The organism is Pseudooceanicola aestuariicola, assembly GCF_045763785.1.
GTDB lineage: Bacteria > Pseudomonadota > Alphaproteobacteria > Rhodobacterales > Rhodobacteraceae > Pseudooceanicola.
The window spans coordinates 164028-276655 of sequence record NZ_JBJGSF010000003.1; the positions used below are offsets into that span (position 1 = coordinate 164028).

At 62.2% G+C, this 112628-nt stretch carries 110 protein-coding genes and 1 riboswitch (2 of these 111 cut by a window edge); of the genes, 59 read left to right on the top strand and 51 right to left on the bottom strand.

The genetic code is table 11. The features are described from left to right. Nucleotides 1-187: the start of a TIGR01459 family HAD-type hydrolase gene (locus ACI3GR_RS13235; protein ID WP_407495167.1), read on the bottom strand. The gene continues 689 nt to the left of window position 1, outside the view; the window shows 187 of its 876 coding nt (coding positions 1-187); its start codon is at nt 185-187; the stop codon falls past the left edge of the window. Between the two features lie 273 nt (nt 188-460). Continuing rightward, nucleotides 461-1381, bottom strand: coding sequence for a manganese-dependent inorganic pyrophosphatase (locus tag ACI3GR_RS13240; RefSeq protein WP_407495168.1), 921 nt, complete (start codon nt 1379-1381; stop codon nt 461-463). Nucleotides 1382-1625: 244 nt separating this feature from the next. Between ACI3GR_RS13240 and ACI3GR_RS13245 the strand changes: the two genes are divergently transcribed. Continuing rightward, a complete protein-coding gene (locus tag ACI3GR_RS13245; protein WP_407495169.1) occupies nt 1626-2063 on the top strand; it encodes a winged helix-turn-helix transcriptional regulator in 438 nt (145 codons plus the stop codon). Between the two features lie 2 nt (nt 2064-2065). On the opposite strand, the gene ACI3GR_RS13250 is transcribed toward ACI3GR_RS13245, so the two are convergent. After that, on the bottom strand, nt 2066-2764 hold the full coding sequence (locus ACI3GR_RS13250) for a ZIP family metal transporter (protein WP_407495170.1): 699 nt from the start codon (nt 2762-2764) through the stop codon (nt 2066-2068). A gap of 97 nt (nt 2765-2861) precedes the next feature. Here ACI3GR_RS13250 and ACI3GR_RS13255 point away from each other — a divergent pair, with 97 nt between their 5' ends. From ACI3GR_RS13255 to ACI3GR_RS13285, 7 genes are all read left to right on the top strand, one after another. After that, complete coding sequence (locus ACI3GR_RS13255) at nt 2862-3569, top strand: DUF2161 domain-containing phosphodiesterase (protein ID WP_407495580.1); 708 nt, start codon at nt 2862-2864, stop codon at nt 3567-3569. Nucleotides 3570-3712: 143 nt separating this feature from the next. Beyond that, nucleotides 3713-4000: a co-chaperone GroES gene (gene groES, locus ACI3GR_RS13260; RefSeq protein ID WP_407495171.1), complete on the top strand. Its 288-nt coding sequence runs from the start codon at nt 3713-3715 to the stop codon at nt 3998-4000. A 60-nt stretch (nt 4001-4060) separates the two neighbouring features. Continuing rightward, nucleotides 4061-5707: a chaperonin GroEL gene (gene groL / locus ACI3GR_RS13265; protein ID WP_407495172.1), complete on the top strand. Its 1647-nt coding sequence runs from the start codon at nt 4061-4063 to the stop codon at nt 5705-5707. 301 nt (nt 5708-6008) lie between these two features. Next, nucleotides 6009-7154, top strand: a complete 1146-nt coding sequence (locus ACI3GR_RS13270) for an alpha-D-ribose 1-methylphosphonate 5-triphosphate diphosphatase (protein ID WP_407495173.1) — start codon at nt 6009-6011, stop codon at nt 7152-7154. Between the two features lie 97 nt (nt 7155-7251). Continuing rightward, nucleotides 7252-9033 (top strand): aspartate--tRNA ligase, encoded by a 1782-nt coding sequence (gene aspS, locus ACI3GR_RS13275; RefSeq protein ID WP_407495174.1) that lies wholly within the window; start codon nt 7252-7254, stop codon nt 9031-9033. Nucleotides 9034-9193: 160 nt separating this feature from the next. Continuing rightward, entirely contained in the window at nt 9194-9475 is a 282-nt protein-coding gene (locus ACI3GR_RS13280; RefSeq protein WP_407495175.1) for a hypothetical protein, read from the top strand. Nucleotides 9476-9500: 25 nt separating this feature from the next. Then, nucleotides 9501-9947 (top strand): thermonuclease family protein, encoded by a 447-nt coding sequence (locus tag ACI3GR_RS13285; RefSeq protein ID WP_407495176.1) that lies wholly within the window; start codon nt 9501-9503, stop codon nt 9945-9947. Between the two features lie 6 nt (nt 9948-9953). On the opposite strand, the gene ACI3GR_RS13290 is transcribed toward ACI3GR_RS13285, so the two are convergent. After that, entirely contained in the window at nt 9954-10505 is a 552-nt protein-coding gene (locus tag ACI3GR_RS13290) for a CHAP domain-containing protein (protein ID WP_407495177.1), read from the bottom strand. A gap of 155 nt (nt 10506-10660) precedes the next feature. Between ACI3GR_RS13290 and ACI3GR_RS13295 the strand changes: the two genes are divergently transcribed. The 3 genes from ACI3GR_RS13295 (at nt 10661) to ACI3GR_RS13305 (ending at nt 16071) form a co-directional block, all read left to right on the top strand. After that, nucleotides 10661-11458: a BglII/BstYI family type II restriction endonuclease gene (locus tag ACI3GR_RS13295; protein WP_407495178.1), complete on the top strand. Its 798-nt coding sequence runs from the start codon at nt 10661-10663 to the stop codon at nt 11456-11458. A gap of 258 nt (nt 11459-11716) precedes the next feature. Next, nucleotides 11717-12925, top strand: coding sequence for an efflux RND transporter periplasmic adaptor subunit (locus tag ACI3GR_RS13300; protein ID WP_407495179.1), 1209 nt, complete (start codon nt 11717-11719; stop codon nt 12923-12925). Nucleotides 12926-12936: 11 nt separating this feature from the next. After that, complete coding sequence (locus ACI3GR_RS13305) at nt 12937-16071, top strand: efflux RND transporter permease subunit (RefSeq protein ID WP_407495581.1); 3135 nt, start codon at nt 12937-12939, stop codon at nt 16069-16071. 154 nt (nt 16072-16225) lie between these two features. On the opposite strand, the gene ACI3GR_RS13310 is transcribed toward ACI3GR_RS13305, so the two are convergent. After that, the gene (locus ACI3GR_RS13310; RefSeq protein WP_407495180.1) at nt 16226-16858 is read right to left on the bottom strand and encodes an MT-A70 family methyltransferase; all 633 of its coding nucleotides are present in this window, start codon (nt 16856-16858) and stop codon (nt 16226-16228) included. Between the two features lie 124 nt (nt 16859-16982). On the opposite strand from ACI3GR_RS13310, the gene ACI3GR_RS13315 reads away from it, so the two are divergent. Beyond that, nucleotides 16983-17525, top strand: coding sequence for a hypothetical protein (locus tag ACI3GR_RS13315; RefSeq protein ID WP_407495181.1), 543 nt, complete (start codon nt 16983-16985; stop codon nt 17523-17525). Between the two features lie 38 nt (nt 17526-17563). Here ACI3GR_RS13315 and ACI3GR_RS13320 read toward each other — a convergent pair whose 3' ends face one another. Further along, nucleotides 17564-18040, bottom strand: a complete 477-nt coding sequence (locus tag ACI3GR_RS13320; RefSeq protein WP_407495182.1) for a hemerythrin domain-containing protein — start codon at nt 18038-18040, stop codon at nt 17564-17566. Nucleotides 18041-18221: 181 nt separating this feature from the next. Between ACI3GR_RS13320 and ACI3GR_RS13325 the strand changes: the two genes are divergently transcribed. The 3 genes from ACI3GR_RS13325 (at nt 18222) to ACI3GR_RS13335 (ending at nt 21621) form a co-directional block, all read left to right on the top strand. After that, on the top strand, nt 18222-19568 hold the full coding sequence (locus tag ACI3GR_RS13325) for a DUF1800 domain-containing protein (protein WP_407495183.1): 1347 nt from the start codon (nt 18222-18224) through the stop codon (nt 19566-19568). Nucleotides 19569-19571: 3 nt separating this feature from the next. Beyond that, on the top strand, nt 19572-20825 hold the full coding sequence (locus ACI3GR_RS13330) for a DUF1501 domain-containing protein (RefSeq protein WP_407495184.1): 1254 nt from the start codon (nt 19572-19574) through the stop codon (nt 20823-20825). A 79-nt stretch (nt 20826-20904) separates the two neighbouring features. After that, nucleotides 20905-21621, top strand: a complete 717-nt coding sequence (locus tag ACI3GR_RS13335) for a GNAT family N-acetyltransferase (protein WP_407495185.1) — start codon at nt 20905-20907, stop codon at nt 21619-21621. Between the two features lie 246 nt (nt 21622-21867). Here the strand turns inward: ACI3GR_RS13335 and ACI3GR_RS13340 are convergent, their stop codons facing one another. The 5 genes from ACI3GR_RS13340 to trpS all read right to left on the bottom strand — a co-directional run bounded on the left by ACI3GR_RS13340 (nt 21868) and on the right by trpS (nt 26894). Next, nucleotides 21868-22737, bottom strand: coding sequence for a branched-chain amino acid aminotransferase (locus tag ACI3GR_RS13340; protein ID WP_407495186.1), 870 nt, complete (start codon nt 22735-22737; stop codon nt 21868-21870). Between the two features lie 251 nt (nt 22738-22988). Then, nucleotides 22989-23474, bottom strand: a complete 486-nt coding sequence (locus ACI3GR_RS13345; protein WP_407495188.1) for a VOC family protein — start codon at nt 23472-23474, stop codon at nt 22989-22991. A gap of 213 nt (nt 23475-23687) precedes the next feature. Then, nucleotides 23688-23987, bottom strand: a complete 300-nt coding sequence (locus tag ACI3GR_RS13350; protein WP_407495189.1) for a hypothetical protein — start codon at nt 23985-23987, stop codon at nt 23688-23690. A 130-nt stretch (nt 23988-24117) separates the two neighbouring features. Further along, nucleotides 24118-25464, bottom strand: a complete 1347-nt coding sequence (locus ACI3GR_RS13355) for a DEAD/DEAH box helicase (protein WP_407495190.1) — start codon at nt 25462-25464, stop codon at nt 24118-24120. A gap of 386 nt (nt 25465-25850) precedes the next feature. After that, nucleotides 25851-26894 (bottom strand): tryptophan--tRNA ligase, encoded by a 1044-nt coding sequence (gene trpS / locus ACI3GR_RS13360; RefSeq protein ID WP_407495191.1) that lies wholly within the window; start codon nt 26892-26894, stop codon nt 25851-25853. A 144-nt stretch (nt 26895-27038) separates the two neighbouring features. Here trpS and ACI3GR_RS13365 point away from each other — a divergent pair, with 144 nt between their 5' ends. Further along, a complete protein-coding gene (locus ACI3GR_RS13365; protein WP_407495192.1) occupies nt 27039-27728 on the top strand; it encodes a rhomboid family intramembrane serine protease in 690 nt (229 codons plus the stop codon). Between the two features lie 9 nt (nt 27729-27737). On the opposite strand, the gene ACI3GR_RS13370 is transcribed toward ACI3GR_RS13365, so the two are convergent. The 4 genes from ACI3GR_RS13370 to ACI3GR_RS13385 form a co-directional block, all read right to left on the bottom strand. Then, the gene (locus ACI3GR_RS13370; RefSeq protein WP_407495193.1) at nt 27738-29285 is read right to left on the bottom strand and encodes a phospholipase D-like domain-containing protein; all 1548 of its coding nucleotides are present in this window, start codon (nt 29283-29285) and stop codon (nt 27738-27740) included. Nucleotides 29286-29409: 124 nt separating this feature from the next. After that, the gene (gene murJ / locus ACI3GR_RS13375; protein ID WP_407495194.1) at nt 29410-30945 is read right to left on the bottom strand and encodes a murein biosynthesis integral membrane protein MurJ; all 1536 of its coding nucleotides are present in this window, start codon (nt 30943-30945) and stop codon (nt 29410-29412) included. Next, nucleotides 30942-33701 (bottom strand): [protein-PII] uridylyltransferase, encoded by a 2760-nt coding sequence (locus ACI3GR_RS13380; protein ID WP_407495195.1) that lies wholly within the window; start codon nt 33699-33701, stop codon nt 30942-30944. The genes murJ and ACI3GR_RS13380 overlap by 4 nt, the downstream gene beginning before the upstream one ends. A gap of 287 nt (nt 33702-33988) precedes the next feature. Beyond that, nucleotides 33989-35188, bottom strand: coding sequence for a penicillin-binding protein activator (locus ACI3GR_RS13385; protein WP_407495196.1), 1200 nt, complete (start codon nt 35186-35188; stop codon nt 33989-33991). Between the two features lie 95 nt (nt 35189-35283). Between ACI3GR_RS13385 and rsmI the strand changes: the two genes are divergently transcribed. The 4 genes from rsmI to ACI3GR_RS13405 all read left to right on the top strand — a co-directional run bounded on the left by rsmI (nt 35284) and on the right by ACI3GR_RS13405 (nt 39186). Continuing rightward, the gene (gene rsmI / locus ACI3GR_RS13390; RefSeq protein WP_407495197.1) at nt 35284-36165 is read left to right on the top strand and encodes a 16S rRNA (cytidine(1402)-2'-O)-methyltransferase; all 882 of its coding nucleotides are present in this window, start codon (nt 35284-35286) and stop codon (nt 36163-36165) included. 1 nt (nt 36166) lies between these two features. After that, the gene (locus ACI3GR_RS13395; protein ID WP_407495198.1) at nt 36167-36595 is read left to right on the top strand and encodes a YraN family protein; all 429 of its coding nucleotides are present in this window, start codon (nt 36167-36169) and stop codon (nt 36593-36595) included. A 66-nt stretch (nt 36596-36661) separates the two neighbouring features. After that, nucleotides 36662-37600, top strand: coding sequence for a glutathione synthase (gshB, locus tag ACI3GR_RS13400; protein ID WP_407495199.1), 939 nt, complete (start codon nt 36662-36664; stop codon nt 37598-37600). Nucleotides 37601-37677: 77 nt separating this feature from the next. After that, nucleotides 37678-39186: a YifB family Mg chelatase-like AAA ATPase gene (locus tag ACI3GR_RS13405; protein WP_407495200.1), complete on the top strand. Its 1509-nt coding sequence runs from the start codon at nt 37678-37680 to the stop codon at nt 39184-39186. 8 nt (nt 39187-39194) lie between these two features. Here ACI3GR_RS13405 and ACI3GR_RS13410 read toward each other — a convergent pair whose 3' ends face one another. From ACI3GR_RS13410 to cobU, 3 genes are all read right to left on the bottom strand, one after another. Then, complete coding sequence (locus ACI3GR_RS13410) at nt 39195-39875, bottom strand: glutathione S-transferase (RefSeq protein WP_407495202.1); 681 nt, start codon at nt 39873-39875, stop codon at nt 39195-39197. 79 nt (nt 39876-39954) lie between these two features. Beyond that, the gene (locus ACI3GR_RS13415) at nt 39955-40533 is read right to left on the bottom strand and encodes a histidine phosphatase family protein (RefSeq protein WP_407495203.1); all 579 of its coding nucleotides are present in this window, start codon (nt 40531-40533) and stop codon (nt 39955-39957) included. Then, nucleotides 40530-41048 carry a bifunctional adenosylcobinamide kinase/adenosylcobinamide-phosphate guanylyltransferase gene (gene cobU / locus ACI3GR_RS13420; protein WP_407495204.1) on the bottom strand — a complete coding sequence of 173 codons (519 nt, stop codon included), beginning with the start codon at nt 41046-41048 and terminating at the stop codon, nt 40530-40532. Before cobU ends, ACI3GR_RS13415 begins: the two co-directional genes overlap by 4 nt. Before the next feature lie 130 nt (nt 41049-41178). Here cobU and ACI3GR_RS13425 point away from each other — a divergent pair, with 130 nt between their 5' ends. Next, on the top strand, nt 41179-42057 hold the full coding sequence (locus ACI3GR_RS13425) for an RNA polymerase factor sigma-32 (RefSeq protein WP_407495205.1): 879 nt from the start codon (nt 41179-41181) through the stop codon (nt 42055-42057). 425 nt (nt 42058-42482) lie between these two features. Here ACI3GR_RS13425 and ACI3GR_RS13430 read toward each other — a convergent pair whose 3' ends face one another. Continuing rightward, nucleotides 42483-43217 (bottom strand): IclR family transcriptional regulator, encoded by a 735-nt coding sequence (locus tag ACI3GR_RS13430; protein ID WP_407495207.1) that lies wholly within the window; start codon nt 43215-43217, stop codon nt 42483-42485. Between the two features lie 153 nt (nt 43218-43370). Between ACI3GR_RS13430 and ACI3GR_RS13435 the strand changes: the two genes are divergently transcribed. From ACI3GR_RS13435 to ACI3GR_RS13470, 8 genes are all read left to right on the top strand, one after another. After that, nucleotides 43371-44921: a 4-hydroxyphenylacetate 3-hydroxylase N-terminal domain-containing protein gene (locus ACI3GR_RS13435; RefSeq protein WP_407495208.1), complete on the top strand. Its 1551-nt coding sequence runs from the start codon at nt 43371-43373 to the stop codon at nt 44919-44921. Nucleotides 44922-44976: 55 nt separating this feature from the next. Continuing rightward, nucleotides 44977-45603: an FAD synthetase gene (locus ACI3GR_RS13440; RefSeq protein WP_407495210.1), complete on the top strand. Its 627-nt coding sequence runs from the start codon at nt 44977-44979 to the stop codon at nt 45601-45603. After that, complete coding sequence (locus tag ACI3GR_RS13445) at nt 45600-46085, top strand: flavin reductase family protein (RefSeq protein WP_407495211.1); 486 nt, start codon at nt 45600-45602, stop codon at nt 46083-46085. The genes ACI3GR_RS13440 and ACI3GR_RS13445 overlap by 4 nt, the downstream gene beginning before the upstream one ends. 358 nt (nt 46086-46443) lie before the next feature. Then, a complete protein-coding gene (gene coaBC, locus ACI3GR_RS13450; protein WP_407495212.1) occupies nt 46444-47637 on the top strand; it encodes a bifunctional phosphopantothenoylcysteine decarboxylase/phosphopantothenate--cysteine ligase CoaBC in 1194 nt (397 codons plus the stop codon). Nucleotides 47638-47665: 28 nt separating this feature from the next. Next, complete coding sequence (gene dut, locus ACI3GR_RS13455; protein WP_407495213.1) at nt 47666-48127, top strand: dUTP diphosphatase; 462 nt, start codon at nt 47666-47668, stop codon at nt 48125-48127. Between the two features lie 14 nt (nt 48128-48141). Next, nucleotides 48142-49227, top strand: coding sequence for a HesA/MoeB/ThiF family protein (locus ACI3GR_RS13460; RefSeq protein ID WP_407495214.1), 1086 nt, complete (start codon nt 48142-48144; stop codon nt 49225-49227). 23 nt (nt 49228-49250) lie between these two features. Further along, nucleotides 49251-51272 (top strand): M3 family metallopeptidase, encoded by a 2022-nt coding sequence (locus ACI3GR_RS13465; protein WP_407495215.1) that lies wholly within the window; start codon nt 49251-49253, stop codon nt 51270-51272. Between the two features lie 4 nt (nt 51273-51276). Then, a complete protein-coding gene (locus ACI3GR_RS13470) occupies nt 51277-51975 on the top strand; it encodes a CDP-alcohol phosphatidyltransferase family protein (RefSeq protein ID WP_407495216.1) in 699 nt (232 codons plus the stop codon). Between the two features lie 194 nt (nt 51976-52169). Here the strand turns inward: ACI3GR_RS13470 and ACI3GR_RS13475 are convergent, their stop codons facing one another. Then, on the bottom strand, nt 52170-52853 hold the full coding sequence (locus ACI3GR_RS13475) for a metal-dependent hydrolase (RefSeq protein WP_407495217.1): 684 nt from the start codon (nt 52851-52853) through the stop codon (nt 52170-52172). 62 nt (nt 52854-52915) lie between these two features. Between ACI3GR_RS13475 and ACI3GR_RS13480 the strand changes: the two genes are divergently transcribed. The 5 genes from ACI3GR_RS13480 to ACI3GR_RS13500 all read left to right on the top strand — a co-directional run bounded on the left by ACI3GR_RS13480 (nt 52916) and on the right by ACI3GR_RS13500 (nt 57006). Further along, nucleotides 52916-53569 carry a hypothetical protein gene (locus ACI3GR_RS13480; protein ID WP_407495218.1) on the top strand — a complete coding sequence of 218 codons (654 nt, stop codon included), beginning with the start codon at nt 52916-52918 and terminating at the stop codon, nt 53567-53569. Nucleotides 53570-53604: 35 nt separating this feature from the next. Further along, nucleotides 53605-53892, top strand: a complete 288-nt coding sequence (gene gatC, locus ACI3GR_RS13485; protein ID WP_407495219.1) for an Asp-tRNA(Asn)/Glu-tRNA(Gln) amidotransferase subunit GatC — start codon at nt 53605-53607, stop codon at nt 53890-53892. Nucleotides 53893-53897: 5 nt separating this feature from the next. Beyond that, on the top strand, nt 53898-55385 hold the full coding sequence (gatA, locus tag ACI3GR_RS13490; protein WP_407495220.1) for an Asp-tRNA(Asn)/Glu-tRNA(Gln) amidotransferase subunit GatA: 1488 nt from the start codon (nt 53898-53900) through the stop codon (nt 55383-55385). A gap of 65 nt (nt 55386-55450) precedes the next feature. After that, nucleotides 55451-56239: a hypothetical protein gene (locus tag ACI3GR_RS13495; RefSeq protein WP_407495221.1), complete on the top strand. Its 789-nt coding sequence runs from the start codon at nt 55451-55453 to the stop codon at nt 56237-56239. A 5-nt stretch (nt 56240-56244) separates the two neighbouring features. After that, nucleotides 56245-57006, top strand: a complete 762-nt coding sequence (locus ACI3GR_RS13500; protein WP_497204830.1) for an N-acetylmuramoyl-L-alanine amidase — start codon at nt 56245-56247, stop codon at nt 57004-57006. Nucleotides 57007-57183: 177 nt separating this feature from the next. Here ACI3GR_RS13500 and ACI3GR_RS13505 read toward each other — a convergent pair whose 3' ends face one another. The 6 genes from ACI3GR_RS13505 to ACI3GR_RS13530 are packed head-to-tail and all read right to left on the bottom strand — an operon-like array spanning nt 57184 to nt 63761. Further along, on the bottom strand, nt 57184-58116 hold the full coding sequence (locus ACI3GR_RS13505; RefSeq protein WP_407495223.1) for a 2-hydroxyacid dehydrogenase: 933 nt from the start codon (nt 58114-58116) through the stop codon (nt 57184-57186). Nucleotides 58117-58130: 14 nt separating this feature from the next. After that, entirely contained in the window at nt 58131-59270 is a 1140-nt protein-coding gene (gene rodA / locus ACI3GR_RS13510; protein WP_407495224.1) for a rod shape-determining protein RodA, read from the bottom strand. Beyond that, nucleotides 59267-61210 carry a penicillin-binding protein 2 gene (gene mrdA / locus ACI3GR_RS13515; RefSeq protein ID WP_407495225.1) on the bottom strand — a complete coding sequence of 648 codons (1944 nt, stop codon included), beginning with the start codon at nt 61208-61210 and terminating at the stop codon, nt 59267-59269. The genes rodA and mrdA overlap by 4 nt, the downstream gene beginning before the upstream one ends. Then, the gene (locus ACI3GR_RS13520; protein ID WP_407495226.1) at nt 61207-61755 is read right to left on the bottom strand and encodes a rod shape-determining protein MreD; all 549 of its coding nucleotides are present in this window, start codon (nt 61753-61755) and stop codon (nt 61207-61209) included. The genes mrdA and ACI3GR_RS13520 overlap by 4 nt, the downstream gene beginning before the upstream one ends. Beyond that, a complete protein-coding gene (mreC, locus tag ACI3GR_RS13525; RefSeq protein WP_407495227.1) occupies nt 61748-62665 on the bottom strand; it encodes a rod shape-determining protein MreC in 918 nt (305 codons plus the stop codon). The genes ACI3GR_RS13520 and mreC overlap by 8 nt, the downstream gene beginning before the upstream one ends. 49 nt (nt 62666-62714) lie before the next feature. Continuing rightward, a complete protein-coding gene (locus ACI3GR_RS13530; RefSeq protein ID WP_407495228.1) occupies nt 62715-63761 on the bottom strand; it encodes a rod shape-determining protein in 1047 nt (348 codons plus the stop codon). A gap of 182 nt (nt 63762-63943) precedes the next feature. On the opposite strand from ACI3GR_RS13530, the gene ACI3GR_RS13535 reads away from it, so the two are divergent. After that, nucleotides 63944-64741 carry a 23S rRNA (adenine(2030)-N(6))-methyltransferase RlmJ gene (locus tag ACI3GR_RS13535; protein WP_407495229.1) on the top strand — a complete coding sequence of 266 codons (798 nt, stop codon included), beginning with the start codon at nt 63944-63946 and terminating at the stop codon, nt 64739-64741. A gap of 86 nt (nt 64742-64827) precedes the next feature. Here ACI3GR_RS13535 and ACI3GR_RS13540 read toward each other — a convergent pair whose 3' ends face one another. Further along, nucleotides 64828-65424 (bottom strand): class I SAM-dependent methyltransferase, encoded by a 597-nt coding sequence (locus ACI3GR_RS13540; RefSeq protein WP_407495230.1) that lies wholly within the window; start codon nt 65422-65424, stop codon nt 64828-64830. Nucleotides 65425-65547: 123 nt separating this feature from the next. After that, on the bottom strand, nt 65548-66429 hold the full coding sequence (locus ACI3GR_RS13545; protein ID WP_407495231.1) for a mechanosensitive ion channel family protein: 882 nt from the start codon (nt 66427-66429) through the stop codon (nt 65548-65550). A 199-nt stretch (nt 66430-66628) separates the two neighbouring features. On the opposite strand from ACI3GR_RS13545, the gene ACI3GR_RS13550 reads away from it, so the two are divergent. After that, complete coding sequence (locus ACI3GR_RS13550) at nt 66629-67444, top strand: alpha/beta fold hydrolase (protein ID WP_407495232.1); 816 nt, start codon at nt 66629-66631, stop codon at nt 67442-67444. Between the two features lie 78 nt (nt 67445-67522). On the opposite strand, the gene ACI3GR_RS13555 is transcribed toward ACI3GR_RS13550, so the two are convergent. Continuing rightward, nucleotides 67523-69094 (bottom strand): 2-isopropylmalate synthase, encoded by a 1572-nt coding sequence (locus ACI3GR_RS13555; RefSeq protein ID WP_407495233.1) that lies wholly within the window; start codon nt 69092-69094, stop codon nt 67523-67525. A 297-nt stretch (nt 69095-69391) separates the two neighbouring features. On the opposite strand from ACI3GR_RS13555, the gene ACI3GR_RS13560 reads away from it, so the two are divergent. Together ACI3GR_RS13560 and ACI3GR_RS13565 are read left to right on the top strand one after the other, a co-directional pair. Continuing rightward, on the top strand, nt 69392-70054 hold the full coding sequence (locus ACI3GR_RS13560) for an SDR family NAD(P)-dependent oxidoreductase (RefSeq protein WP_407495234.1): 663 nt from the start codon (nt 69392-69394) through the stop codon (nt 70052-70054). Further along, nucleotides 70048-71544, top strand: a complete 1497-nt coding sequence (locus ACI3GR_RS13565) for a cryptochrome/photolyase family protein (protein WP_407495235.1) — start codon at nt 70048-70050, stop codon at nt 71542-71544. Before ACI3GR_RS13560 ends, ACI3GR_RS13565 begins: the two co-directional genes overlap by 7 nt. On the opposite strand, the gene ACI3GR_RS13570 is transcribed toward ACI3GR_RS13565, so the two are convergent. The 7 genes from ACI3GR_RS13570 to ACI3GR_RS13600 all read right to left on the bottom strand — a co-directional run bounded on the left by ACI3GR_RS13570 (nt 71531) and on the right by ACI3GR_RS13600 (nt 75459). Then, on the bottom strand, nt 71531-72430 hold the full coding sequence (locus tag ACI3GR_RS13570) for a hypothetical protein (RefSeq protein WP_407495236.1): 900 nt from the start codon (nt 72428-72430) through the stop codon (nt 71531-71533). The two genes, ACI3GR_RS13565 and ACI3GR_RS13570, sit on opposite strands and share 14 nt — an antisense overlap. Before the next feature lie 103 nt (nt 72431-72533). Beyond that, nucleotides 72534-72686, bottom strand: coding sequence for a hypothetical protein (locus tag ACI3GR_RS13575; protein ID WP_407495237.1), 153 nt, complete (start codon nt 72684-72686; stop codon nt 72534-72536). Between the two features lie 83 nt (nt 72687-72769). Then, nucleotides 72770-73027 (bottom strand): hypothetical protein, encoded by a 258-nt coding sequence (locus ACI3GR_RS13580; RefSeq protein ID WP_407495238.1) that lies wholly within the window; start codon nt 73025-73027, stop codon nt 72770-72772. Beyond that, entirely contained in the window at nt 73024-73230 is a 207-nt protein-coding gene (locus ACI3GR_RS13585; protein ID WP_407495239.1) for a cold-shock protein, read from the bottom strand. The genes ACI3GR_RS13580 and ACI3GR_RS13585 overlap by 4 nt, the downstream gene beginning before the upstream one ends. Before the next feature lie 167 nt (nt 73231-73397). Further along, nucleotides 73398-74465, bottom strand: a complete 1068-nt coding sequence (locus ACI3GR_RS13590; protein ID WP_407495240.1) for a 5-(carboxyamino)imidazole ribonucleotide synthase — start codon at nt 74463-74465, stop codon at nt 73398-73400. Further along, nucleotides 74458-74946 carry a 5-(carboxyamino)imidazole ribonucleotide mutase gene (purE, locus tag ACI3GR_RS13595; protein ID WP_407495241.1) on the bottom strand — a complete coding sequence of 163 codons (489 nt, stop codon included), beginning with the start codon at nt 74944-74946 and terminating at the stop codon, nt 74458-74460. The genes ACI3GR_RS13590 and purE overlap by 8 nt, the downstream gene beginning before the upstream one ends. 288 nt (nt 74947-75234) lie before the next feature. After that, a complete protein-coding gene (locus ACI3GR_RS13600; RefSeq protein WP_407495242.1) occupies nt 75235-75459 on the bottom strand; it encodes a YdcH family protein in 225 nt (74 codons plus the stop codon). A gap of 159 nt (nt 75460-75618) precedes the next feature. Between ACI3GR_RS13600 and ACI3GR_RS13605 the strand changes: the two genes are divergently transcribed. The 4 genes from ACI3GR_RS13605 (at nt 75619) to ACI3GR_RS13620 (ending at nt 78328) form a co-directional block, all read left to right on the top strand. Next, entirely contained in the window at nt 75619-76032 is a 414-nt protein-coding gene (locus tag ACI3GR_RS13605) for an Hsp20 family protein (RefSeq protein WP_407495243.1), read from the top strand. Nucleotides 76033-76035: 3 nt separating this feature from the next. Beyond that, a complete protein-coding gene (locus ACI3GR_RS13610; RefSeq protein ID WP_407495244.1) occupies nt 76036-76260 on the top strand; it encodes a DUF1150 family protein in 225 nt (74 codons plus the stop codon). 103 nt (nt 76261-76363) lie between these two features. Then, the gene (locus ACI3GR_RS13615) at nt 76364-77080 is read left to right on the top strand and encodes a glycosyltransferase family 10 domain-containing protein (protein WP_407495245.1); all 717 of its coding nucleotides are present in this window, start codon (nt 76364-76366) and stop codon (nt 77078-77080) included. 210 nt (nt 77081-77290) lie between these two features. After that, entirely contained in the window at nt 77291-78328 is a 1038-nt protein-coding gene (locus ACI3GR_RS13620; protein WP_407495246.1) for a succinylglutamate desuccinylase/aspartoacylase family protein, read from the top strand. Nucleotides 78329-78403: 75 nt separating this feature from the next. On the opposite strand, the gene ACI3GR_RS13625 is transcribed toward ACI3GR_RS13620, so the two are convergent. The 4 genes from ACI3GR_RS13625 to trxB form a co-directional block, all read right to left on the bottom strand. Continuing rightward, nucleotides 78404-79690: a hypothetical protein gene (locus ACI3GR_RS13625; RefSeq protein ID WP_407495248.1), complete on the bottom strand. Its 1287-nt coding sequence runs from the start codon at nt 79688-79690 to the stop codon at nt 78404-78406. 232 nt (nt 79691-79922) lie between these two features. Then, on the bottom strand, nt 79923-82001 hold the full coding sequence (locus tag ACI3GR_RS13630; RefSeq protein ID WP_407495249.1) for a bifunctional sulfate adenylyltransferase/adenylylsulfate kinase: 2079 nt from the start codon (nt 81999-82001) through the stop codon (nt 79923-79925). A 232-nt stretch (nt 82002-82233) separates the two neighbouring features. Beyond that, the gene (locus ACI3GR_RS13635; RefSeq protein ID WP_407495250.1) at nt 82234-83583 is read right to left on the bottom strand and encodes an autotransporter domain-containing protein; all 1350 of its coding nucleotides are present in this window, start codon (nt 83581-83583) and stop codon (nt 82234-82236) included. A gap of 227 nt (nt 83584-83810) precedes the next feature. Then, a complete protein-coding gene (gene trxB / locus ACI3GR_RS13640; protein ID WP_407495251.1) occupies nt 83811-84827 on the bottom strand; it encodes a thioredoxin-disulfide reductase in 1017 nt (338 codons plus the stop codon). A 202-nt stretch (nt 84828-85029) separates the two neighbouring features. Here trxB and ACI3GR_RS13645 point away from each other — a divergent pair, with 202 nt between their 5' ends. After that, on the top strand, nt 85030-85530 hold the full coding sequence (locus tag ACI3GR_RS13645) for an Lrp/AsnC family transcriptional regulator (RefSeq protein ID WP_407495252.1): 501 nt from the start codon (nt 85030-85032) through the stop codon (nt 85528-85530). A 229-nt stretch (nt 85531-85759) separates the two neighbouring features. Here ACI3GR_RS13645 and ACI3GR_RS13650 read toward each other — a convergent pair whose 3' ends face one another. The 5 genes from ACI3GR_RS13650 to lgt all read right to left on the bottom strand — a co-directional run bounded on the left by ACI3GR_RS13650 (nt 85760) and on the right by lgt (nt 90012). Beyond that, nucleotides 85760-86512, bottom strand: coding sequence for a Hint domain-containing protein (locus ACI3GR_RS13650; RefSeq protein WP_407495253.1), 753 nt, complete (start codon nt 86510-86512; stop codon nt 85760-85762). Between the two features lie 394 nt (nt 86513-86906). Then, complete coding sequence (locus ACI3GR_RS13655; protein WP_407495254.1) at nt 86907-87047, bottom strand: hypothetical protein; 141 nt, start codon at nt 87045-87047, stop codon at nt 86907-86909. A gap of 252 nt (nt 87048-87299) precedes the next feature. Beyond that, nucleotides 87300-88055 carry a peptidoglycan editing factor PgeF gene (pgeF, locus tag ACI3GR_RS13660; RefSeq protein ID WP_407495255.1) on the bottom strand — a complete coding sequence of 252 codons (756 nt, stop codon included), beginning with the start codon at nt 88053-88055 and terminating at the stop codon, nt 87300-87302. After that, nucleotides 88052-89140: a class I SAM-dependent methyltransferase gene (locus ACI3GR_RS13665; protein WP_407495256.1), complete on the bottom strand. Its 1089-nt coding sequence runs from the start codon at nt 89138-89140 to the stop codon at nt 88052-88054. Before ACI3GR_RS13665 ends, pgeF begins: the two co-directional genes overlap by 4 nt. Further along, nucleotides 89131-90012, bottom strand: a complete 882-nt coding sequence (lgt, locus tag ACI3GR_RS13670) for a prolipoprotein diacylglyceryl transferase (RefSeq protein ID WP_407495582.1) — start codon at nt 90010-90012, stop codon at nt 89131-89133. The genes ACI3GR_RS13665 and lgt overlap by 10 nt, the downstream gene beginning before the upstream one ends. A 107-nt stretch (nt 90013-90119) precedes the next feature. On the opposite strand from lgt, the gene ACI3GR_RS13675 reads away from it, so the two are divergent. From ACI3GR_RS13675 to ACI3GR_RS13695, 5 genes are all read left to right on the top strand, one after another. Further along, a complete protein-coding gene (locus ACI3GR_RS13675; RefSeq protein ID WP_407495257.1) occupies nt 90120-90362 on the top strand; it encodes an accessory factor UbiK family protein in 243 nt (80 codons plus the stop codon). Nucleotides 90363-90783: 421 nt separating this feature from the next. Beyond that, nucleotides 90784-91284, top strand: a complete 501-nt coding sequence (locus ACI3GR_RS13680) for a type III secretion system chaperone family protein (RefSeq protein ID WP_407495258.1) — start codon at nt 90784-90786, stop codon at nt 91282-91284. 57 nt (nt 91285-91341) lie between these two features. After that, a complete protein-coding gene (proC, locus tag ACI3GR_RS13685) occupies nt 91342-92157 on the top strand; it encodes a pyrroline-5-carboxylate reductase (RefSeq protein ID WP_407495259.1) in 816 nt (271 codons plus the stop codon). Next, complete coding sequence (locus ACI3GR_RS13690) at nt 92147-92488, top strand: tRNA-binding protein (RefSeq protein WP_407495260.1); 342 nt, start codon at nt 92147-92149, stop codon at nt 92486-92488. The genes proC and ACI3GR_RS13690 overlap by 11 nt, the downstream gene beginning before the upstream one ends. Next, nucleotides 92485-93438: a 2-hydroxyacid dehydrogenase gene (locus ACI3GR_RS13695; protein ID WP_407495261.1), complete on the top strand. Its 954-nt coding sequence runs from the start codon at nt 92485-92487 to the stop codon at nt 93436-93438. Before ACI3GR_RS13690 ends, ACI3GR_RS13695 begins: the two co-directional genes overlap by 4 nt. Nucleotides 93439-93456: 18 nt before the next feature. Here the strand turns inward: ACI3GR_RS13695 and ACI3GR_RS13700 are convergent, their stop codons facing one another. The 5 genes from ACI3GR_RS13700 to ACI3GR_RS13720 all read right to left on the bottom strand — a co-directional run bounded on the left by ACI3GR_RS13700 (nt 93457) and on the right by ACI3GR_RS13720 (nt 101963). Beyond that, nucleotides 93457-94335: a transglutaminase family protein gene (locus tag ACI3GR_RS13700; RefSeq protein WP_407495262.1), complete on the bottom strand. Its 879-nt coding sequence runs from the start codon at nt 94333-94335 to the stop codon at nt 93457-93459. Between the two features lie 2 nt (nt 94336-94337). Beyond that, complete coding sequence (locus ACI3GR_RS13705) at nt 94338-96749, bottom strand: circularly permuted type 2 ATP-grasp protein (protein WP_407495263.1); 2412 nt, start codon at nt 96747-96749, stop codon at nt 94338-94340. 18 nt (nt 96750-96767) lie between these two features. After that, nucleotides 96768-100202 carry a transglutaminase family protein gene (locus tag ACI3GR_RS13710; RefSeq protein ID WP_407495264.1) on the bottom strand — a complete coding sequence of 1145 codons (3435 nt, stop codon included), beginning with the start codon at nt 100200-100202 and terminating at the stop codon, nt 96768-96770. Nucleotides 100203-100323: 121 nt separating this feature from the next. Continuing rightward, on the bottom strand, nt 100324-101289 hold the full coding sequence (locus ACI3GR_RS13715; protein ID WP_407495265.1) for a zinc-binding metallopeptidase family protein: 966 nt from the start codon (nt 101287-101289) through the stop codon (nt 100324-100326). An 83-nt stretch (nt 101290-101372) separates the two neighbouring features. Beyond that, nucleotides 101373-101963, bottom strand: coding sequence for a thymidine kinase (locus tag ACI3GR_RS13720; RefSeq protein WP_407495266.1), 591 nt, complete (start codon nt 101961-101963; stop codon nt 101373-101375). Between the two features lie 107 nt (nt 101964-102070). Between ACI3GR_RS13720 and arsH the strand changes: the two genes are divergently transcribed. Next, nucleotides 102071-102787, top strand: a complete 717-nt coding sequence (gene arsH / locus ACI3GR_RS13725) for an arsenical resistance protein ArsH (RefSeq protein ID WP_407495267.1) — start codon at nt 102071-102073, stop codon at nt 102785-102787. Between the two features lie 321 nt (nt 102788-103108). Here arsH and carB read toward each other — a convergent pair whose 3' ends face one another. Then, nucleotides 103109-106384: a carbamoyl-phosphate synthase large subunit gene (carB, locus tag ACI3GR_RS13730; RefSeq protein ID WP_407495268.1), complete on the bottom strand. Its 3276-nt coding sequence runs from the start codon at nt 106382-106384 to the stop codon at nt 103109-103111. Nucleotides 106385-106644: 260 nt separating this feature from the next. Here carB and ACI3GR_RS13735 point away from each other — a divergent pair, with 260 nt between their 5' ends. The 10 genes from ACI3GR_RS13735 to ureC all read left to right on the top strand — a co-directional run. Further along, entirely contained in the window at nt 106645-107235 is a 591-nt protein-coding gene (locus tag ACI3GR_RS13735) for a GcrA family cell cycle regulator (RefSeq protein ID WP_407495270.1), read from the top strand. A gap of 156 nt (nt 107236-107391) precedes the next feature. Continuing rightward, nucleotides 107392-107468: riboswitch (SAM riboswitch) on the top strand. Nucleotides 107469-107540: 72 nt separating this feature from the next. After that, complete coding sequence (locus ACI3GR_RS13740; protein ID WP_407495271.1) at nt 107541-108719, top strand: trans-sulfuration enzyme family protein; 1179 nt, start codon at nt 107541-107543, stop codon at nt 108717-108719. A 114-nt stretch (nt 108720-108833) separates the two neighbouring features. Next, the gene (gene folE2 / locus ACI3GR_RS13745) at nt 108834-109925 is read left to right on the top strand and encodes a GTP cyclohydrolase FolE2 (protein ID WP_407495272.1); all 1092 of its coding nucleotides are present in this window, start codon (nt 108834-108836) and stop codon (nt 109923-109925) included. Between the two features lie 191 nt (nt 109926-110116). Continuing rightward, complete coding sequence (locus ACI3GR_RS13750; protein WP_407495273.1) at nt 110117-110938, top strand: urease accessory protein UreD; 822 nt, start codon at nt 110117-110119, stop codon at nt 110936-110938. A 1-nt stretch (nt 110939) separates the two neighbouring features. Beyond that, nucleotides 110940-111242: an urease subunit gamma gene (locus tag ACI3GR_RS13755; protein WP_407495274.1), complete on the top strand. Its 303-nt coding sequence runs from the start codon at nt 110940-110942 to the stop codon at nt 111240-111242. A gap of 17 nt (nt 111243-111259) precedes the next feature. Further along, the gene (locus tag ACI3GR_RS13760; protein ID WP_407495275.1) at nt 111260-111349 is read left to right on the top strand and encodes a PA1414 family protein; all 90 of its coding nucleotides are present in this window, start codon (nt 111260-111262) and stop codon (nt 111347-111349) included. Next, nucleotides 111346-111651, top strand: coding sequence for an urease subunit beta (locus ACI3GR_RS13765; protein ID WP_407495277.1), 306 nt, complete (start codon nt 111346-111348; stop codon nt 111649-111651). Before ACI3GR_RS13760 ends, ACI3GR_RS13765 begins: the two co-directional genes overlap by 4 nt. Continuing rightward, complete coding sequence (locus ACI3GR_RS13770; RefSeq protein WP_407495278.1) at nt 111648-112028, top strand: lysozyme inhibitor LprI family protein; 381 nt, start codon at nt 111648-111650, stop codon at nt 112026-112028. Before ACI3GR_RS13765 ends, ACI3GR_RS13770 begins: the two co-directional genes overlap by 4 nt. A 129-nt stretch (nt 112029-112157) precedes the next feature. Then, complete coding sequence (locus ACI3GR_RS13775; protein ID WP_407495279.1) at nt 112158-112451, top strand: antifreeze protein; 294 nt, start codon at nt 112158-112160, stop codon at nt 112449-112451. A gap of 70 nt (nt 112452-112521) precedes the next feature. Then, a protein-coding gene (gene ureC / locus ACI3GR_RS13780) for an urease subunit alpha (protein ID WP_407495281.1) crosses the window boundary here: on the top strand, nt 112522-112628 show its 5' end (the start). Its footprint extends 1603 nt past the window's final position; only the first 107 of its 1710 coding nucleotides appear in the window; the start codon lies at nt 112522-112524; its stop codon lies off the right edge, out of view.

Below are 112628 nucleotides of genomic sequence, written 5' to 3' on the forward strand. Positions count from 1 at the left end.
CCGATCCGCGCGGGCGGGGGGAGTTGGTGACCAAGATCACCGTGCCGCCTCGCTGGCGATAGGCGATCAATGCATCGCAGGCGTCCGGGAAAGCTTTGACCCCGTTGTGAACGCAGCCCCAGAGATCGACGAATAACGCGTCGTAGCGGTCAGAGATATCGGCGAGCGATGAGATGATCTGGGTCATGATAGGTCCGGTGCTGAAGGGCTTGGTGGGAAGCTAGGCTTGGAGGCAAAGGAAGGCCAGTGCGGAATGGACGAATGGTGGTTTCCGGGGTGATTTTGATCGGGATGAGATTACATATTTGAGAGTCTTTTTAAGCAGTTATCCACAATCTCCTGCCACACAGTTCCAGAATCCCGACTTTTTACCCCCCACCGTCGTTGCAGGACAATTTGCAGCCCGACGAACAAAAAAAGGCGCCCGAAGGCGCCCTTTCCAATACGATTTCCCGGGGCCTCAGACCTTGAGGTTCGGGATGATCTGCTTTTTGCGCGACATGATGCCGGGCAGTACGACGGTGTCACCGCTGACCTCTGCGCCAAAGCTTTTTTCCGCCACGCCCTTGATCAGGTCGTTCGGGACGAAGAGCGTCGCTTCTTCATTCAGAATGTCGACGACGAACAATAGAACCTCGTCCACGCCGTCTTCTGCGGCGACGTCCTTGAACGACGCCATCAGGCTGTCCTTGCGGTCCAACACGATCTTGGGCGCGGTGGTTTCCAGAACCGATACGCGGAACTTGGTGCCGCCGACCTCGTATTCCTTGCTGTCCATGCGGATCAGTTCGGCGTCGGAAAAGGCCGAGACGTCGGATTTTGCTTCAAACATTTCAGAGGCATAGGCCGACAGGTCGATATTCAGCTCTTTCGCCAGCTGGATCGCCAAGTCCTTGTCCTGATCGGTCGTGGTGGGCGACCGGAATTCCAGCGTGTCGGACAGGATGCAGGACAGCATCGCGCCTTTGATGTTATCGGGCATCTTGTCGGCGTTGTCGCCCATCAGGTTGTGCATGATGGTCGCGGTGCAGGCCAGCGGCTTGATCGTGATATCGATCGGGGCCTTGGTTTCCAGACCGCCGGTCAGTTTATGGTGGTCGATGATCTGGATGATGTCCGCGTCATTGATATTGTCGGGCAGTTCCGCCGGGTTGTTGGTGTCTACGATGACGACCTGTTCGCCTGTCGCAACGCCGCTGATGATCTCGGGCTTATCAAAACCCCACTTTTCCGCGACGAAGGCCGCTTCGGTATTGGGCTCGCCCAGCAGGGCGGGGGTGGCGGGGGTGCCGCGCACTTCGGACAGGTACCACGCCCAGATGATGGGGGACCCGGTGGAATCCGTGTCAGGGGATTTATGGCCGAAAACCTTGATCGTCATCTTTCGTGAACCTCGTATCGATGGGCGATTTTGCGCCCTTATAGGAGCCTTCGGACCCCTTGTCACCCGGGCGAAATGCCCGGCGGTTGCATGCAGCGATGAAAGCAAAAAGATCGAAAATTCTGGCTGAAACTTCGGTTTCCAGAAATCTGGAATCCATTCTGAATCCATTGCTTGCGAATCCAGAGCTTTAATGCTGTTTTAATACTTGCAGAATGAAAGCATAAGAAAATAAGGGGTTTGGATGCCGAAGCGAGGGTCTGATCTGTGGCATGGATGTCCGGTGCGGTTCGGCGCGACCGTGCTTGGCGATCCTTGGACTTTGCTGATCCTGCGCGACCTGATGTTTCGCGACGCGCGGCATTACGGCGATTTCGCGCGGGCGGGCGAACGTATCTCGACCAACATTCTGGCGGACCGTCTGCAGTGGCTTGAGGGCGAGGGGATACTTGTCAAAACCCGAGATCCGGACTGGGCGGTGCGGGTGATATATCGGCTGACGGAAAAGGGCCGGGGCCTTGTGCCGGTGATCCTGTCGATCATCGATTGGTCAGAGGCATGGGATGACAAGACAGAGGTGCCCGCCGATTTCATCGCGGCCTATCGGGCCGATCCGGCGGGCTTTGCAGCGTCTATTCAGGAAAGCCTAAGGCAGGACGCCGCACGCGACGGCGCGGCCTAGGCTCAGGCCAGTTGGGTCAGCGCGAAAGCGGTCAGCAGTCCGATCGCGACGGCAATCCCGGTGGTCTTGTGGTCTTCTTTATAGGCCTGCGGAAAGACCTCGGTTGCCAGCGATGCGGTTACGGCCCCGGCGGCAAAGGCGCGGATGGCGGCCAAGGGGCCTTGGCCCACGCCCTGAAGCGCCAGGTTCCCGATCACCGCTGCCGCCGCCAACAGTCCTGCTGTCGCCGTCCAAAGCACCAGCGTGCGCCGTTTCGACATGCCGTTGCTGGCCATCTGCTGCGCACCGCCCGCGGCTTCGGGCAGGTTCGACAGCAGGATGGACCCGGCCAAGGCAGCGACCTCCATCGGTCCTGCGCCAATCAGCGCGACGCCAAGCGCAAGGTTTTCCGGCACGCCGTCAAAGGTAATGGCCAATAACAGGCCCTTACCTTCCGACCCTTCGGTCTTTTTCTCCAGCACTGTGTCTGCCGTCGTGAAGGCGATCGCCCCGGTGGCGACCGACAGGCTTAACAGCCACAGGGGCAGGTGGTCCGACGCAGGCTGGATCAATTCCAGCATCACCGACACGATCAGCGCCCCGCCCGCAAGCGCGACCATGAAACCTTCGACCTTGGTGGGTAAAGGGCCGTAAAGCCCCCAGACCGCCCCGACGATCAGGGCCGCAGAGACGACGGCAACAACTAGGATCAATGTCAGCATGGGGTGTGTCCCGCAGTTGCAACAGGGCTATCCCCTTCAGATCAAACCTATGGCGGGCGGGCTTGTTCCCAAGCCGCTGATCCTTCAGGATTCCACGATGGCCAAAATCCGCGAAACCGACCTTTATCCCCCGGTCAAATCCTTCCTCGAAGCGCAGGGGTACGAGGTCAAGGCCGAAGTCACCGGCGTCGACGTGGTCGCCATGCGCGACGACGATCCCGATCCGGTGATTGTCGAGCTGAAGGTGGGGATGAACCTGACGCTGGTCCAGCAAGGCGTGGCGCGGCAGGCGATGACCGACTGGGTCTACCTTGCGGTGCCGACGATGCGCGGGCGCAAGGCGCTGGCGGGCCATATCGCTTTGTGTCGCCGGTTGGGATTGGGATTTATGACGGTGCGCCCGCGGGATGGTCACGTGGACGTGCACTGCGACCCCGGGCCTTTCGCGCCGCGTCAGTCAAAGCCTCGCAAAGGCCGTCTGCTACGTGAGTTCCAACGGCGGGTCGGAGATCCGAATGCTGGCGGATCGGTGGGCGTCAAGCTGGTCACCGCCTATCGTCAGGATGCGCTGCGCTGTGCTGCATTTCTATCAGAGCATGGCCCGACCCGCGGCGCCGAGGTGGCCAAGTCCGTCGGCGTGCCAAATGCGACGACGATCATGCGTGACGATCATTACGGATGGTTTGAAAAGGTTGAGCGGGGCGTATATGTGCTGACCCCCAAGGGCCGCGATGAAACGTGCGCGTTTCCCGCGCCGCTGCCCAATGACGAGGCCGTTCCTCAGCCCTCCGTCGCGAAGATTTAATCCCACCTGACGCTTGACAGGCCTGCTCCCGCTCCTTATCTCCGCGCCGTTAGCACTCACGATGGGTGAGTGATAACGCCTCCGGGTCGTCGTTAACGAGGCCGGGGGGCAAGGGAGAAACTTTGAGCCAAGGAGCCTCAGAGATGGCATTCAAACCGCTTCACGACCGTGTGCTGGTCAAGCGCGTAGAGAGCGAAGAAAAAACCGCAGGCGGGCTGATCATCCCCGACAGCGCCAAGGAAAAGCCGGCGGAAGGCGAAGTTGTTGCTGTGGGCGAAGGCGCCCGTAAAGACAGCGGCGAGCTGATCGAGATGGCTGTAAAAGCCGGCGACAAGATCCTCTTCGGCAAATGGTCCGGCACCGAGATCACGCTGGACGGCCAAGAGCTGCTGATCATGAAAGAAAGCGACATCCTCGGCGTGATCGCCTGAGGAACGACGGGCTATGGCCCTCGCTCGCTTTAACATCAACGACTAGTCAGGAGAGACAACATGTCTGCTAAGGACGTCAAGTTTGACACCGAAGCCCGCAATAAAATGCTTAAGGGCGTCAACATCCTCGCCGATGCGGTGAAGGTGACCCTCGGCCCGAAAGGCCGTAACGTTGTGCTGGAGAAATCCTTCGGCGCGCCCCGTATCACCAAGGACGGTGTGTCCGTTGCCAAAGAGATCGAACTGGAAGACAAGTTCGAGAACATGGGCGCACAGATGGTGAAAGAAGTTGCTTCGCGCACCAACGACGAAGCAGGTGACGGCACCACGACCGCGACCGTTCTGGCGCAAGCCATCGTCAAAGAAGGCATGAAGCAGGTTGCTGCTGGCCTGAACCCGATGGACCTGAAGCGCGGCATCGATCTGGCGACCTCCAAGGTTGTCGAAGCGATCAAAGCAGCTGCCCGTGACGTGACCGACAGCGACGAAGTTGCTCAGGTTGGCACCATTTCCGCCAACGGCGAAGCCAACATCGGCCGCATGATCGCAGACGCGATGCAGAAAGTCGGCAACGAAGGTGTTATCACCGTCGAAGAAAACAAAGGCATGGAAACCGAAGTGGATGTCGTCGAAGGCATGCAGTTCGACCGCGGCTACCTGTCGCCCTACTTTGTCACCAACCCCGACAAGATGCTGACCGAGCTTGAGGACTGTATGATCCTCCTGCACGAGAAGAAACTGTCCTCGCTGCAGCCGATGGTTCCGCTGCTCGAGCAGGTGATCCAGTCGCAGAAACCCCTGCTGATCATCGCAGAAGACGTCGAAGGCGAGGCTCTGGCCACGCTGGTCGTCAACAAACTGCGCGGCGGTCTGAAAATCGCGGCTGTCAAAGCACCGGGCTTCGGCGATCGCCGCAAGGCCATGCTGCAGGACATCGCGATCCTGACCGGTGGCCAGGTCATCTCCGAAGACCTGGGCATGAAGCTGGAATCCGTGACCATGGACATGCTTGGCACCGCCAAGAAGGTTTCGATCACCAAAGACGAAACCACCATCGTTGACGGCAACGGCGACAAGGCAGAGATCGAAGCACGTGTTGCCCAGATCAACACCCAGATCGCTGACACCACGTCCGACTACGACCGTGAGAAGCTGCAGGAACGCGTTGCCAAACTGGCAGGCGGTGTTGCTGTCATCCGCGTCGGCGGCATGACCGAGGTTGAAGTGAAAGAGCGTAAGGACCGTGTGGACGATGCTCTGAACGCGACGCGCGCTGCTGTGCAGGAAGGCGTCATTGTCGGTGGTGGTGTTGCTCTGGTTCAGGGCGGCAAGGCACTGGAAGGTCTGGAAGGCGCGAACGCTGACCAGAACGCCGGTATCGCCATCGTGCGCCGTGCTCTGGAAGCTCCGCTGCGTCAGATCGCTGAAAACGCAGGCGTCGACGGTGCCGTCGTCGCTGGCAAAATCCGCGAATCCGACGACGTTAAGTTCGGCTTCAACGCTCAGACCGAAGAATATGGTGACATGTTCAAATTCGGTGTGATCGACCCGGCCAAAGTGACCCGGACCGCTCTGGAAGATGCGGCCTCGATCGCTGGTCTGCTGATCACCACCGAAGCCATGGTTGCCGACAAGCCCGCCAAAGAAGGCGCAGGCGGCGGCATGCCCGACATGGGCGGCATGGGCGGCATGGGCGGCATGATGTAATTCATGCCGGTCCCGGCCCGAGTGCTGGACTGCCAAGATTAGGGAAGGGGCGTCGCTTGCGGCGCCCCTTTTCTTTTGTGGGTTATGATTATGTCGTCCTGGGCGCGATGACCTTTGACCGTTGAAATCTGGTTGACGAAAATGGTCATTGGCCCGCCCGGCGTGTACGCCGGGCAGCGCCGACCCGCCCCCATGGGCGGCGCTTTCGCGCCACCCCGGGTCGGTCGCTGCCCTCAGTAAACTGAACGGACGTTAGGTATCTCCCCTTGATCCTCCCGCCGCGCCGCGCCAAACCGCTCCCATGACCCTGCCCGAATTCCATATCGCCGGCGCGCTGATCCATCGGCCCAACGGCCTGTCAGGTGCGCCGCTGGCCATTGCGGACGGCAAAATCGCCGATCAGCCCTCGGGCCGTGCTGTGCACTTGCCGGGCTGGACCATTCGCCCCGGAATGATCGACGTGCACGGTGATGGGTTCGAACGTCACTTGGCCCCACGGCGCGGCGCGTTAAAGGACCTGTCCCTAGGGTTCGGATCGCTGGACACAGAGCTTGCTGCAAATGGCATCACCACCGCCTACCTTGCGCAGTTCTACAGCTGGGAAGGCGGGATGCGCGGCCCGGATTTTGCGGAACGGATGCTAGAGGCGCTGGTCAACGCTCGGCAGCACGCCGTCACCGATCTACAGGTGCAACTGCGGGTCGAGATGTCGTTGATCGACGACTTTGACCGGATCGCCGGGCTGATCGACCGCTTTATGATCCCATACGTCGTCTTTAACGACCACATCCCCCATGACGCGCTGGACAAGGGCAAGCGCCCGCCGCGCCTGACCGGGCAGGCGTTGAAATCCGGCCGATCTCCCGAGGCGCATCTGGAGTTGTTGCAATCGCTGCACGCCCGTCGTGACGATGTGCCAGAGGCCGTCACCAAGATGGCCAATAGCCTGACAGGACAGGGCGTTCTGACCGGCAGCCATGATGACGGCGATGCCGAGGCCCGCCAGTCGTCGCGCGCCATGGGGCTGAAAGTGTCCGAATTTCCGGAAAGCCATGACGCCGCGCTGGACGCCGCCGCACATCACGACCCGATCGTCATGGGCGCGCCGAACGTTGTCCGGGGCGGGTCGCATCAGAACAAGGTTTCTGCAACCGATCTGATCCGCGAAGGGCTCTGCACGGCTTTGGCGTCCGATTACCATTACCCTGCGCTTTATCAGGCGGTCACCAGCCTGACGCCAGTGATAGGCGAAGATGCCGCTTGGGCGCTGGTGACCACCGGGCCCGCGCAGATGCTGGGCCTGACGGATCGGGGGGCACTGTCCACGGGCATGCGCGCCGATCTGGTGGCGATCAACCCGGCCACGCGGCGGATCGGCCTGACCATCACCGGCGGGCGCATCGCCTATGCCGATCCGCTGGCCGCGCAGGCGTTGCTGGACGCCTAAGGCCCGCGCCGCGCCCCGTTCTGCTTGACTTCCGGGCGCTGACCATGTGTATCGGCCCAAGCCGGATTTGATGTCCCGAGACATAAGGAAATTGCCCATGCACCCGTATCGCAGCCACACCTGCGCCGACCTTACCGCCGCCAATGTGGGCGACACCGTCCGCCTGTCGGGCTGGGTGCATCGGGTGCGCGATCACGGCGGTGTTCTGTTCATCGACCTGCGCGACCATTACGGCGTGACGCAGGTTCTGTGTGACCCCGACAGCCCGGTGTTTGCCGAGGTCGAAAAGGTTCGGTCCGAATGGTGTATCCGGATCGACGGCAACGTGAAGGCGCGCGATGCGTCTTTGGTGAACGCCAAGATCCCCACGGGCGAGATCGAGGTTTTCATCCGCGATATGGAAGTGCTGGGCGCGTCCAAGGAACTGCCGCTGATGGTTTTCGGCGATCAGGAATACCCCGAAGAAACCCGCCTGCGGTACCGTTACCTTGACCTGCGCCGCGACGTGATGCAGCGCAATATGACGCTGCGGTCAGACGTTGTCGCGTCGATGCGGAAACGTATGTGGGACAAGGGCTTCCGTGAATACCAGACGCCGATCATCACGGCATCCTCGCCCGAAGGCGCGCGCGACTTCCTTGTGCCGTCGCGTCTGCATCCGGGCAAGTTCTACGCCCTGCCGCAGGCCCCGCAGCAGTTCAAACAGCTGCTGATGGTGTCGGGCTTTGACAAGTATTTCCAGATCGCGCCCTGCTTCCGCGACGAAGACCCGCGCGCTGACCGGTCGCCCACCGATTTCTACCAGCTCGACATGGAGATGTCGTTCGTCACGCAGCAAGACGTTTTCGACACGATCGCGCCTGTTCTGGGTGGTGTGTTCGAAGAATTCGGCGGCGGTAAGAAGGTCGACGCCCCGGCAGAGTGGCCGCAGATCTCCTACGCTGATGCGGCGCTGAAGTACGGCAGCGACAAGCCCGACCTTCGCAACCCGATCGAAATGCAGGTTGTGTCCGAGCATTTCGCAGGTTCCGGCTTTGCGATCTTTGCCAAGCTGCTGGAACAGGACGGCACCGAAATCCGTGCCATCCCCGCGCCGACGGGCGGCAGCCGCAAATTCTGTGACCGGATGAATGCCTTTGCGCAGAAAGAAGGCCTGCCGGGTATGGGCTATATCTTCTGGCGCGATCAGGGCGACGGCATGGAAGCCGCAGGCCCGCTGGCCAAGAACATCGGCCCCGAGCGGACCGAAGCGATCCGCCAGCAGCTGGGACTTGGTGTCGGCGACGCGGCGTTCTTCTTGGGTGGCAAGCCCAAGTCGTTCGAGGCCGTCGCAGGCCGCGCCCGCAACGTCATCGGCGAAGAACTGGGCCTGACCGACAAGGATCGCTATGCCTTTGCGTGGATCGTGGATTTCCCGATCTACGAACAGGACGAAGAAACCGGCAAGATCGATTTCGAACACAACCCGTTTTCCATGCCGCAGGGTGGGTTGGAAGCGCTGGAATCGGACCCGCTGTCCGTCAAAGGCTTCCAGTACGATCTGGCGTGCAACGGCTATGAAATCGTGTCCGGCGCGATCCGGAATCACAAGCCCGAGATCATGTTCAAAGCCTTTGAAATCGCAGGCTATCCCAAGGAAGAAGTCACCAAACGCTTTGGCGGTATGGTCAACGCGTTCCAATACGGCGCACCGCCCCACGGTGGCTGCGCGGCGGGTGTGGACCGGATCGTCATGCTGCTGGCAGACGAAGACAACCTGCGCGATGTGATGCTGTTCCCGATGAACCAGCGCGCCGAAGACTTGATGATGGGCGCGCCGTCGGAACCGACCTCCGACCAGCTGATGGAGCTGTCTTTGCGGGTCATCCCGCAGGAGTAAACTGCGACACCTATCAAACATTGAAAGGCGGGGTTTCCCCGCCTTTTCTTTGTCTGCCGCATCGTGGCATCGGATTTCGCTGGCGCTGATCATCGCATTGGATGATTGAATGCGAAGGGGCAGGGCATCTGCCCGTGTCATGTCTTAGGCAGGCGAAATGATGGATCACGACAGATCGCAGACTAACCCGGACGACCCCATCGTCATGATCTTCACTCCGGCGCTGGTCGCGGTGCTGTTGGTGGCCGAAGAAGACAAGGGCGCCCCCTTGACCAAGGATGAAGTTATCGCCATCCGCGACACAGCGGCCTGTATGACGATGAAACGGTCAGAGGCACAGCAGATGGTTGCGCATCGGGGCTATTCCGATGTCGATCCGGACTACGTCTGGGAAGACTTCCAAGCCGTGCGCGCAGCGCGCAATCGACCGCCAAATTCCTGACCAAATCACGGGCTAAGGCGTAGGGATGAGCAATATCATCCCCATCTCGTCCCGCCCCAGGAAAAGTAGACGCCGGGGCCGGCAGGGCACCCCCGGGTATGTCTGGCTGGTGGTCTTCGCTGTGTTCTTCCTGGCATGGAAGCAAGACGGGATTCTCAAGGAACTCCATAGCCTTATCGCCCCTGATAAGGCGCTGTCCGGCCCTGTGACGCACGTCCGCGATGGCGACACGATCGAGGTTGCGGGTGTGCCCGTCCGGCTGGCCAAGCTGGATTGCGCAGAACGCGGGACCAGCGATGGGCGGCGCGCGTCGGATCACATGCGCAAGCTGGTGCGCGGCCAGCAGATGACCTGCACGCTGGAAGGGCGCAAATCCTATGACCGGGAGGTCGGGGAATGCGCGCTTGGCGACGGTCGCGATGTCGGAGAGGTCATGATCAGCGAGGGCTATTGCCCCCGCTGGAGGTGGTGACCCGGATCAAACGTCCGAGTTTGGCAGGATGAACCCGTTGATCGGATAAACCTTGCCGTATTGGCCGGGGTTGGTTTCAACGCGCACGCGGGACCAATCGTTTTTCTCGCTCACGTCGATGACGCCCATACCCAAGGACACCTTGTTGCGGTGCCAGTTGGCGTGGTCGATGCGGATCGTGCGGTCGTCAATCTTTTGCGACACGACGGCGACATGGCCCATCGGCATGCCAGAGGTCGCGGCAAAGGCCATCACGGCCCCGACATGCGGTTTCTTGGAGCGTTCGAACTGACCAGCAGCCTGACCCCACCACGTGTTCGCATTGCCGCGGATTTCGACGCCACTGGCGGTCCGGGCGAAAGGCACACACCAAACACGCACACCACGGGCGTTTTTGGAGTTGGCCTCGGCAATTGCCATCTCGCGAAGTTCCATGTTCAGAACGGCGCGGTCGGCGGCCTCCTGCGGCGAATGATGGGCACAGGCGGCCCCCAGCAACAACAGGGCACCTGCGGCCAGCCGCAATTTACCCATAGTCCAAGCGCGTTTTACGCTCATGTGTCCCTCAAATATCTGCCAAAACTTGCTTCACTCTTCACGGGAAGCTCACGGCACCATCGCGATCTCTAAAAATTTCTCAAGTTTTTTTGTGTCGCTGCGCGGGAAATCGCCACTCTGGCTCTTGTTTCCGGCACGCGCGTACAGGATCTTTGGTGGCAGGCATCGGGGGTGGCATGTTCGAACAGTTGCAAGATCACGGGTTTGACGTTGCCGTGACCAACCACGCGGGCGCGATCCTGACCCATGATTTCGCGTCAGAGGCTGCGGCCTTGGCCGAGCGGCTGTCGGGGTTCAGCGTCTCGATGGCCGAGCTGATCGGCGGCGGCGGCGGCGAAAGCGGCCAGACCCAACGTCTGCGTCACGCGCTGCATGATGCTGGTTGGCGCAAGCATCGGTTCCATGTCCAAACCATCGTCGACGGCATCGAACGCGAGGGCATCAGCCACGAGGTCGACCATGTGCGGTTCTGCGATCCCGGTGCGCTGGCGCTAGAGGTCGAATGGAACAACAAGGATCCGTTTTTCGACCGGGATCTTGAGAATTTTCAGCGGCTGCACGCGCTGTCGGCCATTTCGGTCGGCATCATCGTCACGCGCGGGGCGTCGTTTCAGGACGGTATCCGCACCCGCATCACCGATTGGCTGCACGACAATGCGCTGACGTCCGAAGATGATCTGGAACGCCTTGGCATCGGCGACCGCACAGCGCGGCAGAAATCCCGCGTCGCCGCGCAGGTGAGCCGCGGCACCCCGTTCCACGAAGCCTTCGCCGGTGCCTTCACGGCGGACAAGTTCGGCCCCTCGACGACGCACTGGGCCAAGCTGGAGGACCGCATCCGGCGCGGCGTTGGCAATCCCTGTCCGCTGGTGTTGATCGGGCTGCCGCTTGGCATCATCTCGGACGCCGCACCAGAGGTGGAGGCCGCAGCGCCGGGGCTGTTCGATACGTAATCTGTCGCGCCGTGTAGGGTGAACGTCAGCTTTGATCCAGCCGCCTGACAGGCACCCGGGGCGCTGCGGTCTTACTCACCAAACCTCGGCGCTTAGATCGCCGTCACGTTTTAACCAGTACAATTTTCTTTGATCGCGCATCCCGGCTGAACCCGGCGCATTTCATTGTGCGGCGACAAGACTTGCTGGTACGCTTCGCGCATTCTGCGACCTGGGAGCGGCTGTATTTGGCTTCCTGATTGATAGGGACAACGTCTAATGCGGCTTTCGTGGCTCAAGGCCTTTCTTAGCCAGATCCTACTGGCGGCTATCGTGATCGGGGCTTTTGTCGCCTTGTGGGTGACACAGGTGCCGTCTGCGCGGCCTTGGCTTGAGAAATATGGTGTGACGGAATTGCTTGGATTGCCTCCGGCGCAGGCATCGGAAAGCGGGTCGTCCGCGCGCAGGTTCGGGCCGGGCGGGCCGACTATGGTGGTAACCGCAGCCGTCGGCACCGGGGCGCTGAATGATCGGATCACCGCGATTGGCGACGGGCGTGCGCTGCGGTCGGTCAATGTCAGGGCCGAAGCCAGCGGGCGGATCACCGAAATCGGGTTCCGGCCCGGCGAAAAGGTCGAAGATGACACCGTCATTTTCCGTCTGAACGACGAGGCCGAGCGCATCGCGCTGGAACGTGCGCGTCTGGTGCTGGCGGATGCGCAGGAAGACGCGCGGCGGTTGGAGCAACTGCGTCAGGCGGGATCAGCGACCGCCGTTGCCCTGCGGCAGGCGGAACTGGCGCTGCGCAACGCTGAACTTGGCGTGCGGCAGGCAGAGTTCGATCTGGAGCAGCGTCTTGTCCTTGCGCCCATCTCGGGCTGGATGGGGCTGTTGGAATACGAGGTCGGCGACCGTGTCAGCACGGCCGACGAATTGGCGGTGGTGTCAGACCGTAGCGAAATTCAGGTTGAGTTCCGTGTGCCGGAACGGGCGTTGGCGCAATTGCAGCCGGGGATGACGATCCAAGCGCAACCGCTCGCCTTGCCGGGGGTGGAGCTAAGCGGGGAATTGGTCGCCATCGACAACATGGTCGATCGGAACAGCCGTACGGTCCGCGTGCTGGCCCAACTGTCGAACGAAGGTGACCGTCTGCGCGATGGCATGTCGCTGTCGGTTAACCTGTCCTTCGAAGGCGATGCCTACCCGACGGTCGATCCTCTGGCGGTGCAATGGTCCAGCAACGGCGCCTTCGTCTGGGCGGTCCGTGATGGCGTTGCGACGCGTGTTCCGGTCGACATCCGCCAACGTAATGCCGACGCGGTGCTAGTCGCAGCCGATCTGGAGGCAGGAGAGCCGGTGGTAATCGAAGGGGTTCAGACACTTCGCCCCGGGGCAGAGGTCAACGTGGCGCAACAGCTACCCGCACCCGGAAGTGACGCCGCGGCCTGTGCCGCCAACTCCGGGGGCAGCGAATGTCAGACCCAGTGACCCAAGACAAGATGAGCCAAGAACCAGAGACCGCTGCCAAAACGCCATCATCGCCAAAAGAGGCCGGCGGTGGCATCGGGCTGTTTGTGCGCCGTCCGATCCTTGCTTATGTCCTGTCTTCTCTGATCGTTATCGCAGGCCTTGCCGGGCTGGCGGGCGTCGAAATCAGGGAACTTCCCGACGTGGACCGCCCGGTTGTCACGGTCACGACCAGCTTTCCCGGTGCGTCCCCCGAAACGGTGGATCAAGAAATCACCGCCCGCGTCGAGGGGGCGGTCGGGCGCGTGTCTGGCATCCGGTCTTTGTCGTCGAATTCCCGCTATGGCCGCAGCCGCGTGACGCTGGAGTTCGGGGATGACGTCGATCTTGATGTGGCGGCAACGGATACCCGCGATGCCATGGCGCGCATCGTCAGCCAACTGCCCGACGGGGCCGAGGATCCGCGGATCGTCAAAGCCGATGCCAATGCTCAGCCCGTGCTGCGCCTAGCCGTCACCTCGCGCACGAGGTCCCCGCAAGAGCTGACGCAGATCGTGGCGGACCGGGTAGAGGATCGCCTGATCTCGACCACTGGGGTGGCCGACCTGCAGATTTACGGCGACCGGGAACCGATCTTTCGCGTCGATATCGATCAACGCAAGCTGGCGGCGCGGGGGCTGACCTTAGCCAACCTGCGAAACGCGCTTGGCACCGTCGCCTTTGACGTGCCTGCTGGCGATTTGACTGGCGAACGGCAACGGATCAACGTGCGGACAACCGCGCTGATCTCAACGGCCGAGGCGTTTGAGGAACTTGAAGTCGCCGACAATGTGCTACTGGGGGATGTGGCCAGCGTGTCGCTTGGGCCTGCGCCGAACGAAACCGTGCTTAGGGCCAATGGCGAAACCGGGATCGGGATCGGTGTGATCCGGCAGGCCACGTCCAACACGCTTGAGATCTCGAAAAACGTGCGCCGTGTGGTCGATGAATTGTCCGGCAGCCTGCCTGAAGACGTGGATATTTTCATCACCTCGGACGACGCCAATTTCATCAACGGTTCAATCGAAGAGGTGCTGAAAACGCTCGGCCTTGCCGTGGCGATCGTCATTGGCATCATCTTCCTGTTTCTGCGCGATATTCGCGCCACGCTGATCCCCGCGCTAAGTATGCCCGTCGCGCTGATCGGCACCCTTGCGGCGCTGTATCTTGTCGGGTTCTCGGTCAACATCCTGACGCTTCTGGCGCTGGTTCTGGCCACGGGCATGGTCGTCGATGATGCCATCGTCGTGCTTGAAAACATCGAGCGCCACAGGTCCATGGGCACCGGACCGCGCGCCGCCGCTGTCATCGGAACCAAAGAGGTATTTTTTGCCGTGGTCACGACGACCGCGACGCTGGCGGCGGTTTTCGTGCCCCTGTCGTTCCTGCCCGGACAGGTCGGCGGTCTGTTCCGCGAATTCGGCTTTACGCTCGCTATCGCGGTGCTGCTGTCGTCGATCGTGGCGCTGTCGTTGTGTCCGGTGCTGGCCAGCCGTCTTTTGACCAAGCCGGTCAAGGAAAACCCCCGCGGGCCGGTTATGTGGCTGGGCGGCGTTCTGGCGCGGTTCTACCGCGGCACGCTGGTGTTCGCGCTGAAGATGCCCTTCGTGGTCCTTCTGATCGCAGGCCTGTTTGCTATGACAGCGTGGTTCATGTCCGGCGGTATCCGAAACGAACTGACCCCGCGCGAAGACCGCGCCGTGGTGCTGTTGTCGATCACTGCACCCCAGGGCGTGGCGCTCAGCTACACCACTGGCAAGATGGCCGAAATCGAAGAAGGCATTCAGCCGCTGCGCGATAGCGGAGAGATCACCAACGTCTTTTCGATCACCGGCTGGGGCGGAAATACGTCGCGCGGGTTCATGGTGATGACCCTGTCGCCGTGGGATCAGCGCAGCCGCAGTCAGGACGAAATCGCCAGCGATATCAACGCGGCGCAGCGCAAAGTCATCGGCCTGCGCGCCTTTGTGATCCAGCCGAACTCTTTGGGGATCCGGGGCGCGGGGCGTGGATTGTCCTTTGCGATTACCGGCAACAACTATAACCAGCTTGCCGAAGTGGCGGAAACGCTGGTGGCCCGAATGTCGGAGAATCCAGACTTCGGGGCGGCCCGGTTGGAGTTTGAGACGACCATGCCGCAGCTTTTCATCGAAATCGATCGCCGTCGGGCGTCTGACCTTGGTGTCGATATCTCGGGGCTGGGCGAAGCGCTGCGGGCGGTGCTGGACGGACGCTCTGTCGGGGAGTTGTTCATCGACGACACCTCCTTCGACATCCAGATGGTGTCGACGTCCAACCCGGTGGACGATCCGTCCGATCTGGAAAATGTCTTTGTCCGGGCAGGTGACGGGCAGATGATCCCCATGTCGACCTTCGTGCAGCTGTCTGAACGGGCGGTGGCGCCCGAGTTGAACCGCGAAGGCCAGAACCGATCCGTCGAAATCTCGGCCAGCCTGACGCCGCAGATGTCCCTTGGCGCCGCCATGGCCGAGGTCGAGCGTATCGGTGAAGACATCCTTGCCGAAGAAAATCGCATCGTTCCCTTGGCCGAAGCCGCCACGCTGGATCAGACCTCGTCGGGGATGTTCATGACCTTCGGCTTTGCCATCGTCGTCGTGTTTCTGGTTCTGTCGGCCCAATTCGAAAGCTTCGTATCGGCGGTGGTCGTGATGTCGACCGTGCCGCTTGGCCTTGCCTGTGCGGCGATTGCGATGGTGCTGTCGGGCATGTCGCTGAACGTCTATTCGCAGATCGGATTGGTGATGCTGATAGGGATCATGGCCAAGAACGGGATTCTGATCGTGGAATTCGCCAACCAGTTAAGAGACCGGGGCAGAGATATTCACACGGCGATCCTAGAGGCTTCGACAATCCGCTTGCGCCCTGTGATGATGACCATGACCTCGACCGTTCTGGGGGGCGTTCCGCTGATCCTGTCGGCCGGTGCGGGGGCCGAAGCGCGTGAAGCGCTTGGCTGGGTCATTGTCGGTGGGCTTGGTCTTGCGACTGTGTCGACGCTGTACCTGACGCCGGTGGTCTACCTGCTGTTGGCCCGTTTCACCAAGCCGAAGGTCGAAGAGGAGCGGCGGTTGATGAACGAACTCGCTGCGGCCGCTGAAACGGCGTGACGCTTGCCCCACGGGTGCGGGTCTAGCGGAGGTTTCGGGTATCGAATGGTTTGCGTCTGAACAGCGACGACTGGATGCCCTGCGCGTCGATCTATTCCCGCGCGTAGTCGCAATAACCGCCTAACCGAAAGCTACAGCGCCCCGGTGCTGCCAATCATTCTGCGGCGACGCCAGAGTTATAGGCGTAGGTTTTCCAGCCGGGCTTGTAATCTGCATCCGCCTGATTGCCCCAGACGGTCCAGCCTTCGCGCACGCCCCGGCCGAACATCTCAAGATATGGACCCCAAGAACAATCCTCGATCAGCTTGTACTGCTCATCAGGTTTGCGGGAATGTTCACGCTTACGCGTCTGCATCATGTTCACCTGGCTGCGACCCGGATCCAGCGTGCGGGCGTTCTTGCCCTTGGTGCCGAACAGCAGGATTTCGGTCACGTTGCGAAAGTAGAACCCCACGCCGCGGCCGTCCGATCCGCCGTCTTTGCGGATCTTGTGCCAGATGATGTTGGATTTGTATTCGAATCCCCAAGACGACAGCACCTGCAGCCCTTCGGGCAGCAGCGCGTTGGGCACCCAAAGGTAGCAATGCGCGCGATCTTCCAGATGATCGGCAACGGGCAGCGCGCAGATATCTTCAAGCGTCATCGTAGGATAGCGCGACAGACGCTTGTGTTCCGGCGCGACCTTTCCGGTGCGATTGGCAAAGCGCCACGGCGGGTCGGCCATGACAGTGCCGAATTTGTCGCCGTTCAGAAACTGCGCAAAATCTAGGGAAGGATCGCTGCTCATGTCCAACATATTGCATGGTTCCGGGTTTGGGGTCACCTAGAACATTATAGGAACATAAGGTCTGAAACAAGCGTTAAGGCAGAGTTGAGTTGACGCGAAACCTGCCGTCGGCAATGTCGGTGGCATGGATGTGAGATCACTGAAACGTCGCGGATTTCTGCTGTTGGCAGCGGGTGGCCTTGCGGGCTGCATGGCGCCGCCTGTCGTGCAAGGACCAGTAGACAAGATTGCGGCGTTGACGCAGGCGATTGCCGCCCTCGGCCCCGTCGATGCGGCCGAGGCGGCGACGGCGGCGCAGATCGCGGTGCTTTATTCGCTAGAGTTGAAACGGCAGTACGGCGTCACCGATCCGCCGCTGGTGCATAATACCAAGGTCAACATGGGGCTGCGACCGCGCGGGCTCTGTTGGCATTGGGCGGATGATCTGCAGGCCCGGCTGGCGCAAGAGCAATTTCAGACGCTGGACCTGCACCGGGCGATTGCCAATGCGACGAGCGTTCTGATCGATCATTCCACCGTCGTCATCTCGGCCAAGGGCGCCACGATGGAGCAGGGTATCGTCCTCGACCCTTGGCGGCATTCCGGTGATCTGTTCTGGGCCCGGGTGCCGGACGATCCCCGCTACACGTGGGAACGCCGCGCCCGAGTTATGGCGCGGCGTCGGTAGAGTTTGCAAAGCGCATATCGGCGTTTTGCAAAGATGGATCAGTCTTCCAGCGCGTCTTCGCGCTTTTCCTCAATCAGGCCCAATTCCTTGGACTTGCGGGTCTGGAATTTCTCACCATAGGCGTCGTTCTCTTCTTCGCCGATCACCTCTTTGGCACGGTTGAAAACTTCGTTTTCTTCCTCTTCCATATGGTGTTCGTAATCGTGCTTCAGCGTTTTGAACCGCGTCAGCCAGCCCGGCGACGACATGTCCATTTCACGTAGCTCTTCCAGAATTTCGTCCATTTCCGCGTGTTCGTGCACCGAATGGCGTGCCGCGTCCTGACCCCAGGTCTGTTGGATCAGCTTGGAATAAAAGGTCTCTTCTTCGGCGGCGGAATGGCTTTTGACGTCCCGGTAAAATTCTTCCCAAGCCTCGCGGCGGTCTTTGCTGTCGCCTTCGGTTTCGGCGATACGATCCAGCAGCTCGCGGTGGCGGGCGTGGTCCTGTTTGATGGCGTCATAAATGGATGGCATTCGGCTCTCCTGTCGAAAGGTGGGTTGATCAAATAACCTTTGGAGCGCCCCGGGGTTCCCTATGGTGTGGCAGTCGAAACGTTTTGTTGACCACGAAACCCGACACGCCGTGGTGCAGGACGGGCCGGTCGGTGGTATGCTGTGACCAATGGGGCGGTGACCCCAAAGCGGCAGGAGCGTCATGTCCTTCGAACCGAAACTGGCCGATGTCCGATTTGGCTGCGGGCTGCACCCGCGCATCGCGCCACCCGCGACGGCGGATGATGTGCTGGCGCGACTGACGGGGCCGGATCAGGCGGCACAGGCCTATCCCATTGACCGCTACGCTGATTTTCAGCAGCGCGTGGTCCTAGAGCGGCAATTGGCACAGGCGCGAAACGAAAGCCGTACCGCGCAGCGTGACATGCGCGATCTGCAGCGCGAGGCGCGATTGGACGAACGGCGCTGGCTGGCGCAGACGCTGCTGCGGCGCGTGGTCACGACCGATGGGTTCCGCGAACGTCTGACGGCCTTCTGGGCCGATCACTTTACGGTCGTCGGCAAAGGCGGGTTGCTGCGGTTTGGCGCGGCCCCTTATGTCGAGGACACGATCCGCCCCTATGTTGCCGGGTCCTTCCCCGAAATGCTGCGCGCCGTGGCGCGGGCGCCGATGATGTTGCTGTACCTTGATCAGGTGCGCAGCGTCGGCCCGAATTCCAAAGGCGGGCGGGGGCGCGGGGTGAACGAAAACCTTGCCCGAGAGATGTTGGAACTGCACACCCTTGGCACTGGCGGCCCTTACACGCAGCAGGATGTGCGCGACTTTGCCCTGCTTTTGACGGGGCTGTCCTATCACCCGGATCAGGGGTTCGTCTTTCGTGACAATATGGCTGAACCGGGGCCCGAGACGGTGCTGGGCGTGTCCTACGGCGGGGACAAGGCGAGCTTGGATGACATCGACGCCGCCTTGCAGGATTTGGCGCTGCATCCCGCGACGGCGCTGCATCTGGCGCACAAGCTGGCCGTGCATTTCGTAGGCGATGATCCGCAGGCGGAGTTGGTTGTTGCCATGGCCAATGCCTATACCGCGGCCAAGGGCGATCTGGTCCCAATGTATGCGGCGATGCTGGACCACCCGATGGCGTGGGACGGGCAGGGCAACGTTAAGCAGCCGCTGGATTTCATCGGCTCTGCCCTGCGGGTGCTGGATATCCGTGACCTTCCCCTGCGCCAAAGCGACAAGCTGGGCTTGCTGTTGCAGCAGCCGCTGGCGCTGATGGGGCAGCCTTGGACGCGGCCCGAAGGCCCGGATGGCTGGCCCGAGGCGGATGAGGATTGGATCACCCCGCAGCGTCTGGCAGGCCGGTTGCAATGGGCACTGAACGTTCCGCGGGTGCTGACGCGCACTCTGCCGGACCCGCGCGATTTATTGCCCGCCGCCTTGGCCCGCCCTGCGCCAGAGGCGCTGAGTTTCGCCGCCCGCGCCGCCCAGACGCGGGCCGAGGGCGTGGCGCTGATCCTGTCGTCGCCTGCGTTTCAAAGGATGTGATGGATGTCTGAGTTTTCCCGCCGCGACTTCCTGACCCGCACGCTGGCCGTGGGCTGTTCCGCCGCGGCCAGCCCGCTGGTCACGCCGGTTGCCATCGCATCCGATCCCGGAAATGTACTGGGGAACAACCGTTTGGTCGTGATCATCCTACGCGGGGGGATGGACGGGCTGGGCGTTGTGCAGCCTTGGGGCGATCCGGATTTCGCCGCCCTGCGGGGGCAGGGTACGCGCCCCGGTGATCCGCGCGGGCCGATTGCCCTGACGGATTATTACGCCGTGCATCAGGCGCTGGAGCCGTTGATGCCCCTATGGCAGGCCGGAGAGTTGGGGTTCGTCAACGCCGTCTCGACCCCCTATCGCAACCGTCGCAGCCATTTCGACGGGCAGGATCTGTTAGAGGCCGGGGTGACCGAAGGCACCGCCATCCGCGATGGCTGGCTGAACCGGATGTTGCAGACCGTGCCGGGGCTACACGCGGAAACCGCTTATACCATCGGCGCGTCGGGTATGTTGCTGACCAAAGGCGCGGCGCGGGTGTCGGAATGGTCGCCTCAGTCCGTGCTGGCCATGACGCCGCAATCGCGCCGCCTGATGGAAGAGGTGATGCACGACGATCCCTTGTTCCGCGACGTGCTGACCCGCGCGTTCGACCTGTCGGAAAGCAGCGGTGGCATGGCGATGATGCAGTCGGATCGGACCGAGGAGATGTTGGAAGGCATGGCCGCCGTCCGGCAGGGTGCGCAACTGGCCAAGGATAATGCGGGGGCCGAACATGTGGCACGTTTTGCGGCGAGGCGTCTGAAGGGCGACGCGCGGATCGCGGCGTTTTCGGTCAACGGCTGGGATACCCACGCGCGGCAAGATGCGGCGCTGCGGGGGCCCTTGTCGGAACTGGCGCAGATGATCCTGACCCTGATGTCTGAACTGGGCCCGGTCTGGGGCCAGACCGGCGTGATCGCCATGACCGAATTTGGCCGTACTGCGCGCCTGAACGGGACTGACGGGACGGATCACGGCACGGGCGGCACCATGGTTCTGGCGGGCGGGGCATTGCGCGGGGGGCAGGTGCATGGCCGCTGGCCCGGTCTGGCCGAGGCGGACCTCTATGACCGGCGCGACCTGATGCCGACGTCGGATGTGCGCGCGCAGGCGGCATGGGTAATGCGCGGGCTGTTCGGCCTGTCGCGGGATGTGTTGGAAGGCACGGTCTTTCCCGGCCTCGATCTGGGCAGCGATCCGGGCCTGATCCGCGTCTGAGCCTCTAGGGCCTTCATATCGCTTGGCAATCCTGATGGCGCTGCCTAGGGTCGGCCTGAACAGACGCTCAAGGTATCCCATGACAGACCCGCGGCCCGTTGGCCCCATCATCGATGGCTGGAAGGCCCCGCCGTTTCCGACCGTTCAGCTGGTTCTGGAGGGTGATCATGTGCGGTTGGAGCACCTGAAAGCACAAGACCACGCCGCGCTGTTGTTCCGAGAGATCGAGGGCGAAGACTGGCTGTGGGATTACATGCCCGTTGGGCCGTTCCAAGGTGCGGCGCAGTTTCATCGGTTCGTCGCAGAAAGCGAAAAAAGCCGCGATCCCCTGTTCTTTGCCATCCTCGCCAAGGGGGAAAAACGGGTGCTGGGCTTTGCATCCTTTCTGCGGATCACGCCGGATGCCGGGTCGATCGAAGTCGGCTTCATCATGATGTCGCCTGCGTTACAACAGACCCCCGCCGCGACCGAGGCGATGTTCCTGATGATGCAATGGGCCTTTGACGCGGGCTATCGCCGTTACGAATGGAAATGCGACGCGCTGAACCGCCCGTCACGCCGCGCGGCGCAGCGGTATGGGTTCAGCTATGAAGGAGTGTTCCGTCAGGCCGCGGTGGTGAAGGGGCGCAACCGGGATACGGCTTGGTTCGCAGTGATTGACAAGGATTGGCCCGCGTTGAAAGAGGCGTTTCAGGTCTGGCTGTCGCGGTCAAATTTCGATGGCGCGGGGCGGCAGAAGGAAAGCCTTAAGGACCTGACGCGGTTGGTGCGCGTGTCGTCTGATCCGGAGGTGTGAAGCGGGGCGCAGCACCTGTCCGCTTTGCGTTCGCTTCTATCGTCCGAGGTCGGACTCCAAGGCACGGAATTAAGGCCGCAGGCCGCCGTGCCAGCGCATGCCCGTCCCGGCGGGCTGGCGCTGTGTCGACGTTGGCGCGACGATTGATCCGTGAATGTGCTTGGCCGGAATAAGGTGGCGACCCCGCAGGTTGTTGGCGCCACCCCACGGGCATGTGCTGGCACGGCTCACCGCCTGGTCCCGAACTTACAGCTTGGTCGCCGTCGCGGCCCAATCCCAATAGGTTTCCCGCGCACGTTTGGTCAAAGGCCCCGGCTGGTACTGCCGATCTTCGATCGCTGTCACCGGCGTCACCTTGGACATATTGCCGGTCAGGAAAACCTCGTCCGCGTCTTTGAAATCGTCAAAGCTCAGCACCGTTTCATGCACTTTCACGCCATCAGCCCGCAGGTTGTCGATGTGGCGGGCGCGGGTGATGCCCGCCAGAAAGGTGCCGTTGGCGATGGGGGTGAACAGCTCTCCGTCGCGGGCCATGAAAACGTTGGCGGTGGCGCTTTCGGCGACGTTGCCAAGCGCATCGGCAACCAAAGCATTGCCAAAGCCGCGGGCGCGCACCTCTAGGATCATGCGCGAGTTGTTGGGATAGAGGCACCCGGCCTTGGCATTCACCACCGACGACGCCATGATCGGGCGCTGGAACGACGTATATCCCAAGGTGGTCGAGGCATCCGGCGCAGCCATCGGGATTTCTTCCAGACAGATGGCAAAGCCTGTGGCGTCGGGTTTCGGGTCGACGCCCAGTGGTCCGCCGTCCAGCGCCCAGTACATCGGGCGGATGTAGACAGGCGTGCCCGCAGGGTATAGCGCCAGACCTTCGCGCACGATCTGCACCATGTCTTCGGTGCTGACGGTGGGCGTGATCAGCAGCGCCTTGGCGGACCGGTTCACGCGGGCGCAATGCGCCTCAAGATCGGGGATCAGGCCGTTTACCATGCGCGCGCCGTCGAACACCGTGCTGCCCAGCCAAGATCCGTGGTCGGCGGCGCGCATGATGGCGACGTCACCGTCGTGCCATTTGCCTTCAAAGTAGGTGCGGATGTTCGTTCCGGTGGCCATGGGCGTGCCTCGTCTTTTGGAAGTTACGGCTTTTGCGATGTTATGGCAGCGCGCGGGCGCAAGGGGAAGGCGAGGGCACGAAAAACCCCGGCCACGATGGGCCGGGGCGGAACTTGGTGATGAAATGGCCTTCGGGAATGTCGTCCTTGGGGATGAGGGATAATTCCCATGCCCCGAACCTCAGGTCAGTAATGCAAAGGTTCTGCGACACTTTGATCCCGGTTTAACCCCCTTGTTCAGGGGGGCAGATCTTATGCGGCCTCGTCCAGCAGTTTCTGCAGGTCGAGCGGTGCGTTTACCATTTCCAGATCGCCATCGGCGTTGCGGGGCCAATCGGCTTCGGGGCGGTCGCGGTACAGTTCGACCCCGTTGCCATCGGGATCGCGCAGGTAGATCGCCTCGCTCACCCCATGGTCGGCCGCGCCGTCCAACTGGATGCCCGCCTGAACGATCCGGCGCAACGCATCGCCAAGGCTGGCGCGATCGGGATAGAGGAACGCCGTGTGATACAGGCCTGTGTGCCCCGGAGGGGGCGGGGTGCCATTGCGGCTTTCCCAGGTGTTCAGGCCGATATGGTGGTGATAGCCGCCTGCCGACAAAAAGGCCGCCTGCGTGCCGTATTTCTGTTGCAGCTCAAAGCCGAGCACGCCGGAATAAAAGGCAATCGCCCGGTCAAGATCGGCCACTTTCAGGTGGACGTGACCGATGCGGGTCTCTGGATGGACTGGATTGGTCATAGGTGTCTCCTTCGCTTTGATCAGAAGGTAGGCTGTGTGTCTGTGCAATGCTACTGGCGCAGCTGCTCAGATTCTGTGCGGGGATGCAGGGGGATGGCTGGGGCGATGATTGATGGGTCGGATTGGTGAAACAGGCTCTGACAGTTATAAGGCTGCCATCATATTCTGTAACGACGTGGAACCGGGCGCGATCTGCGGGCCGTCAGGCCTCAGTCATTCGTAAACTTTACCCAGCAAAATGATCTCAGCCGCTTGGCGCCATGGGTTTGTGTCGGCGAGGTATCCGCCCGGTTCGCCAACTTTGTTATCTCTGGCACCGGCGATGGCGGCCTCTAGAAATGTGCCGATAGTGACATTTTCCCATCCGTCGAGCGTAGCATTAGGATTTGTCGCCGTAGGTTTGGCTCCCGCGCTTGCGATCTGCCAATCCTGAAATAAGCAGTCCAGAAATACGAGGAACGACGCAAGATCATGCACCTGATCGGCAGCTTCACGGGATGCGTCGGTGTGCATTGCTGTCTCCTTAAATCGTCCTTTGGCCGAGGAAACCAAGACCCTTTGGAGATGTCTGTTAGCCCCGTAAGACCGGCGTCTTCTTAGGTAATGCCAAAGAAAAAGGGGCGGTGTAACCCGCCCCTTCAGATCAAGCTGCTGACTGCTGTCCGCCGGACTTGCGGCGACGCTGGCGGTTGCCCTTGGGCTTGGCCGTTTGCTGACCCTGCGGTTTGCCCTGTTTGGCGGGGTTGCCGCCGCGGTTGCCGCCTTTGCCCCGACCTTGACCGTTGTTCTGGCCAGCGCCCTGAGGACGACCTGGCCCATTCCGGCCACGACGCCCGGTGGGTTTGCGGTGATGACCGCCGCCAGTGGGACGTTCACCCGACAGGGTTTTGATTTCCTGACCGATCACCTTCTCGATGTCACGCAGTTCGCCCATATCCTCGGGCGCGCAGAAGCTGACAGCGCGGCCATCGCGGCCCGCGCGGGCGGTACGGCCGATGCGATGGACATAGTTGTCGGGCACGTTCGGCAGGTCAAAGTTGTAGACATGGCGCACGTCCGGAATGTCGATCCCACGCGCAGCGACGTCGGTGGCCACAAGGATGCGAATCGTGCCGTCCTTGAATTCCTGCAGGGCACGGTTGCGTTGGCCTTGGGATTTGTTGCCGTGGATCGCACCGGCGGCAAAGCCTGCCTGATCCAGCTTTTTCATCAGCTTATCCGCGCCGTGCTTGGTGCGGGTAAAGACCAGCGCCAGTTCATCACGATGCTGATCCAGCAGATCGACCAGCGCGTCCTGCTTGGAGGCCGTGGAGACAAAGACGATGGACTGGTCAATCTTGTCGGCGGTCTTGCCCGGAGGCGAGACCTGAACCCGGACCGGATCGTTCAGGAACGCGCCTGCGATTTCTTCCATCAGCTTGGGCATGGTGGCGGAAAACAGCAGGGTCTGACGGTTCTCGGGGACGACCTTTGCGATTTTGCGCAGGTCGTGGATAAAGCCGAGGTCCAGCATCTGGTCGGCTTCGTCCAGCACCAGATAGCGGGTCTTCGACAGGTCAATCGCGCGACGGTTCATCAGGTCAATCAGGCGACCGGGCGTGGCGACAAGGATGTGCATCCCACGTTCCATCCGCTGGGCCTGCGCGTTGATCGACGCGCCGCCCACAACCAGACCGACACGCAGATGCGCGTTCTGCAGGATGGCCTTGAGGTTGTCGGCGATCTGTTTCGCCAGTTCGCGCGTCGGCGCAAGGATCAGCGCGCGGGCGGATTTCGGGTCGGCCTTTTCGGCGCTTGCCAGCAACGCGTCAGCGATGGGCAGGCCAAAGGCCAGAGTTTTGCCGGTGCCGGTCTGGGCAAGGCCCATGACGTCACGGCCTTCCATCGCCAGCGGGATCGCTTGGGTCTGGATCGGGGTGGGCGTGGTCAGCTCTGCCTCTGCAAGACGAGAGAGCAGGGCAGGGCGCAGGCCCAGCGTATCGAATGTCATTCGGAAATATCCTTTCGCGGACCCGTTGGGCCCGCTGTGGTGTGCCATATGGCTAAGGGGTTAAGTCGTGGTGCGACAGACCGTACCGGGCCGGATTGCCCGTGGGGTCGTAATCGCAAGTGTCCCTATGCGTGCCTTTTTCCGGGGCGCGCGGGGCCAAAGCCAGAGCTTCGGATCCTTTAGGGGCCAACGACTACTGTGGGGCAGATGGCGGTTTTGGGATGAAAAGTCAATGGGGAATGCTGCGGGTGCGAAAATGGTGGGGTGGTGTGGTGGGTTGGAAACCCACCCTACGGGGGGCAGCGCCACGCCTGATGTTGCCGCGTGAGAGGCCCGGGCTGCGTCATCCCGCGGTCTGACGCAGCCCTCTGTCTATGCTCGCTGACTTACCGGATCATCCCAACGATGTCGTAGGCCTTCTTCAACACCGGCGCGGCGATCTCGCGCGCTTGATCCGCGCCTTTGCGCAGGATGGCGTCGATCTCGTCCGGGGTTTCCATCAGGCGAGCCATTTCGCCGGAAATCGGCGACAGTTTTGCCACCGCCAGATCGGCCAGCATCGGCTTGAACTCGGAAAACTGCTTGCCGCCGACATCCGCCAGCACTTGGTCGACCGTCTGATCCGACAGGGCCGCGTAGATGTTCACAAGGTTGCGCGCCTCGGGACGTTCGGCCAGACCGTCCACCTCAGAGGGCAGGGCATCCGGGTCGGTGCGGGCCTTGCGGATCTTGCTGGCAATCGCCTCGGCATCGTCGGTCATGTTGATCCGGCTCATGTCAGAAGGATCGGACTTGGACATCTTTTTGGACCCGTCGCGCAGGGACATGACGCGTGTGGCTGCGCCTTCGATCACCGGCTCGGTCATCGGGAAGAAATCCACACCGAAGTCGTGGTTGAACTTGGCCGCGATATCGCGCGTCAGCTCGACGTGCTGCTTCTGGTCCTCGCCCACGGGCACATGCGTCGCGTGGTACACCAGAATGTCCGCCGCCATCAGCGCGGGATAGGCAAACAGACCCAGCGATGCGTTCTGCTGGTTCTTGCCCGCCTTGTCCTTCCACTGGGTCATCCGCTGCATCCAGCCCATGCGGGCGACGCAGTTGAACAACCAGCCCAGCTGCGCATGCTCGGCCACCTGCGACTGGTTGAACAGGATCGACTTGGCTGGATCCAGACCGGACGCGATATACCCCGCCGCCAGTTCGCGCGTGTTACGGGTCAGGTCCGCGGGGTTCTGCCAGACGGTGATCGCGTGCTGATCGACCATGCAATAGATGGTTTCGATCCCGCTGTCCTGATTGGCGTTCTGCATATCCACGAAGCGCCGGATCGCGCCCAGATAATTGCCAAGGGTCAACCCGCCCGACGGCTGGATGCCCGAAAAGACGCGGGGGCTGAACTGGGTGCCCGTAGGCGCGGCGTCGGTCATGGTCTTGGGTATCCTCTGGCTGGATTTCCGTGCCGCGCTGGCTTACCCATGGGTCCGGGTGCCGTCAAGGTAAAGGCCCCGCGCAAAGGCCTTAAGTCAAGGCAGCCGCGCAACGGCGACGTGCAGAACAAAGGATCAGGCAACATGGCATTCAATCCAGATGAACGGGCCCTGAACCCCATTCCGCCGCTGATCCTGGCGCTTTTCGTCGTTTCCATGGCGATCGAGGCGATCTTGCAACTGGGCACCCGTGGCATCATCGGTGGCCCGTCCGCCATCGGCTGGCGGCAGGCGGCCCTGACCGACTATGCCTTTCAGGGGCAGTTCGCGACCTTCATGGTGGAAACCGGCCAGTTCCGGCCCGAGTTTCTGATCCGGTTTCTGTCCTATCCCTTCATCCACGGGTCCTTCACGCAGGCGCTGATTGCGGGCGTGATGCTGCTGGCCCTTGGCAAATTCGTAGGAGAGATCATGGCCGCCACCTCGGTCTTTATCCTCTACGTCATATCGACCATCGGCGGCGCGCTGGTGATGTGGGCCGTGGGCGGCGACACTGCGTGGCTCTTTGGTGGGTTTCCCCCGGTCTACGGGCTGATCGGTGGGTTTACCTACCTGCTCTGGGTCAGATTGGGAGAGGTCGGGGCCAGCCAGGTTCAGGCTTTCCGGCTGATCGCGCTGCTGGCAGTGCTACAGCTTTTGTTCGGGGTGTTTTTTGGATTTGCTCAGGATTGGCCTGCGGATATCGGCGGGTTCATCTTTGGCTTTGCGGCCTCGCCGATTTTGGCGCCGGGGGGCTTTACCGCGCTGGTCGAAAAGATGCGCAAGCGGGGCTGATCCGCTGGCCTAGAACATCGCCGCAGGCAGGATCGGGATGTAGCGCGCGAAGCGGCGGTTGCGCCGTTCGGGGTAGGGCAGGATCATCGCCTCACGGTCTTCGGGGCTGACCTGTTCCGCCGCGCGGGCGGCGTCCATCCAACTGGGGGCCAGATCGATCGGCCCATGATCCGCCGTGCGCAGCCATTTACTGGCCAGACGGGTGCGCAACGTATCAATCGTTTCGGCATCACGAAACCGGACCGAGGCTTCGGTATCCCACAGCAGCGACCGGCCATTCAGGTTGGCCGACCCAACGATGCCAAGCGCGTTATCAATCAGCATCACCTTGGAGTGCAGATAGATGATCCCCGACCCGGCAACAGGCATCCGGGTGCCTTCGGGCGCGGCCCACGCTTGGGCCGGTGACACGATCGCCAGCCGGTCACCATAGGCGCGGCGCAGCATGGTGAGGCACTTTAGCTGCAATGCCTGCGCGTGGCGGGCGTCCATGCCGGTGTTGGCGCCAAAGATCACGCGCTCCGGCTCGGTCGGCAGGACAAGGATCAGGTTCAGGTCGGGCACGTCACGCCCACGCTGCGCCATGGCGCGTGCCAGCGGCAGGTGGCGCAGGAACTGCGTTTCGATATAGATCGAATGTTCGGCCGAATTCACCGCGTCGATATAGGCGCTCTCGTGCTCCTTGGTTTCGGTCACGGGCCCGAAGCGAATGGGATGCGAGATATGTGTCGACACGGTGCGCAAAAGATCGACGCCGTCGTCATCCTCGCGCTCGTCATTGGGGGCGGTTTTCGCGGGGGGCAATTCTGTCGCCTCGTGCGAAAAGACGGTCCCGCAATCGTCGATTGATCGTTTCCAGCAGGTCGCGAAATGGTCGCGCAGGTCCCCAACGATCTTGCCGGTCACCGCCATCGACACGTCGTGCCAAGTGTCCTCGGGGCGCTGATTGTGGTCGTGGTCGTCCCAGCGGCGTTCATCCACGTCGATCCCGCCGATAATGGCGCGGGTCTGGTCTGCGATGGCGAATTTCTGGTGCAGCGTCACAGGGCGCAGGGTAAAGGGCCCGTCCAGCGCCTGCAGTTGCAACGGGGTCAGATGTTCATGCGGCATCTTGCGCAGACGCGCCCGACGCTTGGCGATCGCCGGGGCGAAAAGGTACGTCCACAGCGGCGCGGGGGCGCAATTGTGCAGGGCACAGACGATTTCGGCGTTCGGGTGATTGACGGTACGGCTTTCGAACCGGCCCGCGCTGGCCCAGGCCTCGCGGTGCAGGTCGGGGGTGAAAACAGGATCGAAATCAGCCAGGAGCAGCCGGATCTGCACGCCGCGTTCCGCCGTATGAGCAAACAGGTCAGCCCATGTTTTCAGCCCCTTGTTCAGGGCCTCGGGGCTGTGCAGGGCTGTGCGGGCGTCAAAGATGCGGAAGGCCAGAAGGACCTCTTCGCGTGCATTCAGGACCAGACGCTCCAGTTCGGGAAACATCTCGGACGCAGTGATCAGGGGGGTCAGCTCCGGCGTCGCGGGGCCGAGGTCTTCCGCTGTTTGCGTCAGGGTCATGGTGTTGGTCCGGTCAAGCATACCTGTCAGATCAACACGACGTGAGGGGGATGGTTCCGGTTTTTGCGGAAAATGATCCGGACCCCGCTGTGTAACGTAACGGAAAGCCCGAAGGCGCGGCCTCCTAGCCGCGCTTCACCGCGCTGCGCAGCTCGCTGAACCGGAAGGCGTTGATCACGTGGCTGATGATGAAATAGATCACCGACCCGCCAATGATCAGCAGCGCCAGCGCACCTGCCCGCGTGACCTCGAACACTGGGGCCAGCGCGATATTTCCCGCCCATAGCACCACGCCCAGCCCGGCCGAGGCGACGATGATCCGCCAGATGCGGCGGCGCAGGCGGTCGTCCAGTTCTGCGGCCGATCCCATCTTGCGCGATCCCAGCCACAGCAGAACGACCATGGCCCAGCCGGCGGTCGTCGTGGCCCAGGCGGCGGCCAGATAGCCGATCACAGGGGCCAGCCCGATGGCCAGCACGGCGTTCACCACCATGGCAACCACGGCATAGCGGAACGGGCTGCGCGTGTCTTCGCGGGCATAGAACAGCGGTTGCAGCACCTTTTGCAGCACAAAGGCCGGCAGACCCAAGCCATAGATCGCAACGGCCAGCGACGTGGCGGTGGCGTCTTCGGCGGTGAAACGACCCCGCTGGAACAGGGTGGAAATCATCGGTTCAGGGATCACCATCAGCGCCACGGCGCAGGGCACGGTCAGGAACAGGGCGAATTCCGCGGCGCGGTTGAACCCGTGGCGGCCTCCGGCCTCATCGCCCGCGCGCAGGCGGCGGGACAGATCGGGCAGCAGCACGACCCCGATGGCGATGGCCACGACGCCCAAGGGCAGTTGGTACAGGCGGTCGGCAAGGTTCAGATACTGGATCGACCCTTCGAAAAAGGACGCCACCTGACGGCCCACCAGCAGGTTCACCTGTACGACGCCCCCGGCAAGGGCAGCCGGGGCGGCGATAATGGCCAGTTTCTTCATTTCAGGCGTCAGGCGGGGCAGGCGGGGGCGCAGGGCGAACCCGGCGCGGGACGCTGCGATCCAGACCAATGTCAGTTGCGCGATCCCGGCGATGGGCACACCCCAGACCAGCGCGCGGCCCACGTCCCAGCCTGCGCGGCTGGCCATGACCATCGCGCCGACCAGAATGATGTTCAGCAACACCGGCGCGGCCGCCGCTGCCGCAAAGCGGCCCGTGGCGTTCAACACCCCGGAAAACAGCGCGGCGAGCGAGATGAAAAAGATATAGGGAAAGGCGACCCGCCCGTAATCCACCGCCAGATCGAACCGTTCGTCCCCGCCAAAGCCCGAGGCCATGGCCAGCACCAGCGCGGGCATAAAGACCGTGGCAATCACGGACAGCACGATCAGCGCCGTCGCCAGCAAAGCCATCGCCTGTTCGGCAAAGGTCTTGGCGTCTTCGCCCGCTTCGACCCGTTTGGCGAATTGCGGGACGAAGGCCATGTTGAACGCGCCTTCGGCAAAGAAGCGGCGGAACATGTTGGGCAGCGAAAAGGCGACGACAAAGGCCTCGGCCGCAGGGCCAGCGCCCAGCAGGGCCGCGAACATGATGTCACGGGCAAAGCCCAGCACGCGGCTGGCCAGCGTCCAGACACCCACGGTCAGAAAGCCGCGGATCAACCGGATGGGTTTCACGACCGGGCCCTTTCCTGACCTTCGGAAATGGCAGTGCGCAGCTTGGCCTCAAGCGATTTCTGCTTGGCCTCGCTGTAGAGCTTCAGCCCGAACATATCTTTGACGTAGAAACTATCGACGGCCTGTTCGCCATAGGTCGCGATCACCGCGCTGGCGATCTGGACGTTGTTGGCGGCCAGCGTGCGGGTCAGATCGAACAGCAGGGCGGGGCGGTCGCGGGTGTCGACCTCGATGATCGTGTAGATCTCGGACCCTTCGTTGTCGAAGCTGATCGCTGTGTTCAGTTTGAACGCACGTTCGCGTTTCTTGATCTTGTCGCGGTCCTTCATCGCCTCGCGCGCGACCACTTCGCCCTTGAGCGTTTTCAGGATCATCTGGCGCAGACGCGGCAGGCGCGCGGTTTCATAGGGGTGGCCGTCGGCATCCTGTATCCAGAAGGCGGCGGTGGCATATCCGTCCTTGGTGGTAAAGGTCCGCGCATCCACGACGTTCGCGCCGACCAGCGCCAGCGCACCGGCCAGACGGGCAAAAATGCCGGGGTGGTCTTCCATGACGAAAATCGCGCGGGTGGCATCGCGGTCTTCGTCCGGCTCCAGGTCCATGCTGATGTCACTCTCGGCCGCCTTGGCGAGCATTTCGGCGATGATCTTATGCGCGGTGACATGCAGACCCTGCCAATAAGGCGGATAGTGGCGGCGGATTTCGCGGTCCAGCTCGCCCTTGGTCCAGTTGGGCAGGGCGGCCCGCAGGGCGCGCTTTGCCTCTTTGGACATGGTTTCGCGGTTCAGATCCTCCAGCCCCGTTTCCAGCGCCTTGCGGGTCTGACGATACAGCGCGCGCAGCAGCGCGGCCTTCCAGTTGTTCCAGACGCCGGGGCCAACGCCGCGGATATCGCAGACGGTCAGCACGCACAGCAAATCCAGCCGTTCGCGGGTCCGCACGGCCTTGGCAAAATCACGCACGGTGCGCGGGTCGGCGATGTCGCGTTTCTGCGCCATGTCCGACATCAGCAGGTGATAGCGCACCAGCCATTCCACCGTGTCGCATTCCGCAGGCTTCAGCCCCAGTCGTGGCGCGACGGTGCGGGCGATACGCGCGCCGACGATGGCGTGGTCTTCTTCCCGGCCCTTGCCGATATCGTGCAGCATCAGCGCGACATACAGCACCTTCCGGTTCACCCCGTCCTTCAGGATGGTCGAGGCGACAGGCAGCTCTTCTTTCAGGTCGCCGTGTTCGATCAGGGCCAGATGGCGCAGGCATTGGATGGTGTGTTCGTCCACCGTGTAGTGGTGGTACATGTTGAACTGCATCATCGCCACGATCGGTTCGAACTCGGGCATGAAGGCGGCCAGCATCCCCAATTCGTTCATCCGGCGCAGGGCGCGTTCCGGGTTGCCGTGGTTCAGAAGCGTGCCCAGGAAAATCTTGGACGCCTCGGGATCGTTGCGCATTTCGTCGTCGATCAGATGCAGGTTGGCCGTGACCATTCGCATAGCATCCGGGTGGATCAACATGCCGGTGCGCAGCCCTTCGTCGAACAGGCGCAGTAGGTTCAGCTTGTCCTTCAGGAAACTCTCTTCGTCCTTCACGGCCAGACGGTTGTGCACGACCTCATAGGCCTTGCCGACCACGGGCCTGCGGCGAAAGACGCGGTCCAGAAGCGGTTCGGATTTGACGTGCGCGGCTTCCATCTTGGTCAAAAAGATGCGCGTGACCTCGCCCACTGCGGTGGCATGGCGGAAGTAATCCTGCATGAAAACCTCGACCGCGCGGCGCCCGGCCCGGTCGCGATAGCCCATGCGTTCGGCCACAGCGACCTGCATGTCGAAGGTCAGCTGGTCCATGGCGCGATCGGCGATCAGGTGCAGATGACAGCGCACCGCCCAGAGGAACTCGTCCGCCTTACGGAACATCCGGTATTCATCGGCGGAAAAGACGCCCAGATCGACCAGTTGCGACGTGTTCGACACCCCATGCACGTATTTCGCAATCCAGTAGAGCCCCTGAAGATCGCGCAGCCCGCCTTTGCCTTCCTTGACGTTCGGTTCGACCATGTAGCGCTGGCCGCCCTGCTTGATGTGGCGGCTGGTGCGTTCGTCCAGCTTGGCGGTGATGAAATCCTTTTCCGACCCCCGGAACAGATCAGACCAGAGCTTTTCGTTCAGATCGTTGAACAGCTTGGTCTGCCCGGTGATGAAGCGGCACTCCAGCAGGGCGGTGCGGATGGTGTAGTCTTCGCCGCCCAGCTTGATGCAGTCGCGGATGGTGCGGCTGGAATGACCGACCTTCAGGTGCAAATCCCACAGGATATAAAGAACGGTTTCGATCAGCGCTTCTAGGTCCGGGCTGATCTTGGTATTGGCCAGAAACAGCAGATCGACGTCGGAATTGGGCGCCATCTCTCCTCGCCCATAGCCGCCGACGGCGCACAGCGCGAAGGGACCCGGTTTCGCGCTGGCGGGTGTCAGATGGGTCTGCGCCAGATGCAGCGCGGCCTCGACCAGCCCGTCGGTCAGCCAGCAATAGGCGCGGGTGGTGGGTGATCCCTTGGTGGGGCTTTCGGTGAAGGCTTGGGCAATTGCCGCGCGGCCTTTTTCCTGCGCGTCGTTCAGCAGGTCGATGGCCGCCTTGCGAAAGGCCTTGTCGTCGGAATGATCGTCACGGGCCGCATCGATCGCGGATTGCAGCGCGGCACGGTCCAGGATGTCGTCTGCCGGAAGGATCAGGTCATCGGGCAGGGCGCGTTCGTCTTTCATACTGCTCTATGGCGACAGGTGGGGGTGTTTGCCAAGGGGGAAAAGGGCCGCATGGATGCGGGGAAGGGCATCGCAGTGGGGAAATAACGTGCTTAGCCGGGGCAGCGTCGGGCCGCGGACCGGCGATGCAGAGGTATGGTCTGCGCGATTAATGGCTGCCGTGGAAGCACAATGGTCAACCGTCTCGCTGGCGGTGGTCAATCGCCGGGCCCGTGGGCGGCCCGGCGATGGCACGGCGGCCTTCGGCCTTGATTCCGTGCTGATCAAAGATGGGGTAGTTTGAGTGCTTAGAACCCGAACCCACCGAACGACCGCGGCGCCGGATCGATCACGACGACCTGCTTGTTGCGGATCGTTGCCACGGCCAGACCGCGTTCGACAACACCATTGGGGCGGAAACGGAACACGCCTTCGACCCCTTGGAACCCGGCACCCTGCGTCAGCGATGCCGCGGTCAGGGCGCTTGAATTGCCCCTACCAGCCAGCGCGCCAATCGCGGCGATCCCGTCATAGGCCAGACCGGCCAGCGGGTGCGGGCCCGTGCCATAGGCCGCCTGATACCGGTTCCGGAACTCGGCCGAGCGGTTGGGGTCGGGCAGGGTGAACCAGCCGCCCTGCAGGCCCGGCAGGTCCAGCGTCTGCGGCGGCAGGTCCCAGCGGGTCAGGCCGATGTATTGGGTGACAGCCGGATCAACACCACGTTCGGGCAGCAGCTGCGCAAAGAAGGGCAGCGCCGCGTTGGTGTTCGACGTCAGGAACACCGCGTCGGCACCCGTCTGGTCCACGGTCGATTTGACCTGGCTCACGGCTGCGATCACGCCCTGCTGCGAATAGCTGTAGGTCACGTTGCCGACGACCGATGCACCCGATGCCGCCGCGGCCGAGGCGATGGCGTTGCGCCCCAGCTCTCCGGCTGCGTTCTGGGCGGCGACGGTGACGAATTTCCGCTTGCCCTGCGACGCTGCGTAGGACGTCAGGCGGCGCGCGGTGTTGTCGAAGGTATGGCCCAGAACAAAGACGTTGCCGCCCGCCAGCGAAGCGTTGTTGGTAAAGGCCAGAACGTTCACGTTCTTCTGCGCAGCGGCCAGCCCCGCGGCGTTGGCGTTGCCACCGTAAAGCGGACCAAGGATGATCTTGGCGCCATCGGCAATCGCCTGATTGGTGACAGCCGTCGTCTGCGCCTCGTTCCCGGCGGTGTCGTAGACGCGCAGGTCGATGCGAGCACCGTTCAGGTCGGCAATCGCCAGACGTGCCGCGTTTTCCAACGAGGCAGACACCGTCGCATCGCCCGATCCGCCGCTTTTCGGCACCAGAAGCGCGACGGGGATCGGTTTCGACGTGTCGATGGACTGGCCGGAATTGCCGCCAGCCACGGTGCCGAGCGAAATCGGCTCACACGCGGCGAGGGCAAGGGCCATGAGGCCGACCGTGACTTTGGACGCGATTCGGGAACCGGCCTTGCGGGGCGCGCGCAAAAGGGCGAACATAGAAAACTCCTTGAGGTCTGGGGCAGATTGTCGCCTGCCTCCGGGCAATGATGACTCGGCAGTGATCATAGCTGCGAAAGGGTGAGGATCCAGTTATGAATTCCCGATCCGGCCAAACGGGCGGCAAACCGGCCATTGCGGGCGGCGGTCTGACCCTTGTCACGGTGCCCATCGGCACGGCCAACGACATCACCCTGCGCGCGCTCGATGTGTTGAGAGAGGCCGACGTTCTGGCCGCCGAAGACACGCGATCCCTGCGCAAGCTGATGGATATCCACGGGATCCCGCTGGGTGATCGTCCGCTGGTCGCCTACCACGATCACAACGGCGACCGCACCCGCCCCCGCCTGATGGCCGCGCTGGAGGCCGGTCAGTCGGTGGCCTATGCGTCAGAAGCCGGAACCCCGCTGATCGCCGACCCGGGATACGATCTGGCGCTCGCCGCGCGAGAGGCGGGGTACAAGGTCACGGCCGCGCCGGGCGTATCGGCCGTGGTGACGGCGCTGTCGCTGGCGGGCCTGCCGACCGATCGGTTCCTCTTTGCCGGGTTTTTGCCCAACGCGACCAAGGCGCGGCGGGATCAACTGGGCCTGCTGGGGGCAGTGCCCGCGACGCTCGTGTTCTATGAATCGCCAAAGCGGTTGGACAAGATGTTGGGCGACGCCGCACAGGTGCTGGGTGGTGACCGGATCGGCGTTGTGGCACGGGAACTAACGAAAAAGTTTGAAGAAATCCGGCGCGGACCGCTGGAGGAATTGGCGTCGCATTACAAAGAAAATGGCGCCAAGGGTGAGATCGTGGTGCTGATCGAACCGGGGAAACCGACATCCGCTAACCAATCCGAAATACTTGATGCGCTAAAGTCGGAGTTAGACGCCGGACAATCCGTGCGCGACGCCACTGACGCGGTCACTCAGGACAGCGGCTGGCCACGTCGCAAGGTGTATCAACTGGCGTTGGAACTGACGCGGGGCTGATATGCGACATTGGGATCAATCACAGGATTTGGGGCTGGCGACACCGGTGGCCCCCTCGGCCAGACGTGTTCGTGGTGGACAGATGGCCTATCACTCCGGCCTTGCGGCCGAGGCGGCGGTTGAACGTCTGTACCTGTCGCGCGGTCTGACGCTGTTGGAACGCCGCTGGCGCGGCCCGGCGGGCGAAATCGATCTGATCTTTGCCGAAGGTGACGCCGTCGTGTTCGTCGAAGTCAAAGCCGCCAAAACCTTTGCCCAGGCCGCGGAACGGGTCACCCTGCGGCAGGCCAACCGCATCGCCACATCCGCCATGGCCTATCTAGACACGCGCCCCATGGGCAGCCTGACGGACATGCGCATGGATGTTGCGCTGGTCGATCGGACGGGCGCGGTGGATATCCGCGAAAACGCATTCGCGGATTTCTGGTAAAGGCGGATTGCCCCTGACGGGTCTTTCGGCCATCAAGATCCCGACATTTATTTCGGGAGATGCGCTTTGAAAGTTGCCATCCAGATGGACCCGGTCGCGGCCATCAACATCGACGCCGACAGCACGTTCCGTATCGCGGAAGAAGCGCAGGCACGTGGACATTCGCTGTTTTACTACACGCCGGACAAGCTGTCCTATCAAGAGGGTCGGGTCATGGCTCGGGGCCAGACGCTGGTCGTGCGGCGGGAACAGGGCAATCACGCCGACCTGGGCGAGATGGAAGAAGTCGATCTGGCCGATTTCGACGTTGTCTGGCTGCGTCAGGACCCGCCTTTCGACATGTTCTACATCACCACGACGCATCTGCTGGAACGGCTGATGCCGGAAACGCTGGTGGTCAACGATCCCTTCTGGGTGCGGAACTTCCCGGAAAAGCTTCTGGTTCTGGATTTCCCGGACCTGACGCCACCGACCGCCATCGCGCGCGATCTGGAAACGATCAAGGATTTCCGCGCCAAGCATGGCGATGTGATCGTCAAACCGCTTTATGGCAATGGCGGCGCGGGCGTGTTCCGGATCACGCCAGAGGATCGCAACCTTGCCTCTTTGCATGAGATGTTCACCGGCTTTTCCCGCGAACCGCTGATCGTGCAGAAGTTTCTGCCGGCCGTCTCTGCGGGCGACAAGCGCGTGATCCTTGTGGACGGGGAACCGGTGGGGGCGATCAACCGCGTGCCGGCCAAGGGGGAAACCCGGTCCAACATGCACGTCGGTGGCCGCCCCGAGAAAGTCGGGCTGACGGATCGGGATCGTGAGATCTGTGACCGGATCGGGCCGTTGCTGAAAGAACGCGGCCAGATCTTCGTGGGCATCGACGTCATCGGCGATTGGCTGACCGAGATTAACGTGACCTCCCCCACCGGCATCCAAGAGCTTGAGCGGTTCGATGGCGTCAACATCACCGCCAAGATTTGGGAGGCGATCGAGGCCCGCCGCGCCTCCTGACCCCGTCGGGCGCCGTTAACGCCCTATCAACCATTCCCCCGTTAACCTTGATCTCGCAGGGTTGTCCGGGGGGATGCATGATCGCCAAAGCCTATACCGTCGCCTTCCAAGGGGTCGAGGCCCGGCTGGTCGAGGTGCAATGCGCCGTCACCGCCGGGATGCCCGCCTTTGCCATCGTGGGCCTGCCCGACAAGGCCGTAAGCGAAGCCCGTGATCGCATCCGTAACGCCCTGATCGCGCTTAAAATTGCTTTGCCGTCCAAGCGTGTGACCGTGAACCTGTCGCCCGCGGACCTGCCCAAGGAGGGCAGCCATTTCGACCTGCCGATTGCGTTGGCGTTGCTGGCGGCGATCGACGTTTTGCCCGCCGACACGGTGGAAACCGCCATCGCGCTGGGGGAATTGTCGCTGGACGGGACGCTGATCCCGGTGACGGGCTGCCTGCCTGCTGCGGTCACCGCCGCCGAAACCGACCGCGCCTTGTTCTGCCCCGCCGCGTGCGGGGCAGAAGCCGCTTGGATCGACGCCACGCAGGTCATAGCGCCCGCGACCCTGGGCGATCTGTTGCGCCACCTGACCGGACAGGCCCCGCTGACAGAGGCACAGGCCGGGCAGGTCCATGACCACCACGAACCTCGCGATCTGGCCGACGTGAAGGGGCAGGAACGGGCGAAACGCGCCTTGGAAATCGCCGCGGCGGGGCGGCATCACCTGCTGATGACCGGCACGCCGGGCGCGGGAAAATCCATGCTGGCCGCTCGTCTGCCCACGATCCTGCCGGATCTGTCGGCGGCCGAGGCGTTGGAAACCTCGATGATCCATTCGGTTGCCGGGCTTTTGACCGATGGCGGAATCTCCCGACGCAGGCCGTTTCGCGATCCGCATCACACGGCCTCGATGGCGGCCATCGTGGGGGGCGGGCGCGGGTCGAAACCGGGGGAAATCAGCCTTGCCCACAACGGTGTTCTGTTTCTGGATGAGTTGCCAGAATTTCCCCGCACGGTGCTCGATACCTTGCGCCAACCCATTGAAACGGCAGAGGTTGTGATCTCTCGGGCCAATGCGCATATGCGCTATCCCTGCCGGTTTCTGCTGGTTGCGGCGGCTAACCCCTGCCGCTGTGGGTATCTGCCGGACCCGAACCGGGCGTGCAATCGTGCGCCGGGGTGTGGGCAGGATTACCTTGGCCGGATCTCGGGCCCGATGATGGATCGGTTTGATCTGCGGATCGAGGTGCCTCCGGTCGCGTTTCGCGATCTGGATCTGCCGGGGGCGGGGGAGTCTTCTGCGCAGGTGGCGGCGCGGGTGGCTGCGGCGCGGGGAATTCAGGATCAGCGTTTTCAGGATCAGGCCGAGGCGCGGCAGAACGCGGATGCTGAGGGTAAGCTATTGGAAGACATCGCAGAACCCGATGCGGAAGGGCGCGGCATGTTAGAACGTGCGGCGGATCGGTTTGGTCTGACGGCGCGCGGCTATCACCGGGTGTTGCGCGTCGCCCGGACCATCGCCGATCTGGCGCAAAGCCCTACAGTCCGCGCCCCCCATGTGGCCGAGGCATTGGGCTTTCGACTGGGCGGCGCGGGGTAAGATCGCGATCAGACTGGCCAGGGGCCGGTCGTCAGGTCCATCGCGTAAGGCACGGGGTCATAAGATTTTTTCGCCCCCTCGGCGCGCCATTTCTGGAACGCCGGGTCCGTCAGATGCGCCATGACATAGGCCTGCGCATCTTTCGATACAGGCAGATTATACCCGGCAATCCGCGCTGCGACGGGGGCATAGAAAGCGTCGGCCAAGGAGTAGTCGCCGAACAACCACGGCCCATCTGCGCCGAACCTGTCGCGCGCCATGGACCACAGGGTTTCGATCCGCGCCAGATCGGCCAGCACTGCGTCTGACGGGGTGAAGTCCTGATATTGATGCAGCAATTGCATCGGGCAGGCGCCGCGCAGCGCGCTGAACCCTGCGTGCATTTCTGCCACCAGCCAACGGGCGAAGGCGCGGGCGGCGGGGTCTTTGGGCCAGAACCCGGCGTCGGGGTGACGCTCGGCCAGTACCTCGGCCATGGCTTGGGTTTCGCCGACGACCACGCCGTCGTGGGTGCGCATGACAGGGACCAGACGGGCCGGGGCCAGCTCGGCCAGGTCTTCGGTCATGGTGCCATCGTAGAGGCCAACCAGATGGGTGTTGAACGGCAGGCCGAACTTTTCGAACATCAGCCAGCCGCGCAGGGACCAAGAGGAAAAGGTCTGGTCTCCGATATAAAGGTCGTAGGTCATGCAAAGCTCCGCAGTATGGGTAATCTAGACATACTGCGGCACTCATCATTCACACAGCGAATAATTGTGCGAAAATATATCAATGATTGTGATTAATGAGGTGGACGTTCCAGCCAGCGGTGTGTCGCTGAATCGTCGTGACCGACAGGTTGTCGATCTTCTGCCCCAAGCTTTGCGTCGGCGTTTCGCCTTTGGCAAGGCCCAGCTGGGTCAGGATCATGCCGAAATGCCCGACCACCACGATATCTGCGCCCTTATGCTGATCATGCAGGCGGTCCAGCACCGCGGCGACGCGGGTTGCAACGCCATTCCAGCTTTCGCCATTGGGTGCGGCGAGGTCTCCGGGCGATTCCCAAAAGGCGCGCGACAGTTCGGGGTGTGTTTCGGCCGCGTCGGAAAAATGCTTGCCGTCCCAATCGCCGAAATCAAATTCGCGCAGGCCCGGATCATGGGGCAGGCGGGTGCGGCCTGCGCTGATGGCGTCGGCGGTCTGGATCGCGCGGCTTAGGTCAGAAGAGATCAGCAGCGCGTCAGAGGGCAGGCCGTTATGCAGTCGTTCGATCGCCGCGGTGTCGGACAGGTCGGCGGGTACATCGCGCCAGCCGACAAAGTTTTTCTCATGCGTCGGACCGTGCCGGACCATGTGGAACGTCGTCATTCAAAAGACCCTTTCAGAACGTTGGGCAGGCCCACGATGACCTGCGCCACACGCGTCGCCTGTGCTGCCATGCGAATGTTCAGGCGGCCTTGCGCCTCGCGGAATTGGCGCGACAGGGCATTGTCGGGAACGATGCCCTGACCCACTTCGTTGGTGACCATGGTGATCGGCGCGGGGCTGTCCGACAGCGCGGCGATCAGGGTGTCGGTTTCTGCCTGCACGTCTTTCTCGGCCAAGATCAGGTTGGTTAACCACAGCGTCAGACAGTCGATCAGGATGGGGGCAGAGCCTGCCTTTTCGATCGCTTCGGCCAGATCAAAGGGCGCTTCGATCGTTGTCCAGTGGGGGCCGCGGGCTGTGACATGGGCCTGAATCTTGGCGCGCATTTCGTCGTCCCAGGCCTGCGCCGTGGCGATGTAGACGGGCGTACCGCCTTGGGCCAGAACGGTTTTTTCCGCGAAAGCCGATTTGCCGCTGGCGGCGCCACCAAGGATCAGGGTCAGCGGTGTCTGCAATTAATCTATCTTTCCAGTGAACCAAATGGCGATGTGGTGCGTTTAAGTCAGTGAGACAAGAAATCAATAGGGTCGCCGAGGCTTTGCTACAAAGAGCACTGGGCGATCCCGCAAATGACCCGGGGGGGCCATGGCACTGACCACCAATTCCGACACGTCCTTGTCGCGCCGCGCGATGAAAGCTGAACTGCTGGATGCCGAAACCGAACTGGAACTGGCATACGCTTGGCGGGACAATCAATGTGAACAGTCTTTGCACCGTTTGGTGACCGCCTACATGCGATTGGCGATCTCCATGGCCTCAAAGTACCGGCGCTATGGCGCCCCGATGAACGACCTGATCCAAGAAGCGGGCGTTGGCCTGATGAAGGCGGCCGAAAAGTTCGACCCGGACCGGGGCGTGCGGTTTTCGACCTACGCCGTTTGGTGGATCAAGGCGTCCATTCAGGATTACGTGATGCGGAACTGGTCGATGGTGCGGACCGGCTCCACCTCTTCTCAGAAAGCATTGTTCTTCAACATGCGCCGCGTTCAGGCCCAGCTGGAGCGTGAAGCGGCGGCGCAGGGCCAGACGCTGGACAAGCACCAGTTGCTGCAACTGATCGCGACCGAAGTGGGCGTTCCGCTGCGGGACGTAGAGATGATGGATGGACGGTTGTCCGGCTCCGATTTCTCGTTGAACGCGACCCAGTCGGTGGATGAAGAGGGCCGCGAGTGGATCGACACGATCGAAGACGATGGTGCGCAGGCCGCTGAGACGGTCGAGGAACAGCATGACCGCGAATTGCTGCGCGGCTGGCTGGCCCAAGCGATGGCCGCGTTGAACGAACGTGAGACGCTGATTGTCAAGGAACGCAAACTGCGCGACGCACCGCGCACGTTGGAAAGCCTTGGCGACGAGCTGGGCCTGTCCAAGGAACGTGTGCGCCAGTTGGAAGCTGCGGCCTTCAAGAAGATGCGAAAGCATCTGGAAGGTCAGGGTATCGAGGTTGCGGCGCTGCTGCACTAAGACTGGCTGGGGCTCTGCCCCCGACATTTGGAGCGGCGACAGCAGTTTGACGCGTGCGGAAAAGGCTTTGTCCGCTGTGTTTGGATCGTCGCCGTATCCGACGTCGTCGGCCATCGTTCAGCATAAGTGGCATCCCGACGCGCAATGATGCATCGCCCTCGTCGCAGAAATTGAGCAGGATGCCGATCAGGCCGCACACCTAGGTCATGGGTTGTGACAGGCCGTTTTTCCGGTCGTCCAAGGGATTGCGGGCGACCTCTGAAACCGGCACGACGCTGTTTCGGCAGGATGAGTGCGGTCGATAAAGGCCAGGATCGCGCTTCCACGGATTTTAAGCAAAGCGCCCTGAAACTTTGGAAACACGATTGACCCGCCCGGTAGGCTGCAATCACCGCAGCATATGCAGGGTCCAGTCGTCGCCCCGATCACGACCGGCTCAACTGTTGGCTGATCCCCTCGGCGGCGGTCATGACCACCGTTCGAAAGGCCCGCGACTGTGCGTCATGTCGGCTGCGCGGGATGGCGAGGCTAAGCACGGCATAGGGCATGTCGGCGTGGTTGCGCACCTGCGCGGCGACACAGATAACGTCGCGTTCGGTCTCAACCGGACCGACGGCAACCCCTTCTCGAGCAAGCTCCTCTAGGTATTCCGCCAGCCGTTGCGGCGGCAGAAGCGGTGTCCGGTGTGCGCGCACCGCAGCGAAACTTGCTTCCTGACGTGTCTTTCCCGCCGCCGCGAGATGCAGCATTCCGACAGGGCTTTCATGTGGTGCAAGGTCACCCTCTAGGATCGCGCGGGACACGCGCAGCATGTGCCGACCTTCGACCGCATCCGCCACGATCACCTGCGTCCGGTCGAAAACCGTCAAATGAACCGTTTCGCCGTAATCCTCAACCAGCCTTTCCAGCGTCGGGCGGGCTGTAGCGACCAGAGCAGAGGTGTCGACAAGCACGCGGTAAAGTGAGGCGATGAACGGTCCCAGCCGGTAACGTCCCCGCGCGACCCGGGTTAGCATGCCGATCTTGCGCAGTTCGTCCAAGACGTCATGGGTGCCGCTGGTCGACATGTTCATGCGGCGCGCGATGTCCGACAGGCCCAGTTCCGGTTCGCGTTCGGAAAAAAGCCGCAAGACATCGCCGACTTTCCGGATTGTCCCCATGAATACCTCCTTTTGAATATTTTCTCAGACCCAGCTTCCGGTAATTCCGGCAAAAGTAACGGTATTGTTCGATACCTTTAGGTATATCCGAAAGCCGCATTTGATGTCCCCAGCCCGGACGCAATGGAGAGCGCCGGCAAACGGGAGGACATCATGAAAGACAACACAACGCAGGGCACTGCGCCCTACACCGGTGCCGAATTCCTAGACAGTTTGCAGGACGGACGCTGCGTCTATGTCCACGGCGAACGCGTGAAGGACGTCACCAAACACCCGGCGTTCCGCAACTCGGCCCGGATGGTGGCGCGCTGGTACGATCGCGTGCACGCAGGCAAAGACACCTTCGGCCGCCCGACCGACACCGGCAATGGCGGCTGGACGCATCCCTTCTTCAAGGGGCCAACCTCGACCGAGGACATGGTCGCCAGCCGTGACGCCATCGCCGATGCACAGCGCGTCGCGAATGGCTGGATGGGGCGGTCGCCGGACTACAAGGCCGCATTCTTGGGCACGCTTGGCGCCAACAGCGGCTTTTACGGCGAATACGCCGAGAACGCCAAGATGTGGTACGCCCGGACGCAGGAGCGGCTGGACTACTGGAACCACGCCATCGTCAACCCGCCGATCGACCGCCACCTGCCGATCGAGGAGACCGGCAATGTGTACATGCAGGTCGAAAAGGAAACTGACGCGGGCCTGATCGTTTCGGGGGCCAAGGTCGTGGCGACCGGATCGGCGCTGACGCATTACAACTTCATCGCGCATTACGGCATTCCGATCAAAGAGAAGAAGTTCGCCCTGATCTTCACCGCTCCGATGGATGCAGAAGGGGTCAAGCTGATCTCTCGCGCGTCCTACGAACTGAACGCGGCCGTCATGGGCACGCCCTTCGACTATCCGCTGTCGTCACGTCTGGACGAAAACGACGCCATCCTTGTTTTCGACAAGGTGCTGGTGCCGTGGGAGAACATCTTTGTCTACGGCGATGTCGAAAAGATTAACGCCTTCTTCCCGGCCTCGGGCTTTATCCCGCGTTTCACCCTGCACGGCGTCACGCGCCTCGCGGTCAAGCTCGACTTCATCTCGGGTCTGTTCTCCAAGGCGCTGGAAGCGACTGGATCGGGCGTGTTCCGCGGGCCGCAGACGGCCGTGGGCGAAGTGGTCGCCTGGCGCAATCTGTTCTGGGGGCTGTCGGATGCGATGGTGAAATCCCCGCTTCCGTGGGACGGCACCGAGGGCTACGTGCTGCCGAACATCAACTACGGCCTCGCTTACCGGGTCTTCGCGCCCATGGCCTATAGCCGCATCAAGGAACTGATCGAGCGTCACGTCGCCTCTGGCCTGATCTACCTGCCGTCTTCGGCGATGGACTTTGGTTCGGACGAGGTGCGGCCCTATATCGACCGCTTTGTGCGCGGCTCGAATGGCATGGTTGCGATCGACCGGGTCAAGCTGCTCAAGCTGTTGTGGGACGCGCTTGGGTCCGAATTCGGCGGGCGGCATGAGCTGTATGAAAGCAACTACGGCGGCAATTACGAAAACATCCGGATCGAGACGATGCTGACCGCTCAGGCCACTGGCGAGATGGAGATGATGCACAACCTCGTTGAAGAATACATGTCCGAATACGGGCTGGACGGCTGGACCGCCGCGGACATGATCAACCCGTGGGATGTGAACCGTCTGAAAGACGGCTTCCAATAAACCCATCGACGCGGCCCGTCTGAGGCGGGCCGCTTATCCCCTCAAGGTCAAGACCATGGATTTCGATACTCCGAAAACCCGCATCCTGCCGGATCGCGCCGCGCGCTTGCCCAACTCCGTTCTGGCCATCGGGGCCTTTGACGGGGTGCATCGTGGCCACCAAGCCCTGATCCGCGCCGCCGTCATCGAGGCCCGCGAACGCGGCGTGCCTGCCGTTGTATGGACCTTCGATCCGCCGCCGAAGGTCATGTTCGGACGGGCGGCCCAGCTGTGTCCGCTGGACGAAAAGCTGGCCCGCATCGCAAGGCTGGGCGTGGACTGTATTGTCGTGGCCCGGTTTGATCAGGTTTATGCCGCCCGCGATGCAAGGGCCTTCATGGCGGACCTCGCCCGCGTCAGCCCTTTGACGATCCATGTCGGCGGCGACTTCCGTTTTGGCGTCGGCCAGTCCGGCGATACCGACCTGCTGGCGACCCGCTTCAACGTCCGTATCGCAACGCCCATCCTGTGCGAGGCGGGTGAACCCGTTTCCTCTACCCGCATCCGCGCACTGCGCGCGGACGGTCGCGACGTCGAGGCGCAAGCGCTGCAAGGCGATTTCGACACGGGCCAGGCATTTGCCGCACGGAGGCTGCTCCTTGATCTCAGACCCTTTCCACACACGAAAGAAGCTTTGTCATGACACCCCGTGCCCTGCCTGCCATCGACCCGCGCGCGTTGCGTGACGCCTGCGGACGCTTTGCCACCGGAGTCACGGTGATCTCTACGGTCACCGAGGACGGCGATCACGGCATGACGGCCAACGCCTTCATGTCCATTTCGCTGGATCCGCCGCTGATTTCGATCTCGCTTGATCGGAAGGCGCGAATGCTGGGCAAGGTGCGCGAGGCGCGGCGCTATGCCGTCAGTATTCTGACCTCGGGAATGGAGCCGCTGGCGCGCCATTTCGCTGGACGCGCCGATCCGACGGTCACCCAGCCCTTTGCCCATCTGCAGGGTGTGCCGGTGGTGCCGGGCGCCTCGGCGGTTTTCGTCGCTGATGTCACGCAGGAGGTTGAGGCGGGCGACCACGTCCTGTTCATCGGCCGGGTCCGCCACATGGAATTGTCTGACGACGCGCAACCGCTGCTGTTCTACGGCGGACGTTTTGGCGCCGTGGCTTGACGGCGAAACCTCAGACGTAACGGGCATCGAATGCCATTGGCTTCTGCGATCGGATGGCAAACCGCCCCCTGCGCCCAAGCGGGGATAACGTGCTCTCTTTACTGCATCCGCGCCGCTTAAGTGCGCGCTGGCCAACGACCGGCGCACTCCCTGCCGTAACAAGCGGGTTTGAGGGGCAGTGCCTGAAGGAACTGTGGATGGGCTTAAATTTCCGTTACCCAACGCATGGGTCAGGCCCCCCGACCCCGGGATATTTTGATCAAGCTGAAAAGGGGTGGGCCGTGGGGCGCGCCCCTTTGGCTTGTCTTGGATGCGTGTGCGTCCTAGGGTCTGCGGGTGGACCTGAAGGGGTGTTAAGATGCTGTCAGGCAAGAGCATATTGCTAATCATCAGCGGCGGGATCGCGGCGTATAAATCGCTGGACCTGATCCGGCGGTTGCGCGAACGCGGGGCGTCGGTGGTGCCTGTGATGACCGGCTCGGCGTCGGAATTCGTGACGCCCATGTCGGTGTCGGCCTTGGCGGGCGAAAAGGTGCATACCGACCTGTTCGATCTGGGGACCGAGGCCGAGATGGGCCATATCCAGCTGTCCCGTGTGGCGGATTTGGTGGTGGTGGCCCCGGCGACGGCGGATTTGATCGGTAAGGTCGCGGGCGGGCTGGCGAATGATCTGGCCTCGACCCTGTTGATGGCGACGGATACCGACGTGCTGATGGCGCCCGCGATGAACGTGCGGATGTGGGAGCATCCGTCAGTGCAGCGCAACGTGGCGTTGTTGAAGGGGGACGGGATTGCCTTTGTCGGCCCGAACGAAGGCGATATGGCCTGTGGGGAATTTGGCCCCGGACGCATGGCCGAACCGATGGAGATCGTCGCGGCGATTGAGGCCAAGCTGGCGGATGGGCCGCTGAAGGGGAAGCGGGTCGTCGTGACCTCGGGGCCTACGCACGAACCCATTGATCCGGTGCGGTATATCGCCAACCGTTCCTCGGGGGCGCAGGGTACGGCCATTGCGCGGGCCTTGGCCGCGCTGGGGGCCGAGGTGGTGTTTGTCACCGGGCCTGCGGATGTGGCCCCGCCCGACGGGGTCGAGGTGGTGGCGGTGCAATCGGCGCGAGAGATGCTGGAGGCGGTCGAGGCTGCGCTGCCTGCGGATGCGGCCGTGATGGCGGCGGCTGTGGCGGATTGGCGGGTGAAGTCGGAATCCACGTCTAAAATCAAGAAGGTGAAGGGCGCGCTGCCCGTGTTGGAGTTCGAAGAGAACCCCGACATTCTGGCACGGGTGTCGCAGATGTCCGACGGTCGGCCCGGATTGGTCGTGGGCTTTGCGGCGGAAACGGATGACGTGGTGGGCAACGCCACGGCCAAGCGCGAGCGCAAGGGCTGTGACTGGATCGTGGCCAATGACGTGTCGCCTGCGACGGGCATCATGGGCGGGACGGAAAACGCCGTGGTCGTCATCACCGAGGGCGGCGCGGACGTCTGGCCGCGGATGGGCAAGCAGGCCGTGGCAGACAAGCTGGCCGAGCGGATCGCAGCGGCGCTGTTGTGACGCCTCCGGCGGGAGTATTTGGGGAAAGATGAAGCCTGTTGGGATTTCAGTCGCTTGGACGGAAGCAGCGGATCGGCAGATCGCGCTGCCCACTTTTGCGACGGCAGGGGCTGCGGGTGCGGATGTGCGGGCGAATTTGCCCGAGGCTGCGTCGGTTGAGCTGGCGCCCGGGGCGCGGGCGTTGATCCCGACGGGGCTGCGCATGGCGATACCTGACGGGTTCGAGGTGCAGGTGCGGCCTCGGTCCGGGTTGGCGCTGAAGCATGGGGTGACGGTTGCGAATGCGCCGGGGACGATTGACAGCGACTATCGCGGAGAGCTTGGGGTGATCCTTGTGAACCTTGGGGATCAGCCTTTCGTGGTGACCCATGGGGAGCGGATTGCGCAGCTGGTCGTGGCGCCTGTGGTTCAGGCGTCGTTTGAGGTTGTCGCGGATTTAGACGCAACAGACCGGGGAACGGGCGGATTTGGCTCGACCGGGACCAGTTAGTACGGGAGGGGCTGATGCTATTGGTTTTCATTATCGCAGCCTTTCTGTGGGGGGTGGGCAGTATAACCCAGGTCCCGAGGGTGTTGCGTGGCTGGGCGATACTTTTTTTGTGGGCGGTCGTTGTCCTGGCCCATCTGGTGCTGCCAGACGGCAATGGAATAAGGGCTGCGACGGGGGGATCGGCGGCCCCATGGCTGATGCTGGGCGGGGCTGGTTTGATCGTGGTTTTGTACCGTACGGTGCTGCAACGATTGCGTAAGGGTGCGCTGGCGCGGGGTGCGTCGCTGGCGGCTGAGTCGGGTGAGTCGGCGGATCAGGGCCCGTTCCGGGAGGCCGAGCTGCGCCGCTATGCGCGCCACATCATTCTGCGAGAGGTCGGCGGGCCGGGGCAGCTGAAGCTGAAGCAGGCGCGTGTGCTGGTGGTGGGGGCCGGGGGGCTGGGATCGCCCGCGCTGATGTATCTGGCAGCGGCGGGGGTCGGAGAGATCGGTGTCGTGGATGACGACACTGTCGATAGCACCAACCTGCAGCGGCAGGTGATCCATGGCGATCAGGACATCGGGCGGCCCAAGGTGCAATCGGCGGCGGACCGGATGATCGCAATCAACCCGTTTATTGAGGTGAAGACCTATAACCGGCGGCTGGAAGGCGATGCGGTGCGCGATCTGGTGGCGGGCTATGATCTGGTGCTGGACGGGACGGATAATTTCGACACGCGCTATGCGGTGAATTCTGCCTGCGTTTTGGCGGGTAAGCCCCTGATCTCGGGCGCTTTGACGCAATGGGAGGGGCAGGTGTCGGTGTTCGATCCGGCCAACGGCGCGCCCTGTTATCAATGCGTGTTTCCGCAGGCGCCCGCGCCGGGTCTGGCGCCGTCCTGTGCAGAGGCCGGGGTGATCGGGCCGCTGCCGGGCGTGGTCGGGTCGATCATGGCCATCGAGGCGGTGAAGGTGATCACCGGGGCAGGCGCGGCGCTGCGGGGCGAGATGCTGATCTATGACGCGCTTTGGGGCGAGACGCGGAAAATTCGCGTGAAACCGCGGGCAGATTGCCCGGTTTGTGGCGGTGCAGGGCTGGCGGAGGACGCGGCCAAGGCCTAGGTTTCCTGCAAAGGAGATCTGTCATGAACAATCCGCTGCTGGCCCCCTGGGACACGCCCTTCGAGCTTCCGCCCTTTCACAAGATCGACGACGAGGATTTCGCGCCCGCGCTGGAAACCGCGCTGACGCTTCATAACGCTGAAATCGCGGCGATTGTCGCGGATTCCTCCACCCCGGATTTCGAAAACACGGTGGCGGCGCTGGAGGCGTCGGGAGAGGCGTTGGGCAAGGTGTTGTCGGCGTTTTTCGCGCTGTCGGGGGCGGATGCGACGCCGCGGCGGCAGGAGCTGCAGCGGGACTTTTCGCCGAAGCTGGCCAAGCATTTCGCGGATATTTCCGGCAATGAGGCGCTGTATCGCCGCATTAAAAAGGTGTGGGACAAGCGGGAAGAGTTGGGGCTGGACGAGCAGGATGCGCGGCAGCTGTTTCTGGTGCATCGCGGTTACGTGCGGTCGGGTGCTGCGTTGACGGGGGCGCAGGCGGATCGGATGAAAGAGATCAAGGAGCGGCTGGCGGTTCTGGGGACGGAATTTACGCAGAACCTGCTGAAGGACGAGAGTGACTGGTCGATGGATTTGACTGAGGCGGACCTTGAAGGGCTGCCGGATTTCCTTGTGGATGCCGCGCGGTCCGCAGGGGAAGAAAAGGGCAAGGATGGGCCGGTGATCACGCTGTCACGGTCGTTGATTGTTCCGTTTCTGCAATTCTCTGCGCGTCGGGAATTGCGGGAAAAGGCGTGGAAGGCTTGGACGTCGCGGGGCGCGTTTGGCGGTGAGACGGACAACCGGGCGATTGCGGCCGAGATTCTGGCGCTGCGGGAAGAGCGCGCGAAGCTGCTGGGGTACGAGAACTTCGCAGCATTCAAGCTGGAGACCGAAATGGCGGGCGAGCCCGAGGCCGTGCGCCAGTTGCTGATGGATGTCTGGGAGCCCGCGAAGGCGCAGGCGCTGGCGGATCAGGATGTGTTGTCGGCCATGGCGGCTGAAGATGGCGTGAACGGGGATATCGAGGGCTGGGACTGGCGCTATTACGCAGAGAAGCGGCGCAAGGCCGAGCATGATCTGGATGAGGCAGCGTTGAAGCCGTATTTCCAGTTGGACAAGATGATCGAGGCCGCGTTTTACTGCGCCAACCGGTTGTTCGGTCTGGACTTTTTCCCGATCGACGCGCCCTCCTATCACCCTGACGTCCGCATGTGGGAAGTGTCGCGGAACGGTGAACATGTGGCCGTACTCCTTGGCGATTACTTCGCGCGGGGGACCAAGCGGTCGGGCGCGTGGTGTTCTGCCATCCGGTCTCAGGCCGTGCGGCCGCGCGAACAGGCTCCTGTTGTCGTAAACGTGTGCAACTTTGCCAAACCGCCGAAGGGTCGGACGGCGCTTTTGTCTTATGACGATGCGCGGACGTTGTTCCACGAGTTTGGTCATGCGTTGCACCAGATGCTGTCGGATGTGCGTTGGGAAGGCGTGTCGGGCACATCGGTTGCGCGCGATTTCGTTGAGCTGCCATCGCAGTTGTATGAGCACTGGCTGGAAGTGCCTGAGGTGCTTGAGAAATATGCCGTGCATGTGGACACGGGCCAGCCGATGCCGCGCGAGATGCTGGACAAGGTTCTGGGCGCTGCGAACTTCGACATGGGGTTCCAGACGGTGGAATACGTGGCCTCGGCCCTTGTGGATCTGGAGTTCCACGATGGTGCGGCGCCGTCCGATCCGATGGCGAAACAGGCCGAGGTGCTGGAGGCGATGGGGATGCCAAGCGCGATCCCGATGCGCCATGCGACGCCGCAGTTTGCGCATGTGTTTTCAGGCGACGGCTATTCCTCGGGCTATTACAGCTACATGTGGTCCGAGGTGATGGATGCGGACGCCTTTGCCGCCTTTGAAGAGGCGGGCGGGGCGTTTGATGAGACGACCGCCAAGTCGCTGGAAGAGAACATCCTGTCCAAGGGCGGATCGGTCGAGGCGGCAGAGCTGTACGAGCGGTTCCGCGGACGGTTGCCGGGGGTCGAGGCGCTGCTGAAGGGCCGCGGGCTGGCGGCCTGATCGGATGTCTGAGGGAGGAGCACCGATAAAACGCGCCTACGGGGTGCATCTGTTGACCGCCAGCGGCGCGGTCTTTGCCATGCTGGCGATGATCGCCGCCGTCGCGGGCGACTGGGCGGTCATGTACCTGTGGCTGGTCGCGGCGCTGGTGGTCGACGGGATCGACGGGCCCTTGGCGCGGCGATACGACGTGGGCCGCAACGCCAGCAACATCGACGGGGTGCTGCTGGACCTGATCATCGATTACCTGACCTATGTGTTCATCCCGGCCTATGCCCTGTTCGCTTCGGGCTATTTGCCCATGGGGCTGGACTGGGCCGTGCTGGTGGGGATCGTGTTCTTTTCCGCGCTGTATTTCGCGGGGGATTGGATGAAGACGCCGGACAAGTCTTTCCTAGGCTTTCCGGGATGCTGGAACATGGTGGTGCTGGTGGTTTTCGCCGTGTCACCGCCCGTGTGGATCACCGTGCTGGTGATCGTGGTGCTATCGGTGGCGATGTTCCTGTCGGTGCGGTTCGTGCATCCGGTGCGGACAAAACGCTGGCGGTGGGTGACCCTGCCCATGGCGATGCTGTGGGTGATCTGCGCCGCGGCCTCGGCTTGGGTGAACTTTGCCGCTTGGCCGCTGGTGGAAACCGGGTTGGTGGTGTCGAGCCTGTATCTGCTGGGCGCGGGTCCGGTGCAGCAGGTGATGGAGCGTTGATTGACGCTGTCCGGCGAGTCCGCCGGGCGGTGCCATGATCGACTTGGTTTTTTGTTGACCACTAGGTTGGGGGCGCTGCCCCCTTGGCGCTTTGCGCCAATTCCCCCGAGGTATTTGGTAACCAGAAGAAGCAGGGCCAGAAGAAGCAGAGGCAGGGCGCCTTTCCCCGGTGGTGGGGAAAGGCGGTTTTTGGCTTAGAACTCGATGGCTTTGAGCACCTCTGGTTCGATGACGTTCACGCCGTCGAGCGTATTGACCATTTCTTCGGCCGATTGTTCCAGCAGCGCGAAGGTCTTGTAGTGGCAGGGGATCACCGTCTTGAAATCAAAGAAGGTTTTCGCGGCATAGGCGGCGCGGCGCATGTCCATCGTGAAGTGGCCGCCCGAAGCGAGGATGCCGATGTCGGGCTGGTGAAGGTCGTTGAAGATTTTCATGTCGGCCATGACGTCGGTGTCGCCCGAGAAATAGATCGTGTGGCCTTCGCCCGAGATCATGAACCCGGCCTCGGACCCGGCATAGCCGCCGTCGGGGGTGGAAGAACTGTGGGTGGCGTTCACCATCGTCACCTTGACGTCGCCGATGGCCACGGTGCCGCCCTTGTTAAAGCCCGTCGTGTTTTCCACGCCCTTGCCGTTGATCCAGCCTGCAAGCTCGACCATCGTGTAGATGGGCAGGTCGTTGGCCTTGGCGATGTCGATGGCGTCGCCAACGTGGTCGCCGTGACCGTGGGACAGCAGGATCGCGGTGACGCCTTCGGAGGCTTCGGACAGGCGGTCGTCGGGGAAGACGGGGTTGCCCGACAGGAAGGGGTCGATCAGCAGGCATTGCCCTGCGATGTCGATTTTGAAGCCGGAGTGGCCAAGCCAGGTGATTTTCATAAGGGTTCCTCCTAGATCATTGGGAGAGAGCCTAGCGCGTGGGCGGGACAAGGGAAGAGCCAATGGAGCAGAGCAACGTCATTAACGCCTATTGCGAACGGGTGGGGCTGGGGTTCTGGGATGAGCCGCTGAATGCGGTGACCAATCTGGCCTTTGTCATTGCGGGCCTTTGGGTCTGGATGCGGGGGCGCGGCGTGATCCCGGTGCAGGTGCTGGCGGCCGTGCTGATCGCCATCGGGATCGGGTCGGGGTTGTGGCACACGCTGGCGCGGCCCTGGACAGGGGCGGCGGATGTGCTGCCGATCGTGATCTATGTGCTAGCCTATGTATATTTCGCGAACCGATATTACTGGGGGATGTCTGTGCCTTGGGCAGCTGGCGGGACCGTGGCGTTTTTTCCTTACGCTGCGGCGACGATCCCGCTGTTTTCCATGGTGCCGGGGATTGGCGGGTCTGCGGCCTACATGCCGGTGCCGCTGTTGATCGCGATCTATGCGGTGCTGTTGCGAAAGCGGCTGCCAGAGGTAGCGCGCGGGCTGGGCATCGGCGTCGCGATCCTGACGGTGTCGCTGTTGATGCGGATATTGGATGAGCCGATCTGCGATGCCTTTCCCATAGGCACGCATTTCCTTTGGCATGTGCTGAACGCGATAATGCTGGGCTGGATGGCCGAGGTGTTGCGGCGCCACCTTGCGGGGGGCGGCAGGGGGCGCTAAACCGACCCGGATTCAAAGACACCCAAGGGGGAAGCATGTCCATCGACGAAGGCACCGCCGCAAAGGTCGCCAAGCTGGCCCGGATCAAGGTCGAAGAGGCCGATCTGCCCGCACTGGCACAGGAGTTTAACAACATCCTTGGCTTTATCGAACAGCTGAACGAAGTCGATGTTGAGGGCGTGGAGCCTATGACGTCCGTGACGCCGCAAAAGCTGAAGCGGCGCGAGGATGTGGTGACCGATGGTAACCAGCAAGAGGCCGTGCTGAAGAACGCGCCGGATGCGCGCGAAGGCTTCTTTGCCGTGCCCAAAGTGGTGGAGTGACCGACATGAGCGAGTTGACCAAGCTGACGATTGCCGAGGCGCGCGATGCGCTGCGCAAGGGCGATGTGACCTCTATCGAGCTGACCGAGGCCTGTCTGACGGCGATTGATGGCGCCGATGCGCTGAATGCCTTCGTGCATAAGACGCCCGAGATCGCGCGGGACCGCGCGGCGGCGGCAGATGCGCGGATTAAGGCGGGCGATGCGCCGGACATGTGCGGCATCCCGGTGGGCATCAAGGATTTGTTCTGCACCAAGGGTGTGGCGTCTCAGGCCGCGTCGGGCATCTTGGAAGGGTTCAAGCCCGAGTATGAATCGACCGTGTCCCAGAACCTTGTGGATGCGGGCGCGGTGATGCTGGGCAAGCTGAACATGGACGAATTTGCCATGGGATCGTCTAACGAGACGTCCGTTTACGGCAACGCGGTGAACCCGTGGCGGCGTGAAGGATCGGATGCGGCGCTGACGCCGGGCGGGTCGTCGGGCGGCTCGGCTTCGGCGGTGGCGGCGGACCTGTGTCTGGCGGCGACCGGCACGGATACCGGCGGGTCGATCCGCCAGCCTGCGGCCTTTACCGGGACCGTCGGGATCAAGCCGACCTATGGCCGGTGTTCGCGCTGGGGCGTCGTGGCTTTTGCGTCGTCGCTGGATCAGGCGGGGCCGATGACCAAGACGGTGCGCGACGCGGCGATCATGTTGGAAGCGATGTGTTCGCATGATGCGAAGGACAGCACCTCGATCGATCTGCCTGTGCCGGATTTCGAAGCCGCGCTGACCGGGGACATCAAAGGCAAGACCATTGGTATTCCCAAGGAATATCATATGGATGGTATGCCACAGGAGATCGAAGACCTGTGGACGCGCGGTAAGGAAATGCTGCGCGATGCGGGCGCGAAGATCGTTGATATCAGCCTGCCGCACACGAAATACGCGCTGCCCGCCTATTACGTGATCGCCCCGGCCGAGGCGTCTTCGAACCTTGCCCGCTATGACGGTGTGCGCTTTGGCCACCGGGCCAAGCTGGCCCAAGGCGATGGCATCACCGAGATGTACGAAAAGACCCGCGCCGAAGGCTTTGGCGCCGAGGTGCAGCGTCGTGTCATGGTCGGCACCTACGTGCTGTCGGCTGGTTTCTATGATGCCTATTACAACCGCGCGCGCCGGGTTCGGACGTTGATCAAGAAGGACTTTGACGACGCCTTCGCGGATGGGGTCGATGCGATCCTGACGCCAGCAACGCCGTCGGCGGCCTTTGGTCTGGGCGAGATGAAGGATGCGGACCCGGTTCAAATGTATTTGAACGACGTCTTCACCGTCACCGTGAACCTTGCCGGTCTGCCGGGCGTCGCGGTGCCCACCGGGCTAGACAAACAAGGGCTGCCGCTGGGTCTTCAGCTGATCGGTCGCCCGTGGGAAGAAGCCGACCTGCTGAACACCGCCTATGCGCTGGAACGTGCCGCAGGTTTTGTGGCCAAGCCCACGAAATGGTGGTAGTTTCCGCATAATCAGATCGGGGGCGGCGCTGTCCGGCCCCCGGCAGGCAGAGCGGTGGTGCGATGATGATCGGTGGAACACGCGGTATTTCCTTGGGCCTTTCTGGGGTGATCATGGTCGCTTTGGCGGCGTGCTCTCCGGCGGTGCCGGACAGCGGCGCGGGCGTCGGGTTCGACAATTATTCCCAGTATCAGCGTCAGCGCGAGGCGCAGTTGGCGGGCAATGCGGCCACTTTGCCGCCCGCCGCGTCGGTGTCGTCCGAAACGCTGCCCAGCACGACCGCGTCGACCACAGCCGCCCCGGCCAGCGAGGCGGAAAGCCTTGCCGCCGATACGCGCGCTGTTCTGAATTCGGCGAATACGACGGCGAACTACACGCCCTCGACCGGGGCAGGCACGACGGCCCAGTCGGGCGTGTTGGAGGCCAGCCCGTCGAACCCCGCGCCAGTCGCCGTGAATTCGGTCGGGATTTCCAACGAGAACGATTTCGAGGCGGTTGGCGATCAGCGATCCATCGCGGCGGATGCGGCCTTGATCGAACAGAACAAGGCCAATTACACGGTCGTCCAGCCCGAAGCGCTGCCCGCGCGTACCGACACCGGGCCGAACATCGTGGCCTTTGCGTTGCAGACCAACCATGGAGTCGGGCAGCAGGTCTATCGCCGGACCAATCTGCCGGGGGCCGAAAACCGCTATCAGCGGGTCTGTTCCAACTATCCGTCGCCTGATTTGGCACAGACGGAGTTCCTGCAATCCGGCGGGCCGGAGCGGGATCGCCGGGGCATGGACCCGGACGGTGACGGGTTTGCCTGTTCGTGGGATCCGCGTCCCTTCCGCAAGGCGGCTGGCGGCTGATCCCTTTGGGGCAGGAGCCGCAGCCAGACCACAAGGGCGCCATCTGGCACCCATCCCCCAATTGCAACGCGCGCCGTCACGGCGGGCCGCCTGATATGGTGGTGCTGCATTACACCGGCATGGTGTCCTGCGCCGCGGCGTTAGAGCGGTTGTGTGACACCGACCCGCCCGAAGGGCTGTCGCCCGTGTCGGCGCATTACCTGATTTCCGAGGTCGGAGAGGTCTGGCAGATGGTGGCCGAGGGCGATCGCGCCTGGCACGCGGGCGTCGGTGCATGGGGCGAAGTGGGGGACGTGAATTCTCATTCCATCGGGATCGAATTGGCGAATACCGGCGCACATCCCTTTCCCGAGCCGCAGATGACAGCGCTAGAGGCCGTTCTGGCGGGCGTGTTGTCGCGGTGGTCGATCCCGCCAGACCGCGTGATCGGGCATTCGGACATGGCGCCGGATCGTAAGGCCGACCCGGGGCCGCGGTTCGACTGGCGTCGGCTGGCGCTGCGGGGGCTGTCGGTCTGGCCCGAGGTGTCGGGTGATTGGGATACGGGTGCGTTTTTCGATGATTTGGCGCAGATCGGGTACCGGGTGCCGGACGGCGCTGAGGATACCGAGGCGCTAATGCTGTGGGCGTTTCGCCTGCGCTTCCGGCCTTGGGCGGTGTCGCATGACGGGGTCGAGGCGGCGGATGCGGCGTTGGCCGCGGATCTGGCGCGGCGGTTCGGGGAAGAAGGAGAGAGTGTGCCGGAGGGGTGGTCGTTTAGGTTTTAGCCGCAATCTTTAGGTCAGAGGTCTTTGAAGAGGGCAGCGCCCGGCCCGAGGGTGGGCGCAAAAGCGCCCGCCCATGGGGCGGGTCGGGCGCTGCCCGGCGTGCCGCCGGGCGGGACACATAATAAATGTGGTGCTAAGATCTTTCGGGTGCTGAGGTGCTGAGACCGGGCAGTTAGGTCAGTACCCCAACCCGCGATCGACCAGATAGAGCAGCGGCTCTCCGGCCTCTCCCCTCCGGATATTCTCGGCGATCACTTTTGATGCCGACGCGGGCCGGGTTTCCGACGCGATATGGGGCGTGACGGTGACCTTCGGATGTGCCCAGAAGGGGTGATCCTGCGGCAGGGGTTCCACCCGGAAGACATCCAGCGTGGCGTGGCCGATCTGACCACTGTCCAGCGCCGCCAAAAGCGCGTCATCTTCGATCAGGGGCCCACGCCCCGGGTTCACGATCACCGCGCCCTTGGGCATCAAGGCCAGAGTTTCAGCGTTCAGTGTGTTTTCTGTCGCAGGGGTGCGAGGCAGCAGAAGGACAAGGATTTCAGCGGATTGCAGAGCGGACTTCAGGCCGTCCTGACCGCTTAGGCAAGTGATGCCGGGGATGGATTTCTGGCTCCGACTCCAGCCGGTGACGGGGAAGCCTAGCCTGGCCAGTGCCTGCGCGCAGGCGGCCCCCAATTCGCCCAGACCCAGCACTGTAACGGGTCGATCAGAGGCAAGGGGCGGCACTTTCGGTTCCCAACTGCCGGACTGGCGGGCCAGAAAATAATCGATGTCGAGGTGGTGGCGCAGTACGTGGCCGGTGACCCATTCGACCATGCCTTGGGTCAGCGCGGGGTCGACCATCCGGGCCAGCGGGATCTTGAGCGTCGGGTTGTCCGCGATCCCTTCGACCCCGGCCCAGAGGTTCAGAACCGCCTTGGCGCGGGTGAAGGGGGTGAAATCCTGCACGTCCGAATTGGGGGCGTAGACGATGTAATCAACCGTCTCGGGGGGCAGATCAGTGGCCAGCGTCGCGTCGATCCCGGCCTTGGCCAGCGCGTCGGTCAGGGGGGCGCGGTAGTCGTTCCAGCGGGCTTCGGTCGCGGCGAAAAGGACGTTCAGGGGCATCAGTTGGGCCTTGTTTATCTGGGCCTATGGATATGGGCGCTTTGCACCAGACCAAAGGCCAGCAGCAGCACCAGCATGGCAGAGCCGCCGTAGGACACCAGCGGCAGCGGCACGCCGACCACCGGGGCAAGGCCCATGACCATCGACATGTTCACGGCGAAGAACAGGAAGAAGGTCGTGGCGATCCCAAGCGTCAGCAGCGATGCAAAGCGGTCGCGGTTGGTCAGGGCCGAGATCACGCAAAAGACGATGATCAGCGCATATAGCGCCAGCAAAGAGAAGGCCCCGATAAAGCCGAATTCCTCGGCCAGCGTGGTAAAGATAAAGTCGGTGTGTTTTTCGGGCAAAAAGTTCAGCCGGCTTTGCGTGCCCTGCATAAACCCGCGTCCTGTCCAGCCGCCCGATCCAAGCGCGATCTTGGCCTGCGTGATGTGATAGCCCGCGCCAAGCGGATCGGCGGATGGATCAAGGAAGGTGTCGATGCGGCGGAACTGATAATCCTTGATCAGCTGCCATTCGGTGCCACGCGATTGGAACACGGCCGTTACGGTGGCGATCCCGGTGGTCAGGACTGCGACGAAATAGGCCCAGTGTACACCCGCCAGAAACATCACCGCGCCGCCACCGATCATCAGCAAAAGGGCGGTGCCAAGGTCGGGCTGGCGCAGCACGAGGTAGGTGGGGACCATGATCAGCAGGACGGGCAGGATCACCCATAGCGGGCGCGAGACCTTGTTGATGGGCAGGGCGTCGTAATAGGCGGCAAGGACCATGATCAGCGTGATCTTGGTCAGCTCGGACGGTTGCAGGCGCATGAAGCCAAGGTCGATCCAGCGCTGCGCGCCCATGCCGACCGCGCCAAAGAATTCCACGGCCAGCAACAGCACGATCGACCCAAGGTAGGCCACGACCGACAGGTTGCGCCACAGCCAGATCGGCACCATGGCCACGATGAACATCACGGTCAGGCCAAGGATAAAGCGTTTGATCTGCGGTTCGGCCCATGGGGACATCGACCCGCCCGCCACCGAATACAGCATCAGAAAGCCAAAGGACGACACCGCGGCCAGCAGCAGGATCAGGGGCCAGTTCAGGAACAGGACCTTGCGGATGCCCGACGGGGTCGTCTTGACGTTATATTCAAGAAAACTCATGCGCGGGTCTTTCCGTCACGGGTGTGATCGGGGCGGTATTCGCGCAGGCGCTTTTGCTGTTCGCGGATGCGGTTGCGATCCTTGGTCGGGTACGCCTCGAGCGGCGGGTCACCTTGGTAGAGCGCTTGAAGGGTGATGTCCCGCGCGATCGGTGCCGCCGCGGTCGAGCCGCCGCCGCCGTGTTCCACCACGACCGCCACGGCGATGCGCGGGTTGTCCATCGGGGCGAAATCCACGAACAGCGCATGGTCGCGGCGGTTCCAAGGCAGATCGGCGTTGGACCGCACGCCCGCGGCGCGTTCCTTGGCGGTGATGTTGCGGACCTGAGAGGTGCCGGTCTTGCCCGCCATACGCATGTCTTCGGCGATGATGCGGCTGCCATAGGCGGTGCCGCGTCGGTTGTTGGACACGGCGAACATGGCCTTGCGCACCTGACGCAGGTGGTTTTCGTTCAGCCCCAGCGACGGGCCTTCGCCTGTGGCCTGTTCGATGCCGTTGATTTTCTTGACCAGACGCGGGGTGACCGCGGTGCCGCTGGCGATCCGCGCGGTCATCACGGCCAGTTGCAGCGGAGAGGCCAGAACATAACCCTGTCCGATGGCAGAGTTCACCGTGTCGCCGATCACCCATTCCTGACCGCGCGCTTCGCGTTTCCACGCCTTGGTGGGGGTTAGGCCGCTGGCCACGGCGGACATCGGGATATCCATCCGATCGCCCAGACCCAGACGGTTGGCCATGGCGGTGATTTTTTCGATGCCCAGTTCCAGCGCGAGTTCGTAATAATAGACATCGCAGCTTTCGCGCAGAGATGCCTCTAGGTTCACGTGCCCGTGGCCTGCGCCTTTCCAGCAGTGGAAGCGGCGGTCCGAGACCTCTAGGTGGCCGGGGCAGTAATAGGTGTCTTCCGGCCCCACCAATCCATCATCCAGCGCGGCCAGTGCGACCACCATCTTGAAGGTCGATCCAGGGGGATAGATGCCCTGCACCGATTTCGCAGCCAGCGGGCGATATTCGTTTTCCGTCAGTGCCTTGTAGTCGGATACCGAGATGCCGCGCACAAAGAGGTTGGGATCGAAGGTCGGGGCCGAGCCGATGGCCAGCAGGTCGCCGTTGTGCACATCCATGACGATGGCTGCCGCGCTTTCGCCATCCATCCGTGCCTGCACGTAGTTCTGCAGGTCGCTGTCGATGGTCAGCTGCATGTCGCGACCTTCTTCGCTTTTGCGGCGGTCCAGTTCGCGCATTTCGCGGCCGATGTGGTTGACCTCGACCCGTCGGGCCCCAGCCTTGCCGCGCAGGTCGTCCTCTAGCTTGGCTTCAAGTCCGACCTTACCGATCTGGAACCGGGGGATCAGCAGCAGCTGATCGGGGGCATCAATCTTGGACAAGTCATAATCGGATACGGGGCCGACATATCCCACCACATGCGCGAAATCGGGGCCGCGCGGGTAGGTGCGGGTCAGGCCGACCTCGGGGGTGACGCCGAGCAGGGCGGGGGCGTTGACGGCGATACGGGTCACGTCGGTCCAGTCGACCTGATCGGCGACCGTGACCGGAAAGAAGGGCTGGGTGCGCTTCAATTCAGCCCGGACTTGTTCAAGGTCTTCGTCGTCCAGCTTAACCAGCGCCTGAAGGCGGTTCAGCACCTCGTCTACGTCGCCCGCGTCTTCGCGCGTCAGGGTCACCCGGTAGGACGGCTGATTGACCGCGATGGCGACGCCGTTTCGGTCAAAGATCTCTCCGCGTGCGGGGGGGATCAGGCGGATGTTAACGCGGTTTTCTTCGGCCAGAAGGCGGAATTTATCGGCCTCTTCCACCTGCATATAGCGCATCCGCAGGGCCAGAAGGCCCATGAACCCCGCCTGTGCGCCGCCCACGATCAGGGCGCGGCGGGTCAGTTTGCGCTGGCTTGCGGCGTTATCCTTGGTGGGGCGTTTCATATGCGATGTCCCAATTGGTCAACTTCGCCCGGTGCCACGCGGCGCACTCCAAAGAGAGCGGCGCTGCCCAGCACGACGATGGGATAGGCGATGGCCGTAGCGGCAAGCTGGCTGGCGGCCAGCACCAGCGGGGCTTGCGGGATCAGGAACAGCGCCAGAACGACGCGGAACCCGATCAGCACACCCGCAGCGGCCAGCGCGGCGGTCAGCCATTCGACAGAGAAGGGCAGGGTGCGCAACCCGTCGGACCGGGCGCGCAGGGCTTCGACCGCGATGACCGTCAGGCCTGCCATCAGGCCCGGCGGGCGATGCAGAAGGAAATCACCCAGAAGCATGATCAGGCCCACGGCCCATGCGGGCACATATTCAGGCCGACGCAGGGCGAAGGTGAAGGTCAGCAGCAGCATCAGTTCCGGGCCCGCGAACTGGCGCGGTTCCGTCTGAAGGGGCAGCAGTTCCAGCAGCAGGATGCCAAGGCAGATACACAGGTAGACGCCGCGCATCGCCCATATCCGGGCCGGAGAGATTGCGACATGTTCAGCCATCCGTGCCCTCGCCTATGGTGAGGTTCACGCCAGTGGCGGCTTCGGGGTCAATCTCGGGTTCGATCAGGGTGCCGGGGTCGCGGATCGCCTCGGACCCGAGCTGGCGAAGGACGCGCAGGTATTCCAGCCGTTCGAAATCCGCCGCCAGACGCACGCGCATCCGGCCACCGGGGTCTTCTGCGACGCGGCCCACCAGCAGACCTGCGGGAAACACGCCGCCATCCCCGGACGAAATCACGCGGTCACCGGGGCGGACCTGTTCGGGCGCTTCAAGGAATTCGATAGGCGGGGCGGCCGAATTGTCGCCTTCGATCAGCGCGCGCTGGCCCGAGGGCTGGATCGTCACGGGCAGGCGAGATGACGTGTCGGTCAGCAGCAGCACGCGGCTGGTTTTCGACCCCACGCCAGAGATGCGGCCTACAAGCCCGATCCCATCCATCGTCGCCCAGCCATCCACGATTCCGTCGCGCGATCCGACGTTCAGCAGCACGGATTGACGGAAGGGCGATCCGCTGTCGGCCATGACCACGCCGGTGACATGGGTCAGGCGGGGATCAAGGCGGACCTTGTTCAGATCCAGCAGGCGGGCGTTTTCCTGTTCCAGCTGAAGGGCAGCTTCTTTCCAGGCCTTCATCTGCTGCAATTCGCGGCGCAGTTCTTGGTTCTGCTGGTGGATGCGGGTGTAGCTCTGGAAATCGCGGACGATGTTCAGCGCGCCATCGACGGGGGCCATGGCCCATTCGAACGACGGCACGACCTGATCGACCACCTGCGCGCGGAAGCGTTCGACGCGGGGGCTGTCGATGCGCCAGACAAGGAAGATGGCGAACAGCACAAGGACCACCACCCCCGTCAGTAGACGGCGGAGTGGGGTGAAGTAGTCTTCTTCCTGTCTGCGGTCCTTTGCCAATGCGGCCCCTTTCGATGGAAGGCCCCTTAGACGTCAAAGGGTGATTGGATCAGCTGTCGTAGTCAATCGCGTGGCGCAGAAGCTTTTCGAACTCCAACGCCTTGCCCGTACCAAGGGCCACACAGTTCAAACTTTCATCCGCGATGGACACGGCAAGGCCGGTCTGTTCGCGCAGGGCCAGATCCAGATCACCCAGTAGCGCGCCACCGCCCGTCAGCATCACGCCACGGTCCACGATGTCTGCCGCCAAATCCGGGGGCGTGGCTTCCAGCGCGGTCATCACCGCTTCGCAAATCTGCTGAACGGGTTCCGACAGCGCCTCGGCCACTTGGGCCTGCGTTATCTCGGTTTCCTTGGGCACGCCATTCAACAGATCGCGACCGCGGATCTGCAGGCTTTCGCCACGGCCATCGTCGGGCATCCGTGCGGTGCCGATGGTGGTCTTGATGCGTTCGGCGGTGGATTCGCCCACCAGCAGGTTCTGCTGACGACGCAGGTAGCTGATGATCGCTTCGTCCATACGGTCACCACCGACGCGGACAGACCGGGCGTAGACGATATCGCCAAGGGACAGAACGGCCACCTCGGTCGTACCGCCGCCGATGTCGACAACCATGTTGCCGGTCGGGTCGGTGATGGGCATGCCGGCACCGATGGCGGCGGCGATGGGTTCTGCGATCAGGCCCGCGCGGCGGGCACCGGCCGACAGCACCGACTGACGGATCGCACGTTTTTCAACGGGGGTCGCGCCGTGGGGCACACAGACGATGATCTTGGGTTTGGAGAAGGTCGAGCGTTTGTGCACCTTGCGGATGAAGTGTTTGATCATCTCTTCAGCGACGTCAAAGTCGGCGATGACCCCTTCGCGCATCGGGCGGATCGCTTCGATTGTGCCGGGCGTGCGGCCCAGCATCAGCTTGGCGTCTTCGCCCACGGCCAGCACCTTTTTGACGCCGTCCTTGACGTGGTAGGCCACGACCGAAGGTTCCGACAGGATCACGCCTTTGCCTTTCACGTAGACCAGCGTGTTCGCGGTGCCCAAATCGATTGCCATGTCCGAGGAAATCAGCCCCGGTATCTTGTCCCAAAACGCCATGTCGCGGATGCCCTAACATACCCATCTGTGCCCGCGACTCGTTAAATCGTGGGCGTTTCGCCCTTTTAGCGAGGTGAACCGATGGGTGAAAGTGCCGGGGTCAACAAATCAGCGTCATTTCGCGGATCTGCGGATTTGGCGGCGGGCCTTGCTTGGGCAGAAATGTCTGGATATGGAAAGTCATGCTTTCCTATCAGCACCTTTATCACGCGGGTAACCCGGCAGATGTTCACAAACATGCAATTTTGGCATGGATGCTGGACCGCCTGTGCCAGAAGCCCAAACCGTTGTCATATATCGAAACTCACGCCGGTCGGGGCCTGTATGACCTGTCCGCCGCCGAGGCGCTGAAGACCGGAGAGGCGGCGGCAGGGATCACCCGGATGCTGGGGCGTTTTGCCACGGATCACCCGTTTCGGCAGGTGGTCGAGAGGGTGCGCGCGGCGCATGGGGACACGGCTTATCCCGGATCGCCGGTGATCGCGGCCGAGATGTTGCGCGACGGTGACCGTATCCACGTGGCGGAATTGCATCCTCAGGAACACGAGGCGTTGCGCGATGCGATGCGGGGACGGGGGGCTGTCTGGGCGTCGGAAGGTGTGAAGGTGCACAAGGCCGACGGGTTCGAACTGGCGCAGTCCATCTGCCCGCCCGAGCCGCGCCGGGGCCTGATGCTGATCGACCCCAGTTTCGAAGTGAAGGCCGATTACGACACGATCCCCAAGTTCATGTCCCAAATTAACCGGGCGTGGAACGTGGGCATCATCGCGCTGTGGTATCCGATTTTGAAAGACGCCCGACATAAGGGAATGGTGCGGGCGATTGAAACAGCGGGCCTGCCGAAGGTGCTGAAATCCGAGGTGAGCTTTCCACCAGTGCGTCCGGGCCATGGAATGGTCGGGTCGGGGATGATCGTGGTGAATGCACCCTTTGGGCTGGACGATGAGGTCAAGCGCCTCGCCGGGATAATCCGGGGCTGACGGTCAGCGGGTCGGGAGGGCGCTGCCCTCCCCGGCGTTCCGCCTCCCCTCCCGAGGGTATTTATCAACCAGAAGAAGGTGGGGTCTTAGTGCTTGGTCGCGGCGAGAAGCTGGGCCTTGGCGGCTTCGGTCGAAGGGAAGCTGCCGGCGATGAACCACAGGTTGGTGGCGCGGCGGTGGCCGTAGAATTTGCGAAAGCCGGATTGGTCGAAGACGCTGGCCAGACTTTTCAGATCAAATCCGTTGCGGTGGGCCATGAATTCATTCCCCGCCTCGATCGAGGCGAGATGACCAAAGAGCACGTCGCGCGGGGTGATCGGCCCCTTGGCAGAGTGATAGAGCGGGTCGTCCAGCCCGTGTTTCAGGGCATGGCGCATCGCGGATTTGATGTCGGGGCAGGTGACCACGAACCAGCCATCGGGCGTCAGTAGCTGGCGGACCTGTTTCACCATCTCGATCGCTTCGTGATGAAAGAGGTGTTCGATGTTGTGCGAGGACCAGACCGCGTCATAGGCGCCTTTTTCGACACCGCTGAGATCGGTGATCGACGCGGTGATGTCCGGGTTGACCGATGGGTCGATGTCCAGCCGCACCTCGGTCCAGCCGGATTGGAAATAACTGGGCAGATGTTTCAGGCGCTTCGGCCCGCAGCCGATATGCAGAAGAGTTTTTTCGCGGCTCACCGGGGCGGTCCTGATGTAGGAAATCGTTTCGGAAAACCTAAGCTAGGGGTGCGGCTGATGGAACCCCGGGAATAATAGGGCCGCGCGCAGGGAGAGGAGCTGCGCGCGGCGCCGCTGGCCGGGTCAGGCGTCTTGCGCCGAGGAGGAGCCGGAGAGCGGAAGCGGTTCCTTGAAGGTGAGGGTGCGGTAGGGGAAGGGGATCTCGATCCCTGCGTCGTCCAGCGCGCGTTTGATCGAGGCGATCGCCTTGTCGCGGGATTTGTGTTCGTCGATGGGCGCGCTTTCCGTCCACCAGCGCACCATGAAGTCGATGGAAGAGCTGTTGAATTCCTTGGCAAAGACCTGCACCGGCTTGTCGGATTTGTCCGACGGGATGCCTTCCATGGCCTTGGTGATCACGTCGCGGGCTTGATCCACGTCTTCGTCGTAGGCGACGCCGACGGTGATTTCGATGCGGCGTAGCGGTTCGTCGGTCAGCACCTTCACAGGGTTCTTGAACAGGTAGGAATTGGGCAGCAGCACCAGCTCTCCGGAGCGTTTGCGGATGAAGGTGTCGCGGATCGAAATGTGTTCGACCCGGCCCGACACGCTTTCACATTCGATGTCGTCGCCGATGCGCATCGGTTTGCGCAGCAGGATCAGGAAGCCCGCAAGGAAGTTTTCGAAAATGTCCTTGAAGGCCAGACCGATGGCGATGGAGCCGATGCCGAGGCCGGCGATCATCTTGGTGGGCGTGAGGTTCGGAAAGAGGATCGTCGCGGCGACCAGCAGGCCGAGTGCCCAGACCACGATCTTGACCAGTTTGCCCACGGCGTCGCGCAGGGACGGCCGGGCGTTGGATTTGCGCAGGATACGCGTGACCAGAGCGCTGATGCCCCAAGCGACAAGGGCTGTGAGGATCAGAAGGATGACGGCGGCGATCAGGTTCGGGATCAGTGCGATGAGGCCTTTGACGAGGCCGGTGATCTGGCCGTTCACGATCTCAAGCGGTTCCAAGTTTTCCATATTTCAGCTGTCCCGAGCCTTGCCATATTTCGTCGTCAACGCGGGTGGCGGCGGTTCGGTTCCGCCAAACCTTTGGCGTGGTTGGAAAATCTGCCGGGTCGGTCTGACGGGCACTGAAACCTTGGAACTTCGCCGGGGTGGAACGGTTGACCGGGAACGCATTGAAACACCAAGACCGGCCCCGCCGGAGGAGACCAGAATGGCAACCGTGACAGACGTAAAATTGCATATCGAAGACCATGGCGGGGACGGTGATCCCGTCATCCTGATCCACGGCTGGCCCTTGTCTGGTGAGGCGTGGGAAAACCAGATCACCGCCATGACCGGTGCGGGTCTGCGGGTCATCACCTATGATCGTCGCGGGTTTGGCCGGTCGGACAAGCCTGACAGCGGATATGATTACGATACGCTGTCGGATGATCTGGCGAAGATTATCGAAATGCTGGGCCTGACGAACGTCAGTCTTGTGGGCTTTTCCATGGGCGGTGGCGAAGTGGCCCGGTACGTTGGGCGTCATGGGACGGATCGGTTGAAGAAGGTGGTCTTTGCCTCGGCTGTGCCGCCGTTCATGATGAAGACGGACGACAACCCTGACGGACCGCTGACCGAAGATGCCGCAGCCGAGATGGAGAGCAGCCTGCGTGAGAACCGCGATCTGTTTTTCGAAAAATTCACCTCGGATTTCTTTACGGCCGATGGGGACATCAAGGTATCGCGGGATGACCGGCAGGCGGCGCTGCTGCTGTGCAAGGAAAGCGATCAGACCGCGGCGTTGGCCTGTATGGGGTCGTTCGGGACCACGGATTTCCGTGACGATCTGAAAAAGGTCGATGTGCCGACACTGGTGATCCATGGCGATGCGGATGGTATCGTGCCGCTGGAAGGGTCGGGCCAACGCACTGCCGATATGATCGACGGGGCAGAGCTCCACATGATCAAGGGCGCGCCGCATGGGGCAAACGTCAGCCACGCCGACGAATTCAACAAGGCGGTCATCGCGTTCCTGAACGCCTGACCCAGAGCGCTGGATAAAAAGAAAGGGTCGGACGCTGTCCGACCCTTTCGTGTGTCTGGCGGTGTATCCCGGCGGGCGTCAGCTGACGTCCTTGTAGCTGATTTCGCGGTTGTCCGCGCCGGCACCGACCTTGCCGCGCCGCACGAGCAGGCGGTTCAGGGCGTGGATGTAGGCCTTGACGCTGGCCACGACCGTATCGGTATCTGCCGACTGGCCGGTGACGATGCGGCCGTCTTCGTTCAGGCGGACGCTGACGGTGGCCTGAGCGTCGGTGCCCTGCGTCACGGCGTGCACCTGATACAGTTCCAGCTTGGCGTTATGCGGGAAAATCTCTTTCACCGCGTTAAAGCAGGCGTCGACGGGCCCATCGCCGGTGGTGGAGGCGGTCTTGTCCTCACCATCCACGGTCAGGACCATATCGGCGGACTGACCGCCCATGCCGCAGATGACCTTGAGGTCTTTCAGCTCAAGCCGGTCGGGGGTTTCGTCTTCCGCATCGCGGACAAGCGCCCAGAGGTCGTCTTCGTAGACTTCCTTTTTCCGGTCGGCGAGGTCCTTGAACCGCACGAAGAGGTCGTTGAGCTGGTTGGCACCGAGTTCGATGCCAAGCCCTTCGAGTTTGGAGCGCAGCGCAGCGCGGCCCGAGTGTTTGCCCAAAACGATATTGTCTTCGTTCAAGCCGATGTCGGCGGGCTTCATGATCTCGAACGTCTCGACGTTCTTCAGCACGCCGTCCTGGTGAATACCGGATTCGTGCAGGAAGGCGTTTTTGCCAACGATCGCCTTGTTGTACTGAACCGGGAAGCCCGAAACGGTGGCGACGCGGCGCGACAGCTTCATGATCTTGGTCGTGTCGATGCCGGTCGAATAGGGCATGATGTCGTTGCGGACCTTGAGGGCCATCACGACCTCTTCCAGCGCGGTGTTGCCTGCGCGTTCGCCAAGGCCGTTGATCGTGCATTCGATCTGACGTGCGCCTGCTTCGACCGCCGCCAAGGAGTTCGCCGTCGCCATGCCAAGGTCGTTGTGGCAATGGGTGGCAAAAACGATCTCGTCCGCGCCGGGGACCTTTTCGATCAGCATGCGGATCAGGTCGGCGGATTCGCGCGGCGCGGTGTAGCCGACGGTATCGGGGATGTTGATCGTGGTGGCGCCAGCCTTGATCGCGATTTCGACCACGCGGCAGAGGTAGTCATGTTCCGTCCGTGTCGCGTCCATGGGCGACCACTGGACGTTGTCACACAGGTTGCGGGCGTGGGTGACCGTTTCGTGGATGCGGTCGGCCATTTCGTCCATGGTCAGGTTCGGGATCGCGCGGTGCAGCGGCGAAGTGCCGATGAAGGTGTGGATGCGCGGCTGCTTGGCGTGTTTGATCGCCTCCCAGTTCCGGTCGATGTCTTTGAAATTCGCGCGGGACAGGCCGCAGATGATCGAGTTGTTCGCGTTCTTCGCGATTTCCGACACGGCGTTGAAGTCGCCTTCGGATGCGATGGGGAAGCCGGCTTCGATCACGTCGACGCCCATTTCGTCCAGCATGGCCGCGATTTCGAGCTTTTCCTCGTGGGTCATGGTGGCGCCGGGGGATTGTTCGCCGTCGCGCAAAGTGGTGTCAAAGATCAGAACGTGATCTTGGGTCGGGTTCGTCGTCATTGGATATTCCTTATTCTCCTAAAGCCTTGGCGCGGAAGGGCAAACCTCTGAGCGGTCGCGCCGGGATGGCACGCTCAGAGGCGGATTAGGAGTAGGCACAGGGCAACGCCGCGCAAAGCGCGTGCGGTGGTGGTGATATGGCCCGTGGTCAACATGGGGATCGTATAACGCGGCTTTTATGCGATGGGAACCCGTGTGTTTCGCTGCAAAGCAGCGAAGCGCGCCGCGCGGGGATATTTTCATCAAGCTGAAAGCAGGAGGTTGATCCGGGCGGGGGCTGCGTCACGTAAGAAGGTTATGGAAAAGGCATTGATTATTGGTGACAGCGGCGCGGTTGGCGGGGCTGTCGCGGCAGAGTTGCGCGACCGGGGTGTCGCGGTGACGGGGGTGTCGCGGTCTGGCGACGGGTTGGACGTGACGGATGGGGCGTCTGTGGCGGCGGCGTTGGATGGGCTGGGGCCCTTCGATTTCGTGCTGGTGGCGACCGGGGCGCTGGAGATCGGGGACGCGGGGCCTGAGAAGGCCTTGGATCAGATCGACGGCGGCGCGATGGCGGCGCAGTTCGCGTTGAACGCTGTGGGGCCGGCGTTGGTGTTGCGGCATGCGGGCGATCTGTTGCCGCGGGATCGGCGGGCGGTTTTCGCAGTGCTGACGGCGCGGGTCGGGTCTATTGGTGATAACCGTCTGGGGGGCTGGTATTCGTACCGGGCGGCCAAGGCGGCGGCGAACCAGATTGTGCATACGGCGGCGATTGAATTGGGCCGGACGCATAAAGAGGCGGTGGTCGTATCGCTGCATCCCGGCACGGTGAAATCTGATCTGACGGCGAAGTATCTGGGGCGGCATCCGGCGGTGGAGCCTGCTGAGGCGGCGAAGAACCTGCTGTCGGTGGTCGAGGGGCTTTCCGTCGACGACAGCGGTCAGTTCTTCGACTGGCAGGGGGAGCGTGTGGAATGGTGAGGCGCGTGATCCTTGTGCTGGGCGATCAGCTGTCGCCAGAGCTTGCGGTGCTGCGCGATGGCGATCCGGAGCAGGACGTTGTGGTCATGGCCGAGGTGACGGATGAAGCAGGGTACGTGCCGCATCATCCCAAGAAGATCGCGTTGATTTTCAGTGCGATGCGCCATTTCGCGGAAGAGTTGCGCGGGGACGGCTGGGACGTACGCTATTACCGGCTGGAAGACGACGGGCCGAAGTCGATCTGCGGGGCCTTGATGGATGTGCATCAGGACGTGTCACCAGAGGAAGTTGTCGCCGTCCGTCCCGGCGAATGGCGTCTGATCGAGGCGCTGGAGGCTTGTCCCGTTGGCGTGACGTTGGTGGAGGATGATCGGTTCATGTGTTCCATCGACCGGTTCAAGGACTGGGCCGAGGGGCGCAAGGAACTGCGGATGGAGTGGTTCTACCGCGAGATGCGGCGGGAAACTGGGTTCCTGATGGACGGCAAAGACCCCGCCGGGGGCGAGTGGAACTACGACAAGGAAAACCGCAAACCAGCGCAGCGGTCGATGTTGCAGGCGCAGCCGATGCAATTCACGCCGGATGAGATCACCGAAGAGGTGTTAACGCTGGTGGCCGATCGGTTTGGCGACAACTTCGGGTCGCTGGAGGGGTTCAATTTCGGCGTCACGCGCACTCAGGCGCGACGGGCGCTGGCGCATTTCGTGACGTCTCAGCTGCCTGAATTTGGCGACACGCAGGACGCGATGCTGCTGGACGAGCCGTATCTGAACCACGCGCTGGTTTCGATCTATATGAACATCGGGCTGCTGTCGCCCCGAGAGGTCTGTCAGGCCGCCGAGGACGCCTATCGTGCTGGAGATGTTCCCATTAACTCGGCCGAGGGGTTTATTCGGCAAATCATTGGCTGGCGGGAATACGTGCGGGGCATCTATTTCCTGAAGGGGCCGGATTACACGGCGTCGAACGAATTGGGCCACAGCCGCGACCTGCCCGCCGCCTATTGGGGGGCAGAGACGGAGATGAACTGCATCGCCCAGGTCGTCGCCCAGACCCGGGATCTGGCTTATGCGCATCATATTCAGCGGCTGATGATCACGGGCAATTACGCGTTGCTGCTGGGGGTTGATCCGGCCCAAGTCCACGAATGGTATCTGTCTGTCTATGCGGATGCATTTGAATGGGTGGAGGCGCCCAATACCATCGGCATGTCGCAATGGGCGGACGGGGGCGTGGTGGCGTCAAAGCCTTACGTGTCCTCGGCCAATTACATCAAGAAGATGTCGGATTATTGCGACGGGTGTTCGTACGATCCGGACGTGAAGGTGGGCGAGGGGGCCTGTCCGTTCAATTTATTGTACTGGGACTTTTTGGTGAGGCATCGGGATCGGTTCGAGGAGAACCGTCGGATGGGGGTCGTTTATAACGCGTGGGATAAGATGGGGGAGGAGAAGCGGAAGGCCGTGTTGGAGGGGGCTAGCGCACTATAAGATCATACCCAGTTCCAAGAATCTGCCAGAAAAGCCATATAATTACTGCTCCTAACGCAAGGCGATGTTTCAACGCGCGATCGTGGTTTTCTACCAACACATTAACGGGGAAAGCCCATTTGGCGTAAAGAGTCAGCGCTCTGTAAATTACCAGGCAGAGGCCCGCGAGGTAAACGAATAGAGGCCACCTATAAATATCGAAAGGGGAACCTTCCGGCAATATTACGTTCATGTAATAGCCAGAAAAGTAAATCGCCAAAGGCATCGCTATGAACCAAACGCCGAAATCGTAGGCAAAGTTCCTATGTATAGCCGCGTACCAAGTTTTGTTCTTCAAAAGATTCTTTTCAACCGAGTGTTGAGCTGCTTTGAAGAAAGTGATGTCGCTCGCCGAAATATTAACAATACCATCATTCTGCGTCGCTTCAGACACTAATGGGTTCGGATCAAAAAGGCTTGGTTTCTCGAAGTCAATCGTGACTGAAACTCTGTTAAGAGGCTCTCGTCCTTCAGCGTGCCTGGAAAATGACGTTATATTGTTGAAGTGAATTGATTTTATTGGCTTCGGAATTTCTTCGTCGTCAAAGATTTCTGCCGTGTCGCCATATACTGATTGATCTTCCCAGCCTATGATTGTCACAGTCAGGCGAAAACCGTCCTCCAAAAGAAAATCTTTGTGCTCCTGCCATTGTTCATCGGTCATTTCCTCAATGCGGGGCAGGCCAAGGATTACAGACTCGCCAAATTTTTTGTTTATTTTTTCAATTTCTCGGTAGAAGTCTTTGATATGGCTAAGGGAAAATTTGCACCCGCGGACAGGTATCGCTTGTTCGTACCTCGCGAATAGAACTCCGGGTTGTTTGCTCTGAACGATGTTGTTGCTCAACGACGGCACCCTCTCGACCAATACAGAATCAAGATATGGGAAAACTCAGTCCAGTTTCAACAGAATGTGGCGGTTAGGGCGTCGGTTGTAGTGAGGTTGGTCCTCACCCAACCCTATTCACATGCCCCATCTTCCGCCCGGCCTGCACCTCGGTCTTGCCGTCAAAATGCACCTCAATGCCGGACTCTGCGGCTAGCGCCTCAATCGCCAGTCCGGTTCCAACCAGCCGCCAAACAACAACAGCCCTCCCGCCCAAAGGTCCCCCTTCGACGCAAAGCTCAACACACTCGGTAAAATCTAATCGCCCAAGCCGCCATAACGCACCGCCTTTGCGGCGCGTTATTCGCCTTTTGCCTTCGCCTCTCGGGCGGCTTGAAGACGTTCGCGCTGCTCTCGGCGGGCGTCGGCTTCGGCGTCTAGGATGGATCGCGCGGCGGCGGTGGTTTTGTCCAGCGCCGAGGGCGGGCCGGGGTCATATCGCTTGTCGTTGGTGACAGCGGGGCCGAAGGCATCCGACAGGGTCACAACCTTGCTGCGTTTGCCCGGTGTTTGGGACCCAGGGGTGGGCGTGCCACCCCCGGAGGTTTTATCGCTCATGCGAGGGCGAGGTTCGATGCCGACTCGCGGCCGTCACGGCCTGCTTCGACGTCAAAGGTGACCGCCTGGCCGTCTTTCAGACCCGTCAGGCCTGCGCGTTCCACGGCAGAGATGTGGACGAAGATGTCCTTGCTGCCCTCAGCAGGTTCAATAAAGCCGAAGCCTTTGGTGGAGTTGAACCATTTTACAGTTCCAGAAGCCATTATCATATTCCTTGTTTAATACCGCCCGAAGAATACGGCGGTCCGGCAGCTCTACGTCGAAAGCCGAGCCACAGGGGAGCAGATAACGATAGTCAGGATGCGCCCCTCCTTTACCGAGGGGCGGCGCAAAAGGCAATGGTTCGTTTGCGGTGCAGGTTTTGCCGGGGTCAGCGGGTGATCCGGTTGATGTGGCCCATTTTGCGGCCTGCCTTGACCTCTGCCTTGCCATAGAGGTGCAGCGCCACACCGCTTTCGGTGGCAAGGGTCTGGACCCGGTCCATGTCGTCGCCGATCAGGTTTTCCATCACCACGTCGGCATAGCGGGTGCCGTCGCCCAAGGGCCAGCCGGCGACCGCGCGGATGTGTTGTTCGAACTGGTCAACGGCGCAGCCGTTCTGCGTCCAGTGGCCGGAATTGTGCACGCGCGGGGCGATTTCGTTGACGATCAGACCTTGGGGCGTGACGAAGAGTTCGACCCCCATGACGCCGACATAGTCGAGCGCGTTCAGGATTTTGGCGGCCAGCAGAACCGCGTCGGTCCGGGCCGAGGCGGGGAGGGTGGCGGGTACGGTGGTGGTGTGCAGGATGCCGTCGCGGTGGACGTTTTCGCCGGGGTCGTAGCAGGCGACCGCGCCGTCAATGCCGCGAGCGGCGATGATAGACACTTCGGACGTGAAATCGACAAAGCCTTCAAGGATCGCGGGGGCGCCGTTCATATCCTTTAGCGCCTGTGCGGCGTCGTCGGGTGACATGATCCGCGCCTGACCCTTGCCGTCGTATCCGAAGCGGCGGGTTTTCAGGATGGCGGGGGTGCCGATGTCGTGGATCGTCTTGGTCAGCGCCTCCGCGTCGGGGATGTCGGCGAAGGGCGCGACACTCAGGCCGAGGTCGGTCAGAAAGGTCTTTTCGGTGAGGCGGTCCTGGGACACGCGCAGCGCCTCGCGGCGCGGGCGGATGGGTTTCAGCGGCTCCAGCAGGTCCAGCGCAGAGGTGGGAATGTTTTCGAATTCGTAGGTAATGACGTCTGCACTGGCCGCGAATTTCTTCAACGCGTCTTCGTCGGTGTAGTCAGCCTGCAGGTGGTAATTGGCGACGTGGCTGGCGGGGCAATCGCCGCCGGGTTCAAAGATGACGGTTTTGAAGCCAAGGCGCGCTGCGGCGACTGACAGCATGCGGCCCAGTTGCCCGCCGCCAAGGATACCGATGGTTGATCCGGTAGGAAGGGGATTAGTCATCTTTGGGCTCGTCCGGGATAGAGGCCGACAGCGCCTCGCGCCAGGCGTCGAGGCGTTGGGCAAGGTCGGGGTCGTTGATGGCAAGGATACCAGCGGCCATGAGGCCCGCGTTGGCCGCGCCCGCAGCACCGATCGCCATGGTCGCGACGGGGAAGCCTTTGGGCATCTGAACGATGGAATAGAGTGAGTCCACGCCCGACAGCGCCTTGGTCTGCACCGGCACGCCGATCACGGGGATGCGGGTTTTCGACGCCATCATGCCGGGCAGGTGGGCCGCGCCGCCCGCGCCCGCGATGATGACCTTTAGGCCACGGTCAGCAGCCGTCTTGCCATAGGTCCACAGCCGGTCGGGCGTGCGGTGGGCCGAAACGATCTTGGCCTCGTACGCGATGCCAAGTTCGTCAAGGATATTGGCCGCTTCTTTCATGGTGGGCCAGTCGGACTGGCTGCCCATGATGATGCCTACGGGGATGTCGCTCATGTCCGTCGTCTCCGGTGTCTGAGACTTGGGTTATAAGGGCTTGGGCGGGAGGTGCAATTGGTGGGTTCTGTTGATGATGGCATCTTGGCCGCGGTCTGAAGAGCGTCGGGCGCTTTCGGTCGTAATTGAGGGCGGCGGCGCGCCTCGGACGCCGAACTATCGCTGCTCAAGTAGGCCTGGGATCGGTGTCGGCACAGAACAGGAGATGCTATCAGAGCGTGCTGCCCTCCTGGCCCGTGGCCAATTCACCCGGGATGTTTGAGGCATGGGATGAAAGGTCGCCGGTTGTCAGGCGATGATATCCGGCGTCAGGCGGTCTTCGATCTGCGCGATCTTGTCCTTCAGCAGCAGCTTTTGCTTTTTCAGCCGTTGCAGGGTCAACTGGTCGGACGTGCCGCGATCCTGCAGGGCGCGGATCGCCTCATCCAGATCGGCGTGTTCGCGGCGAAAAACCTCAAGCTCGACCTTAAGGACTTCGTCCGTTTTCATCGAGATGTCGCTGCGGGCATTCATCCGGGCGATTCCCCATTTGTTGCAGAGCCTTGATCATACACAAGCCCGCCCCCCGCCGCAAAGCCCTTGCACCGCGCAGATCGCATGCCCATATTTCCCTTAGACGGGTCGCCGCAAAGGGGCCCTGACCGACTGTCGCTTAAAGACCAAGGACGTGTCATGACGAAGATGACCCTAGGGGCACACCCCTACATGCTGGGGTTCGAACAGCTGGAACGGTTGCTGGAACGCTCAGCCAAGGCCGGGAACGACGGCTATCCGCCTTTCAACATCGAACAGACATCGGAACGATCCTATCGGATCACACTGGCCGTGGCCGGGTTCCGTGAAGAAGACCTGGCGATCACGCTGGAGGATTCTCAGCTGGTGATCCGGGGGCGACAAAACGACGATGGCGAGGGACGCCATTTCCTGCATCGCGGCATCGCGGCGCGTCAGTTCCAGCGTTCTTTCGTGCTGGCCGACGGGGTCGAAGTGGGTGACGCGATCATGGAGAACGGATTGCTGCACGTCGATCTGACCCGGGTAGAGCCCGAGAAGGTCGTGCAGACGATCAGCATCAAAAGGGGTTAAGTCATGGATGTAGAATACGATTTCAATTCGGGTCCGGCGCGGATCGTTTACGTGCGTCCGGTGAAGGTCGCCGATCTGCCCGAAGAGGTTCAGGAACAGGCCGAAGGGCTTGAACAGCTCTACGCCGTCCATGACGAGGATGGTGAGCGGCTGGCACTGGTCAAAGACCGCGGTCTGGCCTTCGCGCTGGCACGTCAGAACGATCTGGCGCCTGTCACGGTACACTAAGCATTGAATTGGGTGTGGCGGCGTGGTTGAACGCTGTCACATCCGTCGTAATTCTTCCGGCGGTCTTGCGAATACTCAAGATTTGTCCGTCGGGGTTTAAAAGATGTCCGAGCCAGCAATCGCTGTTCTGCCGTATGGCGTGTTGCTGGGGGCCGGTTATCTTAATCTGTCTTGCGATGATCTGGAGTGGCCACTGGGGCAGCCGGATCGTTTGCGGCAGAAGTCCCTGCGCGATATGACGCGCGACGACCACCTGATTGTATACCCTCGTCCAGCCTTGCACTATCGGCCATTGTTCGGACTGAAGGCGCGCGTATCGATGATGGTTCAAGAACCCAGAGCCATCCATTGGGATCACCGTCTTTTATTGCGCGCGTCTTGGCGCAAATTCCATCGTGTCCTGACCCATGATCGTGATTTGATCAGCAAGATACCTAACGGTGTCTTCGTACCTTTTGGCACAACATGGGTGCCCAATTGGCAAGAGCTTGATCTGACCAAAAGCAAAAATTGCTCGTTGATTGCGTCGTCCAAGACCTCGCAGGAAGGGCACAAGCTAAGACATTCTGTCGCCGACTATGTGAAAGCGCAGCAATTGGATGTCGATGTCATGGGCTCTGGCTACCGGTCATTCGAAACGAAGTCGGATGGTCTAGCCTCTTATCGATATTCGGTCGTTATCGAGAATGTGCGAGAGCCTGATTATTTTACTGAAAAACTGCTGGATGCGTTACTGTGTCTGACGGTTCCGATCTACTGGGGCTGTCCTAACATCGGCGGATTATTTCGACACGGCTCCTATGATCATTTGTCACAATGAAACGGATATTTGGGCTGCACTTGGCGCTCTCTCTGACGCGGATTTTGAATCACGTCTTGATGGCTTAAAAGCGCTTCGCCCGGTTGCCGCACCCTACGCCGACCTCCATGGTCGGGCCGCCAAAGCCCTGAGAGACAGCTTGTAATGCGTGCCAAGTTTTCGCCGCTGTCGGTTTCTTTCACGCCTGCGCAGTATCGGGAGTCATAGACTGTGCGGCGCGAAAGTTTTGTCATCGGCGAAACCTCTGTCGCCCCTGGCCAGATGGCGACCGTCGATCTGCCTGTATCGGTTTTGCCGGACCATACGCCCGTCAATCTGCGGGTGATCGTGTTGCACGGGCGTACCGACGGTCCGACGGCATTTGTCAGCGCGGCCATCCACGGGGATGAGGTGATCGGCGTTGAAATCGCGCGGCGACTGATCGGGCAAAAGGCGCTGCGCGGTCTGCGGGGCACGCTTCTGGTGGTGCCGATCGTGAATACCTTCGGGTTTCTGAACCGATCCCGCTATCTGCCGGACCGGCGCGATCTGAACCGGAGTTTTCCGGGCAGCGAAGGTGGATCGCTGGCCGCGCGTCTGGCGCATCTGTTTCTGAACGAAGTCGTGCTGCGCTGTGATTTTGGCATCGATCTGCATTCGGCGGCCATCGCGCGGACAAACCTGCCGCAGATCCGGGTCACCCCCGACGATACCGGATTGATGGAACTGGCCCGCGTCTTTGGTGCGCCGGTGATTATTCCCTCGACTGAACGCTCCGGGTCTTTGCGGGCCGAGGCGCGAGAGCGTGGCGTGAAGACGATCCTTTACGAGGCCGGAGAGGGCCTGCGGATCGACGATCATTCGGCCAAGATCGGCGTCGCCGGTATCCTGAAGGTGTTGCGCCACAGCGGCATGCTGGGCGGGCGTGGTCCCAAAGGCGGGCGCGTGCCGCTGTTGGCGCGGCGGTCCATGTGGGTGCGCGCGCCGCAGGGCGGGTTGTTGACTTGTTATCGTGGTGACGGGGACATCGTGTCCAAGGGGGATATTCTGGCCCGTGTCGCAGGACCTTTTGGTGAAAGCGAAGACGAAATCCGGTCGCCCATTGATGGGCTCGTTGTGGGTCACGCGGTCATGCCCGTAGTGAACGAAGGTGATGCGGTCTTTCATCTGGCTGAAATTGAACGGCCTGTGACGGAAAACGTCGTGCTGGAGGAAATCGCGCAGCATTTGTCACGAGATCCGCTGTTTGACGAAGACGAAATTATCTAGATCGCGCAACTTAGCGCGAATGGAAAAGGCCGGGGTTATGCCCGGCCTTTGTCGTTCGATCAGTGTCTTTGCGGATCAGAAGTTCAGGCTATATCCGATGTTGATCCCGTAATCTCGCGTGTTGCTTAGGACCTTGCCGCCGTCGAGGTCCACGTTCAGCTGACCCCGGCCCGCCGTGTAGCTGAAGCCCATGCCAAGACGCGGGCTGAAGAACGTGTCGCGTACCCCGCCGTCGACGTTGTTGTGATACTCGGCCGCGACCGACAGGTAGGGGCGCAGGGCGTCTTGACCGAACACCGCCTTGGTCCCGATTGACGCGGTGACGTCGCGGATGCTTTTTGCGGCCAGCGCGCCTGCCGCCGGATGATCTTCGCTAAATCCCCGCACCCCAAGCCAGGAATTAATCTCGGTCCCCGACAGCGCGTAGGTCGCGTTGGCCTGCAGGCCGAATGCGCGGCGCGTGGCCTTATAGGTCGTGCCGCCGACGTTGTAATCGGGCTTGGCAAACAGGGCAAAGCCGGTGATGTCGTAGGACTGGCCGATGCCTGCGCGGAAGTAGGGACCGATGCTAAGCGCATCTGCCGTGACCGACACGCCGCCGATGGTCAGGTCCGCCTTGCCTTTGGACACGAACAGACCCAACCGCGTGGTTTCGGCCAGCGTGACGTCGCCGCCCAAGGTGAATTCAAGGTTGCGACCCGTGATGGTGCCGTCGAATTTGCGGCCTTGGAACGCGCCCCAGAAGGTCGTGTCGCTGTTCTGCCCTTGGGTCGAGAAGAAGACCCCGTTCTGGGTGGCGACGATCCCCGGCCCACCGTTCAGGGCAGAGTTGATCGCGGTGTTCACCGCCGTGGTAGAGGTTGCGCCCGCCGCCTTGGACGCGCCGCTTTGCGCGTCGGAGGTTTTCTTAGCCTCTGCGTCATCGTCCGTGCCGGTGCTTGCGGGCGTGCAGCTTGCGGTGACGGTATTCAGGGTTGGTGGATTTGCGGTCAGCTGTAGCTGGCCTTCATCCTGCGACCGGCCTTGGGTGGTTCCGTAGATGGTGAACGTGTAGTTGCCCGCTTGCGTTGCGGTATAGGTCAGCCCATCACAGCTTTGTTGGTCGGTGCACAGAAACGTTGGCTGGACTGGGCCAGAGACGGTGATATTGGCCTCGAGAAAGTTGCCAGAGTACTGGAAAGACGCGGTTTCGCCGGCGGCAAGGCCAGCGCGAAATATACTTCCCTGCGATCCGCCAGAAAAAACAAATGAACTGGATTCGCCGTTACATTGCGGGACACTTGCGGCCATGCTGGATGAAGCCGCGGAAATCCCTGCAATCAAGGTGGCTGCCGACGCAAAGCGGCGCAAGAATGTCGTCATGAAAAGTCCCCCAAAGGACCGAAAATCGGTACCGAATACCTTAAATGACATCGCGAGGCTGACGCTGGGGAAATATTGGGAAACGTTTAAACTGAGTTAATTTTTTGGGGGCCTGTTGTGCCGCGGCCACAAAGCTGCACAGGTTTTAGGCCGCAAAACATGATATTCTTCTTCTGGTTGAAAATACCTCGGGAGGTCCGGAGGGCAGCGCCCTCCGGTTCCCAACGTCGCCTTATTGCGCTGCGATCAGGCCAAGGCTTTCCAGTTTCAGGATCACCTGGTGCGCGCAGTTGTCGACCTCGACATTCTCGGTCTCGACGCGCAGTTCGGGGTCTTCGGGTACGTCGTAGGGGTCGGAAATCCCGGTGAATTCCTTGATCTTCCCTTCGCGCGCCAGCTTGTACAGGCCCTTGCGGTCACGGCGTTCGCATTCTTCAATGTTGGTGGCGACGTGCACTTCGATAAAGGCACCGAATTGTTCGATGTCTTCGCGGACGGCCCGGCGCGTGGCGGCGTAGGGCGCGATGGGGGCGCAGATGGCGATGCCGCCGTTCTTGGTGATCTCGGACGCGACATAGCCGATGCGGCGGATGTTCAGATCGCGGTGCTCTTTCGAGAAGCCGAGTTCCGAGCTGAGGTTCTTCCGCACGATGTCGCCGTCCAGAAGCGTCACCGGACGCCCGCCCATTTCCATCAGCTTGACCATCAGCGCGTTGGCGATGGTGGATTTGCCAGAGCCCGAGAAGCCGGTGAAAAAGACCGTGAAACCTTGGTTCGAGCGGGGCGGACGCGTTTTGCGCAGTTCCGACACCACTTCGGGGAAAGAGAACCACTCGGGGATCTCCAGCCCTTCGGCCAGACGGCGGCGCAGTTCGGTGCCCGAGATGTTCAGGATGGTAACGTCTTCACGGTCCTTGATTTCGTCTGCGGGTTCGTACTGGGCGCGTTCCTGCACATAGACCATGTGCTTAAAGTCGACCATTTCGATGCCCATTTCTTCCTGATGCTCGCGGAACAAATCCTGCGCATCATAGGGGCCGTAGAAATCTTCGCCTGCCGAATTGGTGCCGGGGCCTGCGTGATCGCGGCCAACGATAAAGTGGGTGCAGCCATAGTTCTTTCGGATCAGGCCGTGCCACACAGCCTCACGCGGGCCTCCCATGCGCATGGCCAGGGGCAGAAGCGACATGGTCGTGGTGGACTGCGGGTATTTGTCCAGCACGGCCTCGTAGCAGCGGACGCGGGTGAAATGGTCCACGTCGCCGGGTTTGGTCATGCCGACAACCGGGTGGATCAGCAGGTTGGCCTGAGCCTCACGCGCAGCGCGGAAGGTCAGTTCCTGGTGTGCGCGGTGCAGCGGGTTACGGGTCTGGAAGGCCACGACCTTGCGCCAGCCCAGTTTGCGGAAATAGGCGCGCAATTCGTTGGGCGTGTCGCGGCGGGCGCGGAAATCGTAATGCACGGGCTGTTGGATGCCGGTGACGGGACCGCCCAGATAAACCTTTCCGGCCGTGTTGTGCAGGTAGTTCACCGCCGGGTGTTTCTGGTCGTCGGCGCCAAAGACCTTTTCGGCCTCGTGCGATTTGTTGGGCGTCCAGCGGTCGGTGACCGTCATGGTCCCAAGGATCACACCTTCCTGATCGCGCAGGGCGATGTCTTGACCCAGTTCGATGCTGTCGGCGAAGGTTTCGGACACGTCCAGCGTGATCGGCATCGGCCACAGGGTGCCATCGGCCAGACGCATGTTGTCGACGACGCCATTGTAATCCTCTTCGCTCAGGAAGCCTTTGAGCGGGTTGAACCCGCCGTTCATCAGCAGTTCCAGATCGCAAATCTGGCGCGGGCTCAGGTCCCAGCTGGTCAGATCGGCGGCTTCGACCTTCAGCTTTTGCGCGCTGTCGTAGGACACGAACAGCTCGGGGATGGGGGCGAGGTTGTTTAGCATAAGTGACATCCTGTTTTCTGGTAGTACGAGACCCGGTGCAGAACCTGTCAGCTCGGCATGAAGGGCCTGATATTCGCGGAATTTGCGGGCGAGGAAGCGGTCGGTCAGCCGGTGCTTTTCCGCCGCCCCGCGCGAGGTGAGGCCATAGGAAAAGCGCTGGCGTTTATCGGGGCCGGCGCGGTCGGTGATCTTGATCAACCCGGCCTCCGCCGCCGCGCGCAGTTGTGCATTGATCCGACCCAAAGAGATGCCCGTTGCCTGTGCGATGCCGCGCTGCGACGCCTCTGGCGCCATGTCGACATGGCGCAGCAGGCGAAACAATTCGCTTTCTTCATCAGTGATCGCAGGCGTCTTCGGGGCAGGCACGGCGGGGCTCAATATGTGTTCACGGCTGAACGCTTGTCACTTTTCCATCGCTGCGCAAAGCAATTTTCCCGGAAAAATCGCTGGAAATGGCCCGATTGAGTCCGAAATGTCGCGACCATATTCCAAAGGAAAGGGCCGGGCGCTGTTGGCGGCCCGGCCCTGTCAGGTTCCGAAGAACGGTGTTTCGCATCTGGGGGGACGCCGCGAACGGCGTCCTTTTCTGCGTCCAGCGTTAGAAGTTGGCCGAGAATTTGATGCCAAGGCTCACGGCGCGTGCGTCTTTAAAGACCTCGCCGCCGTTCACGTTGATCGACAGAACGCCCGGCCCAATGTCCGCGTCTAACCCAAGGCCAAGCCGGGGCGATACGCTGCGCGTCACGGTCGCCCCGTCGTTCAAGCGGATGGCGTCAGCGCCGACCGTCAGGCTGGGGCGGATGGCTTGCGTGGGCGCGAAGTCGAATTTCGCGCCGATCGATGCCATAGCCTGGCTGATCGTGCGGGCGCCGCCCGGTGCCGTGGCGGGCAGCTTTTCGCTAAAGCCCGAAACGCCGAGGTAGCCGGTCACCTGCGTCTGCCCTAGGCTATAGTCCATGCCCGCCGTCAGTCCGCCCATGACCCGGTCGGTTTTCCATGTCGCCGCGCCCGAGCGGTAGTCGGGGCGCGCGAACAAAACGTAGGCGTCTAGGGTCACCGTCTCGCCAAGCGCGGTCGAGATATAGGGGCCAACCGCCAAGGCTTCGCTGTCGTAATTGGTGCCGCCGATGGTCACGTCATATTTGCCGTAGGACAGTGCTGCGCCAAGGATCGTCTGCGCCCCGATTTCCCAGTCTGCGCCGAACGTCAGCTCGGCCCCGCCGCCGTCGAGGACGCCGGAAAAGCTGGTGCCGCTGAGGTTGGCCCAGAAATTCGCGCTGCTGTTTTCGCCTTGGGTCGAGATGAACACGCCCTGCGTCGACACGCGCGGTGCACCGCTGCCGCCACGTGATCCGATCGCGTTCCCGATTGCAGTGCCCGACGCGCTGGCCGAACTGGCGCCGGTGGCCGCGACGACTTGGCCCGCCTGCTGGCTGGACGTCGTCGGCGTCGGGGTCGGCGTGCTGCCACCGCCGGTAGAGCCTCCGCCGGTTGATCCCCCGCTTGTTTTCGATGTCTGCGGGCTAGCGCAGCTGCCGTTACATTGCAGGTAGGCGTTGTACGATCCGGACGTCGCGACGCCGGACATGACCATGGTGTAGGTGCCGGACGAGGGCGCGCTGTAGCTGGCCCCGTCACAGGCGGTCACGCCAGAGCAGATTTGCGTGCCGTTGACCGTCAGTGAATGCGAGGCGACGTTGGATTTCGTTTCGCTTTGAAAAAAGACCTGAAGCTGGTCAGAGGCCGCCAAGGTTGCGGTGATCGTCACGGTGGTGCCAGTGTCCTGATAGGGTTCTTGGCTTAGGAAGCCGGACGCGCTGGTCGTCGTCCATGCCATGGCCTGATGCGGCAGCGCCGCGATGGCCAGCGTGGCCGCGGTGGTGGCAAGGATCCGCATCGTTCGCGCGGCCATCAGGCGTCGGCGCAGGTGCGTCATTGGAATAAGCATAAGTAAGGCCCCCAAGCTATGCTGACCCCCGAACGGATCAGCGCCCGGGAATTGAGCGCGGTCGGGGGCGATTCTGAATTGCCCGCAATGATGTGATTGAATTTGCTGCACGATACCATTCCCCGGAACAGGGGGGTGACAAATGGCAGACGGGGGGGCTGCTGCGATCGAATCGTGGCCATGCGGCCCAAAGAAAAACCCCCGACGCAGTGGCCGGGGGTGTGTTCTTAGTGGCCTTCTTCAACCGGGGCGCCGTAGCCCAGAGGTTCGGCCATATCTTTTTCGGGCGCGTCTGCAGGAATATCGTCCTGTTCGGCCAGCCAGCGTTCCGCGTCCAGCGCCGCCATGCAGCCCATGCCAGCAGAGGTCACGGCCTGACGATAGACATGGTCGGTCAGGTCGCCAGCTGCAAAGACGCCGGGAATCGACGTGCGGGTCGAGCCGGGATCGACTTTGACATAGCCGCCGTGGTGCAGTTCCAGCTGGTCTTTGACCAACTCGCTTGCGGGCGCGTGGCCGATAGCGACGAAAACACCCTTGGCGGGGATTTCGCTGATCTCTCCGGTTTCGACGTGTTTGACCTTGATGCCGGTGACGCCCTTGGGATTGTCTTCGCCCACGACCTCTTCCAGCACGTGGTGCCACAGCGGCTCGATCTTGGGGTTCTTCATCAGGCGATCGATCAGGATGCGTTCTGCGCGCAGCTCGTCCCGGCGGTGGATCAGCGTGACCTTGGAGGCGAAGTTGGTCAGGAACAGCGCCTCTTCGACGGCCGTGTTGCCGCCGCCGATGACGACGATTTCCTGACCGCGATAGAAAAACCCGTCACAGGTCGCACAGGCCGACACGCCAAAGCCCTTGTAGGCTTCTTCTGACGGCAGGCCCAGCCATTTGGCGCGGGCACCGGTCGCAAGGATCACGGCGTCGGCGGTGTAGATCGTGCCGCTGTCGCCCTTGGCGGTGAAGGGGCGTTTGGAGAGATCCAGATCAGCGATGATGTCGCCGATGATCTCGCAGCCCATTTCCTTGGCGTGGGCTTCCATCCGAACCATCAGGTCGGGGCCCTGAACCTCGGTATCGCCGGGCCAGTTTTCGACTTCGGTCGTGGTGGTCAGCTGGCCGCCGGGTTCGATGCCTTGGACAAGGATCGGGTTCAGCATGGCGCGGCTGGCGTAGACACCGGCGGTGTAGCCCGCGGGGCCAGAGCCGATGATAAGAACCTTGGTGTGGCGGGTGTCGGACATGGGCTGCGCTCCGGGTTCGGGAAGGATCGCGCCTATGTAAGCACCGGGGGCAGGGGCCGCAACCGCCTGTGGTGTCGCATTGCTATGGGCAGGGCGAATGTCTGGGCCTTCGGTCGTGCAGGCCAAATGTTGCGCGGCGGCGAAATATTATTGCGCGCGCCATGGCCGCTGCTATAACAAACGCAAATTCAGGAGGCGAATGATGGCGGGCACCCGTCTGGACGCGATTGACCGAAAGATTCTGGCCGAGCTGCAGGCCGATGGCCGTATGACCAACGTGGAATTGGCCAAGCGCGTGGGTATTTCCGCGCCGCCCTGCCTGCGTCGAGTACGGACCTTGGAAGAGTCGGGCTTTATCAAGGGCTACCACGCACAGGTCGACAGTCGCGAGTTGGGCTTTGAAGTGCAGGTCTTTGCCATGGTCGGGCTGGTCAGTCAGGCCGAGTCGGACCTGTCGGCCTTCGAGGCCAAGTGCCGTGACTGGCCGCTGGTCCGCGAATGCCACATGCTGAACGGTGAGGTCGATTTCATCCTGAAATGCGTGGCGCCTGATCTGTCGACCTTTCAGTCTTTTTTGACGGGTCAGCTGACCTCGGCCGATAATGTGGCCAGCGTGAAAACTTCGCTGGTGATCCGCGGTGCCAAGGATGAACCGGGCGTGCCCTTCGATATTCTGGAAGAACGGTTAAGCCGAACGGCTTGATTCAGGCCGCTGGCCGGGCCGTGTTGGTTCGAGAGAGCCAGACCCCCTTATCTTCGAACGCGCCGCGACTAAGTGGGCCGCCCGACGGCACGTCGGGCTGAGCCGCGTCGATTTGCAGATGTCTGCGAGCAGTTACCTAGCGGACCCTCCGGCGGCGCTATCGCGCGCCGCCCGGGCTGATCGCTGCACTCGATACGACCAAAGTTGCCGAGGCGATCGTCAGCCGCGCCTATGCCGCAGCGCCGCCCAAGGCGTCCATCGTCAGCCGTGGGTGAGCCAGACGACCGAAATCAGACGCGCGGCGCAGGTGAGGGAACATGGACATGAACAGATCGCGGGTGTGATAGCCCATCTGTTCCAGCAGGGTCATTCCGGGGTGGAACGTCTCCATGTCCAGCCCGCCGACGCGGATGGTGCCGTGGCGGCGCAGGGCAATGTGATAGGTGTCGATGGCCATGCGGGGGGCGATGGCGATCACCGAATCGCCGTCGATGAAATCGCGCAACGGGGTATAGGCCAGTTTATCCCCGCTATCATAATGCGCGCCTGACGGACGGTGCAGCATGCGAGCCCCGGGGCCAGCCAGAATATCCATGGCGGGCTGCGCAGGGCCGAAACGGCCTGCGGTCACGCGGGTCAGGAATGGGGTCGAATTGGGTGTGACGACGTGGGTCATAATGCCGATCCACATGACCTCTTGGGCGCCACGTTCGCGGGTGACGACCTTCATGCCGGGTCGCAGGTCTTCGACGGCGACCTCTCCGGCGGCGGTGGTGATCAGGGACCCGTGGGCAAAGGCGGTAAAGGCGCTTTGGAAATCGGGCGTGGCGGGCGCACGGACCTCGCGGTCTTCGATGCGGCCCGCGTCGTTCATGTACATCACCTGATAGGGACGCAGAACAGGGGTCGTGCTGGTGGCGTGGGACAGGTTGTCCGACAGGGAATTGGCAACCGCAAAGTGCGGTTTCATGGGGGCGGTCATGCGTAACACCTTTAACTGGCGTCACATCTGCGTCGGCCCCCACCGACAACCCAGAAGGACTCTGTGGCTTTGATGGGATCAATGTTCACGATGCCGGGTGCATCTGTCAAAAATTAGAACCGATTGGTCGCGTGGCGTGGGCAATGCGGATTTTATGACCGGGATTGTCGACGGCTAAGCCGCTAATTGTGCCGCATTTGCCCGTAACACGCATAGCGCGACTTGATTCGGGGCGGCGGTGTCAGAGGGTGAAAATCCGGACGCAAAAAAGGGGACGGCGCGAGCAGCTACCATCCCCTCTTGCGGCGCGATCTGGGGGCATTGATCGCGCCCCGCCTGACGTTTGGCCAGACGGTATGTCGTGTCCGGCAAAGAGCCGGACGAAATTCTTGGGTCAGGCGGCCTGACGCTTGGTTTCGGTCCGCAGACGGCGGGCGACGGCGGCACGGTTGCCGCGCTGATAAGGAAGCTTGACGTCGGTCGCTTTGGCGGTGGCGACAACAGTCTGGATCCAGCGTTTCTGTTTCGTCTTCATCGGGCTTATCCCTTTCAATCTGCTCGTCTTTCGACATCTGCCGGATGTTCCGGTCGTTGAAGTCTTTATGACCCCGGTTTGGGGCCGCAGTAGGACGAATAGGGGCGATTTGAAGAAATCTTCGGGCAGGGGCCGATGAATTGCGGCAACTGGGCAGGCCCCTTAATTTACGAAGGTTAAGGGGCGAACGGGCCAGAATATTTCGGCAGGAATGGGGCAGACCGCGGACCTCAAGGCACGCGGACACGCGGATCAGATTCGGATGGTCGAGATCAGGCGCCCGTAGTCGGCTTCTTTCGCGTGGGTGGTGCGACGGTAGGAATAAAACCGCTGCGGATCGGAGTAGGTGCAGTGACCCGTCCATTCCGCATCCGCAATCCCGGCTTCGCGCAGGCGGTGCAGCCCGAAAGACGGCAGGTCGAAATGCATCCGGTCCCCGTCGCCACCGGCGAAGAACCGGGTGTAGTCGGGATCTTCGTCGACGAACCGGTCGAAAAACTCGGGGCCGACCTCGTAGGCGCGCTGGCTGATGGTGGGTCCGATCACGGCGCGGATTTCATGACGTTCGGCGCCAAGGCCGATCATCGCGTCGATTGTCGCCTCAAGCACACCGTCGATGGCGCCTTTCCAGCCTGCGTGCGCCGCGCCGATCACGTTGTTTTCCGGATCGCAGAACAGCACTGGCTGGCAATCTGCCGTCAGAATGGCCAAGGCCACGCCGGGGCGGTTGGTCACCATGGCGTCGGCTTCGGGGTGGTCGTCTTCGGCGTCCACGACAGTCACGGCATCGGCAGAGTGGACCTGACGGATGGTCACCAGATGACGATCAGGCACCCCCATGGCCAGCGCAACCCGCGAACGGTTGATTTCCACAATCTCGTTCTGGTCCGAAGACCCGTAGCCGCAGTTCAGCCCCGCAAAAATACCCGAGGACGCCCCGCCCTTGCGGGTAAAGAACCCGTGGCGGTAGGGCGCGAGGTTGCGCGAGGTGATGGTTTCCAGCGTCATTCTGTCGTGCGTCCGGGATCCGTGGTTCCTGCAAGATGCGGTTGGTCGGGAGGCGTAAGGCCAAGCACTTTGAACAAGGTTCCCATTTCCTGCGGGTGGGTCAAGCGACGATGTGCGGCAATGTGGGATTGCAGCGCATCCCCGGACATGCGCCGGGCCAGCGCTTCGGCCCTTGCCGTGATGCCCAAGCGTTCCAGAAACACGCCCTGAGGGGTCATGGCGCTGGGTTTCGCGGGGGTGGCGGCCAGCGCCAAAGCTTCGAAATCGACATGCGCCGTCAGGTCTGCCTCACCGGGCGCGTCCAGCGGAGACACCGGTTGATGCGCTTGCACGGCTTGGAACGTGTCGCCCTTGGATCGCCAGTCACCATAGTCGATGATCAGCGCCGCGCCGCCGTGGGTCGCGATGCGCTGGCCAAGCGTGGCGGCGATGGGGGCGGCGTCTGGGCAGACCTCGACCACGTCGCCGTCGGCGGTGTCGTCCAGCCGATGCGCGAGTTCGGGCAGGGGCAGCGGGGTCGTCAGCGCAAAGGTCAGGGCGTCCCCGTCCGTCGTGACAACCCGTTCCGCCCAGCCCTGACCCTGACGCTGGAACTGTCGGATTGGCAGGGCGTCGAAAAATTCGTTGGCAACGAAATACAGCGGACGTTTGGGCAGATCGTCAAAGCTGGTCGTCCAGGCGGGGGTGTAATCGGCCAGCGTATCGGCCTGAATATTGCGCAAGGTGGGCGAGGCTTCGATCAGAACCAGACGCATCGCATCGTGGAACCCCGGCACTCCGCGCGTGGCGCGCAGCAGGTCGGCCATCAGCGTCCCGCGGCCCGGTCCGGCCTCGGCCAGGGTAAAGGGGCTGGGGCTGCCTTGGTCCATCCAAGCTTGGGCAAGGGCAAGGCCCACGACCTCACCGAACATCTGACTGACCTCGGGCGCGGTGATGAAATCGCCCTTGGTGCCCAAAGGATCGCGCGTGGCATAATAGCCGTGATCGGGGTCCAGCAGGCAGATATACATATAGTCCGCTATGGTCAGCGGCCCCTGCAGGCTGATCCGTTGCCGGATACGATCGGTCAGGCTTGTCACTTCCATTGGCGACGGCCCAGCAGGATCAGGGTCAGGCCAATCGCCACCATCGGCAGAGACAGCAGCTGGCCCATGGTGATGCCGATGGTATCGGTCAGGCGCAGAACGTGGCCAAGCGGGTTATCTTCGGTGATGAACTGCGCATCGGCCAGACGGAAAAATTCGACGATGAACCGCGCGATGCCATAGCCCGCAAAGAACGTGCCGGCGATCAGCCCGGGTTTCTTCAGCGCCTTGTACCCGAACGCCAGCGTCAGCAGGACGGCGCCCAGCAACAGGCCTTCCAACCCGGCCTCGTACAACTGGCTGGGGTGGCGGGCGCAGGGCGCGTCGTCACACAGCGCGTAGGGTCCGGGGAAGATCACCGCCCATGGAGCGTCAGAGGGGCGGCCCCACAGCTCGGCGTTGATGAAATTGGCGATGCGGCCCAGCATGATGCCCACCGGGGTGGACAGGGCCAGAAGGTCCGCGGTCTGCATCTTGGGGATCGCGTTACGGGCGCAAAATATCCACGTGGCGACGACGACACCCAGAAAGCCGCCGTGAAAGGCCATGCCGCCCTGCCAGATCATGGGGATTTCCAGAGGGTTCCGCAGGTAATAACCCGGCTGGTAGAACAGAACAAAGCCTAGCCGCCCGCCGACCACGACCCCCAGAATGATCCACGTCAGCAGATCGTCCAGCTGCTCCTTGGTCATGGGGCGCGTGTCTTGGGGCCAGAGCGCAGGCCGGCTAAGCGCACGACGGGCGATCATCCAGCCCAGCAGAATGCCCACGATATAGGCCAGCGCGTACCAGCGCAGGGCAAATTCCATTCCGCCGATCTGGATCGAAAACAGCTCGGGCGAGATATCGGGGAAGGGCAGGACATGAGCGATCATAGGCGTGACATGCCTATGCGCGCGCGGGGAAGTCAACAGGGGCCGGGGCTTGTGAAGCGGCGGGGTGCGGCCCATATAGGAGCAAAGCGATATTGGAGACGGCCATGCAAACCCGATCGAAATTTTTTGACGATATGTCCCAGTTGATGACCAACGCCATGGGCGTGGCGCAGGGGGCAAAGGACGAGGCAGAGACCGCGTTCAAATCCGCCATCGACCGCTGGCTTGCGGACCGCGATTTCGTCACGCGGGAAGAATTCGACGCTGTGCGCGCCATGGCGCAGAAGGCGCGGGAAGAGAACGAGGCGCTGAAGGCACGTCTGGATGCGCTTGAGGCGAAGGGCTGAAGTTCAAGCTACGCCGTTTGAGTGATTCAAGGCCGCGCGGGGGACTGCGCGGCCTTTGATTTTGTTGCGGTGTTTTATCGTCGCCGAAGTCGATCAGATGTCCCGCCCGGGGTTGCCCTCCGTGAAGATGAGCGACGTTCACCTTCGTTGGGGGTCGCTTTTCCCCAGATTCGCCGCTCTATCCTTGGTTGATCCGTCACACCGCTGTCATATTCATCAAATGGCGTGCCTATTCTTGGGCTATTCTTGCGGCTATCCACAACTTCCTGCGGTTATCCCCAATAATTTGCTTGCCACATCGCTTCTGGCCCCTCACCATATCTCGTATGGGGCGCGGGAAATCGCCCAGCCCCTAGAGCAGGCACCTAGCGCTTGGGGCGCTTCCGACGCCCCCGCGCTACAACCAAAAAGAGGTGGCGCAATGGCATTGTCCGAGCAGTTCCTGACTGAAGAACTTCATCCTATCGACATCGTCGAACATCTGGCCGAACACCATGAATGGGATTTCGACCGGATCGGAGACGACCAGATCGCGATGGCCGTTGAAGGTCAGTGGCGCACCTATTCCGTGACCCTTGCATGGTCACATTACGATCAGACCCTGCGTCTGGTCTGCACGTTTGAAATGGAGCCGCCCGAAGAGGCCCTGCCGGGTCTTTACGAGCTGCTGAACCTGATCAACGACCAATGCTGGGCCGGGTCTTTCACCTACTGGGCCGAGCATAAGCTAAGCGTCTTCCGTTACGGCCTCGTGCTGGGCGGCGACCAGATGGCAAGCCCGGAACAGATCGACACGATGATCTCGTCCGCCGTTATCTCGGCGGAACGGTTCTACCCGGCGATGCAGCTGAACATCTGGGGCGGGCAAAGCCCTGCCGATGCGATGCAGGTCGCCATTGCAGAGGCCTACGGGCGCGCCTAGTCTGATCCCGAAACGGGGGCGCGAACCTAAGGCGCCCCTGATCTGAGGGAGCAAGACATGCAAGATGCAGTGGCCCGCAAGGGTCTGGTCCTTGTCGGCTGCGGCAAGATGGGGGGCGCGATGCTCTCTGGTTGGTTGAAGGGCGGGCTGCCCGGCTCCAGCGTCTGGGTCAAAGACCCGAACCCGGCTGATTGGTTGACGACCGCCGGGATCAATCTGAACAGCGATTTTCCTGACGCGCCCGCCGTGGCGATCATTGCGGTCAAACCGCAGATGATGGGCGATGCGCTGCCGCAGGTCGCGGCTTTGGGTGGTGGCGATACGCTGATCATCTCGGTCGCTGCCGGTACGCCGATTTCCAGGTTCGAAGACGTCTTTGGTTCAGACACGCCGATCATCCGCGCCATGCCCAACACACCCGCTGCGGTGGGGCGGGGGATCACGGCGATCATCGGCAACGCCGCTGCGACAGACGCCCATTTGGATATGGCCGAGGATCTGCTGTCCGCCGTTGGTCAAGTTGTGCGGCTTGAGGCGGAACACCAGATGGATGCGGTGACGGCCGTGTCTGGTTCTGGCCCCGCGTATGTGTTCCACCTGATCGAAACGCTCGCCGCTGCAGGAGAGGCCGAGGGGCTAAGCCCCGAATTGGCCATGGCTTTGGCCAAAGCGACCGTGGGCGGCGCTGGCCAATTGGCCGAGGATGCTGACGAAGATCCCAGCCAGTTGCGCGTCAACGTCACCAGCCCCAATGGCACCACGCAGGCCGCGCTAGAGGTTCTGATGGACGGGGTCAGTGGCTTTCCCGGTCTGATCCGCCGCGCCGTACAGGCTGCCGCCGACCGATCAAGGGAGCTTGGCCGTGACGGATGAGATCAGCTTTGACGATTTCCTGAAGGTCGATATCCGCGCGGGCAAGGTCGTCCGGGCCGAGCCGTTCCCCGAGGCGCGCAAGCCCGCGATCAAGCTGTGGATCGATTTCGGACCCGAGATCGGAGAGAAGAAGACCTCGGCCCAGATCACCGCGCATTACACGCCTGATGCGCTGGTTGGCAAGATGGTCATGGCGGTGGTGAACTTTCCCCCGCGCCAGATCGGCCCTTTCATGTCCGAAGTGCTGACATTGGGCGTCGCGGACGCGGACGGCGGGATCGTTCTGGTGACCCCTGACAAGGACGTCGCGGCAGGGGAGCGGATGCATTGAAACGTGTTCTGATCAGCCGACCGATGCCGCCCCAAACGCTGGCCGCGGCAGAAGAATTGTTCGACGTCGAAGTGCGCCCGTCGAACAAACCGATGAGCAGTGGGGAATTGCGCGCGGGCTTTGCGGTGTACGACGGGATGATGGTCACCTTGGGCGATACGATCACGTCTGAAACGCTGGCCGATTTCGGACGCCCTCGGTGCAAGATTGTTGCGAACTTCGGTGTTGGGTACAACCACATCGACGTGGCGGCCTGCGCGGCGCATGGGGTGACCGTGTCGAATACGCCCGGCGCGGTGACAGATGCCACGGCAGATATCGCGATGACCCTGATGCTGGCGACAGCAAGGCGGGCCGGCGAAGGCGAACGGCTGGTCCGCGCGGGCAAGTGGGAAGGCTGGCATCCGACGCAACTGCTGGGGATGCATGTCACCGGCAAGACCGTCGGGATCGTGGGCATGGGCCGCATCGGTCAGGCAATTGCGCGGCGCTGTCACTTTGGGTTCGGCATGTCGGTGATCTACGCCAACCGGTCCGACAAGGCGGTGGATTTTACTGCCACGCAGATGCCCTTGGATCAGGTCGCCGCCAAGGCCGATGTGGTCATTGTCGCCGCCCCGGGCGGAGAAGAAACGCATCACCTGATCAATGCGGATGTGCTGGGCTCCATGCAGCCCCATGCCATTCTGGTGAACATCGCGCGCGGTAATATCGTGGATGAAGCCGCGCTGGTCGCTGCGCTGAGCGCAGGCAAAATCGGTGGCGCGGGGCTGGACGTGTATGAACACGAACCCAAGGTCAGCCCGGAGTTGCTGAAGATGGAGAACGTGACCCTGTTTCCGCATCTTGGCACCTCGTCCCAAGAGGTGCGGGAAGAGATGGGGTTGATGGCTGTCGAAAACCTGCGGGCTTATTTCGCGGGCGAGGCTGTGCCGAACCGGATCGATTGATCCTTATCCCACGCGGTCTTATTCGATCACGGCCACATCGACCGATTGGTCGCTGGTCTGATCGCCCGCCCCGCGCATGGCCCCCACCACGGGGGCCACGTCGTCGTAATCGCGCCCGTAGCCGATGGTGATGTAGTCAGAGTTCACGGCCTGATCATTGGTCGGATCAAATTCGATCCAGCCGATTTCCGGCCCGACCCAGGCGCTGACCCAGGCGTGCATGGCATCGACGCCCACCAGCTTTTCCTTGCCGGGGGGCGGGAAAGTCCGAAGAAAACCGGACACGTAGCCTGCCGGGATGCCGAGGCTGCGCAGGCAGGTGATCATGATGTGCGAAAAGTCCTGACAGACGCCCGCGCGCTTGGCAAAGGCTTCGGCGGTCGGGGTGTCGACGGTGGTCGCCTCTTCCGAATAGGTCATCGTGTCGTGGATGGCGCTGCCGATGATCTGAACCGCTTCGGCCGCCGTGATCCCCGGTTGCATTAGGTCGCGGGCGAAGGTCGCGATCTCTTTGATCTGCGGGGCCCGGCGGGACGGTGCGGTGAAATGCAGGGGCGACTGCGCGCTGACGTCGCGCGATGCGTCCAGTTCCCTGTCCAACCGATCCAGCGGGGTGGCCAGCGATAAAAGCGGCGCGGTGCTTAGGCGTTCCACCTGCACCGACAGCGCGATCTTCACCTCTTCGATGGGGTAATCCCACATGGCCGAAGTCACGGCGTTACCGAAGAAATCCGTGAACCCAGTTTTTTCCGATGGCGTTGGGGTCAGCGCCAGCGTCCAATTTCCCAGTGTTTGAAGGCCGGGAATGTCGCGGGGCAGGATGCGCAGCAGGTTGCGCGTCCGGTCGGTCGGATGGGTGTAGTCGTAGTCGATGCGCAGGGTGATGTCGTACTGCATGGTTATCTCAGGTGCGCTTCGGCCAGACGGTCGCTGGCGCGGCCAAGGGCCATGCGCATCTGATCCAAAACCTCTGGCGTCAGGTCACCGGGGGCAAGGATTTCCAACTGTGTCCGCACGGGTAACAGTTCGCGCACAATGGGTGTGGGCCGGTTCGACAGGGTCGCGCCGGGCAGGTCCATGGCAAGCTCCTGCATTTCGCGGATCTGGAACAGGACCGACCGTGGGTTGCCGGTGTCCTGCGCCAGAAGGTCGATCACGGATTCGCGGCTGGCCCCCATGGCATAGCGGCGGCGATGGGTCATCGTGCCATCCGCGACCTCAAGCGCCACGTCCAGCGCGCCTTCGGGGGTATCGGGGGCCGCGAAGGTCTGCAAGGTCGCGGCAAGGCTGTCGGCCCGTTCAACCGCGCGACCGATCGACAGGAACCGCCAGCCGTACACGCGGTAAATGTTGTCTTTGACCACGCCGGAAAAGCCCGCCGTTTTGCGCAATAGCACCGACATGGCGCGGGCCGCATCGTCGCCCGGCTGCGCGGTGTCGACCATCTGCGCCGTGGTTTTCACGAGATCGTTCAGCGCGAACCAGCCGTCCATCGAAAACCTGTCCCGCACCTTGGAGGCACAGTTATGCGCCGCATACAGCCTGTCACGCAGGCCGCGGGGGATGGTTTCGGTTGCGTCTATGTCGACGTCATCCAGTGCCTCTGCGATCAGGGTTAGCAGCGGGTCTTCCGGATTGTCGGTCATCGCCAGACGCTGGTGATAGGCGCGCAGAAGGCGGGCGCTGTCTTCGAACCGGACGATGTAGCGCCCCAGCCAGAACAGGTTGTCCGCCGCCCGTGACGGCAGCGCCGCGCTTTCCGTGCGGACGCGTCGCTGACCGGTGGGGTCGGGGTCTGATCGCGGGCTGGCCGGTTCCGGCACACGGCTGTCAGAGATGATCTGCACATCCGCCACGCTGCCGCCGCGCTGCATCGCAAGCGCCGTGCTGTCGCCTTCGGGGCCGATCCGGGCGTAGCCGCCTTTCAGGAACTGCCAGCCGGTTTCTGTGCGGGCGGCAAAGACGCGGACAGTCATCGGGCTGGGCGCCAGACGAGGGCCATCCGGCGTTTCGCGCCACGTTGGCGTGGTGGACAGGCTGACCGCCTCTTGGCCCACCAGATCGGGCGAGGGGGCGTCGAGCATCGACAGGATCTCGGGCTCTGTCCCCAGAACGGTTTCGGAATTGCTGTCGAAGGGCAGGTCCACCGACATGGCGGGCGCGATCAGCATGCGGTGGACGTTGTCACGCAGGTATCCGCGCGCGATTTCGTCGCCGCACCACCATGTGGCAATGTTGGGCAGGGCGAGCGGCTGGCCGGTCAACACTTCGCTGATGCGGGGCAGGAAGGCCATCATGGCGCGGGTTTCCAGAACGCCCGCCCCAAGTGCATTGACCATCGCCAGCGATCCCGATCGGATCGCGTCCATCAGGCCCGGCACGCCGATCTGGCTGTCGGGATTCAGTTCCAGCGGGTCGGCATAGGCGCTGTCGATCCGCCGCCAGAGCAGGCCAAGCGGCACGGGTCCGTCGATGGTGCGCACCATCGCCTGCCCGTTTTTGACGGTGATGTCTTCGCCTTCCAGCAGCAATAGGCCAAGGTAGCGGGCGATATACAGATGTTCGAAAAAGGCATCGTTGGCGCGGCCCGGGGTCAGCAGCCCGACCTGATGGGCCTCGGTCCGGTTCGCGGTGGCCAGTTTGGTCAGCGTACGGCGGAAGTTTTCGAAGAACCCGGCAAAGCGGTGGGTATAGGCGCGGGGGTAGTCTTCGTTAAAGACCCGGCGCATCGCCATCCGGTTTTCCAGCGCAAAGCCCGCGCCAGACGGGGCCGAGGTTCGGTCGCCCAATACAAACCAGCTGCCATCCGGGGATCGCCCGATTTCGAACGCCAGAAAGTGCAGGTAGTGCCCACCGCGCGGCTGGACGCCGACCATGGGGCGTTTCCAGTGGACGTTTTCCGTAATCAGCCGCGGGGGTAGGTGGCCATCGGCCATCAGGCGGCCGGGACCGTAGAGGTCCGCCATGACCGATTCCAACAGGTCGGCGCGCTGCTCCAGCCCGCGGCAGATCTGATCCCATTCAGTTTCGTGCAGCAGGACCGGAATGTTGGACAGGGGCCATTCGCGTTCGTCCAGCGCGTCGTCTGAATACTGCCGGAAATACACCCCCGCATCGCGCAGATAATGCCGCGACCGTTCGAATTTGGCGCGCAGTTCTTGTTCCGACAGGTTGGTCAGGGTTTGGACAAAGGGCCGCCAGACAGGACGCATGGTTCCGGCGCGGTCGAACAATTCGTCCGCGGCGTTCCCCGATACCTTATAGTCGGCAAGCAGCGGGCTGCTTGCGTCGGTCTGAGTCGATTTGTCCATGGGCCTCCGGTTAAGTGCTTAACCCAATCCGGGCGGGCGACGAAGGTCAAGGGTCATCGGGAATTCAGGATGCGGCGTTTCCGGCGCCGGGCGGTAATCCTTGGGCGTGTAGCCGTGCGGTTCGAACCGGGCCAGGCGGCGTGCCTCTGCCTCATACCCGTTGATCGGGAAGGTGTCGTAGTTGCGCCCGCCGGGGTGGGCGACGTGATAGGTGCAGCCCGCAATCGCGCGGCCCGTCCACTCATCATAGATGTCAAACACCAAGGGCGCGTTAACGGGCAGGGTGGGGTGCAGCGCCTCGGCGGGTTGCCACGCCTTGAAACGAACACCGCCCACCGACACGCCGGACGTCAGTGTTTTCGCCATCGGCACAGGCCGCTGGTTGCACATCACGCTATAGCGATCCTGATGCAGCGTGGTCAGTTTAACCTGCATCCGTTCGACCGAGCTATCGGTATAGCGGACGGTTCCGCCAATCGCGCCCATTTCGCCTAGCACATGCCACGGCTCCAGCGCCTGACGCACCTCAAGGTGCACGCCGTCGGTTTCGATCTGACCGCAGAAGGGGAAGCGGAATTCGGACTGCGCCTCAAACCAGACGGGATCAAGGTCATAGCCGTGATCGCGCAGATCGTTCAGAAGGCTTAGGAAATCTTCCCACAGATAGTGCGGCAGCATGAAACGGTCATGCAGGACAGTGCCCCAGCGGACAGGGCGGCCCACCACGGGGCTTTCCCAGCAGCGCGCGATGATGGCGCGCAGCAAGACCTGTTGGGCCAGCGACATACGGGGATCGGGCGGCATTTCGAACCCGCGGAATTCGACCAGGCCAAGGCGGCCTGTGGGCCCGTCGGGTGAGAAGAGTTTGTCGATGCAGATCTCGGCGCGGTGGGTGTTGCCGGTGACATCTGTCAGCATGTTGCGCAGCAGGCGGTCGACCAACCAAGGTGGCGGTGGCGTGCCCATGTCCGGCGACTGGATCTGCGCCAGCGCAATTTCCAGCTCGTACAGCGTATCATGCCGCGCCTCGTCGATCCGCGGGGCCTGAGAAGTCGGGCCGATGAACATGCCGGAAAAGAGGTAGGACAGGCTGGGATGCCGCTGCCAGATCAGGATCAGCGATTTCAGCAGGTCGGGACGCCGCAAGAAGGGGCTATCGCCCACGGTGGCCCCGCCAACGACGACGTGATTGCCGCCGCCCGTGCCGGTGTGGCGACCGTCGATCATGAACTTGTCGGCGCCAAGACGCGATGTGCGGGCCTCTTCATAGATCGCTTCGGTCGTGGCGACGCAATCATTCCAGCTGTGCGCGGGGTGAATGTTCACCTCGATCACGCCCGGATCGGGCGCCACGCGGATGACGTTCAGGCGGGGATCGGACGGGGGCGAGTAGCCTTCGATATGGATAGGCAGGTCCAGTTCGGCAGCGGTTTCTTCGGCGGCGGCGATCAGTTCCAGATAGTCCTCTAGCCGGTCACAGGGCGGCATGAAGAGACAGAGTTTCCCGTCGCGTGGTTCAATCGCGATGGCGGTGCGGACAGCGCCGATCCCTTCATAGCCTTCCTCGGGCTCACCGCCCTGAGGGATCACGGTCTGGCGGTCACCTTCGGCCTCGGCCACGGCGCGCTTGGGCTGCGTATGCCCCTTGGATTCCTCCGGCATCATGCGGGCACGCTCGTCCGCTTCTTCTGCCTCGATCCGCGCGATTTCTTCGTCGACCAGCTTGCGGCGCTGGGCGATTTCAGCGTGGAAATCGGGCAGCGGTTCAACCGGGGCAGAATTATCGGCAGGGTAGGAATAGGGGTAATGCGCAGGCGCGATATGGGGCAGCGATCCCAGTGGCAGGCGGAACCCGACGGGGCTGTCGCCGGGCACAAGGAACAGCTTGCCGCGCCGGGGCCGCCAAAGCTCTGATTGCCACTTCGATGCCTTGCCCTGCCAACGCTGGATCGGCAGGACATAGCCCGCCGCCTCGGTCAGGGTGCGGTTGAAGACGCGGGCGTATCGCGCACGGTCTTCGGGGTTTTTCAGCTTGGAGTTTTCCGGCGTCACGTTTGACGGCAGGTTCGCCTCTTTCAGGATCCATTCGGCAGGGTCCTCATAAGCGGGCTGGGCGTAGTCGGATTCCAGCCCCAAAGCCTCGGCAAAACGGCCCATGAACTGGCCCGCAGCTTCGGCCGTGGCTTTGCCGGTATCGCTTTCTTTGGCGATCAGGTCGGTGTTCTTCCAAACCGGCTGACCATCCAGCCGCCAATACAGCGAAAAGGTCCAGCGCGGCAGGCTTTCACCGGGATACCATTTGCCCTGACCGTAATGCAGGAAGCCGCCCGGCGCGAAGCGGGTCTTCAGCTTGCGGATCAGCGTATCGGCTAGACCGCGTTTGGTGGGGCCCACCGCGTCTGTATTCCATTCCTCGGCCTCGAAATCATCGATCGAAACAAAGGTCGGCTCTCCGCCCATGGTCAAGCGCACGTCGCCTTTTTGCAGACGTTCATCGACGTGATGGCCAAGCGCGTTCAGCCTTTCCCATGCCTCGTCCGAGAAGGGTTTGGTGATGCGCGGATGTTCGGCCACGCGGGTGATCTGCATGTCGAAGTTGAAATCAACCTCGGGGGCGCCTGCGGAGGAAAAGCCGCCGACGATGGGCGCGGCGTTCTGATAATGCGGCGTGGCGGCCAGTGGGATATGGGATTCGCCGGTCATCAGGCCAGAGGTCGGGTCGAACCCGATCCAGCCCGCGCCGGGCAGGTAAACCTCGACCCAAGCGTGCAGGTCAGTGAAATCGTGATCTGTACCAGAAGGGCCATCCAGCGCCTCTAGATCCGGCTTCAGCTGGATCAGGTAGCCGGATACGAAGCGCGCGGCAAAACCAAGGTGGCGCAGGCATTGCACCAGCAGCCAAGACGAATCGCGGCAAGAGCCGGAGCCGATGGAAAGCGTTTCCTCGGGCGTCTGCACCCCGGGCTCCATCCGGATGGTGTATTCCACACGATCAGAGACCTGCCGGTTCAGCCCGACCAGAAAATCCACCGTCCGCGCTTCAGTCTGATCCACACCGGCAAGGAATTGTTCGACCATCGGGGTCATCGGCTCTGGCTTGCGATAGATCGACAGATCCTGCGTCAATTCCTCGGGATAATTGAACGGCCATTCCTCGGCCGTTTCATCGACGAAGAAATCGAACGGGTTGTAGACGGTCATATCGGCGGTCAGGTCGACCTCGATCTTAAATTCACGCACGGGTTCGGGAAACACGAAGCGCGCCAGCCAGTTGCCATAAGGGTCCTGCTGGTGGTTCACGAAATGCCCGCCCGGGCTGACCTTGAGCGAATGGGAAATCACCCGCGTCCGCGAATGGGGCGCGGGTCTTAGCCGGATGATCTGCGGCCCGAGCGTAACGGGGCGATCATATTTGTAGTGCGTCAGATGATAGATGCTTGCGTGAATCGCCATGGGCCTGCCTGCTTTGATCGTCCCCAGAGTGCGCCGGGGACGTTGCGGATGGTATGTCGTGATGACCTACCACGGTAAAGCAGACAAGGATCATTGCAACCTTGCCGTTTTTTTCAGCAGCTTAGCCGGGCATGGCTCGCATCAGATGCTGATGCGCAAAGGCCATTTTCTGCCGAACGCCGTCGGCCAGAACAAAGGGGTAGATGTCGGGCAGATCCATCGCGCGGTTGACGTGGTTGATGGCGATCGAGATTTCCACGGCGCGACTGACAAGGCGGTCGGTGTCTGCATCGGTATAGGCGTCGTAACCGGGCACTACGCCGCCGGGCAGGGCCAGTTGTGCCGCGCCCGCGCTGTCGACCATGTCCACAAGGTGCAGCAGGTGGGCGATGGTTTCGGCCCAGTCTTCGTGCGGATGGGCGGTGGCATAGCTGGTAATGTGATGGTGCCCCGCAGGTTGGGGATTGGCGTAATGGGCTTGCAACGCCTCGCCATAGTCGGCGCGTTCGTCGCCGAAGAGGTCACGGAAACCTGATAGGAAGTCCGGGGTCTCGGCCAGACGCAGGAAGAGGAAGTGCGCGATTTCATGTCGGATATGACCGGTCATGGTGCGATATAGCTCGCCCAGTTCTTCCTGCCGTTTGGCCAGCACGGCATCACTGGCTTCGGTCACGTTGATGGTGATCTCTCCGTCCGCGTGGCCCATGGTGACGTCTTCGCGGCCTTGAACGGTCTGTTCCGACAGCATCAAGAAGGACGGGCGTGCCCCGGTGTCGCGGTGGTCGAACCAGCCCCACCGGCCAAGGTTCGCCAGAACCCAACGTTTGGCATATTCGCTGTGCTGCCATAGCGGCAGGTTCGTGGCTTCGCGCAGATCGGGCACAGTTTCCGTCATCGCGCAGGAGCGGCACAGGCCATCGGTTTCCGCGACCCAGTTGCAGCCGATGTCTTCGCGGTTGCGGCAGGGCGCGGGCCGGGTGGTCAGGGCCTGCGCTTCGGGATCAAAATAGATCGCAGTCCCGCAGGCGCAGGCGAGGTTGTGGAAATAGACCGGCGCGTGGCAGGCGGGGCAGAGGAAAATTTGCATGGGGTCACTTTGGCAGGCATGGGGCCTGTTGCAACGTTTATCGCCGCCCAGAGTTCCGCGCAGATGGGGATTGCCCGAAAAGATCAGGCTCCGGGGCTGTCCCCCATCTCTTCGCGCCAGTGGCGACGGCACAGAGACACATAGGTTTCATTCCCGCCGACCTGAACCTGTGCGCCTTCGCGCAGCGCTTTGCCATCCGGGCCCCGGCGCACGACCATGGTGGCCTTCTTGCCGCAATGGCAGATGGTGCGGACCTCTCGCATTTCATCCGCCAGCGCCAGAAGCGCGGCAGAGCCTTCGAACAACTCTCCCAGAAAATCGACGCGCAGGCCGTAGCACATGATCGGGACGCCAAGGTCATCGACGGCGCGGGCCAGTTGCCAGACCTGATCGCGGGTCAGAAACTGCGACTCATCAATGAACACGCAGGCGCAGGGGCCGGCGTCCAGACGCGACTGGATGCGGGCGAACAGGTCGTCGGCGGCGGTGAAGGTGTCTGCCTCGGCCCCGATGCCGATGCGGCTGGCGATGCGACCGGTGCCTGCGCGGTCGTCCAGTTTCGCCGTCATCAGATAGGTCTGCATGCCCCGTTCGATATAGTTATGCGACGCCTGCAGAAGCACGGTCGATTTGCCCGCGTTCATGGTGGAGTAGTTGAAATAAAGCTTGGCCATGGGGGTTTTATGCAGGCCTTTGCGGCCATGTCCAGACGGGTTGGTTTTCGGGATGCGGGGCCTAAGTTCTGCTGGTATGCGCCCGGTACACACCCGCAGGAGAGCCCATGGACCCGCACGATCTTCCCGCCCTTGTTGCAGACAAGCTGCCCGCCATTGACGTGGACCATCTGGCCAAAGCGGAGGACCCGCGTCATCCGCCGCGTATCCTGCTGCTTTACGGGGCGCTGCGGCCGCAGAGCTATTCCAAGAAAACCGTGCTGGAGGCAGAGCGGATCCTGCAGGCCTTAGGCTGCGAGACGCGGGTGTTCGATCCATCTGGCCTGCCGATGTATGACCCGGCGCAGGCGGATCATCCCAAGGTGCGCGAATTGCGCGATCTTGCCGTCTGGTCCGAAGGCATGGTCTGGTCTTCGCCGGAACAGCACGGGACAATGACCGCCGTGATCAAGAACCAGATCGACTGGTTGCCATTGAACATGGGCGGCGTGCGTCCGACGCAGGGCAAGACGCTGGCGTTGATGCAGGTGTCGGGCGGGTCGCAATCCTTTAATGCGGTCAACCAGATGCGGATCATGGGACGCTGGATGCGCATGATCACGATCCCCAATCAGTCATCCATCCCGCGCGCGTCTTTGGAATACGACGAAGATCAGCGTTTGCCCGAGGGGCCGTTCTATCGCCGCGTGGTCGATGTGATGGAAGAGCTGGTGAAATTCACGTGGCTGGTGCGGGGGCGGGCCGAGTATTTGGTGGACCGGTATTCCGAGCGGGTGGAAAGTGCAGAGAAGGCATCCGAGCGGGTGAATTTGAAGTCGTTGTAGGGGTTTGGGGGCGCTGCCCCCGGCGCTGCGCGCCTCCCCCGGGATATTTATGGGACCAAAGAAGGATTGGGGCTCTGGCGCAGTAGCCTTAGGGCGCAGCCGGATGGCACCCTAGTGGGACCGTTACGCTGATTGCGGGAGCGGGGGGCGAGGGTGTGAAGTGCCCGGCTTTAGTCAAGTTGTTCGGTCAGTTTTGCGGTCGGCTAGGATCAGGACGGCAAGACCGCGTCAGCTATCGAGTGCCTGAATGTGAAAACCGCCCACGCTTCGTTCAGCGCAGGCGGTTTTCATTCGCGTAATCTGGGATGCAGACAGACCGGGTTACGCCCCTGCCAGTTCCTGCAGCGACGTCACCTTGAGGCTGTCCATGTCGCGCGAGGCAATCGCCTGCGCGGCGGCCTGTGCGCCAGCGGCGGTCGTGAAATACGGGATCTTGTCGTATAGCGCGACGGACCGGATTTCGCGGCTGTCCTCAATGGACTGCTGGCCTTCGGTGGTGTTCAGCACCAGCGCGATCTGGTCGTCTTTCAGCAGGTCGACGATGTTCGGGCGACCTTCATAGACTTTGTTGACCAATTCGCAGGCGATGTCCGCATCCTTCAGCCACGCAGCCGTGCCGCGGGTCGCGACAAGGATAAAGCCTTGATCCGACAGGGTCTTGGCGGCTTCCATCATGGCGTCGGTCTTGTCTTCGTCACGGATCGAGATGAAGACGCGGCCGCCGGTGGGCAGGTCAGTGCCAGCGCCCAGCTGTGCCTTGAGGAAGGCGCGGGCAAAGGTGGTGTCAGAGCCCATGACTTCACCGGTCGAGCGCATTTCCGGCCCGAGGATCGTATCGACGCCGGGGAAGCGGGCGAAGGGCAGAACGGCTTCTTTCACCGCGAAACGGTCGATCATCGGGTCAACCAGATCGAACTGATCCAGCTTGTCGCCCGCCATGACGCGTGCGGCGATCGACGCGATCGGCGAATTCACCGCTTTGGCGACGAAGGGCACGGTGCGGGAGGCGCGGGGGTTTACCTCGATCAGGTAAACGACGCCGTCTTTGACCGCGTATTGCACGTTCATCAGGCCGACAACGTTCAGTTCTTTCGCAAGGGCTTCGGTCTGGCGGCGCACTTCGTCGATGATGTCTTGGGGCAGGTTGTGGGGCGGCAGGGAACAGGCGCTGTCGCCCGAGTGAACGCCGGCCTCTTCGATGTGCTGCATGATGCCCGCGACGTGGACGGTGTCGCCGTCGCAGAGCGCGTCGACGTCCAGTTCGACGGCAGACGACAGGTAGCTGTCGAGCAGAACGGGGCTGTCGCCCGACACGACCACGGCGTCGCGGATGTAGCGCTTCAGACCGTCCATATCGCGAACGATTTCCATCGCGCGACCACCCAGAACATAGGACGGGCGGATCACCAGCGGGAAGCCGATACCTTCGGCGATTTCCAGCGCTTCGGCGTCGGAATGGGCGATGCCGTTCTTGGGCTGCTTCAGGCCAAGGCGGTTGACGAGGTCCTGGAAACGCTCACGGTCTTCGGCCAGGTCGATGGCGTCGGGCGTGGTGCCGAGGATCGGGATGCCCTCTGCCTCCAGCGCGTTGGCGAGTTTCAGCGGCGTCTGGCCGCCGAACTGAACGATCACCCCATGCAGGGTGCCGTTCGATTGTTCGACGCGCAGGATTTCCATGACGTGTTCGAAGGTCAGCGGTTCAAAGTACAACCGGTCCGAGGTGTCGTAGTCGGTCGATACGGTTTCCGGGTTGCAGTTGACCATGATGGTTTCATAGCCCGCCTCGGTCAGCGCGAAACAGGCGTGACAGCAGCAGTAGTCAAACTCGATCCCCTGACCGATCCGGTTGGGGCCACCGCCAAGGATGACGACCTTCTTGCGGTCGGACGGGCGGGCCTCATCCTCGACCTCGCCCATCATGGGCTCTTCGTAGGTGGAATACATGTAGGGCGTCTGCGCCTCGAATTCGGCGGCGCAGGTGTCAATGCGTTTGAAGACAGCGGTGACGCCAAGGTTCTGGCGGGCACGCCGGACCTGATCTTCGTCGCGGCCCGACAGGGCTGCCAGACGCGCGTCGGTAAAGCCCAGCATCTTGAATTTGCGCAATTCGTCTTCGGTGACGGGCAGGCCGTTCATCTTGATCTCGGCCTCGGCGCGGATGATTTCGCGGATACGGGCCAAGAACCACGGATCGAAAGAAGTGACGCCTTGGATTTCGTCGTCCGACAGGCCGTGGCGCATCGCTTGTGCGATCACGCGGATACGGTCAGGGGTCTGTTCCGACAGCGCCTTGACGATGGCGGCCTTGTCGGGCGCGCCGTCAATCTCGATCTCGTCCAGACCTGTCAGGCCGGTTTCCATCGACGCCAGCGCCTTTTGCAGCGACTCGTGGAAGGACCGGCCAATCGCCATGGCTTCGCCGACGGATTTCATGGCGGTGGTCAGGTGCGGTTTGGAGCCGGGGAATTTTTCGAACGCAAAGCGCGGGATCTTGGTGACGACATAGTCGATGGTCGGCTCGAACGAGGCGGGCGTGACCTTGGTGATGTCGTTATCCAACTCGTCCAGCGTGTAGCCCACCGCCAGTTTCGCCGCGATCTTGGCGATCGGGAAGCCGGTGGCCTTGGAGGCCAGGGCCGACGACCGCGACACGCGCGGGTTCATTTCGATTACGACCATGCGGCCGTCCTCGGGGTTGACGGCCCACTGGACGTTCGACCCGCCTGTTTCCACGCCGATTTCGCGCAGCACGGCGATCGAGGCCGAGCGCATCGCCTGATATTCTTTGTCCGTCAGGGTCAGGGCGGGGGCCACGGTGATGGAATCGCCTGTGTGCACGCCCATCGGGTCCACGTTTTCGATGGAACAGACGATGATGGCGTTGTCGGCGCGGTCGCGGACGACCTCCATCTCGAACTCTTTCCAGCCCAGCAGGGATTCGTCGACGAGGATCTGACCGACCGGCGATGCTTCCATCCCCGAGCGGCAGTAGTATTCGTAGTCGTCGCGGTTATAGGCGACGCCACCGCCGGTGCCGCCAAGGGTAAAGGCGGGGCGGATGATGGCCGGCAGGCCGATGTCTTCCAGCGCGTCCATGGCTTCGGCCAGACCGGCATTGATATCGAAGTAGCCGTTTTTCTTGGGCGCGGTGACGATGGTCGCTTTGGGGTTTTCCAGCCCGATCCGGTCCATGGCTTCGCGGAACAGTTTGCGATCTTCTGCCATTTCAATGGCTTGGCGCTTGGCGCCGATCATCTCGACACCGAATTTTTCCAGCACGCCCATTTCTTCAAGTGCAAGAGAGGTGTTCAGACCCGTCTGGCCGCCCATGGTGGGCAGCAGCGCGTCGGGGCGCTCTTTCTCGATGATCTTGGCGACGACTTCGGGGGTGATCGGTTCGATGTAGGTCGCGTCGGCCAGACCGGGGTCGGTCATGATCGTCGCGGGGTTCGAGTTCACCAGAATGACCCGGTAGCCTTCTTCGCGCAGCGCCTTACAGGCCTGTGCGCCGGAATAGTCGAACTCGCAGGCCTGCCCGATGACAATGGGGCCCGCGCCGATGATCATGATGGATGAAAGATCGGTTCTCTTCGGCATGGTCATTCCCCGGCAGCGCAAATCTTTGCGGGTTATAGCCATGAAGCGACCCGGTGCAAGGGGCCTGCGCAAGGGAATCGGGGGAAATCCGGCGGCTTTTCCGGACAGGCGCGAATCGGTGCCTTGTATCTTGGCCTCGGGTGATTAGAATAAGGGCCAAGCAGAAGGGCGGTACGGGCGACGTGCCGCCTTTGGTTCTAGAATGACTGTCGGGTGTCGTGTGACCGCCCGGAGCATCCCGAAAGCAAAGGAAGACGTCCATGTCCTGGACCGATGAACGTGTCGAGCTGTTGAAGAAGATGTGGACGGAAGGTCAGTCCGCCAGCCAGATCGCCAAGGAACTGGGCGGGGTGACCCGCAACGCCGTGATCGGCAAGGTGCATCGTCTGGGTCTGTCGAACCGCTCTGGCGGTGGTGGCGCGACGGCTGCCCCCGCGGCGCCCAAGGCCGAAGCCAAGCCAAAGCCCGCCCCCAAGGCGGCTGCCCCTGCCCCCGCGCCAGAGCCCGAGGTCGAAGAGGACGATGACGAACCGCGCACGACCTCGGCCGCGCCGCAGGGCGTGCCGTCGCGCAAGGCCATCGTGCCCGCCGGTCAGCCGCTGCCCCCGCAGCCATCCGCGAACGAGATTTCGCCCGAAGCCCTGGCCAAGGTGAACGAGGTCGAGAAGAAGGCGAAAAAGCTGTCGCTGATGGAATTGACCGAACGGACCTGCAAATGGCCCGTGGGCGATCCGGCGACGGAAAAGTTCTGGTTCTGCGGCCTGCCCGTCAAAGCAGGTAAACCCTATTGCGAGGCGCATGTGGGCGTGGCGTTCCAGCCGATGTCGTCGCGGCGCGATCGTCGCCGGTAAGCTCGGGCACGAGCCATTTGAAAGGGGCGTCCTTGGTGGGCGCCCTTTTGCATTTGTCCTGCATCTGTCGGCCGTGGTCGCATGAACGCATAGCGATCTGACTATGTAATCTGATGGCAGCACTAACGCTTGACCCCCGGCGGGCAGCGGCGCTAGACCGCTGCGCGTGGCGATTTGTTACCGGATTGCGGGCCACAGGAAACATTCCGCTAAAAGGTCAGTCGTCGGGGACCCCCACGCTTGACCGCGTCTGGGGGTTTAATTTTGCCGATCCGCCCCCGAGTGATCGGCCCGGAGAGAAGACGATGCAAGATTGGAAAAAACGCACGCAACTGGTGCACGGTGGGTCGCGGCGGTCTCAGTACGGTGAGGTCAGCGAAGCGATCTTTGTCACCCAAGGCTTCGTATACACCACAGCCGAGGCCGCAGAGGCACGGTTTCAGTCGCTGGGGGATGATGAGTTCATCTATGCCCGCTACGGCAACCCGACCGTTCGGATGTTCGAAAACCGGCTAAGCTCGGTCGTAGGGTATGAGGATGGCTTTGCCTGTACCAGTGGTATGGCCGCCGTGACCGGCGCGCTGACCGCGCTGTTGAAGGCGGGCGATCACGTGGTGGCGTCGCGCGCGCTGTTCGGGTCGTGTCTTTACGTGCTGCAGGATGTGCTGGGCCGCTTCGGGGTCGAGGTGACCTTGGTCGATGGCACCGACAATGCGGCCTGGGATGCAGCGATCACGGATCAGACGGCGCTGGTGTTTCTGGAAAGCATCTCCAATCCGATGCTGGAAGTCGTGGACCTTGCCCATGTGGTCAAGGTGGCCCACGCCAAAGGCGCGCTGGTCATCGTCGATGATGCGATGGCGACGCCGATTTTCTCTTATTCCGCCGCATGTGGCGCAGACCTTTGCGTGATCTCGACCACGAAACACGTGGACGGGCAGGGGCGGATGCTGGGGGGGATGATCTGCGGGTCAAAAGACCTGATCCGCGGCCCGATCGAAGCCTATATGAAGCACACCGGCGGGGCGATGAACCCGTTCACCGCGTGGGTGCAGTTGAAATCGCTGGATACGCTGGATTTGCGGGTTCGCGCGCAGGCCGGGGCGGCGATGGAGATTGCGCAAGCGCTGGAAGGTCATCCCAAGCTGAATTCGGTGCGGTATCCGCAACTGCCCAGCCATCCGCAGCATGATATTGCGATGCAGCAGGCCCCATCCGGTGGGACCGTGCTGGCGTTCGAGGTGAAGGGCGGCAAAGAAGCTTGCTTCAAGATGTTGAATGCGCTGCAGATTTTCTCGATCTCTAACAACTTTGCCGACAGCAAATCCATCGCGACCCATCCGGCGACGACCACGCATCAGCGGTTGCCGCAGGATCAGAAAGACATCCTTGGTATCTCGGACGGGGCGGTGCGGCTGTCCGTCGGGCTGGAAGACGTGTCGGATCTGATCGCGGATCTGACGCAGGCGCTCGACCAGCTGTAACCCTTTCCGGCGAAAAGTCATCCGAACCGCGGCGTGATGCGTATTCCATTTCAAAAGTGGAAATATGCATCCGCCGATCCTATATCATCGGGTGCCGGACCATAGGGGAACCGCATGAATATCCATCCGAACGATATGCAGCCGATGCCGGATCGTGACGAGGCTAAAGAGGCCTTGGATCGCTTGCGTCAGTGGGCCAATGGCGCCTCGGACTCCGAGATCAACGAACTGGACCCAGCCATTGCGCGCCTGTTGGGTGATACGGATTATCCCCTGTTGTCAAAGGTCTACCCCGAAGGTTTCACCTCGGACGACGCGTATCGCAAGACGTTGCCTGATCTGCAGAACGGTCCGGCCAGCCTGATCCGCGGGGCCAAGCGCACCATCCAGCACGTCGGCATTTCGAACTTCCGCCTGCCGATCCGGTATAAGACCCGGGCGGGCGGCGACATCACGTTGGAATCTTCGGTTACCGGAACCGTCAGCCTTGAGGCGGACAAAAAAGGCATCAACATGAGCCGGATCATCCGGTCGTTCTATGCCCATGCCGAAAAGACGTTTTCCTTTGAGGTGATCGAAGCCGCACTGGACGATTATATCACTGATCTGGAGACCTTGGACGCCCGCATTCAGATGCGCCTGTCCTACCCGCTGAAGGTCCCGTCGCTGCGGTCCGGGCTTGAAGGGTATCAATACTACGACCTGTCGCTGGAACTTGTGGATCGTGGCGGGGAACGCCTGCGCATCCTGCATCTGGATTACGTCTATAGCTCCACTTGCCCCTGTTCGCTAGAGCTGTCTGAACATGCCCGCCAGACGCGTGGGCAGCTGGCGACGCCGCATTCGCAACGCTCGGTCGCGCGGATTTCCGTTGTGCTTCAGGGGGATGAGCCGCTGTGGTTCGAAGACCTGATCGAAATCGCACGCAAGGCCGTGCCGACGGAGACGCAGGTCATGGTCAAGCGTGAAGACGAACAGGCCTTTGCCGAACTGAACGCCGCCAACCCGATCTTTGTCGAAGATGCCGCGCGCCTTTTCGCCCAGGGACTGGAAGCGGATGATCGCATCGGCGATTTCCGCATCGTCGCCAGCCATCAGGAAAGCCTGCATAGCCACGACGCCGTGTCGATCCTGACTGATGGTCCGACGTTCGAGGCCGCCAGCCTTGACCCACATCTTTTTGGTACGCTGATCCACGTCCGGTAACGGCACTTCTGGATCCGCGATCGAAAAAGCGCCGCGAAATTAGGCAGATCCCCTCGGTCTGCGCGAAATCGCGGCGCAATTTGAATTTCCTCTCAACATCCCGGTCTGAGCCGTTAATCTCTGCCCGGATGGGGGCCTTTACATAGGCCCGGACGGAGGAATGACTCATTACCGCAGAGCCGAAAATTTCCATGCCGCCTTCGGGTGCGCTGCCGGTCCAGCCCCGTGCGCGGGGACGGGCCGAGGTTTCGGCGCGTTTGCGGGGCGGGGTGTCGCGGATCGGCGATCTGCATCAGGCCGGGTCATTCAAGCTTTTGTTCCCGCAGGTGCGGGGCGCGGCCTTGCAGGCGGTATCGCTGAACACGGCGGGCGGCGTGACCGGCGGCGATCGGTTCCACATCACCGCGCGGGCCGAAGAGGGCGCGCATCTGGTCGTGACGACTCAGGCCGCCGAACGGGTGTATCGCGCCCAGCCGGGCGAGGTCGGTCAGGTGCGCAGCGCTTTGCAGGTCGCGCCGGGGGGGCGGCTGGATTGGCTACCTCAGGAAACCATTCTGTTTGACCATGCCGCGCTGGATCGGCGGCTGGAGGCTGACGTGGCCCCGGATGGCCGATTGCTGGCGGTCGAGCCGATCATCTTTGGTCGCCTTGCCATGGGCGAAACTGTCCAGCAGGCGTCGTTGTTCGACCGCTGGCGCGTATCGCGTGGCGGTGAATTGGTGTTCGCCGATAACCTGCGGATGCAGGGCGCGGTGCATGATCTTTTGCAGGTGCCGGGTGTGGCGAACGGGGCGGGCGCGATGGCCAGCCTTTTGCTGATTGATCCCGATGCCGATCTGTATCTCGACCGGCTGCGCGACGCGCTGGGGCCCCTTGGCGGGGCCAGCGTGATCCGGCCCGGTGTTTTGTTTGCCCGCCTCTTGGCGGATGATGGATTTGAATTGCGGCGCGGGCTGGTCCCGGCTGTTCAGGCGCTTTCCGGCGCGGACATACCTAAGACATGGATGCTCTGACATGCAGCTAACCCCCAGAGAAAAAGACAAATTGCTGATCGCCATGGCGGCCGAAGTCGCGCGCAAGCGGCTGGCCCGCGGCGTTAAGCTGAACCATCCAGAGGCGATCGCACTGATCACTGACGCGGTGGTCGAAGGGGCGCGAGACGGCAAATCCGTGGCGACTCTGATGCAGGAAGGCGCGCAGGTCATCACCGTCGACCAGTGCATGGAAGGTATCGCTGAGATAATCCATGAAGTGCAGGTCGAAGCGACCTTTCCAGACGGCACCAAGCTGGTGACCGTCCACAATCCCATTCGTTGAACCCTGGGGGGCAAGCCATGACATTGATCGAGAAAATCGCGATAGCCTTGGGCCTGGCCCCGGCGCCCAGACCCATCCCGATCCGGGTCGAGGAGAAGCGCAGATGATCCCCGGCGAAGTGATGCCCGCAGAGGGCACGATCACCCTGAACGAAGACCGCGATGCCGTCACCCTGATGGTTGCGAATACCGGTGACCGCCCGGTGCAGGTCGGATCGCATTACCACTTTGCCGAAGCGAACAGCGCTTTGGATTTCGACCGGGCCGCCGCACGCGGCATGCGGTTGGACATCGCCGCAGGCACTGCCGTCCGTTTCGAACCCGGTCAGCGGCGCGAGGTCAATCTGATCCCGGTCAGCGGCGATCGCCGCATCTTTGGGTTCAATCAGCAGGTCATGGGCGATCTATGAGGTGGCTGGCCCTGATCGCGTTGCTGCCCGCGCCGGCATGGGCGCTGGATTGTTCGTCGGCGGTGACACAGGCCGATATGGTCGCCTGTGCGCAAAGCGAATACGAGGCCGTGGATGCGGACCTGAACGACGCGTATCGGTTCGCCATGCGAAAGGCGAAGGGGCTGGATGAATTTATGCCCGACCAGAAACCGGGCTTCGTGGCTGTCCTGCGGGATGCGCAGCGGGCGTGGATTCCCTTCCGCGACAAGGCCTGCACCGCGCAGGCCTATAAATACAGCGGCGGGTCGATGGAGCGGTTGGAATACATCAGCTGCCTGACGATGATGACCGAACGGCGGACAGATGACCTGTATTACTGGGCGTCCGACCGGTGAGGGCTGCACATAGCATATCCGATGCTGGCCGCGACATGCGCGCGCACCACACCTTGGTTGCAGCAAATGCATTGGTCATAGGTGCATTTCAGGCGCATAGTTCAGCTATTGTTTTGAAAATAGGCGGCTATGGCCAACGATACGAAAGATATTATGCGCTCGGCCATGGCAATGTGGCGTCTGGGTATGGATGCGCAGGTGGTCGTGGCCTATCGCATGGCGGGGATGATGGGCGCGCTGGCGCTGCCGCCCGGCGAAGAACACCGCATGGTCGCCGAAAAGATGACAGCCTTTCGCGACGCCGCGATCGACGGCAGCTGGGCCTTGGCCTCGGGCAAGTCTTTGCAGGCGGCGACGCAGGTCGCGTTGAAGCCCATCGAAAAGCAGGTCGCGGCCAACAAGCGTCGTCTGACGCGCAGCTAAGTTTACCGACAATCCGATCCAAGACCGTCCCGGGCATAGCGTCCGGGCGACGACTAAAGGAGTCTTCCTGATGGCGACCCGTATCCCGCGCGCTGACTATGCCGCCATGTTTGGCCCCACCACCGGCGACCGTGTCCGGCTGGCCGACACCGACCTGATTATCGAGGTCGAGCGTGA

What these genes read in the sequence shown, in the direction of transcription:
- ACI3GR_RS13385 (WP_407495196.1), bottom strand. Translation starts at nt 35,188, where the DNA reads ATGTTCGCCCTTTTGCGCGCGCCCCGCAAGGCCGGTTCCCGAATCGCG.
- ACI3GR_RS13415 (WP_407495203.1), bottom strand. Translation starts at nt 40,533, where the DNA reads ATGACGACGTTCCACATGGTCCGGCACGGTCCGACGCATGAGAAAAAC.
- ACI3GR_RS13765 (WP_407495277.1), top strand. Translation starts at nt 111,346, where the DNA reads ATGATCCCCGGCGAAGTGATGCCCGCAGAGGGCACGATCACCCTGAAC.
- ACI3GR_RS13505 (WP_407495223.1), bottom strand. Translation starts at nt 58,116, where the DNA reads ATGCCCCTGAACGTCCTTTTCGCCGCGACCGAAGCCCGCTGGAACGAC.
- ACI3GR_RS13535 (WP_407495229.1), top strand. Translation starts at nt 63,944, where the DNA reads ATGCTTTCCTATCAGCACCTTTATCACGCGGGTAACCCGGCAGATGTT.
- ACI3GR_RS13255 (WP_407495580.1), top strand. Translation starts at nt 2,862, where the DNA reads ATGGCCAAAATCCGCGAAACCGACCTTTATCCCCCGGTCAAATCCTTC.
- ACI3GR_RS13735 (WP_407495270.1), top strand. Translation starts at nt 106,645, where the DNA reads ATGTCCTGGACCGATGAACGTGTCGAGCTGTTGAAGAAGATGTGGACG.
- ACI3GR_RS13345 (WP_407495188.1), bottom strand. Translation starts at nt 23,474, where the DNA reads ATGACCAATCCAGTCCATCCAGAGACCCGCATCGGTCACGTCCACCTG.
- groES (WP_407495171.1), top strand. Translation starts at nt 3,713, where the DNA reads ATGGCATTCAAACCGCTTCACGACCGTGTGCTGGTCAAGCGCGTAGAG.
- gatC (WP_407495219.1), top strand. Translation starts at nt 53,605, where the DNA reads ATGTCCATCGACGAAGGCACCGCCGCAAAGGTCGCCAAGCTGGCCCGG.
- ACI3GR_RS13280 (WP_407495175.1), top strand. Translation starts at nt 9,194, where the DNA reads ATGGATCACGACAGATCGCAGACTAACCCGGACGACCCCATCGTCATG.
- ACI3GR_RS13370 (WP_407495193.1), bottom strand. Translation starts at nt 29,285, where the DNA reads ATGACCCTGACGCAAACAGCGGAAGACCTCGGCCCCGCGACGCCGGAG.
- ACI3GR_RS13440 (WP_407495210.1), top strand. Translation starts at nt 44,977, where the DNA reads ATGGATTTCGATACTCCGAAAACCCGCATCCTGCCGGATCGCGCCGCG.
- ACI3GR_RS13320 (WP_407495182.1), bottom strand. Translation starts at nt 18,040, where the DNA reads ATGCCATCCATTTATGACGCCATCAAACAGGACCACGCCCGCCACCGC.
- aspS (WP_407495174.1), top strand. Translation starts at nt 7,252, where the DNA reads ATGCACCCGTATCGCAGCCACACCTGCGCCGACCTTACCGCCGCCAAT.
- ACI3GR_RS13340 (WP_407495186.1), bottom strand. Translation starts at nt 22,737, where the DNA reads ATGGCCACCGGAACGAACATCCGCACCTACTTTGAAGGCAAATGGCAC.
- coaBC (WP_407495212.1), top strand. Translation starts at nt 46,444, where the DNA reads ATGCTGTCAGGCAAGAGCATATTGCTAATCATCAGCGGCGGGATCGCG.
- ACI3GR_RS13290 (WP_407495177.1), bottom strand. Translation starts at nt 10,505, where the DNA reads ATGAGCGTAAAACGCGCTTGGACTATGGGTAAATTGCGGCTGGCCGCA.
- groL (WP_407495172.1), top strand. Translation starts at nt 4,061, where the DNA reads ATGTCTGCTAAGGACGTCAAGTTTGACACCGAAGCCCGCAATAAAATG.
- ACI3GR_RS13520 (WP_407495226.1), bottom strand. Translation starts at nt 61,755, where the DNA reads ATGGCTGAACATGTCGCAATCTCTCCGGCCCGGATATGGGCGATGCGC.
- folE2 (WP_407495272.1), top strand. Translation starts at nt 108,834, where the DNA reads ATGAATATCCATCCGAACGATATGCAGCCGATGCCGGATCGTGACGAG.
- ACI3GR_RS13565 (WP_407495235.1), top strand. Translation starts at nt 70,048, where the DNA reads ATGGTGAGGCGCGTGATCCTTGTGCTGGGCGATCAGCTGTCGCCAGAG.
- ACI3GR_RS13545 (WP_407495231.1), bottom strand. Translation starts at nt 66,429, where the DNA reads ATGGAAAACTTGGAACCGCTTGAGATCGTGAACGGCCAGATCACCGGC.
- carB (WP_407495268.1), bottom strand. Translation starts at nt 106,384, where the DNA reads ATGCCGAAGAGAACCGATCTTTCATCCATCATGATCATCGGCGCGGGC.
- rsmI (WP_407495197.1), top strand. Translation starts at nt 35,284, where the DNA reads ATGAATTCCCGATCCGGCCAAACGGGCGGCAAACCGGCCATTGCGGGC.
- ACI3GR_RS13335 (WP_407495185.1), top strand. Translation starts at nt 20,905, where the DNA reads ATGACAGACCCGCGGCCCGTTGGCCCCATCATCGATGGCTGGAAGGCC.
- ACI3GR_RS13300 (WP_407495179.1), top strand. Translation starts at nt 11,717, where the DNA reads ATGCGGCTTTCGTGGCTCAAGGCCTTTCTTAGCCAGATCCTACTGGCG.
- ACI3GR_RS13750 (WP_407495273.1), top strand. Translation starts at nt 110,117, where the DNA reads ATGCCGCCTTCGGGTGCGCTGCCGGTCCAGCCCCGTGCGCGGGGACGG.
- ACI3GR_RS13645 (WP_407495252.1), top strand. Translation starts at nt 85,030, where the DNA reads ATGGCGGGCACCCGTCTGGACGCGATTGACCGAAAGATTCTGGCCGAG.
- ACI3GR_RS13590 (WP_407495240.1), bottom strand. Translation starts at nt 74,465, where the DNA reads ATGACTAATCCCCTTCCTACCGGATCAACCATCGGTATCCTTGGCGGC.
- ACI3GR_RS13665 (WP_407495256.1), bottom strand. Translation starts at nt 89,140, where the DNA reads ATGGAAGTGACAAGCCTGACCGATCGTATCCGGCAACGGATCAGCCTG.
- ACI3GR_RS13315 (WP_407495181.1), top strand. Translation starts at nt 16,983, where the DNA reads ATGGATGTGAGATCACTGAAACGTCGCGGATTTCTGCTGTTGGCAGCG.
- ACI3GR_RS13650 (WP_407495253.1), bottom strand. Translation starts at nt 86,512, where the DNA reads ATGACCGCCCCCATGAAACCGCACTTTGCGGTTGCCAATTCCCTGTCG.
- ACI3GR_RS13770 (WP_407495278.1), top strand. Translation starts at nt 111,648, where the DNA reads ATGAGGTGGCTGGCCCTGATCGCGTTGCTGCCCGCGCCGGCATGGGCG.
- ACI3GR_RS13710 (WP_407495264.1), bottom strand. Translation starts at nt 100,202, where the DNA reads ATGGCGATTCACGCAAGCATCTATCATCTGACGCACTACAAATATGAT.
- arsH (WP_407495267.1), top strand. Translation starts at nt 102,071, where the DNA reads ATGGACCCGCACGATCTTCCCGCCCTTGTTGCAGACAAGCTGCCCGCC.
- ACI3GR_RS13435 (WP_407495208.1), top strand. Translation starts at nt 43,371, where the DNA reads ATGAAAGACAACACAACGCAGGGCACTGCGCCCTACACCGGTGCCGAA.
- ACI3GR_RS13270 (WP_407495173.1), top strand. Translation starts at nt 6,009, where the DNA reads ATGACCCTGCCCGAATTCCATATCGCCGGCGCGCTGATCCATCGGCCC.
- ACI3GR_RS13740 (WP_407495271.1), top strand. Translation starts at nt 107,541, where the DNA reads ATGCAAGATTGGAAAAAACGCACGCAACTGGTGCACGGTGGGTCGCGG.
- trpS (WP_407495191.1), bottom strand. Translation starts at nt 26,894, where the DNA reads ATGACCGACGCCGCGCCTACGGGCACCCAGTTCAGCCCCCGCGTCTTT.
- ACI3GR_RS13700 (WP_407495262.1), bottom strand. Translation starts at nt 94,335, where the DNA reads ATGCAGTACGACATCACCCTGCGCATCGACTACGACTACACCCATCCG.
- ACI3GR_RS13760 (WP_407495275.1), top strand. Translation starts at nt 111,260, where the DNA reads ATGACATTGATCGAGAAAATCGCGATAGCCTTGGGCCTGGCCCCGGCG.
- ACI3GR_RS13775 (WP_407495279.1), top strand. Translation starts at nt 112,158, where the DNA reads ATGGCCAACGATACGAAAGATATTATGCGCTCGGCCATGGCAATGTGG.
- ACI3GR_RS13755 (WP_407495274.1), top strand. Translation starts at nt 110,940, where the DNA reads ATGCAGCTAACCCCCAGAGAAAAAGACAAATTGCTGATCGCCATGGCG.
- ACI3GR_RS13330 (WP_407495184.1), top strand. Translation starts at nt 19,572, where the DNA reads ATGTCTGAGTTTTCCCGCCGCGACTTCCTGACCCGCACGCTGGCCGTG.
- ACI3GR_RS13720 (WP_407495266.1), bottom strand. Translation starts at nt 101,963, where the DNA reads ATGGCCAAGCTTTATTTCAACTACTCCACCATGAACGCGGGCAAATCG.
- dut (WP_407495213.1), top strand. Translation starts at nt 47,666, where the DNA reads ATGAAGCCTGTTGGGATTTCAGTCGCTTGGACGGAAGCAGCGGATCGG.
- trxB (WP_407495251.1), bottom strand. Translation starts at nt 84,827, where the DNA reads ATGTCCGACACCCGCCACACCAAGGTTCTTATCATCGGCTCTGGCCCC.
- ACI3GR_RS13625 (WP_407495248.1), bottom strand. Translation starts at nt 79,690, where the DNA reads ATGACGACATTCTTGCGCCGCTTTGCGTCGGCAGCCACCTTGATTGCA.
- ACI3GR_RS13355 (WP_407495190.1), bottom strand. Translation starts at nt 25,464, where the DNA reads ATGACATTCGATACGCTGGGCCTGCGCCCTGCCCTGCTCTCTCGTCTT.
- ACI3GR_RS13675 (WP_407495257.1), top strand. Translation starts at nt 90,120, where the DNA reads ATGCAAACCCGATCGAAATTTTTTGACGATATGTCCCAGTTGATGACC.
- ACI3GR_RS13530 (WP_407495228.1), bottom strand. Translation starts at nt 63,761, where the DNA reads ATGGCGTTTTGGGACAAGATACCGGGGCTGATTTCCTCGGACATGGCA.
- ACI3GR_RS13460 (WP_407495214.1), top strand. Translation starts at nt 48,142, where the DNA reads ATGCTATTGGTTTTCATTATCGCAGCCTTTCTGTGGGGGGTGGGCAGT.
- purE (WP_407495241.1), bottom strand. Translation starts at nt 74,946, where the DNA reads ATGAGCGACATCCCCGTAGGCATCATCATGGGCAGCCAGTCCGACTGG.
- ACI3GR_RS13475 (WP_407495217.1), bottom strand. Translation starts at nt 52,853, where the DNA reads ATGAAAATCACCTGGCTTGGCCACTCCGGCTTCAAAATCGACATCGCA.
- ACI3GR_RS13395 (WP_407495198.1), top strand. Translation starts at nt 36,167, where the DNA reads ATGCGACATTGGGATCAATCACAGGATTTGGGGCTGGCGACACCGGTG.
- ACI3GR_RS13610 (WP_407495244.1), top strand. Translation starts at nt 76,036, where the DNA reads ATGGATGTAGAATACGATTTCAATTCGGGTCCGGCGCGGATCGTTTAC.
- ACI3GR_RS13245 (WP_407495169.1), top strand. Translation starts at nt 1,626, where the DNA reads ATGCCGAAGCGAGGGTCTGATCTGTGGCATGGATGTCCGGTGCGGTTC.
- ACI3GR_RS13240 (WP_407495168.1), bottom strand. Translation starts at nt 1,381, where the DNA reads ATGACGATCAAGGTTTTCGGCCATAAATCCCCTGACACGGATTCCACC.
- ACI3GR_RS13310 (WP_407495180.1), bottom strand. Translation starts at nt 16,858, where the DNA reads ATGAGCAGCGATCCTTCCCTAGATTTTGCGCAGTTTCTGAACGGCGAC.
- ACI3GR_RS13405 (WP_407495200.1), top strand. Translation starts at nt 37,678, where the DNA reads ATGATCGCCAAAGCCTATACCGTCGCCTTCCAAGGGGTCGAGGCCCGG.
- ACI3GR_RS13430 (WP_407495207.1), bottom strand. Translation starts at nt 43,217, where the DNA reads ATGGGGACAATCCGGAAAGTCGGCGATGTCTTGCGGCTTTTTTCCGAA.
- ACI3GR_RS13705 (WP_407495263.1), bottom strand. Translation starts at nt 96,749, where the DNA reads ATGGACAAATCGACTCAGACCGACGCAAGCAGCCCGCTGCTTGCCGAC.
- ACI3GR_RS13350 (WP_407495189.1), bottom strand. Translation starts at nt 23,987, where the DNA reads ATGCACACCGACGCATCCCGTGAAGCTGCCGATCAGGTGCATGATCTT.
- rodA (WP_407495224.1), bottom strand. Translation starts at nt 59,270, where the DNA reads ATGAGTTTTCTTGAATATAACGTCAAGACGACCCCGTCGGGCATCCGC.
- ACI3GR_RS13305 (WP_407495581.1), top strand. Translation starts at nt 12,937, where the DNA reads ATGAGCCAAGAACCAGAGACCGCTGCCAAAACGCCATCATCGCCAAAA.
- ACI3GR_RS13380 (WP_407495195.1), bottom strand. Translation starts at nt 33,701, where the DNA reads ATGAAAGACGAACGCGCCCTGCCCGATGACCTGATCCTTCCGGCAGAC.
- gatA (WP_407495220.1), top strand. Translation starts at nt 53,898, where the DNA reads ATGAGCGAGTTGACCAAGCTGACGATTGCCGAGGCGCGCGATGCGCTG.
- ACI3GR_RS13445 (WP_407495211.1), top strand. Translation starts at nt 45,600, where the DNA reads ATGACACCCCGTGCCCTGCCTGCCATCGACCCGCGCGCGTTGCGTGAC.
- ACI3GR_RS13465 (WP_407495215.1), top strand. Translation starts at nt 49,251, where the DNA reads ATGAACAATCCGCTGCTGGCCCCCTGGGACACGCCCTTCGAGCTTCCG.
- ACI3GR_RS13550 (WP_407495232.1), top strand. Translation starts at nt 66,629, where the DNA reads ATGGCAACCGTGACAGACGTAAAATTGCATATCGAAGACCATGGCGGG.
- ACI3GR_RS13470 (WP_407495216.1), top strand. Translation starts at nt 51,277, where the DNA reads ATGTCTGAGGGAGGAGCACCGATAAAACGCGCCTACGGGGTGCATCTG.
- proC (WP_407495259.1), top strand. Translation starts at nt 91,342, where the DNA reads ATGCAAGATGCAGTGGCCCGCAAGGGTCTGGTCCTTGTCGGCTGCGGC.
- ACI3GR_RS13585 (WP_407495239.1), bottom strand. Translation starts at nt 73,230, where the DNA reads ATGGCTTCTGGAACTGTAAAATGGTTCAACTCCACCAAAGGCTTCGGC.
- ACI3GR_RS13615 (WP_407495245.1), top strand. Translation starts at nt 76,364, where the DNA reads ATGTCCGAGCCAGCAATCGCTGTTCTGCCGTATGGCGTGTTGCTGGGG.
- ACI3GR_RS13560 (WP_407495234.1), top strand. Translation starts at nt 69,392, where the DNA reads ATGGAAAAGGCATTGATTATTGGTGACAGCGGCGCGGTTGGCGGGGCT.
- ACI3GR_RS13410 (WP_407495202.1), bottom strand. Translation starts at nt 39,875, where the DNA reads ATGACCTACGACCTTTATATCGGAGACCAGACCTTTTCCTCTTGGTCC.
- mrdA (WP_407495225.1), bottom strand. Translation starts at nt 61,210, where the DNA reads ATGAAACGCCCCACCAAGGATAACGCCGCAAGCCAGCGCAAACTGACC.
- ACI3GR_RS13715 (WP_407495265.1), bottom strand. Translation starts at nt 101,289, where the DNA reads ATGCAAATTTTCCTCTGCCCCGCCTGCCACGCGCCGGTCTATTTCCAC.
- ACI3GR_RS13655 (WP_407495254.1), bottom strand. Translation starts at nt 87,047, where the DNA reads ATGAAGACGAAACAGAAACGCTGGATCCAGACTGTTGTCGCCACCGCC.
- ACI3GR_RS13325 (WP_407495183.1), top strand. Translation starts at nt 18,222, where the DNA reads ATGTCCTTCGAACCGAAACTGGCCGATGTCCGATTTGGCTGCGGGCTG.
- ACI3GR_RS13635 (WP_407495250.1), bottom strand. Translation starts at nt 83,583, where the DNA reads ATGCTTATTCCAATGACGCACCTGCGCCGACGCCTGATGGCCGCGCGA.
- ACI3GR_RS13495 (WP_407495221.1), top strand. Translation starts at nt 55,451, where the DNA reads ATGATCGGTGGAACACGCGGTATTTCCTTGGGCCTTTCTGGGGTGATC.
- ACI3GR_RS13250 (WP_407495170.1), bottom strand. Translation starts at nt 2,764, where the DNA reads ATGCTGACATTGATCCTAGTTGTTGCCGTCGTCTCTGCGGCCCTGATC.
- pgeF (WP_407495255.1), bottom strand. Translation starts at nt 88,055, where the DNA reads ATGACGCTGGAAACCATCACCTCGCGCAACCTCGCGCCCTACCGCCAC.
- ACI3GR_RS13680 (WP_407495258.1), top strand. Translation starts at nt 90,784, where the DNA reads ATGGCATTGTCCGAGCAGTTCCTGACTGAAGAACTTCATCCTATCGAC.
- ACI3GR_RS13555 (WP_407495233.1), bottom strand. Translation starts at nt 69,094, where the DNA reads ATGACGACGAACCCGACCCAAGATCACGTTCTGATCTTTGACACCACT.
- ACI3GR_RS13365 (WP_407495192.1), top strand. Translation starts at nt 27,039, where the DNA reads ATGGCATTCAATCCAGATGAACGGGCCCTGAACCCCATTCCGCCGCTG.
- ACI3GR_RS13600 (WP_407495242.1), bottom strand. Translation starts at nt 75,459, where the DNA reads ATGAATGCCCGCAGCGACATCTCGATGAAAACGGACGAAGTCCTTAAG.
- ACI3GR_RS13285 (WP_407495176.1), top strand. Translation starts at nt 9,501, where the DNA reads ATGAGCAATATCATCCCCATCTCGTCCCGCCCCAGGAAAAGTAGACGC.
- ACI3GR_RS13605 (WP_407495243.1), top strand. Translation starts at nt 75,619, where the DNA reads ATGACGAAGATGACCCTAGGGGCACACCCCTACATGCTGGGGTTCGAA.
- ACI3GR_RS13480 (WP_407495218.1), top strand. Translation starts at nt 52,916, where the DNA reads ATGGAGCAGAGCAACGTCATTAACGCCTATTGCGAACGGGTGGGGCTG.
- ACI3GR_RS13580 (WP_407495238.1), bottom strand. Translation starts at nt 73,027, where the DNA reads ATGAGCGATAAAACCTCCGGGGGTGGCACGCCCACCCCTGGGTCCCAA.
- ACI3GR_RS13425 (WP_407495205.1), top strand. Translation starts at nt 41,179, where the DNA reads ATGGCACTGACCACCAATTCCGACACGTCCTTGTCGCGCCGCGCGATG.